Below are 114441 nucleotides of genomic sequence, written 5' to 3'. Positions count from 1 at the left end.
CGCTGCCGGCCCTGCTCGACATCGATGCGGCGATCGCCGCCGACAGCTTCCACCAGGCGCCGGCGCAGGTCGCCCGCGGCGACGCCGAGGCCGCGCTGGCGCGCGCGCCGCGACAGCTCGCCGGCGAAGTTCGTTGCGGCGGCCAGGATCACTTCTACCTGGAGACACAGGCGAGCTGGGCGCAGGTGGATTCGGAAGGGTTCGTACAGGTGGTCTCTTCCACCCAGCACCCGACCGAAACGCAGATCATCGTCGCGCGCGTGCTCGGCCTGCCCGCGCATCGCGTGGTCTGCCGTAGCCTGCGCATGGGCGGCGGATTCGGCGGCAAGGAGACGCAGGCCAATGCCTTCGCCGCGATCGCTGCGCTGGCCGCGCAACGCACCGGGCGACCGGTCCGGGTGAAATTGCCGCGCTCGCTCGACATGCAGCTGACCGGCAAACGCCATCCCTTCCTCGGCCGTTACCGCGTCGGCTTCGATGACGAGGGCCGGCTGCTCGCCTTGCGCGTCGAACTCTACTCGGACGGCGGCTGGAGCTGCGATCTGTCGCCGCCGGTGCTGATGCGCGCGATGGTGCACGTGGACAACGCCTATTACCTGCCGGACGTGCGCATCGTCGGCCGCATCTGCAAGACCAACCTCGCCTCGAATACCGCGTTCCGCGGCTTCGGCGGCCCGCAGGGAATGCTGGTCGGCGAAGAGATCCTCGACCGCGTGGCCCGCGCGCTCGGCGTGCCGCCCGAGACGGTGCGCGAACGCAATCTCTATCGCGCGGGCGAAACTCCGGATCGCAACCAGACACCCTACGGCCAGCCCGTGGTCGACAACCACCTGCCGCAGTTGTGGTCGCAATTGCTGCGCGACAGCGACTTCGCCGCACGCCGCGAGCGGTTGCGGCGCTTCAATGAGACGAGCGCGCAGGCCAAGCGCGGCCTGGCGATCACGCCGGTGAAGTTCGGCATCTCCTTCAACAAGGTCGACTACAACCAGGCCGGCGCACTGGTGCATGTCTACACCGACGGCAGCGTGCAGCTGAACCACGGCGGCACCGAGATGGGCCAGGGCCTGCACAGCAAGATGCTCGTCGTGGCCAGTCGCGTGCTCGGCGTGTCGATCGATCGTATCCGCGTGATGGTGACCAGCACCGACAAAGTGCCGAATACGTCGGCGACGGCGGCGAGCAGCGGCTCCGACCTGAACGGCCAGGCGGTGAAGGCCGCCTGCGAGACACTGCTCGCGCGGCTGGCGCCGGTGGCGGCGCAAAAACTCGACGCGACGGCGGAAGACATCGTATTCGCGGACGACCACGCGCAGGTTCGCGACGCTCCGCAACGCCGGATCGGCTTCGCCGAACTCGCCGCGGCGGCCTATGCCGCGCGCATCAGCCTGTCGGCGACCGGCTTCTACCGCACGCCCGGCCTGAGCTGGGATCCGGCGGCGGGCCATGGCCATCCTTTCTACTACTACGCGTTCGGCGCTGCCGTCAGCGAGGTCGAAGTCTGCGGCTATACCGGCATCCACCAGCTTCGTCGCGTGGACGTGTTGCACGATGTCGGACGTTCGCTGATCGAGGCGATCGATCGTGGTCAGATCGAGGGTGGCTTCGTACAAGGCCTGGGCTGGCTGACCTGCGAAGAGCTGCGCTGGGATGCATCCGGTCGTCTGCTCACCGATGCTCCCAGCACGTACAAGATTCCGACGGTGGGCGAAGTGCCGGAAGATTTCCGGGTTTCCCTGTTCGAACGGTCCTCGCCGCCGACGACCGAGGTGATCTTCCACAGCAAGGCGGTCGGCGAACCGCCGCTGATGCTGGCCTTGAGCGTGCGCGAAGCGATACGCGATGCCGTCGCCGCTTTTTCTCCGTCGTCCGATCGCGTGGAGCTGGCCAGCCCATCGACGCCCGAAGCCATCCACGCCGCCATCGAACGCATGCGCACCGACGGGAGCGCCGCTTGAACGAACGCCTGTTCGCGCGCCTGGCCGTGCGCCTGGAACATGAAGCGGTCGTGCTGGCCAGTGTGCTGGAAACGCGCGGCGCCACGCCACGCAAGCGTGGCGCGCGCATGCTGATCGGCGCGCAGGACAGCGACGCTAGCGTCGGAGGCGGCCTGGCCGAAGCGCGGGTGCTGGCTGCGGCGCGCGCCTTGCTCGCCGGCGCGGGCGAATCCGAGATCGTCGATATCGACCTGGGCGGCGGTCCCGACGCCGCCGGCGTTTGCGGCGGCCGCATGCGCATCGGGCTTCGCTGCTGGCAGGGGGCCGAGGCGCTCGAGCGCGCGCGTGCGATCGCGAACTCGTTGGCCAGCGGCATGGAGCTCGAACTGGGCGGCGACGAATTCGGCGACGAAGAGGCTCGTGAAGTCCTGCGCCCCGACGACCGCCTGCTGATCGTCGGCGCCGGCCATTGCGGACAGGCGTTATGCGAACTGGCGACGCCGCTCGATTTCGACGTCTGGCTGTTCGATGCCGAAGGCGAACGCCTCGATGCCGCGCGGCTTCCGCAGGCGACGCTTCTCGGCTCCGACTATTCGAAGCTCGCCGACGCCCTGCGCACGCAGCGACGCGTACAGGCGGTGCTGCTCAACCGCGATTTCCATGCGGACGTACGGACCCTGGAAGCGCTGGCGCATTCGCCGCCCTCCTTCGTCGGAATGATGGGCAGCCGCAAGCGCATCGCCACGGTGCGGGCGGCTGTCCCGGGGTTCGACGCGAGCTTCGCCCATCTGGAAGCGCCTATCGGCCTGGACATCGGTGCGCAGACGCCGCATGAAATCGCCGTCAGCATTCTCGCCCGACTGATTTCGGATCGTCACGCGCGCACGCCCTGAGCGTGCCTAGTACGCGGCGGGCGCTCGCGTCGCCACCGGTGGGTCTCGTCGGCTGCGGAGGAGCTTTCGTCGCAGGCCGCTTGTTGCAACTTCGTCGGGCCCGCAGGCTCTGCGCCACCTGCCGACGGAACCGATCATGAAACGATGGCTGTTTTTATTGCCGCTGGCGATGGCGCTCGCAGCGGCGGGCGGCGCCTTGGCCTGCCTGTACTTGCTGGGCGACGAAGATGAAACCTCCGATGCGATCGAAGCGCACGTCGCCTCCTCGGCACTCGGCGAATCGCGCCCGTATCGCGTGCATCTGCCGGATTCCTATCAACGCGAACCGAAGCGGCGCTACCCCGTCGTCTACGTGCTCGACGGCGGAGCGCAGGACGCGCATACCGCTGACTCCTCGGCGCTGATGGCCCGCATAGGCGCGATGCCGGAAGCGATCGTGGTCGGGATTCCGAGCGTAAGCGCGGAACATCGGCAACGCGACTACACGCCGCCGGGAATGCGGCAGGATCTTGACACGCCGGGTAGCGCCTTCGGCCAGGGCGATCGCTTCCTGGCGTTCCTGCGCTCCGATCTCATTCCCGATATCGAACGACGCTACCGCGCGAACGATGCGCGGATGCTGGCGGGCTACTCGCGCGGCGGCCTGTTCGTGCTCTACGCGCTGAGCGCCGCCCCTGACCTGTTTCGCGGCTATCTCGCCAACAGCCCGGCGCTGTGGCGCGACGACGATGCTATGGTGTCGCGCTTCGATCGTTTCCTGGTTTCGCAACCACGAACCGATGCACGCCTGTTCCTCAGCCTGGGCACGGCGGAAAACGAGAAGATGACGCGCGCCTTTCGTTCTGCGCTGGATCGCGTGCGAGCCCATGCACCACCGATGCTTTGCTGGCACGCGCAGTTCACGCCCGATGCCGGCCACAATCACAATGCGGCCCTTGCGACGCCGGTAGGCCTACGTTGGATCTTCGATCCCGGCTGGGTGCCGCCGAGCGGAAACTCGGCTTGCGGTGCGCTTGCTGTTTCACTCGCCGAGTAGCGACCCAGCGACAGGCCGGCGAATCTTCGCCACAACAAGAAGCCCGCATCGGAGCGGGCTTTCTGTTTGACTCGAAACCGTCGGGCGAGGGATCAGAACGGAATGTCGTCGTCCGGGAACGGCTCGTCGTTTCGGCTGGGCGGGGGTGTGTTGCCGCCGCGCGAGGGGCCGCCGCGATCGCCGCCACTGGAATAGCCGCCGCGCGAACCACCGCCACCACCACCGCTGCGCTGTGGGCGTTCGCCGCCTTCGCCGCCGCCGACACCGCCGAGCATCTGCATCTCGTTGGCGATGATGTCGGTACTGTATTTCTCGACGCCGCTCTTGTCGGTGTACTTCTCGGTACGCAGCGAACCTTCGATGTAGACCTGGCGACCTTTCTTCAGGTACTCGCCGGCGATCTCCGCCAGGCGACCGAAGAACTTCACCCGGTGCCATTCGGTGCGTTCCTGCTGTTCGCCGTTCTTGTCCTTCCAGCTCTCGCTGGTGGCGACGCTGATCGTGGTGATCGTCGAGCCGCTCTGGCTGTAACGCACTTCGGGATCGTTGCCGAGGTTGCCGACGAGAATGACCTTGTTGATACCGCGAGCCATGGAGTTTCCTTGTACGAATCGGTCGATGCAGCAAACGGTAAGTATAAGCAGCGGCCGGGACCAGCCGAAATCCGCCCGTGCCCCGATCGGGACTTTCCTACCCCACCTCGCCCATATTTCCTTTGGCAATCAGCCGATTAGCTTCCGGACTGAAGATTTCATGTTCCGGCGCTTGCATCCGCCCCTTATTTCCTATAAACATACTCTGGAATTAGGAAATAGCCCTGCCATGCTGACGATGAAGGCCAAATACGCGTTGCGAGCGCTCTCGACCCTGGCCCGGGCCGAGCCGCAGCGCCGCATGGCCCGCGATATCGCGGCGGCGACCGGCGTACCGGAAAAATTCCTTGAATCGATCCTGGTCGAGCTGCGCGACGCCGGCTACATCGACAGCAAGCGCGGCAGCGCCGGCGGCCACCGCCTCGCCCAGCCGGCCGAGAGCATCACCATCGGCGACATCGTGCGCACGATCGACGGTCCGATCGCGCCGATCCGTTGCGCCAGCGTCACCGCCTACAAGCCCTGCGACGACTGCGCCGATCCCTTCCGTTGCGCCCTGCGCCTGCTGATGGGCGACGTGCGCGACGCCATGTCCGACGTGATCGACCAGCGCAGCCTGCGCCAGTTCGCCGACGAAAGCAGCCGCCTGGCCGAACAACCCCCTTCCACTCCCGCCGAGGAAGCCGCATGGAAATCCGTACGCAACAAGAAGCGTCCGAGCTCGCGCCGTCGTCCGTCCGCCTGAATGCGCACGAGCTCGCGGTGCTGGATGCCATTCGAGCCACGCCGTTCGGCACTATCGAAGTGGTGCTGCACCAGTCGCGCATCGTCCAGGTGGTGAAGACCGAGAAAGTCCGGCTGGAGCCGACCGCCTGAACCGATCATCCGATCCATCAATCGAGGAGGTACGCACACGAAAAAACGCGACACCGAAGCAAGAACCCCAAAACGTTGCACCTGAGTAAGCGGCAAAGCCCTCCACCCCTTGGGCCAAGCCGCAGAACAAAACGTAAAACCCCAAAACGTTGCACCTGAGTAAGCGGCAAGCCCCCAACCCCTGGGTATTGCCGCAGAACAAAACGTAGAACCCCAAGACGTGGTACCTGCGCGGCCTGGGCGGCGCCCACACCCCAAGGGGCGCTGCCCGACCCGCAGGCTTTCGTGACAACACCCCGATAGCAACATCGCAACACCATCCTGTTTCGCCAACACTGCCGACCAGACAACTGGAGGCTCCATGAAACGTTTCTTCCTGGAGGCCCCATGCTGTCCCGTGTTCCTACGCTTTCCCTCGCCATCGCCGCCGTACTCGCCGCGCAACCTGTCGCCGCGACGGCTTCGACGACGCCCTCTTCCGAACAGATCACCCTCGCCGACCTCGCGCAGCGATTGCAGGCGCTCGAGCAACGCCTATCCGCCGGCAACAATCAATCCCCGGATTCCGCCCGCGCCGAAGTCGCCGAGCTGCAGCAACGGCTGGCCGTGCTCGAACGCAAGCTAGAACTGCAGCAGGAGGACGCAACCGCCAAGGCGACCAGCGCACCCGCCGTCGCGGTGAACGACAAGGGCCTTTCCGTGCGCAGCGCCGACGGCAACTACGAGATCAAGTTGCGTGGGACGGTACAGGCCGACCACCGCGTGTTCTTCGGCGACGACGACATTCCGCAGAACGATACCTTCTTGTTCCGCCGCATCCGCCCGACGCTGGAAGGATCGCTCGGACCGTTGATCGGGTTCCGCCTGACGCCGGAGTTCGCCGGCGACAGCGCCACCATCGTCGACGCCTACGTGGACGTTAAGTTCGATCCGCGCTACACGCTGCGCGTCGGCAAGCTCAAGGGCCCGGTGGGCCTGGAGCGCCTGCAATCCGCCAGCGCGATCTCCTTCATCGAACGCGGTTTCGCCACCGAACTGGCGCCCAATCGCGACATCGGCGCGCAGTTGCAGGGCGAACTGGCCAAGGGCCGGGTCAACTACGCCATCGGCATCTTCAATGGCGCGCCGGACGGCCGCGATGCGCCGACTTCCGACGCCGACGACAACTTCGAATTCGCCGGACGCGTGTTCTTCGAACCCTGGAAGAACGATGCGAACGCATTGTCCGGTTTGGGCTTCGGCCTCTCCGCCAGCACCGGCGACAAGAGCGGGCTGGGCAACAATTTCCTGCCGCGCTACCGCTCGCCGGGGCAGTCGGTGTTCTTCAACTACCGCTCGACGGTCGCCGCAGATGGCGAGCACACGCGTATCTCCCCGCATTTCTACTACTACCGGAACGCCTTCGGTTTGCTCGGCGAATACATCCGCTCCGAGCAGGACGTCTGGGTTTCCGGCAATGCCGCGACGCATACCAGCCTGACGCACAGCGCCTGGAACCTGACCGGCAGCTGGGTGCTCACCGGCGAAGACGCCGGATACCGCGGCGTGGTCAAACCGGCGCGATCCTTCCTTGCCGGCGGCGAAGGCTGGGGCGCGTTCGAACTGGTCGCGCGTTACGGCGAACTCGACATCGACGACGATGCCTTCCCGATCTACGCCAACGCCGACAGCGCCGCCTCGCGTTCGCGTGCCTGGGGCATCGGCCTGAACTGGTATCTGACCAGCAACCTGAAACTCGTTTTTAACCATACTCGCGCTACCTTCGATGGTGGGGCCCCGCTTGGCGCCGATCGCGAGGACGAGAAGACCTTCTTCTCCCGCGTGCAAGTCGCCTTCTGACATCGAACCGCCAAGGAGCATCCCGATGAATCGATTCACCACTTTCGCTGCGACCTGGCTCGCCGCGCTCGCCACCAGCGCCGTGTTCGCCAAGGACATCGAGCTGTTGAACGTGTCCTACGACCCGACGCGCGAGTTCTACGCCCAAGTCAATGCCGAGTTCGCCGCCGACTGGAAAACCAGGACCGGCGATACACTGCGCATCCAGGCCTCGCACGGCGGCTCGGGCAAGCAGGCCCGCGCCGTGATCGACGGCCTCGAAGCCGACGTCGTCACCCTGGCCCTGGCCGCCGACATCGACTCGATCGCCGACAAGGGCAAGCTGCTGCCGCCGAACTGGCAGTCGCGCCTGCCGAACAACAGCGCGCCCTACACATCCACCATCGTTTTCCTCGTGCGCAAGGGCAATCCGAAGAAGATCCGCGACTGGGGCGATCTCGTGCGCCCCGGCGTGTCGGTGATCACGCCGAATCCGAAGACATCGGGCGGCGCACGCTGGAATTACCTGGCCGCCTGGGCCTACGCGGCGAAGGAAAGCGGCGGCGACGTGACGCAGACGAAGGAGTTCCTGGCCAAGCTCTTCCGCAATGTACCCGTGCTCGACACCGGAGCGCGCGGCTCGACGACGACCTTCGTCAATCGCGGTATCGGCGACGTGCTGATCGCCTGGGAGAACGAAGCGCATCTCGCGCGCAGCGAACCGCAGGGCAAGGACCTGCAGATCGTCGTGCCCAGCATCAGCATCCTGGCCGAGCCCCCGGTCGCCCTGGTCGACAAGAACGCCGATCGGCATGGAACGCGCAAGGTCGCGCAGGCCTATCTCGACTTCCTCTACAGCCCGCGCGGCCAGCAACTGGCGGCGAAGCATCATTTCCGCCCATCGAAGCCGGAACTCGTCGACGCGGCCGATCTGGCGCAGTTCGTGCCGATCCCGCTGGTGACGATCGAAAAATCCTTCGGCGGCTGGAAGAAGGCGCAGGCCACGCATTTCGCCGACGGCGCCTTGTTCGACCAGATCTACCGGCCGGCGCAGTGAGCTTCGCGTCAGTCTCTCCCTTCAGGATCTCGCGCCAAGCCGGGCCCTTGCCCGGCTTCGGCCTGACACTCGGCCTCAGCCTGGCCTGGCTCGGACTGATCGTCATCGTTCCCTTGCTCGCCTTGTTCCTGAAAGCAGCGGGGCTCGGCCCGCAAGGCTGGTGGGCGATCGCTACCGATGCGCGCGTCGTCGCCGCGATGAAGCTCAGCTTCGGCACCGCACTGGCCGCGGCCTTGGCCAATGCCGCGATCGGCACGCTCATCGCCTGGGTGCTGGTGCGCTATCGTTTCGCCGGACGCGCCGTGCTCGATGCGCTGATCGACCTGCCCTTCGCACTGCCCACCGCCGTTGCCGGCATCGCGCTGACGGCGCTTTACGCAGGCAACGGCTGGCTGGGCCAGTGGCTGGAACCACTCGGCCTGAAGATCGCCTACGCGCCCGCCGGCATCGTGATGGCCCTGCTGTTCATCGGCCTGCCGTTCGCGGTGCGAACCGTGCAGCCCGTGCTGGAAAGCCTGCATCGCGAACACGAGGAGGCTGCTGCCTCGCTCGGCGCCAACCGTTTCACCACGCTGCGCCGCGTGGTCTTCCCGCAGTTGCTGCCGGCCATCCTGACCGGCTTCTCGCTCGCGTTCGCCCGCGGCGTGGGCGAATACGGGTCGGTGATCTTCATCGCCGGCAACCTGCCCTACGCATCCGAGATCGCGCCGCTGCTGATCGTGATCCGCCTGGAGGAATTCGACTACCGCGGAGCGACCGTCATCGCTTCGCTGATGCTGGGTGCTTCCTTCGTCCTGCTTTTCCTGATCAATGCCCTGCAACGGAGGCTGGCGCGTGACCGCATGCACTGAACCTCGCACGACCGCGGCCATCGGCGAACCGCGCCTCGTGCGGTGGCTGCTGACGGGACTGGCGATCGTTCTCGTCACGCTATTGGTCGTGCTGCCGCTGGCGGTCGTGATCGTGGAAGCGGCGCGTGCCGGGGGTGCCGCCTACCTCGAAGCCATCGCCACGCCCGACACGCGCGCGGCCATCCGTCTCACCCTGCTGGTGGCGGTGCTCTGCGTACCCACCAACATCGTCTTCGGCATCTGCGCGGCCTGGGCCATCTGCAAGTTCCGCTTCCCCGGGAAGAACCTGCTGATCACGCTGATCGACCTGCCGTTTTCCGTTTCGCCCGTCGTCGCCGGCCTCGTATTCGTGCTGCTGTTCGGTGCGCACGGCTGGTTCGGACCCTGGCTGCAGGAGCACGGCGTCAAACTGATCTTCGCCACGCCCGGCATCGTGCTCGCCACGTTCTTCGTCACCTTTCCCTTCGTGGCACGCGAGCTGATCCCGCTGATGCAGCAACAGGGCAGCGACCAGGAAGAGGCTGCGGCTTCGCTCGGCGCCGGTGGCTGGCAGACGTTCTGGCGCGTCACGTTCCCGAACGTGCGCTGGGCGCTGCTGTACGGCGTGCTGTTGTGCAATGCGCGCGCGATGGGCGAATTCGGCGCGGTCTCGGTGGTCTCGGGCCATATCCGCGGCCTGACCAATACGCTGCCCCTGCAGGTGGAAATCCTGCACAACGAATTCGACACGGCGGCGGCCTTCTCCGTCGCCACCCTGCTCGCCCTGCTCGCCCTGCTCACGCTTGGCCTGAAGCTCTGGCTCGAACATCGCCACGGCGATGCCCTCGCGGCATCGCGACGTCACTGAGGATTGCATGGACATCCGTTTAGAACAGGTCGGCAAGCGCTACGACGGCCTCGCCGCGCTGCAATCCACCTCGCTCCATATCGCCTCGGGCCAGCTGGTCGCGCTGCTCGGCCCGTCCGGTTCGGGCAAGACCACGCTGCTGCGCCTGATCGCCGGGCTGTTGCCGGTGGACGAAGGACGCATCCTGTTCGGCGGCAAGGACGCGACGCGACTGAGCCTGCGCGAGCGACGCGTCGGTTTCGTCTTCCAGCACTACGCGCTGTTCCCGCACATGAGCGTGTTCGAGAACATCGCCTTCGGCCTGCGTTCGCGACCGCGGGCCCTGCGTCCTTCCAACGCCGAGATCGAACGCAAGGTCGTCGAACTGCTGGAACTGGTGCAACTGGCCGCCTATCGCGATCGGCATCCGGCCCAGCTTTCCGGTGGACAGCGGCAGCGCGTGGCGCTGGCGCGAGCGATGGCGATCGATCCGACCGTGCTGCTGCTAGACGAGCCCTTCGGTGCGCTCGACGCGAAGGTGCGCATCGAACTGCGCCGCTGGCTGCGCGAATTGCACGATCGCACCGGCTTCACCACCTTGTTCGTCACGCACGACCAGGAAGAGGCGCTGGACCTGGCCGATCGCGTCGTCGTGATGGACCGCGGACGCATCGAGCAGGACGGCAATGCCGAACAGGTCTACGGCGAACCCGCCTCGGCTTTCGTCTTCGATTTCCTCGGGCGCTCCAATCGCCTGCGCGGCGACGTGCGCGACGGCGTATTCAGCCTGCCGGACATCAGCGTGACCTTTCCCGCTGCGGACTGCCCGGACGGACAGGCCGATCTGTTCGTGCGACCGCACGATCTCGGGCTTGCTGCAGGAAACAACGGTCTAAGAGCCGAGGTGGACGAAGTGCGGCGCCTGGCAGGGCGCATCAGCCTGGAGCTGGCCGTTCCGGGCCAGGAACGCCGCCTGTTGATGGATGTGTCGGAACGCGAACTGCCGTTGCTGCCTCGCCGCGGCGAACCCATCGCGGTGGACCTGCGACGGCATCGTGTCTTTCCCGTCACGGCCTGATCGGAAGCGCCGGCTATAATGGGCGCATGCCCGATACGCCCAGCCCCAACGCCCTGCCCGCCATCGCCGACATCCAGCGCCTCGCCGCTCCGGAGATGGCCGCGGTCGATGACCTCATCCGGTCGCGCCTGGCCTCCGATGTCGTCCTGATCAACCAGATCTCCGAACACATCGTCGCCGCCGGCGGAAAACGCCTGCGCCCGCTGCTGGCAGTGCTGTCGGCGCGCGCGCTCGGTTACCAGGAAGCGCAGCACCATACCCTGGCCGCCATCATCGAATTCATCCATACCGCGACCCTGCTGCACGACGACGTGGTGGACGAGTCCGACCTGCGCCGCGGGCGCAAGACGGCCAATGCCCTGTTCGGCAATGCCCCCAGCGTGCTGGTCGGCGATTTCCTCTACTCGCGCGCCTTCCAGTTGATGGTCGGCCTGGACAGCATGACCGTGCAGCGCGTGCTGGCCGACACCACCAACGCCATCGCCGAAGGCGAAGTACTGCAGCTGCTGCACGTGCACAACCCGGACACCGATGAGGCCGCCTATCTGCGCGTGATCGAACGCAAGACGGCCGTGCTGTTCGCTGCCGCGACGCGCCTCGGTGCGATGCTCGCCGGCGCTGACGAAGCCACGCAACAGCGACTGGCCGACTTCGGCATGAACCTCGGTTACGCCTTCCAGATCGCCGACGACGTGCTCGACTACGTATCCGACGCCGCCACGCTGGGCAAGAATCTCGGCGACGATCTCGCCGAAGGCAAGGCCACCTTGCCGGTGATCCATGCGATGACGCAGGGCGATCCGGCGCGGCGCGCACGCTTGCGCGAAATCATTTCAGCCGGCGACGTGGGCGCGCTGGACGAAGTATTGGAAGCGATCCATGCCGCCGGCAGCCTCGACTACAGTCGGGAAACCGCCAATCGCTACGCGCGTGCGGCCGAGGCCGCGTTGGGCGGCTTGCCGGACAACGACTGGACGCGGGCGCTGCGCGGGCTCGCGCGCTACGCCGTCGACCGCAAGCACTGAGCGGCGCCTGCGGCGAAACCGGCTCGCCAGCGATTCGCTGCTCGCGTTGCTCCTACTTCGCGAAGGCTTCGCCGAAGAAGTCGTGCATCATCGCCACGCTGCGGCGATAGCTGGGCTCGTGGTACTTGCAGCCCTTGAGCAGCGAACCGTCTTCGTCGGGCTCGGCGAAACAGTGCACGGCCCCGCCGAAGTTGACGAACTGCCAGTCGGCGCCGGCCTCGCGCATCTCCTTCTCGAAACCGGAGATCTGCTCGGCGGGCACGAAGCTGTCGTCCGCGCCGTTCATCACCAGCACCGGCGCCTTCAGCTCCCCAGCCCTGGCCGGTACCGTCGTGCCGAGGTTCGCGTGGAAAGTCGCCGCGCCGGCCAGCTCGGCGCCGCTGCGCACCAATTCAAGCGTGACCGCACCGCCGAAACAGAAACCGATCGCGCCGATCCGATTCGTATCCACCGGCGCACGCTTGCCAGCGCCGCGCAGGGTGGTGAACGCAGCGTTGATGCGGCCGCGCAGCTTCGCATTGTCCGAATACACGTCGGTCGCCGCCTTCCCGGCCTCGTCGGCATTCTTCGGTCGCAATCCGCGCCCGTACATGTCGACCAGCAGGATCACGTAGTCGTCGCCGGCCAGGGTCTTGGCCTTCTCGATGGCACTGGCGTTGACGCCGTACCAGTTCGGCGTCATCAACAGGCCCGGGCGCGGCGCCTGGCTGGAGTCGTCCCAGACCAGATAACCCTCGAACGTCTTCTTGCCATGCTTCCAGCTGATCTTCTCGACGCGCGGCGCGGCGCTGGCCGCGAATGCGAACGCGGAAAGTACGAGGGCAAGCAGGATGCGCATGGCGATCTCCATCGAATCGGGGGGAAGGAATCTTCGTCCTGCCGATGTTAGCACCGCCCTTCGCTCAGTCGCCGTTGCGCTCCCGTCCGCCCCGCCAACGACGCAGGGCCAGCAAGCCCAGGCCGAACAGGCCTGCCGTCAGGCACGCCAGATGCAACGTTTCGAGCGATACCGCATGCAACAGGGGATTTTCGCGGCTCAGGGGCAGGAAGGGAAACATGTCGCCATGCATGATGCCGTCGAGCACGAGGTGGCTGTAAGCGCCGGCCGCCGCGCCGATCGCGACCGGTAGCGGCGTCAGCGCCTTCCAGTGCAGCCAGTCGGGCAGGCGCCATCGACGATCGATCCGTCGCAGCACGACGAAACCGGCGACGACGATCAGCCAGGCGCAACTCGCGCCGGTGATCGTGTGCATGAACCGGTGCAAGGGAAATTGCCCGGTGAACACCAGATACACGGGTTCCAGATCCATCACGCCATTGGCGGCGCAGAACCCCAGGAAGCTGACGTGCCGCGGCGCTATCGCGTGCAGCAATGCGCCGGGACCAAAATGGAAAGGCGTGATCGGCATCGTGCGCGCCGACGCCCGGACCTAGGCGACGCCGAGTCCGGGAATCGCGCTGATCAGGTCCGGATCGAAACCGGCGCTGCGGGCGAAGTGCCGGCCGCGGTCGACATAGTCCTTGTAACGCGGAAAACTCGGCGCGCCGGGCGACAGCAGCACCACGCCCGAGGGTTCGAGCCGGTCGCGGGCGATGCGCACGGCTTCTTCCAGCTCGCCGGCTTCGAACAGGCCGAAACGTCCGCCCTGCGCCAGCGGCTTCAGGCGCTCGTGGATGCGCGGACCGTTCTGCCCCATCGTCACGACCAGCTTCGGCGCATCGGTCACCATGCGATCGGCGAAAGCGCCCCAGTCGACGCCGCGGTCGTAACCGCCGACCAGCAGGGCCACGCTGCGACCCTTGAAGCAATCCAGCGCGGCCAGGCTCGCGTACGGCGTCGTGCTGATCGAGTCGTTGACGTATTCGATGCCGTCGCGCAGACCCAACGACTGCAACCGATGCGGCAAGGGCTTGAACTCGAAAGCGGACTGGGCCAACCAGGTCGCATCCAGGCCCAGCGCCTCCACGGCGGCCAGAGCCGCGCAAAGATTCGCGCGGTTGTGCCGGCCAGGCAGGGGCAGCCGACGCGTATCCATCACCAGCAATGGGCCGCGATACAGATCGGTGTCCTCGAGGTGCCAGCCATCGGCGTCGTTGAACCAGATCACCCGCGTGGTGTCCGGCACCGACAAACCGACGAGTCGCGGATCGGCCGCGTTCAATACGGCGATGCGCGGCGCGCCTTCCGTCACCAGGGCCAGCTTGTCCTGGAAATAGCGCGCTTCCGTGCCGTGCCAATCGAGATGCTCGGGGAAAAAGTTCAGCACCACCGCGACCTGCGGATGCACCGCCTCGCGCGTCTGGTAGCTCGACAGCTCGATCGCCCAGTATTCGGGCGGCGGCTCGACGTCGATCAGCTCCAGCAAGGGTTGGCCGATGTTGCCGGCCAGCGCCGTGCGCTTTCCGCCGGCGCGCAGCAGATGCGCGATCAGGGCCGTCGTCGTGCTTTTACCCTTGGTGCCGGTGACGCAGACCATGCGCGCACCGGCGTTTTCGCCGAACCAAAGCGCGGTGCCGCCGATGAAACGCGTGCCCTGCAAGGCCGCATCGACGGCCGGCGAGGTATAGGGGCTGATGCCAGGCGACTTGATGACGATCTCGAACGCGGCCAGCTTGTTGCCGTCGACGCTCGTATCGATCGTCAGGTTCGGGTCTTCCATCGCGCGGATGGATTCGGCCTCGTTGTCGGAACAGAACACGGTGATCGGCTGACGCGGCAGGCGCCAGCGCAACGCCGCCAGGGCGGCCCGGCCTTCGCGGCCATAGCCCCAGATCGCGACGCGTTTTCCTTCAAGTTCCGAAATGCGCACGCAAGGCTCCCCAGAGCGGCGACGGAATCCCGTGTTCCGCCGATGCTACCAGCAGCGGGGCCAGTTCGAGTTCGGCGGCTTCGAGCTGGGGCTGGATTTCGCGACGGAAGCGGGCCACGAGGGCGTCTTCGCGCCAGCTCGGACTCTGCGCCAGGACCGTCATCGCCGCCCGCGACTCCTTGCCCTCGCCCACGCATTCGAACGGCTTGTGGTCCTGGTACTCGAGCAAGGCATCGAAGCCCGGCGCCTGGTCCGCTTCGTCGAGCAGGTTGCGTCCGAAGATATTCAACAGGCGCGGTTTGGGCATGAAGGGCGCCAGCGCGAGGAAAACGAAATGGCATTTCGGGCAGACGCCGCACCAGCGTTGCGCGGGGCGCTCGCCGAGGATGTGGAAGTTGCGGTTGCAACTGGAGAAATGCCCGTCGTAGCGATCGAGCCGGGCGAACTGGCGCGCCACGGCGAGTTCGGAAAACGGCCGCAGCAGCGAGTAGTACTTCAGGTCGGAGGCCACGCGCTCGCGCAGATGACGGGCGAAGTCGCGTTCGAACTGCCAACCCTTGGACCACTGATGATTGACCTCGCCAGTGCCCGGAATCAGGCTGCCGTAACTGGCCGAGCGTTCGTTCGAGAACACCACCTGGTCCGCGCCCGTCAACAAGGCAGCGACGGCGAGGATGGCCGAGTTCACGGCCGTCACCGGGATATGCCCGTTGTAAGCGCCCTGCTTGTTCATCTCGAACAAGGCCGGTGCCAGCTTGCGTTCAATGTTGAGCAAGGGCAGGCCAGTGCGTTCGGCGCAGGCGCGGATCAGGGGCGAAGAGCCGATCCAGCTGACGGTTTGCGCCACGCCGGCGGCGCGCAGCGCCTCGATGCTGACCAGCGAATCCTTGCCGCCGCCGATGGCCACCAAGGCGTGCGACGACAGGCCCAGCGCAGGCGCCGGCCCTTCGTTCGACTCGGCCGCGACCGGAAAACCGATTTTCCCGCGCAGGTCGAGCCCGTTGCGATAGGCGAATTCGCCGAGACCGTTCTCGTAAACCTCGGTCAGGAAGGCAGCCGTCTCCGCATCGATCGCATAGGAATCGATGCGGATGTCCTGCGGCACCGCCGCCTTGTAATAGCTGACGCCGGCGAGCAGGTGCAGCAAGCGTAGCGCTCGGATCACGCCGCCGAGACGGGCATCGTCCAATGCGAACGGCGCGCCGGGGAAACGCACGGTCTCGACCAGCTCGGGGCCGTCGTCCAGCGCATAGACCAATTGCGCTTCGCCGCTGGTGGCATCGAAACCGCAGCGCACGAAGCGGAAGGCGCGAACGTCCTCGCGACGGAAAACCATCTCAGTCATCGAGCGCATCCTCGACCGGCAGCTCGCGCTGGTTATAGGTATTGGCCATGACGAAACCGTAAGCGCCGGCATGCGCGATCAGGAAGACGTCGCCTTCGCGCGTGCCCTCCGGCAGGAAGCGACGACGCCCCAGTACATCGCCGGTTTCGCAGATCGGTCCGACGACTTCCGCCGACAACGTCGCGGTTTCGTCGAGGCGGGAAAGGTTCACGATCTCGTGCCAGGCGCCGTACAGGGCCGGACGCATCAGCGCGTTCATGCCGGCATCGAGACCGATGCGGCGCAAACCCAGCTTGTCGTTCAACTGCGTCACGCGGGCCAGCAATACGCCGGCTTCGGCGACCAGGTAACGGCCCGGTTCGATCCATAGCGCATATTGCGGCCAGGCCTGCTTGATCTCGGCCAATGCGCGCGCCAGCGCCTGCAGGTCCAACGCTTCGCCGTCGGGTTCGTAAGGCACGCCGAGGCCGCCGCCGATGTCGATCGCCGAGATCGTGCCGATGCCGTCGGCGATCGAGACGAGCTGGGCGTAGACCTGCGGCCAGTGTTTCGGGTCGAGGATGCCGCTGCCGACGTGCGCATGCAGCACGGTGATGCGCGCATTGGCCGTTCGCGCCGCCGCCTGGAAATCGGTCAGCGATTCCACCGGCAAGCCGAACTTGGCCTCGCGTCCGCCGGTGCGTACCTTTTCGTGGTGCCCCAGGCCGTAACCCGGGTCGATACGCAGCACGACCTGCCGTCCGGCGAACACTTCCGGCCAGTGCCGAAGCGGATACGCGCTGTCCACCGTCACCCAGACGTCCCGGGCGAAAGCCGCCTCGTATTCCGCACGCGGCGCGAAGCTCGGCGTGAACAGCACGCGCAACGGATCGAGCGAAGGCAATATCGCGAACAGGTGATCGAGTTCGGCGCGCGAAACGCACTCGAAACCGAAACCTTCCGCCTCCAGCGTCTTCAGCACCTGCGGATGCGCGTTGGCTTTCAAGGCATAGAAACGGCGATCCACCGCACCGATGCCGGAGAGTTCGCGCGCCCGCGCGCGAATGCCAGGCAAGTGGTAGACATAACGCGGCGTCCCGGCCTGCGCCAGCCCGAGCAGGCGATCGCGCTCATCGCGCCACCAGGCGGCGCGGCGCGGCGCCGGCTTCGCATCGATCTGCTTCCAGCTCGGCCCGAAAACCTCGGCCGCGTCCACCGGCATGGCGCCGGAGTGGATCAGCAGCGCATGCAGGCGCGGCATCAAGTCCTCGGCCAGCGCCTCGTCGACGACGAAGGTCAGGTTGAGGTCGTTCGAACTTTGCGAAATCAGGTGCACGCGTTCGCGCCCGAATTCGCTCCAGACATCGGTGAGCTTGTGCAGCAAGGAGCGCATGCCGCGACCGACCAGGGTGACGGCGCTGCAGGGCGCGATGACTTTCACCCGACACACCTGGGCGAGGTCGGCGCAGAGCGCGTCGAGCACGTTGGTCGTGACGAGGTTGTCGGAAGGATCGAGCGAAACGGTGACGTTGGCTTCCGACGAACCGATCAGGTCCACCGACAGGCCGTGGCGCTTGAAACGCTCGAAGATGTCGGCGAGGAAGCCCACCTGCTGCCACATGCCGATGGTTTCCATCGCCACCAAGACGATGCCGCGGCGCGAACTGATCGCCTTGACACCCGGCAAGGTGGCGGCGCGGTCGTCGATGACCGTACCCGCCATCTGCGGCCGTTCGGTATCGCGGATCCACAGCGGCACGTGCGTCTCGCGACAGGGATGGATGCAGCGCGGGTGCAGCACCTTCGCACCGGTCGTGGCGATTTCCTGCGCTTCTTCGTAATCGAGGCGGGACAGCAATCGCGCATCGGGCACGGCGCGCGGATTGGCGCTGAACATGCCGGGCACGTCGGTCCATATCTCCACCCGACGCGCACGCAGCAGGGCGCCGAAATAAGCCGCCGAGGTATCGGAGCCGCCGCGCCCGAGGATCGCCGTGCCGCCGTCCTCGTGCCGCGCGATGAAACCCTGCGTGATCAGCAGCCGACCATTGTCGGCGTCGAAGCGCTGCCGCAGCGCGGCATCGCCCTCGTAGGCGCAGGAAACGGAAAGACGACGCGACCATTCGTTCTGGTTCGGCAGTGAACGCGCCTGCAACCATTGCCGCGCATCCAGCCAGTCCACCGCCATGCCCTGCGAGCGCAGGTAAGCCACGCCGAGCGTGGAGGACAACAATTCGCCCTGGGCCAGCACTTCGGCCTGCCAGGCCAGCTCGCCGCCGGCACGGCGAGTATCCGTCGCCAGCGCGCGCAAGTCCTGCAGGCGCTCGCCCAATACGACATCGGCATCGATGCCCAACTCGACGCAATACTCGCGATGCCTCAGCTCGAGGGCGTCGATGCGCGCCGCGACGGCGGCACCGTCGGCGTGTTGTTCGCAGATGGCCTGCAGTTCGTTGGTGACGCCCGACAAGGCGGAAACCACCACCAGCACGCGGGCTCCGGTCGCCTGCGCATCCGGCACGGCGTCCTGTTCCGCCCGCTCGCGCATCAGGCGACCGATCGTGTCCCAACGATGCCGTCGGGAAACGCTGGTGCCGCCGAACTTCAGGACGATCCAATCGGAAACGGGCGCGGGCGGCATGGGCGACAGGTAGAATTCGGGGGGAGCGCACGTGCGCCGACCGACGAATGATAAACGATGCGCGCAGTCCGCCGCTTCCTCCAGCTCGATGTTTTCGCCGACCGCCCGGGTCTCGGCAACCCGCTCGCGGTGGTACTGGACAGCGAAGGCCTCGACGGCGCCGGCATGCAGGCGTTCGCTCGCTGGACCAACCTGTCGGAGACGATCTTCCTGCTGCCGCCATCCCTGCCGGGTGCGAGTTATCGCGTGCGCATTTTCACCCCGCGCACGGAAATGCCGTTCGCCGGCCATCCCAGCGTCGGCGCCGCGCACGCCCTGCTCGAAACCGGCATCGAAGCGAAAGACGGCGAACTCTGGCAGGAATGCGAAGCCGGCCTGTTGCCCGTGCGCTTCGAAAGCCACGGTGCCGGGCGCCGGATCAGCGTGCGCGCGCCGCGCGCGCGCGTCCTGGGCGTCGACGTAGCGCCTCACCTGCTCGACGCCGCCATCACCGGCATGCGTCGCGGCGCCTTGCCCATCGCCCTGCTCGACAACGGTCCGCGCTGGTGGCTGGTCGAACTCGAAGGCGAATTGGCCGTGCGCGAGTTGCAACCTGCTCTCGATGCGATCGCCGCGCTATGCAGCGCCACGCTGGCGGCTGGGCTGATGGTTTTCGCCCGCGCGGCATCGGGCGAGGCCGCGTTCGTGACCCGCGCCTTCTGTCCGGCCGATGGCGTGGACGAAGACCCCGTCACCGGCAGTGCGAACGCTTGCGTCGCCGCCTGGCTGCGCCACAACGGTGCCCTGCCCTGGCGTCGATACAGCGCCTTGCAGGGGCGCGAAATCGGCCGCGACGGCCGCATCGACATTCAGGTCGATGCGGATGACGAGGTCTGGATCGGCGGTCGCGCCCTGACCGTGGTACGCGGGGAGATGCGCTGGTGAACACGCATGAATTCCTGCAGATCGACGTCTTCGCCGAACGTCCTGGCGCCGGCAATCCGCTGGCCGTGGTCTTCGGCGGCGAGCGGCTGGACGATGCGCAGATGCAGGCGATCGCCGCCTGGACCAACCTCGCAGAAACCACCTTCGTTTTGGCGCCGACGAACGCCGACGCCGACTATCGCGTGCGCATCTTCACCACGCGCAAGGAGATCGCTTTCGCCGGCCATCCGAGCATCGGTACCGCCCGGGCCGTGCTGGAAACCGGCTTCGCCGAGGCGCGCGACGGAAGCCTGCGGCAGGAATGCCTGGCAGGCGTCCTCCCGGTGCGGGTGGAAGGGCCGGCGGCGGATCCGACGCTCTCGGTACGCGTTCCTCGTTCGCGCATCCTGCGCTACGCCAGCGGACAGGACGAGGCCCTACGCCGCGCGCTGCACGGCCTGTCGCTGGGTGCGTTGCCACCAGCGATCGTCGAAGGCGGCCGGCGTTGGTGGCTGGCCGAGCTCGCCGACGAAGCGAGCGTGCGTTCGATGCGACCGGACCATGGGGCGATCGCCGCGCTGGCGAAAGACACCGACAGCCTGGGCCTGTGCGTTTTCGCGCGTTGCGCGAACCAGCCGTTCCAATTGGTGGTGCGCGCATTCCCGCTCGGCGTCGGCATCGACGAGGATCCGGCCTCGGGCGCCGCCAATGCCGCCATCGCCGCCTTCCTCGAAGAAGCGGGCGCGCTGCGGGAACTCGGCACGCGCTACCGCGTCAGCCAGGGCCGCGAGATCGGCCACGATGCCGTGCTCGAACTGGGCATCGACGCGCAACGCGAGGTCTGGGTGGGCGGACGCACGCAGCCGGTGATCCGCGGCACCATGGACTGGTGAAGCCGCCCGCTAGCGACCGAGGAACTGCAGCAGGTTCCCTTCCGGATCCTTGATCTGGAACAGTCGAAGCCCGCCGCTACCCGGCTCGCCCAAGGGGACCGTGAAGGCGATTCCCTTTTCCTGAAGCTGGCGATGCAAGCCCTCGATGTCGCGCACCAGCAAGCCGCCCTTGAAGAAGCCGTGGATGCGACTGGCGCTGGCGGCATCCGGATCGAGCGCGGTGCGCGGCCGCGCATCGGGCAATTGCAGCAGCTCGAGCAAGGCACCGTCGCGGCGAAGCAGGGCGAAACGTATGCCGCGCTCCGGCACCTCGCGTTGTTCGACCACTTCGAAACCGAGCTTGTCGCGATACCAGGCGACCTGGGCATCCCGATCCGCGACGGAAAGCGCCAGGAAAGCGCCCTCCTCGGACAGGGCGCCTGGCGATTCCGTCGCGGCGAACGTGGGCACGGAAAGTAGACACAGCGACAGGACGAGCGCGCTGCGGCGGATGGCTGGAACGATGAACATCGCTTCGTTACTCCCGGGACGGACGGCGAACAGAACGGGATGCCCGTCAACGCCAACGTCCCTGACAGCGCCAGGCGGAATACGTTCAAAAAGAAAGACCCCCGGGCCTAAGCCACGGGGGTCTGCCGGTGCCCGTCGGACGGGCCGACGCGCTTAGCGGTCTTGCTCAGCGGTTGTACGAGTAGCGCCGGTCCTGGACCGCATCCACGTCGACGCGCACGCGGATCGTGCTGCCCGGGTGGAACGGGGTCGTGGTGCGGTAGGTCTGGCCGCCGTAACGATAGGTCACGCGATAGCCCACGACGCGCTCGTCGTAGCGGTCGTCGTAGCGATCGTTGCGGCCATAGCGATCGTCGTACCGGTCGTAGCGGTCGTCGCCGACCCAGCCGCAGCGCTGCACCATGCCGTTACGGGTGGCGTTGCCGTAATAGCCGAAGCCATAGCGGTCATCATAGCGGTAGCCGTCGTAATAGCGGTTGTAGTCGCTGTAGGTCTGGTACCGACCGTCGTAACCGTTGTTGCGGTCGATGTCGCGGCCGATGGCCGAGCCGATGACCGCACCGGCGATGGTCGCGGCCTTCTTGCCGTCGCCCTTGCCGGCCTGGTTGCCGATGGCACCGCCGACGATGGCACCCACGATGGCGCCTTCCCGGCCAGTGTCGCGACCATTGTTGTAGCGGTGGCTGTCGTAACGGCCGTAGTTGCCATAGGCGCCGTAATCATTGCCGTAGCGGCGGTCGTAGTAACGGTGGCTGGCCGGCTCCCACCAGCATTCGCGACGACCGCGGTCGCGCGATTGAGCGATGATGGGGTCGACGTCGATCACCTGCGCGGTATCGAAGCGCGGCGAACCGTTGCGATCGTCGTAACCATATCCATAGCGATCGTCGTAGCGGTCGTCCTGGACCTGGTAGGAACGATCGTCGTAGCGGTCGTCGTAGCGTGCATCGCGATAGTCGGCGGAGGCGCTGCCGGCGGCAGCGATCAGGGCCATCGTGAAGGTCGAAAGCGCGAGGCGTTTCATTTGTTTCTCCGGACGCCGGTATTGGCGTGAGCGCAATCTACGAACGCGCTGGTATACGGCGGCTTAACTCAGCCGCCTTTCTGAATACCGTTCAGCCAGTCGACAGCCTCGCTCGCGGTGCGAGCGGCGCGGCGACCGAGCAGAGGACCGACGTGACTGGCTTCGGGCAGGCGCAAGACGCTGGCGTTCAGCGCTTCGGCGAAGGCCAGCGACACGGCTTCCGGGATGTCGTCATCCTGACCCGACACGATCATCAGTACGGGACATGTGGGTGACGGGAGGGAAATACCGTCATGTGCTTCGCGCAGCACGGTCGCCGACTCGTCGCGCCAGCGCCGGAACGCGTACAGGCAGGTCGCTTCGTCGGCATCGAATAGCGCGCGCCGCGTGCCGGCAAGGCTCGCCGTCGCCGACCAGGGAACGATGTCGGCATAGATGATGAAGCGCGGCAAGTCTGCGCACCACGGTCTTGATGGAAGAGGATTGATCAGCACCAGCGCGTCAGCGAGCGGTGCATTCGCCAAAGCGAGCAATCCGCCCAGGCTGGCGCCAACGACAATCCGCGGCGACGGTAAAGTTTCGATGCGGGCGCGCGATTGCGCGATGTAGTCGTGCAATCGCGTCGCCGCGAGCCCATGCGGAGACGGCTGCAGCTCCGGTGTTGCGACCCGCCAATCGCGCGCGGCGAAAACGCGTGCCCAGATGTTCCATTCCCAGGCGCCGCCACCACCGCCATGGATGAAACAGGCGTGGCGCGCCGAGAGCGGGAAAAGTTCGCCGCGCGTGAGGCGCGGCGACGGGTCTTCAGACAAGCTTGGCGTCCATCGTGACCGGAATGGCCAGGGCGCGCGAGATCACGCAATTGGCCTTGGCATTGTCGGCGATCTCGGCGAACTGCTCGGGCGTCGTGCCCGGCACCGTGGCCGTTACGGTCAGGTGCACGCCGACGGCATGCGGACCCGGACTGGTTTCCATCAGCACTTCGGCCTTGGTATCGATGCGCGTGGCCGTCAGGCCGGCGTTGCCGAGCATGAAGCCCAGCGCCATCGAGAAACAGCCGGCATGTGCGGCCGCCAGCAGTTCTTCGGGGTTCGTACCCTTTTCGTCGCCGAAGCGGGTGCCGAAGGAATAGCGCGTACCGTCGAACAGGCCGCTCTGCGGCGTGCTCATGCGGCCCTGGCCGGCCTTCAGGTCTCCTTCCCAATGTGCGGTCGCGTAACGCTTGAAACCCATGGCCCTGCTCCTTTCCGGTAGTGGAACCGGGAGTGTAGGCCCTTTCCCCTGCCCGCCGCATGACAGCCCGGACGGGTTGACCGGACCGGCCGCAAGTGGAAGGCTAAACCCACGCCGCCCGGGCGGGCGGCGCACTCGCCATGACCGACGCGCGGTTGCGCGAATGCAACCGATGGCAGCGCTTCCGCGCCGCCGACCATGACGCCCTTCGACCCTGGTTCGGGAGGAGTCATGTCGTACAGCACACAGCAAATCCGCAACGTGGCCGTGGCAGGCCACTCGTCCGCCGGCAAAACCACGCTTTTCGAAGCCCTGCTGCATGCCGGCGGCGTCCTCCAGACGGCAGGCAGCGTGGAGCGCGGCACCACCGTGTCCGATTTCGATCCGATGGAAAAAGCGCGTGCGCATTCGCTCAACACAGCGATCGCGTCCACCGACCACGCCGGCATCCACGTCAATCTGATCGATACCCCTGGTTACGCCGATTTCCGCGGCCCTACCCTCTCCGCCTTTTCCGCCGTCGAAACGGCGCTGATCGTGGTCAATGCCAGCTCAGGCATCGAACACGGAACGCGACGCATCATGGAAGCGGCCAAAGCGCGCGGCCTTTGCCGCGTCATCGCCATCAACCGCATCGATGCCGATCCCGGCAAGCTCGGCGCGCTGCTCGACGCGCTGCGCGAGGAGTTCGGCAGCGAATGCCTGCCGATGAACCTGCCGGCGAATGGCGGCAAGTCGGTCGTGGACTGCTTCTTCAATCCCGCCGGCGATTCGGATCTGGGTCCGGTAGCCGACTGGCACCAGAAGATCATCGACCAGGTCGTCGAGATCAACGAGACGGTCATGGGCCATTACCTCGATGAGGGCGAAGCCGGCCTGTCGGGCAGCGAGCTGCACGACGCCTTCGAACAATGCCTGCGCGAGGGGCATCTGGTGCCCGTCTGCTTCGTTTCCGCGCGCAATGGCGCCGGCGTGAAGGAACTGTTGGACCTTGCGGAGAAGCTTTTCCCAAATCCGCTGGAGGCCAATCCGCCGCCTTTCCACAAGAACGGCGAGCCGATCCAGGCCAGTCACGACCCGAAAGGGCATGTCATCGCCGACGTCTTCAAGATCGTCAACGATCCCTTCGTCGGCAAGCTCAGTATCTTCCGCGTTTTCCAGGGCACGGTTCGCAAGGACACGCAGTTGCTGATCGACGATGGCAAGAAACCGTTCAAGGTCGGGCATCTGTTCAAGCTGCGCGGCAAGGACCATGTCGAAGTCGACCAGGCGATTCCCGGCGACATCGCCGCCGTCGCCAAGATCGAAGACATTCATTTCGACGCCGTGCTGCACGACAGCCACGACGAAGACCACATCCATCTGCAGCCGATCGACTTCCCGAAGCCGATGTTCGGCCTGGCGATCGAAGCCGCCACCCGAGGCCAGGAACAGAAGCTCGCCACCGCCCTGCACAAGCTGGCCGAAGAAGACCCGAGCTTCCATATCGAACACAACCCGGAGCTCAACGAGACGGTGATCCGCGGCCTCGGCGAACTGCATCTGCGCGTGATGCTCGAGCGCATGAAGGAACGTTACGGCGTCGATGTGAAATCGCGTCCGCCGCGCATCGCCTACCGCGAGACCATCTCGACGAATGCCGAGGGCCACCACCGGCACAAGAAACAGACCGGCGGCGCCGGCCAGTTCGGCGAAGTCTTCCTGAAGATCGAACCGCTGGAGCGCGGCAAGGGCTTCGAGTTCGTCGATGCGGTCAAGGGCGGCACGATTCCCGGCCAGTTCATGCCGGCCATCGAAAAAGGCGTGCGCCAGGTGCTGCATGGCGGCGCGGTGGCCGGCTATCAGTTGCAGGACGTGCGCGTCACCGTTTACGACGGCAAATACCACACGGTGGATTCGAAGGAAGTCGCCTTCGTCGCCGCCGGCAAGAAGGCCTTCCTCGATGCGATATCGAAAGCGCGCCCGCAGATCCTGGAACCGATCGTCAGCCTCGAGGTCAGCGCGCCGGAATCGCATATGGGCGACATCACCGGCGGCCTGTCGTCGAAACGCGCCCGCATCAGCGGCACCGATTCCCTGCGCGATGGCGAGATCGTCATCAAGGCGCAGGTGCCGCTGTCCGAGCTCACCGACTACGCCGCCGAGCTGAAAGGCACGACGGCCGGTCGCGGCCGCTACAGCCTGGAGTTCAGCCACTACGAGCCGGTACCCGGAAACGTGCAGAAGCAATTGACCGAAGCATGGAAGCCGCGGGTCGAGGAAGATTGAGCGACAATGGCGCAACGGAACGGCCGCCGGCCGCTCCGTTCGTCCCATTCATTGGATACCACATGCCTAAGGCGCAAGTCGCGGCGCAGGCGCGCAAGTTGCAGGACATTCCAAATATCGGCCCGTCCATCGCCGACGACCTGTGCGCGCTCGGCATCCACGAGCCGAAGCAACTGATCGGCAAGGATCCCTACGCGCTGTACGACCGCATGACCGAAATCAGCGGCGTCGCGCACGACCCCTGCCTTTGCGATTGTTTCATCTCGGCGGTGCGTTTCATGGAAGGTGCCCCGCCGCATCCGTGGTGGCACTACACGGGCGAGCGGAAGCGGGATTTCGCCGAGCGAAGCGCTTCGTCGAAGCAGGCGCGATGAAAGGTTCCCCACTGTGCATCTTCCTGGCGCTGGGCATTCTTGCCCTTCCCGTCCATGCCCGGAAGCAAAAGGACTCGCTTTGCGATCCCTTACGGGAGTTCGCTGCCTCGATAGGCCCCGACGAAAAACGCGAGATCGTTTTTTCCACCTCTTGGGGCGAGAACTTCAAAGGGGAATCGAAAGACGTTCTTTTTGCAAAACAATGCGTCCATGGCGATCACGGGCCCGCCAGGAAGGTTTGCGATGAACTGATGGGGAATGGGTCGGTCGAATTCGGCAACTACAATGCCATGCGCGCCATCACCTGCCTCGCCCCGGAAACGGAATTCGGGGGCTCTTCGTTCGAACGAGGCGATTTTTCGCTGGACGTCGGCAACGAAGATCGCGGCGCACACATCTCGATCAGCTTCGACGGGGACAAGGAAATCGGCGGCATGACGCTCCGAATAACGGCCGAGGGCTACTGATCCCGACCTCTCGGCGCTTCCGCGACGCAACGCGTGCGCCCGCAACGGTTATGCTCCCGCCACTACTTTCGCCCAGGAACCAAACATGCTTCACCGCACCCTACTGATCCTGATCGCCAGCGTCGCCCTGTTCGGCTGCCAGCGCGAAGCGCCGGCACCCGCTTCATCGGAAACGACTGCGCCCCCACCCGCGCCCGCTGCTGCCGCGACGACGGAACCGGTTGCTGCCACGCCCGCCGAACCGACGATCGAAACCCTGGCGCGCGCCGACGATACGCTCACCAGCCTGCAGGAACGTCTCGGCGCTGCCAACGCGATCGCGCAGACACTGCCCGGCGCCGAAGGCGAGGAGTTCAGCGGCTGGGTGCTGTACCCCGACGATCCAACGCGGAAAGTCGAGGTTTACCTGGACGAATCCGGCGAACATCCCGATGCACTGGTGGTGCGGAGCACGGCCACGCATTGGGTGCTGGCGAACGGCTTGCGCGTGGGCATGGATACGAAGGCCTTGCAGGAACTCAACGGCAAGCCGTTCAAGTTCTACGGCTTCGAATGGGACTACGGCGGCACCATCGTGAACTGGGACGGGGGCAAGCTCGATCCGGGCAAGGGGCCACATGGCGGCGCGACTCTGTGCCTGCCGGAAGAAGTGCCGGCGGACTATCCGACCGGCGATGCTGAATACTCCTCGGACGATCCGCGCCTGGCGGCTGCGCCGGCGGTGCTTTGCGAATTCGGCGTGCGGGTGGCAGCGCCTTAAGGCGCTGCTGAAAACCGCTTACTTCTTCTTCGCCCGCTTGGGCTGCAGCATCGTGCCGGTGCATTTCTTCGAGCCGCAGTGGCAGGCCCAGAGCTTCTTCATCTGCGGCGTGTGCGCTTCGTCGAGCACGATGCCGTAGTTGTAGGTCAGTTCCTCGCCCTCGGCGATATCGCGCAATGCGTCGATGAAGATGGCGTCGCGCGCCGGATCCTCGTCCTCGTCCTCGACGTGTTCGGCTTCGCAGTTCGGATCGCAACTGTGGTTGATCCAGCGCGCGTCGTTGCCATGCACGTTGGCATCGATCACATAGGTATCGTTCAACGTGAACAGGAAGGTGTGGCCGGTCTCGGTCTCGTCGCCGTACACGCGATCCACTTCCTTGTGCGAGCGCAGCTGGCCCTTGTACTGGATCAGGCGCGTGCCCTTCTTGATGTTCGCGGCGGCGAACACGCCGTTGCCATGGATGCGGGAGCGGCGGGTGACGATGAGATCGGAGGACATGGGCTGCAGGCAGGATGAAAGCGCATATTGTGGCGCAAATCCTCGTCACGCGCCCACGACCTCGCTGACCGCCATTGCAACGATGCAATGGGGTGTTGCGCCCGCGCGGGTTTAAGGCGCGTCCCCCGGCGCCCACACTGGTATCACCTCAACGCAAAGGTGACCCCATGAAACTGTTCTATATGCCCGGCGTCTGCTCGCAGGCCCCGCACATCCTGCTGAACGAAGCTGGCCTTCCCTTCGAGCTGGTCCTGGTCGACAAGAGCAAGAAAACCTACGACGGCGGCAAGGATTACTTCGCCATCAACCGCAACGGCTACGTGCCGGCGCTGGAGATCGAACCCGGCGTCGTTCTGACCGAAGGCCCGGCGATCATGCAATACATCGCCGACCAGGTGCCGGACTCGGGCCTGGCGCCCGCCAACGGCACGCTGGCGCGGTATCGCCTGCAGTCCTGGCTGAACTTCATCACCTCCGAAATCCACAAGGGCTTCAGCTCCTTGTTCAATCCGAAGATGCCGGCCGAAGCCAAGCAGATCGGCAAGGAAGCGCTGGCCAAGCGCCTGGAGACGGTCGAGATCGAGCTGGGCAAGCACGAATTCCTGACCGGCAATGTCTTCACCGCCGCCGACGCCTATCTGTTCGTCGTCACGGGCTGGGCTGGCTTCGTTGGCGTGGACCTGACGCCGTTCCCGAACCTGTTGGCTTTCCGTCAGCGCGTCGCCAAGCGGCCGGCCGTGCAGGCCGCGCTCGCCGCCGAAGGCCTGGCCAAGCACGCCGCCTGATCTCGCCGGGTCCGAAACTACGGGCCGTCGCCGTTTCGGCGACGGCTTGTCGGCCCGACAAGCAGCTTGGGGCCTGAACCCCTGGATTGAGCCGCCCCGCGCAATACCGTACAATTTCAGTACGGATTTATCGCAGGAACGGCCCAGCCCATGCTGCGCGTCACCAAACTCACCGACTACGCCACGGTCGTCCTGACCGCCCTGGCCGATTCGCCCGATCGCGTCCTCAGCGCGGCCGAGCTGGCCGAGCGCGCCCATCTTGAGCTGCCGACGGTAAGCAAGGTGCTCAAGCCCCTCGCCCACGCGGGCCTGGTCGAAAGTTTTCGCGGCAGCAACGGCGGTTACCGGCTTGCGCGCGCGGCCGCCGAAATCAGCCTGATTGAGATCGTCGAAGCGATGGAAGGCCGGCTCGGCATGACCGAATGCTCGGGCGAACACAGCCAGTGCGAACACGAATCGCATTGCGGCGTGCGCGGCAACTGGCGCCATATCAACGATGTCGTCGCCGACGCCCTGCGCGGCGTCAGCCTGGCGCAGATGTTCGCGCCGGTGCCGAGCAGGCCGCGCGCCCGACGCATCCCGCTGAGCCTTGCGACGGAGGCCGGCCATGCAGACTGAAAACCTCGAGATCGAACGCGCGCTCGAACGCAAGTACAGCGCCGGCTTCGTCACTGACATCGAGACCGACACCCTGCCGCCCGGCCTGAACGAGGACGTGGTGCGCTTCATCTCGGCCAAGAAGAATGAGCCGGAATGGTTGACCGAATGGCGGCTCAAGGCCTATCGCCACTGGCTGACCATGCCGATGCCGAACTGGGCCAAGCTGAAAATCGATCCGATCGATTTCCAGGCCGTCAGTTACTACGCGGCCCCGAAAGCCAAATACGCCTCGCTCGACGAGGTGCCGCAGGAATTGCTCGACACCTACGAAAAACTCGGCGTTCCGCTGCACGAACGCGCGCGCCTCGCCGGCGTCGCGGTCGATGCGGTATTCGATTCGGTGTCGGTCGGTACCACGTTCAAGAAGGAACTGGCCGAGAAAGGCGTGATCTTCTGCTCGCTGTCGGAAGCGGTTCACGAACACCCGGACCTGGTGCGCCAGTACCTCGGCAGCGTCGTGCCGGTCGGCGACAACTACTTCGCCGCGCTGAACTCGGCCGTGTTCTCCGATGGCAGCTTCGTCTTCATCCCGAAGGGCGTGCGCTGCCCGATGGAGCTGAGCACCTATTTCCGCATCAATGCCCGCGACACCGGTCAGTTCGAGCGCACGCTGATCATCTGCGAAGACAAGGCCTACGTTTCGTACCTGGAAGGCTGCACCGCGCCGATGCGCGACGAGAACCAGCTGCATGCGGCCGTGGTGGAGCTGGTGGCGCTGGCCGATGCCGAGATCAAGTATTCGACCGTGCAGAACTGGTATCCCGGCGACGAGAACGGCGTTGGCGGCATCTACAACTTCGTCACCAAGCGCGGCGAATGCCGCGGCGCGCGCAGCAAGATCAGCTGGACGCAGGTCGAAACCGGATCGGCCATCACCTGGAAATATCCGAGTTGCGTGCTGCTCGGCGACGACTCCGTCGGCGAATTCCATTCGGTCGCCTTGACGCACCATCGCCAACAGGCCGACACCGGCACGAAGATGATCCATATCGGCCGGAACACGAAGTCGAAGATCGTCTCCAAGGGCATCAGCGCCGGCCGCGGACAGAATACCTATCGCGGCCTGGTCAAGGTCGAGAAGACGGCCGATGGCGCCCGCAACCATACGCAATGCGATTCGCTGCTGATCGGCAAGCGCTGCGGCGCCCATACCTTCCCCTACATCGAGGTGAAGAATCCGGGCGCGACGGTCGAGCACGAAGCAACGACATCGAAGATCAGCGAGGACCAATTGTTCTATTGCCGTGCCCGCGGCATCGGCGAGGAAGACGCGGTGTCGATGATCGTCGACGGCTTCTGCAAGCAGGTCTTCCGCGAACTGCCGATGGAATTCGCCGTCGAGGCGAAGAAACTGCTGGAAGTTTCGCTTGAGGGTGCGGTGGGGTGATGTAGGGCGGGCTCAAGCCCGCCATTGCCTTGCAACAAGAGTCGGTGGGCCAAGGCCCACCCTACGGAAAGAAAGCAAATGCTGAAGATCGAAAACCTCCACGTCCGCGTCGCCGGCAAGGACATCCTCAAGGGCCTTTCGCTGGAAGTGAAAGCCGGCGAAGTGCATGCCCTGATGGGACCGAACGGCGCCGGCAAGTCCACGCTCGGCAACGTGCTGGCCGGTCGCGAAGGCTATGACGTCGTCGAAGGCTCGGTGACCTTTGAAGGCCGCGACCTGTTGGCGCTGGAGCCGGAAGAGCGCGCTGCCGAAGGCGTCTTCCTCGCCTTCCAGTATCCGGTCGAAATCCCGGGCGTGAACAATACCTATTTCCTGCGCGCCGCCCTGAACGGGCAGCGCAAGCGCCGCGGCCAGCCCGAGCTCGACTCGATGCAGTTCCTGAAGCTCGTGCGCGAGAAGCTGTCGGTCCTGCACCTGAAGGACGAGCTGCTGCACCGCGCCGTCAACGAGGGTTTCAGCGGCGGCGAGAAGAAACGCAACGAGATCTTCCAGCTTGCCTTGCTCGAACCGAAGCTGGCGGTGCTCGACGAGACCGATTCCGGTCTCGACATCGATGCCCTGAAAGCGGTCGCCGATGGCGTGAACCTGATGCGCTCGCCGGACCGCGCCTTCCTCGTCATCACGCATTACCAGCGCCTGCTCGACTACATCAAGCCCGACGTCGTGCACGTGCTGGCCGAGGGCCGCATCGTCGAGTCCGGCGGTCCGGAGCTGGCGTTGCAGCTCGAGGAACACGGTTACTCGTGGGTGAAGGACAGAGTGATCCCGTGAGCGCGCTGCTGCAATCGCTGACCGAAGCCGCCGACCGCCTGGCCGATGATGGCGTGCTTGCGCCTCGACGCCGAGCTGCGCTGGACCAAGCGCTTGCCAACGACTTGCCTAGCCTGCGCAGCGAGCGTTGGAAGTACACGTCTTTGCGCGCACTGGCCGCTCGTCGCTTTTCGGTGGATTTCAGCTCCGCTGACAACCTGCAGACTCCTGCATGGCTGGACTCGATCGATGGGCCGAGACTGGTGTTCGTCAACGGCGATTTCTCATCCGACCTGTCCCGGTGGAGCGCCGATGGCACGAGCTTCGGATGGCAGCCCGACTGGAGTGATGCGCCTGCAGGCCCCTTCGGGCGGCCGGATGAGGTTTTCGCCCAACTGAACAGCGCACTGGAACGGGGTGGCGCATTGGTCGAAGTCCCGGACGACATCAGCGTCGACATTCCCGTGCACCTCGTCTTTCTCGGCCGTCCGCTGGATGTCGATGTCGCCACGCACCTGCGCCATCGCATCCGCATCGGAGCACGCGCTCGTCTGACCGTGGTGGAGCACCATCTCGCTAGCGGCGAGCACCGGCACCTGGACAACCACTTGCTGCAAGTCGAGCTTGGCGAAGGTGCCGAACTCGTGCATGCGCGCATTCAGGACACGGCAGACGGCGCCACCCTGGTCCAGCGAACCGATGCTGTGCTGGCGTCGGGTGCTGAATACCGCCGCGTCGATCTCGAACTCGGCGCTGGCCTGTCCCGGCACGAACTGAATGTCTCGCTGCGCGGCGACGGCGCCAGCCTGGTTTCCGGCGGCGCCCTGCTCGGCAGCGGCCGTCGTCACGTCGACACGCGGCTCGGCATCGAACATGTCGCACGCGACACGCGCTGCGACCTGCGCTGGCGGGGACTGGCCACCGATCGCGGTCGCGTGGCCTTCCACGGCGGCATCCTGATCCGCGAAGGCGCGGACGGCAGCGATGCCGCTCTATCGAACAAGAACCTGCTGCTGTCCGACAACGCCGAGATCGATACGCAACCGGTGCTCGAAATCCACGCCGACGAAGTCAAGGCGGCGCACGGTGCCACCGTCGGGCGACTCGATCCGACCGCGCTGTTCTACCTGCGCTCGCGCGGCATCGACGAAGCGCAGGCCCGCGCGCTGCTGACCCAGGCGTTCCTGCGCGAAGCCCTGTCGCCCATGCCGGAGCTCGCCGCGATCGATTCGCTGACGCAGCGCATCGAAGCGCGTCTCGCCACCATCGGGACGCAAGCATGAGCGCTGCGATCGATTGGACGGCGCTGCGCGCCGATTTCCCCGTGCTTAGCCGGACGGTCAACGGCAAGCCGCTGGTGTACCTGGATTCTGCCAATACCTCGCAGAAGCCGCAGGCCGTCATCGACGCGGTGGACGATTTCTATCGCGCCCACAACGCCAATGTCTCGCGCGCGGTGCACACGCTCGGCACCGAAGCCACGGAGGCCTACGAAGGCGCGCGCCGCCGTCTTGCCGCCTTCCTCAACGTGCGCCCCGCCGACCTTGTCCTGACCTCGGGCACGACGCAGGCGATGAACCTTGTCGCCTACAGTCATGCCCTGCCGACGCTGAAGGCCGGCGATGCGATCCTGCTTTCGCGCATGGAACACCACGCCAACATCGTGCCCTGGCAGATCATCGCCGAGCGCGTGGGCGCGACGATCAAGGTCGCCGAGATCACGCCCGAGGGCGACCTCGATCTCGATGCCCTGTGGAAAGCGATGACGCCGGACGTGAAGCTGCTGGGCCTCGCGCATGTTTCGAACGTGCTCGGCACGGTCAATCCCGTCGGCGAGATCAGTCGCGAAGCGCGACGTCGCGGCATCGTCACCGTCATCGACGGATCGCAGGCGGTTCCCCACCGCCCCGTGGACATTCCGTCGCTCGGCTGCGATTTCTACGCCTTCACCGGCCACAAGATGCTCGGCCCGACCGGCACCGGCGGCCTCTGGGCACGGCGCGAACATCTCGAAACCATGCCGCCGTTCTTCGGCGGCGGCGAGATGATCAAGGAAGTTCGTTTCGAGAAAACGACGTTCAACGATCCGCCGCATAAATTCGAAGCCGGAACGCCAAATATCGCCGGCGTGGTTGGACTCGGCGCGGCCGTCGACTATCTGTCGAACATCGGCATGGCCGAAATCGACGCGCGCGAACAGACGCTTCTCGCGCACGCGAACGATCGGCTGTCGGCGATCCCGGGCTTGCGCATCATCGGCAACGCGAAGGAAAAAGCCGCGGTCATTTCCTTCCTGGTCGACGGCGCGCATGCGCACGACCTGGCGACCTTGCTGGACGTCGAAGGTATCGCCGTGCGCTCCGGCCATCATTGCGCCCACCCGTTGATGCAGTTCTACGGCGTGCCGGCCACTTGCCGCGCGTCGCTGGCTTTCTACAACACGATCGAGGAAGTGGACGCGCTGGCCGATGGCATCGCCAAGGTCCGCAAACTTCTCGCCTGAACCCGGTAGCCAACGCATGTCAGACATCCAGTTCCGCGCCGCCACGCCCGCCGATATCGATGCCGTCGTCGCACTCGTCGAATCGGCCTACCGAGGCGACGCCAGTCGCGTCGGCTGGACCACCGAGGCCGATTTCCTCGACGGCCGTCGCACCGGCGCCGACGACATCGAAGCCATCCTGTCGAAGCCGCAAAGCCGCTTGCTGCTGGCCGAACGCGACGGCGCCTTGCTCGCCTGCGCGCATGTCGCTATCGAAGACGGGGCCGGCTATTTCGGCATGTTTTCGGTCGACCCGCAGCAACAGGGTGGCGGCATCGGCAAGATCGTCCTGGAAGAAGCCGAGCGCATCGTTCGCGAAGACTGGCGGACAGCCAGCATGCGCATGACCGTCATCGACATCCGCGACGAACTGATCGCCTTCTACGAACGTCGTGGCTACATCCGCACCGGCATCAAGAAGCCGTTTCCGTATGGCGATGCGCGTTTCGGTCTGCCGAAACGCGATGATCTTCGCTTCGAGATTCTCGAAAAGCCGCTGCGCGCCTGAGCTTGCCGATGAACGACTGGATCCGCGTCTGCGCGCTGAACGAGCTGCTGCCCGGCGAGTTCCAGGTCGCTTACGACGGCGATACCGCCATCGCCGTGTTCAACGTGGATGGCGAGTTGTACGCGCTGGAGGATGTCTGCACGCATGATGGCGGCGAACTGGCGGGCGGGCCGATCGAAGGCTTCGAAATCGAATGCCCGCGGCACGGTGCCCGCTTCGACCTGCGCACCGGCGAAGCATTGTGCGCACCCGCTTATCTGCCGACCGCCAAGTTCCCGGTGAAGATCGAGGACGGCATGGTCTGGACCCGCGACGACCGCTGAGGCACTGAGGCCCGCCCAACTCAAGGCGGATGACGCGACGATCGGCAGATTCTTGTTGTGTTTGCGAATCATTATCATTAAGATTCGCCCCATGCCGCCAGGCATGCCCCCAACAACAAGAATTCCGGATTCCATTCGATGTCCCGCTCTCTTCCCCGTCTCAGCCCGCTCGCCGCGGCCCTGCTCCTGTCCTTCAGCGTCCCGGCCCTGGCCGACGACCTCGCCGCCGACGCGCCCAAGACCAACGCCAAGAAGATCGGCGAAGTCGAAGTCGTCGCCGAACACATCGAAAAGCCCGATTCGGTGAAGTACACCGAACCCATGCTCGATACGCCCCAGACGATCACGGTCGTGACCAAGCAGGTGATGGACCAGCAGAACCTGGTCGGCCTGCGCGACATACTGAGTACCCTGCCCGGCATCACTTTCGGCGCCGGCGAAGGCGGCGGCGGCTACGGCGACAAGGTGAACCTGCGCGGCTTCGACGCCACCAACGACATCACCGCCGACGGTCTGCGCGATAGCGCCTTGTACACGCGCAGCGACAACTTCAACCTGGAATCGCTGGAGCTGGTCAACGGCGCGAACTCCGTCTATTCGGGCGCCGGCTCGGTCGGCGGCAATATCAACCTGGTCAGCAAGCGCGCGCACGAAGGCGACACGCATTCGTTCTCGCTGGGCGCGGGCAGCGACAGCTATATGCGTGCCACGGCGGACAGCAACATCGATTTCGAGAACGGCATCGCCCTGCGCCTGAACGCGATGCTGCATCGGAACGACGTGCCCCAGCGCGACGTCGAAGAATACAAACGCGTCGGCTTCGCGCCGACGGTCACCTTTGGCCTGGGCACGCCGACCCGCCTGACCCTGAGCTACGTGCACCAGCACGACGAGAACGTGCCGGAATACGGCCTGCCCTTCTACCCGGCCTACGGTGGCCTGCTGCCGGGCGTGGACCGCGAGCACTACTTCGGCTACCGCAACATGGACACGCAGGAGATCGACGTCGATACCGTCACCGGCATCTTCGAGCACGATTTCAGCGACAAGATCACCTTCCGCACGGCGGCGCGCTACCAGACGGTCGACCAGTTCACCCTGGTGAACCCGGCCCAGGGCACCTGGTGCCTGGACAGCGGCATCAACCCCGCCACCGGCGCGGCCTGCGGCAGCCCTGGCACGTACGTGCCCAGCGGCCCGCGCGGCACGACGCGCGATACGACCAACACGCTGACGGTGCTGCAGAACGACCTGACCGCGCGTTTCAACACCGGCTCCATCGAACATGCCCTGGTCGTCGGCCTGTCCTTCGCCCGCGAAACCTACGATCTCGACAACGGCAATACCCAGCGTTCCGCCACTGGCGCGACGCCGGTCTACGACACGATGGATCTGCACGATCCGGATAACTTCTACTACGGACCACAGAACTACATCCGCGCCGGGCGCACCGAAGGAGAGCTGGAAAACCAGGCTCTTTACGTCTTCGACACCCTGAAGTTCAACCCGCAGTGGGAGCTGAACCTCGGCGCCCGCTACGAACACAATTCCGGCAGCACGCTGAGCCGCGCCTACTTCACCACGGGCCCTAACCTCGGCCTTCAGAACGGCAATGCGACCGTGTTCGACAACGAGGACAACCTGTTCTCCTGGCGCAGCGCGGTCGTATTCAAGCCAGCAGAGAACGGCAGCGTCTATCTTTCCTACGCCAACTCGAAGACGCCGTCCAAGGCGTCGGTCAACGGCTCGTGCACCGTGCAGAACTGCGGCGTCGATCCCGAGTCGGCGGAAAACATCGAGCTCGGCACCAAGTGGAACCTGTTGAACGAGCGGCTGATGCTGACGGCGGCGATCTTCCGCAACGAGCGCACCAACTATCGCGTCGCCGACCCGGGCAACCCGGACAATCCGTCCGGCATCCAGCAGCTCGATGGCCAAGCCCGCGTGGACGGCATTTCGCTCGGCGCGGTCGGCCAGATCAACGAGAACTGGTCGATCTTCGCCAACTACACGCACCTCGACAGCGAAGTGTTGCAGAGCGTGTCGGATGGCGTGCTGGAACAGACCGGCATCGACGCCCAGGCCGGCAATCCCCTGCCGAACACGCCGGAACACTCGGCCAGCCTGTGGACGACCTACACGAACAAGGATTGGACCTTCGGTTACGGCATCACCTACCAGGGCGACTACGTGCTGGCCAGCACGGCGAACGCGCTGGAAGTCGGTGGCTACACCACGCATCGCGCGATGGCCGGCTACCGCTTCGACGACCAGTTCAGCCTGCAACTCAACATCGACAACCTGCTCGACGAGGACTACTTCACCCGCATCCGCAACAACGGCTGGGCCACGCCCGGCGCCGCCCGCTCGGCGGTGCTGAGCGCGACCTACCGGTTCTGACGCCAAGCGGTTGTTCGAAGCGCGCCCCGACCATGCACAATGGTCGGGGCTTGCTCGTTGGAAAACCCCCATGCTGCTGCATATCCCGAACATCCTGAATGCCGAACAGCTGGCCCATTGCCGGGCTCGACTGGCAGCGGCCGGCTGGGCCGACGGGCGCATCACGGCCGGCCATCAGTCCGCCAAAGCCAAGGACAACGCGCAGCTGCCGGAGAACGATCCGGTCGCGATCGAATTGGGCAAGCTGGTGCTCGATGCCCTCGGCCGCAACTCCACCTTCTTTTCGGCTGCGTTGCCTCGCCGGATCTACCCGCCGCTATTCAACCGTTACGCAGGCGGGCAATCCTTCGGATTCCACGTCGACAACGCCGTGCGCTACGACCGCAGCCGCGGCGGCTCCGAGCCGGTGCGCACTGACCTGTCGGCGACCTTGTTCCTGAATTCGCCGGAAGACTACGACGGCGGCGAGCTGGTGATCGAAGACACCTTCGGCACGCAAAGCGTGAAGCTCGCGGCCGGCGACATGGTGCTGTATCCCGGCACCAGCCTGCACCGCGTCACGCCGGTCACGCGCGGCGAGCGGGTCGCGTCCTTCTTCTGGATCCAGAGCCTGCTGCGGGAAGACGCGCAGCGGCGCCTGATGTTCGAAATGGACGTCGCCCTGCGCGTGCTGACCCGCGATGTGCCCGATCATCCTTCGCTCGTGCAGCTCACGGGCGTCTACCACAACCTGTTGCGCCGCTGGTCCGACATCTGATGGGCAGCGCCGGCAGCGCCAAGGACATCGCCGATCGGCAGCAGCGCCGCGGTTTCTGGTTGCGCACGCTGCACCAGTGGCATTGGATCAGTTCCGCCGTCTGCCTGGTCGGCATGCTGGTGTTCGCCATCACCGGCATCACGCTGAATCATTCTTCGGCGATCGAAGCGACGCCGGAAACGCTCTCCTTGAAGGCGATGCTGCCCGATGCGCTGCGAGCTGCACTGCCGGCGAAGAACGAAGGCGAAGCGCCGCTGCCCGGCGCCGTGGCCGATTGGTTGAACGACGCGCTGCCCGTCAGCATCGGTGCGCAGAAAGCCGAGTGGTCGGCCGACGAAGTCTATCTGTCCCTGCCGCGCCCCGGCGGCGACGCCTGGCTCAGCATCGATCGCGCCAGTGGCGCGGTCCAATACGAACGCACGACGCGCGGCTGGATCGCCTACCTCAACGACCTGCACAAGGGGCGCAACACCGGCGCGGCCTGGCGCTGGTTCATCGACGTGATCGCGATCGCCTGCCTCGTGTTCTGCATCACCGGACTGTTCCTGCTGCAGATGCATGCGCGGCAGCGAAGCATGACCTGGCCTTATGTCGGCTTGGGGCTGGTCCTGCCGGTCCTGCTTGCCCTGATCTTCATCCACTGACTCGCGGAGTTCCCATGCGCGCCCAAATCACCCTCGTCGTCGGCGGCCTGCTCGTACTGCCGGCCCATGCCGCTGAGATCGACCTCAACCTGCAGATTCCGCAGCTCAAGGTCGCCGAATACCATCGTCCCTACGTGGCCATCTGGGTCGAAAAGGGCGACCAGACCGCCGTCGCTAACCTCGCCGTCTGGTACCAGCAGAAGGCGACGAATGAAGGCGCCGGCACGAAGTGGCTGCCCGATCTTCGCCAATGGTGGCGACGCAGCGGTCGCGACCTGAAGGTTCCTGTCGATGGCGTCACCGGCGCCACGCGCCCAGTCGGCAAGCACAGCATCAAGTTCGACGAGAGCCATCCCGAGCTGGCGAAATTGCCGGCCGGAGACTATGTGCTCGCGATCGAAGCCGCGCGCGAAGTCGGCGGTCGCGAATTGCTGCGCATCCCTTTCAAATGGCGCGGCAAGAGCAGCGGCAGCGCCAAGGGCAGCAGCGAGCTCGGCGAGATCACGCTGAGCACCACGCCCTGATCCTTCTTCCAAGACAACGATTCCGCACTGGAGCTTCCGAATGAACCGCAGCCCCCGCCTCGCCGTACTCGCCCTCGCCCTGATGCTCCCGTTCGGCGCGCAGGCCCACAAAGCCTGGTTGCAGCCCTCGCAGACGGTGCTGGCCGGCAACAACCCCTGGGTCACCGTCGACGCCGCCGTCTCGAACGACCTGTTCTACTTCAACCACGTGCCCCTGCGCACCGAGAACCTCGCGATCGTTGCGCCGGACGGCAGCCGCGTGGACGCGCAGAACAGCGCGACCGGCAAATACCGCACCGTGTTCGACGTCGAACTCAAGCAGCAGGGCACGTATCGCATCGGCGTGACCAACGACTACACGGTCGCGCAGTGGGACGAGAACGGCCAACCGAAGCGTTGGCGCGGCACGCCGGCCACCTTCGCCACCGAAGTGCCGAAGGACGCGAAGAACCTGCAGGTCTCGCAGTCCATCAGTCGCGTGGAAACCTACGTGACCAACGGCAAGCCGAGCGACGGCGTGCTGAAGGGCAGCGGCCAGGGCCTCGAGCTCGTCGCGCTGACGCATCCGAACGACCTGTTCGCCGGCGAACCCGCGAAGTTCCGCCTCACGATCGACGGCAAGCCGGCGGTCGGGCTGGATGTCGAAATCGTTCGCGGCGGTACGCGCTATCGCAACGCGCAGGACGAGATCAAGCTCAAGACCGGCAACGACGGCGAGTTCAGCGTGACCTGGCCGGAAGCCGGTATGTACTGGCTGGAAACCTCGTCGCAAGACGACAAGACGACCGTGCCGCAGGCCAAGCAGCGCCGTCTCGGTTATGTCGTCACGCTGGAAGTGCTGCCGCAGTAATTCCCCGCCTCGGTGAGCATGATGGGCCTGGACGCTGTCGCCGCCTTCGCCGTCGATACGCTTGGCGGCGCCAGCATGGGTACGACCTGGTCCGTGCGCCTGTTGGCGCCCGGGCGCGACCTGCGGCGCCTGCATGCGGTCGTCGAATCGGAGCTTGCCCGAGTCGTTGCGCAGATGAGCAACTGGGACCCCGATTCGGACATCAGCCGCTTCAACCGCGCGTCGGCAGGCAGTTGGCATCGACTGCCGAACGATTTCTGGAACGTGCTCGACCGCGCGCTGAGCATCGCCGAAGCGAGCGACGGCGCTTTCGACCCCACCGTGGGACCGATCGTCGATGCCTGGGGATTCGGACCGCCTGGTCGGACCGCCGATCTCGAACGACAGCAATGCGGCAACCTGGCGGCACGAATCGGCTGGCGCCGCATGCAGCGACGACCGCAGGACCAGTCGATCCTGCAACCGGGCGATCTGCAACTGGATCTGTGCGCGATCGCGAAGGGCTATGCCGTCGATCTAGTGGTCGCCTGCCTGCGCGACGAGGGCGTGGCGAGTGCATTGGTGGAAATCGGCGGCGAACTTTACGGCTACGGGCGCCGAGCCGACGGCAAGCCATGGCGGGTACTGGTCGATGACGATGGCGACGATGAGCCATGCGTCGTCGAACTGGATCGACGGGCTATCGCCAGTTCGGGCGACCGCTGGCACCACCGCGAGGATGCGGATGGGCAACGGCTGAGCCACAGCATCGATCCTCGCCTCGGAAGGCCGGCTGCGGATGCACCGCATCTGGTTTCCGTGTTGGCCGAGGACGCCATGCAGGCCGATGCCTGGGCGACGGCGCTGATGGTGATGGGCGCGCGCAAGGGATTCGATTTCGCCTGCGGCAAGGGCCTGGCCGCGCGTTTCGTGGATCGCGAGGGTCGGGAATGCGCGACGCCTTCGTTCGCCGCCGTATTGGCTTGCTGAGTCGGGCGATGGCACTCACGAAATCATTCGCCGGGAACGCGATCGCGTTGCTCTCCCTGCTCGGCGTCGGCGCAATCTTCGGCTATTGGCAAACGGAAGCCTGGTGGAACGCATCGCCACCCCCGGCACGCTGGTTGTGGGCGGGTGCGTGGCTCGTCGCTTATGCCCTGCTCTGCTTCCGCTTCCTGCACCGCCGGGCGCCGCGCCTTGCTCTGGTCGCGAGCGCGCCGGACGATGCGACCATCCTCGTGGCCTGGGCCAGCCAAACCGGTTTCGCGCAGCAACTGGCCGAACATACCGTCGTCGCGTTGACGAGCGGCGGTATCGCCGTGGACTTGTTGCCTCTGCATCAAGTCGACCACGCCACGCTGCAGCGCTACCGTCGGGCGCTCTTTATCGCCAGCACCACCGGCGAGGGCGACCCGCCCGATCATGCGCTGGCGTTCACCCGCGACCTGATGAGCGCGGACGCCCGCCTTCCCGATGTCGAATACGCGGTACTGGCCCTCGGCGACAGCAACTACAGCCACTATTGCGCCTTCGGCCGCGAGCTCGATCACTGGCTGCATCGCAGCGGCGCGCGCGCATTGTTCGACCGCATCGATGTCGATGCCGCGGATGCCGGTGCGCTGCGGCACTGGCAGCATCACCTCGGCCAACTCTGCGGCCGCACCGACCTGCCGGACTGGAGCGCACCGGCCTACTCGCCCTGGCGATTGCAGGCTCGCATCGTACTCAACGAAGGCAGCCCGGGCGCGTCAGTGCATCATCTCGAACTGTCCATGCCTGTCGGCGAATCGGCGACCTGGCGCGCGGGCGATATCGCCGAAGTCGGCCCTTTGCACGCCTCGGCCGAGGTGCGCGAATGGTTGGATGCCGCCGGACTGGATGGCGAGACGCGAGTGCGGCACGACGACGAGCAGGTTTCGCTGCAGGAACTCCTGCGTCGCTCGCGCCTGATCGATGCCGGGCAAGCGCGTGGGCGCTCCGAGCAAGCCGTCGCCGATTCCTTGCAGGCCTTGCCGCATCGCGAGTACTCCATCGCTTCCATCCCGGACGACGGATCCCTGCAATTGCTCGTCCGCGAGATGCGCGACGCGCAAGGTCGGCTCGGCCTCGGCAGCGGCTGGCTGACGCAGCATGCCCAACCCGGCGAGGCCATCGCCTTGCGCATACGCCGCAATCCGGGCTTCCATGTGCCCGAAGGCGATCGCCCGATGGTGCTGATCGGCAACGGCACCGGCATCGCCGGATTGCGCGCCCTGCTGAAAGAGCGGACGGCACGCGGGCGTCATGGCAACTGGCTGTTGTTCGGCGAACGCTCGGCCACCCACGACACGCACTACGCCAGCGAGCTGGCTGCCTGGCTCAGGGAGTGGCGTCTCTCGCGACTCGACCTGTGCTACTCGCGCTCGACCCTGCAGTGCCCGCTGGGCGAGCACGCACAAGTCCAGGTGCATGCCGGCTACGTACAGGAAGCCCTGTTGCAGAACGGCGGGCCATTGCGCGAATGGATCCGCGAAGGCGCCTCGATCCATGTCTGCGGTAGCCTGGCAGGCATGGCGCCCGGCGTGGATGCTGCCCTGCGGCAGCTGCTGGGCAACGACGAGACCGATGCGCTGATGGCCGCCGGTCGCTATCGCCGCGACGTGTACTGAGGCCTCAAGCGACGTTCGTAGCGAGCGGCGCGAGCCTTACCAGCAACAACTCGCCGGCGCCATCGAGGATCATGCGATGGCTTTCGCCACTGCCGGACTCGACCAGCGCGCTGTCGCCGACTTCCAGTCGCGGAATATTCGGATGGTCCTTCACCCGCGCGTACCCGCTCAGGACATAGATGGCCCAGCGGACCTGGGCTTCGGTGAAGAAAACCATCGGCCCCACCAACGGACGATGCAGCAGTTGCGCGTCGATCCGATCGCGACGCCAGATGAGGTTGTAGTCCTGGGTCGGGCCATCCAGCAGTTCGGCGGACAACCCGCGCTCGCCGGAAAAACGATGACGCCCATGCGGAGGCAACAGTTCTACGCTCTCGCCGTCGTCGAAATCCAGTCGCATGCCCTGTCCCGCCAACAATACGAGTTCGCGTTCGCAGGCTTCGAACGCGGAGAACGGCCCCGGCTTGTCGACTTCGGCGATGGACAGGCGCCAATCCCAGTCTTCCCGGTCCTCCGGCCAACGAAGGATTTCCCGCGTCCAACCGAGTCCATTCTTCCAGCGCACGCGCCGGTAGTCGTTGGCGGGAATATGGATCAGTCGCATCGGCCGATTGTCTGCCCTCGGATGCCCGGCTTCAAGCCATGCAAGTCCTGGCGAGAGGCCAACGCACCGAAGCGCGGAACGCGACGCGCGCTCAATCGGACGCTGGCGAACCGCCGTTCGTTTCGAGCCAGATGGCATCCCAGTAGGGATAGTCGCCGACGTTCTGGACGAGTCCGAGACGTAAGGGCGTCGCCACCAGATAACGCGCGACCTTGCGCTTGCTTTCGTCGTCACGCAAGGCGCGATCATGGAATCCGCGGCTCCATAGCCAACCGTTGATGCGATGACGCGCTTCAACGGCTCTTGCGCTGATCGACTTGAAGCGTCGCATCAGGCCTTCCAGCGAATCACCGGCACCCAACTCGACCAGGCCGTGCCAGTGATCCGGCATCAACACCCAGGCCAGGCATCGCGAACGTCCCCAGACCGGCGGATGCGCATGCAAGGCCGCCACCGCTCGTGCGGCCTCGTGGTCGCTGAAGACGGGCCGCCGGAACAAGGTGCTGACCGTCAGGTAATAGGCTTGGCCGGCGACGGAGACGCGCTCTCGGCGCGAATCTCCAACCCCGGCGTCGACCGGGGATTTGTCGGACGCGATAGCCATGCGGTACTCCGATCGATTCGCCCACCGGCACGCACGCGCGGCGGAACTGAAGAAAAAAAGCCGCGCCCCTGGCCAGCGGCGCGGCAATGGGGAATCGGTTCAACCACCGGAGGCGGGGCGCGCGGCCGGCTTGGCGGCAGGACGTGCAGCCGTCGGTTTCGCCGCGGCGCCGGCCTTGGTGGGCGCCGCGGGCGCACCGCCCGCGACGACGATGCGATCGCGATTCTTCTCGATCGTGGACAGGCCGATGCCCTTCACCGAGGCGAGCTGATCGGCGCTGCGGAAGGCGCCATTGGCCTTGCGATAGGCGACGATGGCCTCGGCCTTGCTCGGACCGATGCCGACGAGCACGCGGTCGAGCGTCGCGGCATCGGCACTGTTGATGTTGACCTTCTGGGCGGCAAAGGCCGTGGTGGCCAACAGGGCGGAAAGGAGCAGGCTCTTCAGGATCAGGATGGACTTGCGCATGACGGTCTCCGGAGGATGTGGGTCCGGCACGGGCTCGTGTCGGCGAACACAGTCTCGGCAGCCGCCGCCCGCGGTCGCATCGTCCGAACACCCGGTTTCCGGGCGAAAACGGCGTGCCGGCCAGTAGGAAAAACCCTGCGGCCCAGGCCCCCGACGGGCTCCCGCCCGCCGCCTGATAGAATTCCGGCAAAGACCGGAGCCCCGCATGGACAAGGCCAAGACCGAGAATTTCGTCAGCGATGCCTGGGACGGCGACATCGTCCCGCAGCTGGTCGAATACATCCGCATTCCGAACAAGTCGCCGATGTTCGACGCCGACTGGCAGAAGCACGGTTACATGGATGCGGCCACCGAGTTGATGGCGGCCTGGGCGCGCAAGCAGGCAATCCCGGGCATGACGGTGGAAGTCGTGCGCCTGGAAGGACGCACGCCGCTGATCTACATCGAGGTCCCGGGCCAGGGCGACGACTGCGTGCTGCTGTACGGGCATCTGGACAAGCAGCCGGAGATGACCGGTTGGGCCGACGATCTCGGCCCCTGGAAACCGGTGATCAAGGGCGACAAGCTGTTCGGTCGTGGTGGCGCCGACGATGGCTACGCGATCTTCGGCTCGCTGACGGCGATCCGCACGTTGAAGGAACAGGGCCTGCCCCATAGCCGCTGCGTGATCCTGATCGAAGCCTGCGAGGAATCGGGCAGTTACGACCTGCCCTTCTACGTGGATCACCTGGCCGATCGCATCGGCAAGCCTTCGCTCGTCGTCTGCCTGGACTCCGGTTGCGGCAACTACGACCAGCTCTGGTGCACGACCTCGTTGCGTGGCCTTGCGGGCGGCAACCTGAAGGTCAGCGTGCTGCACGAAGGCGTGCATTCGGGCGACGCGTCCGGCGTGGTGCCGTCGAGTTTCCGCATCCTGCGCCAGCTGATCTCGCGACTGGAAGACCAGGCCACCGGCAAGATCCTGGTCGAGAGCCTTTATGTCGACATCCCCGAGCAGCGGCTCGTGCAGGCGCGCCGCGCCGCCGATGTGCTCGGCAACGACATCTTCGACAAGTTCCCCTTCCTGCCGGGCATGGTGCCGATGAATCCGGACCTGACCGAGTTGGTGCTCAACCGGACCTGGCGCCCGGCCCTGTCGATCACCGGCGTGGACGGCATGCCGCCGCTGAGCAATGCCGGCAACGTGCTGCGTCCGTTCACCGCGGTGAAGTTGAGCCTGCGCCTGCCGCCGACGCTGAACCCGAAACAGGCGAGCGAAACGCTGGCGCGCGTGCTCGAAGAAAATCCGCCGTACGGCGCCAAGGTCGAATTCGAAGTGGAGAAGTCGTCCACCGGCTGGAATGCGCCCGCGCTCGCGCCGTGGCTCGAGAGCGCGATCGACCAGGCCAGCCAGGCGTACTTCGGCGCACCGGCGATGTACATGGGCGAAGGCGGCACGATCCCCTTCATGGGCATGCTCGGCGAGAAGTTCCCCGGCGCGCAGTTCATGATCACCGGCGTGCTGGGCCCGCATTCCAACGCGCACGGCCCGAACGAGTTCCTGCATATCCCGACCGGCAAGAAGGTCACCTCGGTCGTCGCCAAAGTCATCGCCGACCACTATCAGGCCAGCGAACAGGGCCTGACCCGCGGCGTCGGCGTACACGAAGGCGAGGCGCATTTCGGCGAGCACGGCTGCTGCTGATCGATGCCGTCCGCAGCGACTGAAGTGCAGCCCCCGGCCATCAGCGCATTTCCGCCGCTAACCGGGAACTGCGCTTGAGCCGCCTGGTCTACGCGATCGACCGGAACGTCCGCCGCCTGCTGGCCGCGATCGAGTCCTTGCACACCGGCGTACTGCTCGGTCTCTTGCGCCGTGGCTCGCTGGAACGATTGACGTCGATCTCCTATGACGCCCGTAGCCTGTATCTCGATGCGGATCACAACGCCTCCGGCCTGTTCGACTGGGAGCGCGATGCCCTGGACCGGCATTTCCCTCCCGGATCGAAGCTTCTCCTCGGCGGCTGCGGCGGCGGCCGTGAGCTGCTGGCATTGGCCGCGGCTGGTTTCGTCGTCGATGCCTTCGATCCGAATTCCGGCTACGTCGCGTCGGCGCAGCGAGCCCTGGCCAAGACGGAACTGCCCGGTCGTGTCCTGCGCGCGGCGCCGGATAGCGTGCCCGATGGGTTCGCCGGCCCTTACGACGGCCTCGTCCTGGGTTGGGGAATGTACACGCATGTCGCGGGACGCCAGCAACGCATCGCGATGCTGCGGGGATTGCATTCCCGCGCCGTCGCCGGCGCACCGATCCTGCTCTCCTTCCTGGCGAGACAGGAGCGTTCGCGCCGCGACCGTTTGCAGCATGGCGTCGCCAGGATTTTCGCCGCACTCAGCTTCAACCGGCGCCGACCCGAAGTCGGCGACGACCTGAATCAGCAGGCCTTCGTGCATTGGTTCGACGAAACGGAACTCTCGAACGAAATGCGCGAGGCCGGCTTCCGTTTGGCCGCGTTCTCGCCGAGGCCGTATGGCCATGCCATCGGGCTCAGGGACTGAAGGACCGATCCACCGAAGTAGCGATCCGCTGCCATCGCAGGCCACAAATGCAGAGGCCCCGTCACCGGGGCCTCTGGTTGCCGGAATGCCGGAAGGACTCAGCCCGCTTCCATGAGCTTTCGCCGGGATTCCCAGCGCCAGGCATCGCGACACATGTCCTCGATCGACAATGCCGCCGACCATCCAAGCTCCTGGTGGGCGAGCGCAGCATCGGCGTACAGGCTGGCGACATCGCCGGCGCGGCGCGGCGCGACGACGAACGGCACGCGTTCCCCGGTAACGCGTTCGAAAGAATGAATCAGCTCTTTCACGCTGACGCCGCGTCCGGTACCGAGGTTGATCGCCGAACGTCGCTCCGGACGACGCAGGTAATCCAGCGCGTCCACATGCGCACGCGCGAGATCGCTTACGTGTAGATAGTCGCGCACGCCGCTACCGTCTGGCGTCGGCCAATCCTCGCCGAAGATCGACAAGCACGGTTCGTCGCCGGCAGCCCCGCGGCAAATCATCGGCATCAGGTTGTTCGGCCGTCCCGCCGGCGCTTCGCCGATCAGGCCAGAGGGATGTGCTCCGACCGGATTGAAATAGCGAAGGCTGAGCGAGAGAAAGGCTGCGTCGGCCTTGCTCAAGTCCATCAGCATCTCTTCGACCACGCGCTTGGTTTCCGCATACGGATTGGTCGGACGCAGGAAAGCATCCTCGCCCACAGGCAGGGTCTTCGCTTCGCCATAGACCGACGCGGAAGAACTGAACACGATCGAAGCAACGCCAGCGGCCCGCATCGCATCGAACAGGACCCGGCTGCCGCCGACATTGTTGTCAAAGTACTCTTCCGGTCGTTCGCAGGACTCGCCGACCGCCTTCAGACCAGCGCAATGGACTACGGCATCGAATCCGCCGGCGATCATCATCGCTCGCATGGCCGGCTCGTCGCGGAGGTCGAGCTCATGTACTTCGATTGCATGCCCCGCCAGGCGCTCTAGGCGAGCCACCACCCCGCGGGAACTGTTGACGAAGGAATCGACGATGACCACCCGATGACCGCGCGCGCTCAAGGCAAGACAGACGTGGCTGCCGATGTAACCGGCGCCTCCCGTGACCAGCACCTTCATGCGGACGACCGTTGCCTCATGCGTGTTCGACGTACCAGCGGTATGCGCCTTCGATGCCTTCGCGCAGCTCGATGCGTGGCGACCAGCCCATCGCGCGCAGGCGCGAAACGTCCATCAACTTGCGCGGCGTGCCATCGGGCTTGCTCGTATCGTTGACGATGCGCCCGTCGAAGCCGACCACATCGGCCACCAACTCGGCCAACGCACGGATGCTGAGATCCGATCCACTGCCGACGTTGACGAACTGTTCTTCCGAGTAGTGGCGCATCAGGAAGACGGCTGCGTCGGCCATGTCGTCGACGTGCAGGAACTCGCGCAAAGGCGTCCCTGTGCCCCAGATGACCACTTCGCCGGCGCCGGTCAGCTTCGCCTCGTGGAACTTGCGAATCATGGCAGGGAGTACATGTGAGCTCTGCAAGTCGAAGTTGTCGCCCGGGCCGTAAAGATTCGTCGGCATCAGGCTGATCGCATCGAAGCCGTATTGCCGCCTGTAGGCTTGGCACTGCTTGATGCCGGCGATCTTCGCGATCGCGTACCACTCGTTCGTCGGCTCCAGCGGCCCGGTCAGCAGATATTCTTCCTTCAGCGGTTGCGGCGCCAGCTTCGGATAGATGCAGGAAGAACCGAGGAAACACAATTTCCGGACGCCGTTCTGCCAGGCGGAGTGGATGATGTTGTCCTGGATCGCCAGGTTCTCGCGCAGGAATTCCGCCGGCCGCGTGTTGTTGGCGTGGATGCCGCCGACCTTGGCGGCGGCCAGGAATACGTACTCCGGCCGCTCTTTGGCGAAGAAGGCCGCGACGGCGCCTTGATCGGTCAGATCGAGCTCCTGGCGCGTACGCAGCAGCAGGTCGTCGGCGCCATCCGCCTGCAGGCGGCGCACGATCGCCGAACCGACCAACCCGCGATGACCAGCGACGAATATCCTGGCCGTCGCCGGCATCACGGCATCATTCATGGTGATTCGGCGCCCGGAAACCGGCATCGTTGACCAACGCATCGCGTCGCGCCAGCGACAGATCGGCGTTCATCATCTCGGCGACCAGCGACTCGAACGAGGTCGTGGGCACCCAACCTAGTTTTTCGCGCGCCTTGCTCGGATCGCCCAGCAGGGTTTCGACTTCGGCCGGACGGAAGTACCGCGGGTCGATCGCGGTGATGCACTGCCCCGGCTTCATGGCCGAATCCGCAGGTGCGGAAGCGACGATGCCGCGCTCGTCCACGCCACTTCCCCGCCAATCGATCGTCACTCCGATCTCGTTGGCGGCCTTGGTGACGAAGTCGCGCACCGAATGCTGCACGCCGGTAGCGATCACGTAATCCTCGGGCGTGTCCTGTTGCAGCATGCGCCATTGCATCTCGACGTAGTCGCGCGCATGCCCCCAGTCGCGCCTTGCATCGAGGTTGCCGAGATAGAGGCAATCCTGCAGGCCGAGATGGATGCGTGCCAGGGCCCGGGTGATCTTGCGCGTGACGAAGGTCTCGCCGCGCAACGGGGATTCGTGGTTGAACAGGATGCCGTTGCAGGCGTAAAGCCCGTAGGCTTCGCGGTAGTTCACCGTGATCCAGTAGGCGTAGAGCTTGGCCACGCCGTAGGGCGAGCGCGGATAGAAGGGGGTCGTCTCCGTTTGCGGCGTTTCGACCACCTTGCCGTACAGCTCGGACGTGGAAGCCTGGTAGAAGCGCGTCTTTTTCTCCAGCCCGAGGATGCGGATAGCCTCCAGCAATCGCAGCGTGCCCATCGCGTCGCTGTTGGCCGTGTATTCCGGCGTTTCGAACGAGACCTGCACGTGGCTCTGCGCGCCCAGGTTGTAGATCTCGTCCGGCTGAACCTGCTGCAGGATGCGGATCAGGTTGGTCGCGTCAGTGAGATCGCCGTAGTGCAGCACGAGGCGCCGGTCGGGCGCATGCGGATCCTGGTAGAGATGGTCGATGCGGTCGGTGTTGAAGGACGAGGCCCTTCGCTTGATGCCATGGACTTCATAGCCCTTCTCTAGCAGGAGTTCCGCCAGGTAGGCGCCGTCCTGGCCGGTGATGCCGGTGATGAGTGCTTTTTTCATTTAGCTGCGTTCTTGGGGTTGGGATGGCCGACGAACTGGCCCAGTTTCGAGAGATTCTTCCATAACAGCGTGCCGATGCCACCTTGCCGGTGCCGCCGGATGGCCCGGTAGTCCTCCCTGGATTTGCGGATGATCTGGCCGAGCGAGCGATTGCTGGTGCCGCCCAGACGCATGCGCACCAGAACTTCGGGCAGATAGGCCACCCGGCCCTCCAGGCTGGTCAGCATCCTGAGCAGGGATTCGTAGTCGGCGGCGATGCGAAAGCCCGTATCGAAGCCGCCGAAACGCTGGTACAGGGAGCGCCGGGCGAAAAAAGCCGGGTGCGGCGGCATCCAGCCTCGACGCAGTTTCGCCTTCGCGAACTCGCCGGCGCGCCAGTAGCGTACGACCCGGTCCGTGTCCTGCCGTCGCACGTACAACAGGTCGCCATAACAAGCCATGACAGAAGGATCTTCGAACATGTGCGCGATCCGCTCCAGCACCCTGGCATCCGCGTACAGGTCGTCGGCGTGCAGGACGCCGACGACCTCGCCGGTGCACAGGGCGAGGCCCTTGTTCAAGGCATCGTAGAGGCCATCGTCGCGTTCGCTGATCAACTGCGATATTCGCGTGCGATGCTGCTCGAGGATGCGCAGCGTTCCGTCCGGGCTGCCACCATCGATCACCAGATGTTCTATGTCCGGGTGCGTCTGCTGCGCGATCGAGGCGAGGCAATCGGCGATCGTATCCTCGCAACGATAGGTCGCGGTCAGGATGGATATCCTCAAGATTCGCCCTTCCGCTGCGCCTCGCGCAGCTCGGCCAGGTTCATGTCGATGAAACGCTGGTAGGTCGCCAGCATGCGCGCGTACTGCAGGCCGGCCTTACCGTCCAGGACGCCTCCGCGCAGGAAATAGGAATAGAAGAAACGCAACGAGGGCCGGCACGGAAGCCGATGGGCGATGCGTTTCAGGGCCCGGCGGCGTTCCGTGGAATCCCCACTCCACAGGCCGGAGACGCGCAAGGACTCGCCACGCTCAAGCCAGCTCTGCCGGGCTTCCTCCCTGGCGTAACGCAAGTGACGTGCGAACCAGTCGTTCACGCCCTTGGAGAAGTTGTAGTGATCGAATGCCGCAGCGATCGTTCCCACCTGGTCGGGCGGCTGAACCTCGCGCTGACCGTGGCCGTGGTCGACGAAACGCAGAGCTTCGCGACGCCCGAAACGCACCTGGTAGGCGGGGTACATGCCGGCACGCCGCAACCAGCGACCGCGCAGAATGATGCGTGACGGGATGCGATAGACCGGGAACGGCGAGGACGCGGCGCCGGCGATCGCCTGCAGCTCCCGCGCGAGTTCGGGCCGGACCACCTCGTCGGCATCGAGATGCAGCACCCAAGGATGGCGCAGCTCGCCCTGCTCCATCGCGTAATTGCGTTGACCGGCGAAGCTGTCGAAGCGGCGATTCATCACGCGTGCGCCAGACGACGTCGCTAGCGCGACGGTCGCATCGGTACTTCCCGAATCGAGCACGAGCACATCGTCGCACCAGCGAATGCTGTCCAGGCAACGCGGCAGGTTCGCCGCCTCGTTCATCGTCAGGATGACGACGGAGATCATCCGTCCTTCCGAGTCCGGAGTTCGCGCTTCTTGACCGGGGTCGCAGGGTTTCCCGCCACCACCGTCCAGGGCTCGACGTCATGGGTGACGACGGCGCCCGCGCCGACCACCGCGCCATCGCCGACCACGATGCCGGGCCCGACGAAGCTCTGCGCGCAGATCCAGGCGTCAGAGCCGATCGTCACCGGCAAGCGCAATAGCGGCAGCGCCGGATCGCGATAGTCGTGGCTTCCCGCACAAAGATGGGCATTGTGCGAAACGGTGGAACGCCGACCGATCTTCACCGGCCCCAGGCTGTAGACCAGTACGTTCTCGCCAATGCTCGATTCGTCGCCGATGTCGAGGTTCCACGGAATTTCCATGCGGGCGCTCGGATAGATGTGCACAGCGCGACCGACGCGTGCCCCGAAGCAGCGCAAGAGAAAACGTCTCCAACCGAACAGCGGCCGCGGGCTGAAGCGGAACAAGGGCCAGGCCAGCATCCACAGCGCGCGGCCGATGTACTCGTTGCGCGAATAAGGACGCGACTGGCGGGCCGAGTCGATATCGAGCGTCATGCGCTTGTCCCTCGTCTGTCCAGGTAGCGCAGCAATGGCTCGGATACGCGATCCCAACGGAAGCGCTCCACGTTGGTCAGGGCGGCCTTGGAAGCCGTCGCCCATTGCCGCTCGTTCTCCAGCAGCCCCTCGAGCGCCAGGGCCGTCGCCTGGGCATCGGCCAGGGGAACGACCAACCCGCCGGGGCCGGCTATCTCGGGCGGAGCGCAAGCATCGGCCACCACACATGGCGTTCCGAAAAGTTGCGCCTCGACGGCCGGGATGCCGAAGGACTCGCAGCGGCTCAGCAGACAGAAAACGCGCGAACGGCGGTAGTAGGCCGCCAGCTCGGCGTCGTCCACCGCGCCGGTGATGGAGACGTAGTCGCCCAGATCCGATCGCTGGATGCGTCCGGCGATCTCGCGTCGGTAGTCCGCATCGGCCCAAGGGCCGACCAGATAGAGCCTGGCCATCACGCCACGGGCATGAAGCAACTGCAAAGCGTCCAGGATGTCGCCAATGGCCTTGTGCCGCGCCATTACCGACACGGTGAGGATCGCCAACTCGCGCTCGCCGTGCGGCAACGCGTCCCCGGCCGCCGCGAACACGCCATCATCGACTCCGACGTACAGGGTTTCGCCATGACGAGGCGGCGCGCCGGCGTTTTCGCGGTAAGCGCTGGCCAGATAGTCCGAAAGATAGAACACCGCCTCGGCACGGCGCTGCGCCCTGCGATAACCGAAACGCTGCAGGCTGGCCTTGAGCTTGTCGTTGGCGCTGCGATGGAAAGCCGGGAAAAAGCACCACGGGTTCTGCGCCAGGACCACCTGGGGAATGTCGGCGCCCGGCGTCAGGGCCCCTGAAGTGGAAAGCAATATGTCGGCACCGATGCGCCGAAGCAGACCTCGCATCGCCAGGCGTTGCCAGATCAGGCGCCGGGTCCATTGCGCGCCGCTCGCGCATTCCAGCCACTCCACGTTCTCGCCGAGGTCGCGACGCAGATCCCGATTGCCCGCATGGTGAAGCACGTGGAAGCTGTGCCGGCCCCTGCCGGCCGCTGCCAGGTTACGCAAATGCCCGAGCAGGACGCGGCGTCCGGAAAAATTGTTGATGGGCAACGCATCCACGGCGACGCGCATGCTCAGTCGGCGCCCATGGGCCAGGGTCGTCCCTGTTCGGCCGCGATCATGTGCGCGATGACGCCGCGCAGGTCGGTGTTCGCGCGCCAACCGAGTTCGCGTTCGGCCTTGACGGGCGAACCGACGCTGTGCGCGATATCTGTCGGCCGCCGCAGCGCATCGTCGATATCGACATGCGACTGCCAATCCAGGGCCAGCGCTTCGAACACGAACTGCACGAACTGGCGCAGGGAATGCGCCCTTCCACTGGCGATCACGTAGTCGTCGGCTCGATCGCGCTGCAGCATCAGCCACATGGCCTGCACGTACTCGGGCGCCCAGCCCCAGTCGCGCTCGATATCCAGATTGCCCAGGCGCAGGCGTTCGCCGCTGCCTGCAGCGATGCGACACGCGGCCGACACCACCTTGCGCGTGACGAACCGGGTCGGGCGCAGCGGCGACTCGTGGTTGAACAGGATGCCGGTGCAGGCGTGCAGCCCATAAGCCTCGCGGTAATTAGCCACCGCCCAGTGCGCACTAGCCTTGGCCACCGCATAGGGGCTACGCGGGCGGAACGCCGTATGCTCGTCCGCCGGATGGTCGAGCTGGCCGAAACAGTCGCCCGAGCCGGCGTTGTAGAGCCGTGTTTTCAGGCCAAGGAAACGGATGGCCTCCAGCAGGTTGAGCGTGCCGACGGAAATGCTCTCCAGGGTTTCCATCGGTTGCTCGAACGACAAGCCCACCGAGCTCTGGCCGGCCAACAGGTAGACCTCGTCCGGCGCGACGCGGCTCAGGATCTGCAGCACGCTGCGAAAATCCGTCGTTACCGCCGAATGAAACTGGACACGATCGCGCACTGCCACGCGATCGAGATTGTCGAACGATGTCATCTGCGCGTCGCGGGACGTGCCGTGGACCCGATAAGCCTTGTCCGACAGGAAACGGGCGAGCAGCGCTCCGTCCTGCCCCGACACGCCGAATATCAGTGCGTTCTTTTCGGTCACCGAATCCTGCTCCGCCTTGCGATGGCCGTACGATAGGCCACAAGCATGGAACGGGCAAAGTCCTTCCGGTCGAAACGCTGCGCCTGCACCCGGCACAGGTCCGCCGCGCGCTGCCAGGCTTCGGGCGATTGCAGCAACTCGCGCAACGCCAACGCCATGCCCTCTTCGTCGCCCGGCGCGAACAGGCGCGCGGCATCGCCGGCGATTTCCGGCAACGAAGCCGCATTGCTGCAAACCACCGGCAATCCGAAAGCCATCGCCTCAAGCACCGGCCAGCCGAAACCTTCGTAAAGCGAGGGAAACACCAGCGCGGACGCGCGCCGATAGACCGCAGCCACCGCATCGTCGTCGGGGTCTACGACCCACTGAACGCGGCCGGCCAGACCCAGCGAAGCCGCTTCGGCCCGCAGCTGCATCGAAGGCGCCGGGCCCAGCATCAACAAGGTCCGTCCGACCTCGTCGCCAAGACGCGAGAACACGCGCAACGCACCGGCACGATTCTTGTAGAAGCCCGCATTGCCGATGTGGACCACCACGCCCGGCTCCCTGGCCGCGAAGGCCGTGGCCGCCACGCGCCTCGCCATGGGCGGCCTTACCGGTAGCGAGACGACGGAAGACTGCTCCGATGAAACGCCGAACTCGGCGCGCAGGTCCTGCTGCGTCTGGCGGCTATCGCAAACGACCATGTCGGCGCGACGCATGGCATCGGCATTTCCACGCCACCACCAGCGGGCCGGCGCACTGAGTCGCGGCACACCCGGGAATCGTCCCCGATCCTGCAGCCACGGAATGATGTCGTGCGCGGTGATGGCGATCGGCGCGCCGGCAAATGCCGACGCGAGATGCGCACGGCTGCCGTCGAGCACGTGCCAGCAATCCGGAGCGAGCCGACGATGGCGACGAGCGGACAAGGGCAACGTGAGCGCATGCAGGCGGCGGCGCCAGCTGGACCGATTGGAAACCGGATCCAGTTCGATCAGTCGCGCGTCGATCTCGGGCGCATGTTCCGAGAGCGCCTGCACCAGCGTCTCGGCATAGGCTCGCATGCTGCCCGGGGAGTCCGCGGCCGCCGTGGAAACCAGGCCAACGACAAGCTTGGGTGTTGCTACTCCGCTCACCGGGAGTCCGGTCGGTCGATCGATGGCATGGCGGGCTCATAGGGCTGAACCGGTCGTCGTCGTACGGGAGGCTGTGGCAAGGCAAGCCGCGAAATGGACAATGTCAGGCCGACGAGAAAGCCGAGGAACGCAGCGATGAAGGGGTCCGCCAGGATCTGGCCGGAAATCGTGAGACTGCCGACATTGGCGAGGAAGAAGGCGAGAAGTCCGGCCGCGTACTGGCCACGCAGGGATTTCTCCCGCAACTGCTTCATCGTTTCCCGCCACAGACAAAGCACGACGGTAACCATCACCGCGAAGAAACCGAGCATGCCCGGCACGCCCAGTTCCACCATGATGCGACTCGTCGTGCTTTCCTGCCAGACACGCGGTCTTTCCACCTTCAGGTGATGCGAGCCGGGCGTCGCGGTCCCCAGTCCCTCGCCGAAGAATCCGGACTGTCGATAGGTCTCGGCCACGGAGCTGAAACCGTGGCCCTCGATGCGGCTCAGCAGGCTTTCCTGGATGCCCTCGCCTTGGTAGTAGCGGATGTTCGCGGAACGATCCTCGAGCGCGTCGCTCGCGAGCCACACTGTCGCAAACGGGATCGCAAGCAGGCTCACGATGGCGATGACGCGGCTGGAACGACCCGCCTGCCAGTAGATCCACACCAGCGCGACGACGAAAACAGGCAGCATGTAGACCATCTTGCGCCTGCCGCAAAGCAGCAATGCGGTGACCGCCACCATGCTCCAGAGCAGCCAGCCACGGCGCGACTTTCCCTTCCCCGTCATGCCCAGCACCAGGCACATCATGAAGACCGCTGCCGCGTGCCAGCCCATCACGTCCGCGCTTCGGTAGAAACCCGCGATCATGTCGACCGTGTAGCCGGTGCCCCAGCGGATCCAGTCATAACCGAGCGCATCGGTGCCGATGCTCTTCCAGCCCGAGAGATAGCCGAATCCTTCCAGTATTCCGCCGATCAATACGAGGCCATGAACGATGCAGTAGGTAGCGAGGAGCTTTCTCAGCTCCTGCAAGCTCCTCGCGTAGTGATACCCGGCGATCATCCCCAGGAACAGGATCGAATACGAGAACGCGCCGAGCAGCGTGAGCATCCACGATCCCCGCCCGTAGGTGGCGGAAATGAACGCCGCCGGGAGCGACAGTACCGCCAGCACCTGGAGCGATTTGCCGATGGACGGGAAGTGCTGCCTGAATTCTCCCCACCAGTGCCGGGTGCGTCCGACCGAAGTGACGACGGCGGCCACGAAAACGGGAGCGGTCACCAGCACCAGCCAGCCTGGCGTACCGGGCACCAGTTTTCGCAACGGATCCTGGAGTGCGGCCAGCACGATCATCAGCAGGATGCCCTTGCGCCACCCGATGAGGGCTCGCACGGAGAATAGAAAGGACAGGCCGAGCAGCAGGTACAAGGCCATCAGGCATCCCTCCCGGTGACGGAGCGAAGTGCATCGAGCACGCCTCGCACCACCAGATCGAATGTGTACCCGGTCGCCACGCGGTGGCGGGCTTGTTCGCCCATGGCCGCCAGCTTGTCGCACTCGCCGCCGTATCGGCCCAGCAAAGCGGACAAGGCGTTCACGTCGCCACAACCGAACACCTCGCCGGTAAGGCCCGGAACCACCAGATCGGCGGCACAACCCACCTGGTCGCTCACCAGGGCGGGCAACCCGCACGCCATCGCCTCGTTGACTACAAGCCCCCAGGTTTCGCCGCTATCGGACGGCAGGAGAAGGGCATCGCAGGCGGCGTACGCGGCCGGAATCTCGGACTGGTTCAGGAACCCGGCGAAACGGATCGGGAGACCGTTCGCGGCGCTGCGCAGTTCATCGCCCAAGGGGCCATCGCCCACCATAAGCACCTGGACGCGCTCGCGTTCCGCCTCGCCCATTCTTCGAATCGCTTCGACGATGTCGCCGGGCCTTTTCTTCCCGACGAACTTGCCGGAGAAAAGGAACGTCGTGCGATCCGCTTCAAGACCGAAACGGGCACGCAGCTCGGCGCGGGCGACGGACCCGCGAGCCGCGTCGGCCAGGCGCGAAAAGCGCGCATTGTCGATGCAGTAGGGCGTATGGAAAATCTTGCCGGCGGGTACGCCGGCGGCGGCAAGGTAACGCCGGTTGTTGGTTCCGATGTCCAGGCAGGCGGCGTATCGCGCCAGCAATCGCGCATGAAGCCAACGCTTCCACCAGGCCCTCCGGCTCAGTCCGTTGACCTCTCCGCGAACGATGCAGGGCGTCCCCGTCAACTTGCATGCGGCCAGGGCTTGCAGGCAGGTTTTCACGACCCAGCCATTGACGATGACCGCATCGAACCGCCCTCGCCTGATTTCGCCGTATATCTGTGGCGTGTCGCATCCACCGAAACGCGTCAGCGAAGGTTCGGCGGCGATGTTCTCCATCACCGTATAGGGGTAGCCCTCGAGCAGCGGGATATCCCAGTCGAACGCCACGCCGAACTCACGTCCCTGCTCCGTCGAGTCGGGAATCATCGCAAAAAAAACGTGGAGCTCCACGCCGTCGCGGGCCGCGAGTCGCTGCAACCATGGCACCTGGTATTGGATCGGGTGCGTCGTGACCATCGCGACGCGGGTGCGTCGCGTCGTCGCGCCGGGTGCCAAGACTCCGGAGCGGGAACGTGGCCTTGCGGCAGTGGCAGCGGGCATGTCGGGATCCGGCTGGGTCATGGGCCTAGAACGACCTGGCGATGGCATCGCGCGAAGCGAACACGGTATTGATCGCATCCTTGTAGACGACCGAATAACCATGTTCCTCGATCGTCCGCTGCAACACGGCATCTCCGCGCGAAACACGATGCAAGTCGGGATGCGTATGTTCCAGCTCGACGATCATGAGCGTCGGTTGCCATCTATCCATGCTGAATCCGGCGAAGACATCGGCTTCTCCACCCTCCACGTCCACAACCAGCACATCGATCGGCCGGTTCACTCCGGCATCCGTCAATATCGAATCCAGCGTGAGTTGCTCGACGGAAATGACGTGTGCCTGCGACACCGACGGGGCGGCCCAATCCAGGCCCTTGTAGGCCTCCAGCGAGCTCTTGCTGGCGGTGGTCAGCGTTCCGGCCACCGTGAGCTCGACCACGCCTGCCGCGGCACCGACTGCGGCTTCGACGACACGGATGCCGGGATGGTCCGCATACTTCGATCGACAGGCCGTGGCGAATTCCGGCACAGGTTCGACCAGTATTCCGGACCAACCGACATCCGCCAGGCAGGAAGTGTTGCTGAAGGACGTACCGTCGAAAGCGCCCACCTCGACGAACAGGCCGTCCGTTCGCTCGCCGAGCAGCAGCTTGTAGAGGTTCGCAAGCTCCCGTACTTGGCAGGAAGGATGGGGGCGATAGAAGGAATCGACAGCGGCGACTTTGCTGCCGCCGTCGGCGCGCACCCGGCGCAACTCGAATCCGGCGCGACGAAGAATGCGATTAATCAGTCTGGTAGAACTCATCGCCACTCCTGGTCGGCAAGATGGGCCATGGATGTTAGTGAATGGTTGCGTCCGTGCGTCATCAACGGCGAGGCGCCGCGAGGGCCTCGGGCAACTCGAGACTCTGCCTCGAATACCTGACGAAAGACTCCGGCGAGAACACGCTGAAGTGCTTCTCCGGATCGGGGTGCCTGACCGGCTCCTCCGAACCATGCGTTTCGGCCGCCTTGTAGTTCAGGACATGCAATGGCACGTCGCCATAGTAGGAAGCCCATTGGCTGAAGCTGCTGTTCGGGCCGACGATCATGTCGCACGCGGCGAGCGAATACAGGTCGACGATCGGCGACTCCGTCGAAACGGTCACGTCGAGACCATCGAAACTGCCCGGCTCCACCGGTTCGTCGGTGCACACCAGGAATCTCGCTCCGCCTCGATGGCGGGATGAGTTTGCGAGGGAACGCATGACATCGGCGTACTCTGCGGCGGAGTAGTACATGATCCCATCGCAATACGTCCGGTAGTCGCCTCGCCGCATGTGCACGCCGATCAGCGGCCCTGGCCTTCCCGCGGTGCGCGCCAAGAGGCGATCAACCCGGGTTTGCAGTTCGTCGATCGGCGCGAAGCTCTCCAGCAGACTGGTCCGGTTCTTGCGCATGCTGGCCGGAGCCGAAAAATACAACCCCGTCAGGAACGTCGTCCGCGAAGCAGCGATCGACACGAGTTGTTCGGCGCACCGGTCGAGGTCGAGGCGACTGCGTTCGCCGATGTGGATGATCGGCCAGCTCGGCAACCGGAGCGCGGTCTTGTACATGCCGCGGACCAGGAGGCTGCGCATCCGGTTCGACTCAAGATAGCCCCGCTGCGGAAACCCCGGCGCACGGGAAGCGAAGCGGAAGGAATGCCGCTCGGGGAAAGCGGGACTGCAATAAGGAATGCCGTGCTCCATGCAGAACGCGAATACGTTGGCGTGGGTCCACAGCTGGTTGCCCAGGCGCCCGTACTTCCCCATGACGACGATCACGACGCCATACCCATCAGGCGAGGACCGCGGAACCAAAGCCGCATGGCCAGCGCAAACCCGCGCGCCTCGGCGAACAGCGTAAGGGGTATCCACCAAGGCTGGCGAAGGTGATGCCTCGTGCGGATCGCACGCAACGGACGCCAAACCATCTGGAGCAACCAGCCAGGCCCGCGGGTACGGAGCAGGTAATAGTAGGCGCCGACGCTATGCTCCGGCCGGGACGTACGAAGGTGGTGCCCGTATGCGCGCGTGCCGCCGGAACCGGCAGCCAGGTGATCGATCACGGCCGTCGGCTCGTAACGGATGAGGCCATGCGCTGCGACATAGCGATGGGCGAACTCGGCTTCGAACCGATAGGCAGCACCCACGAAGTTCTCGTCGAAGCCACCGAGCGCGACGGCTATTTCCCGTCGCACGGAAAAATTGCCTCCCATGAACTCGCGAATGGCCGCGGGCGCGTCGCTGTTGAACCTGAAGCCTTCGCCCGGACGCAAGGGCTCCGGCCGCTGACCGGGCTGCAAGACCATGCCCGCGACCAGGCAAGAATCGCCCTGGGCGGCGCGGTGGGCGCCTATCAGCTCACTGTCCGGCACGATGTCGTCATCGAGGAAAAGGACCACATCCGACGAGGATGTCGACAGACCGATGTTCATGGCGTGGGGAATGCTCGGCTCCGGCAGCCGCACCCAGGTCAACCGCCCAGCCGCCTGCAACGTCGACAAGGCAAGTTCGATGTCCGCGGAATGCGACGGCGTCTGGTCGACGACGATGACCTCATCGGCCGCGGGCTCGAGCGCAAGCAGCATATGCAGGCTTTCGACCAAAACCGCGCCGCGCCGATACGTCGGGATGACGATCGCAACTGTGTGGCTATCGACCGGCAAATGAATGCCTTCGTCCGCCAAGCAAACGCGATACCTGCCCCGAGCGCGCCGCAATCGCCGGACGCTTCGTCATTCGGGTCGGCGAACCGGGGTGATGCGGATGCTGTCGTGCTCCACCTGGATGTCCACTTCGCTCCGCATGGCCTGGACATGCGCGCGAAGCTCATCGAGCGTCGGATAGTCGGGGTCGCGGCCGAAGCATCTTGCGTCGTCGATGATGACGACATGGCCGCGGCAGTCCGATCGGAAAATATGGGACAACTCAGCGAATATCGGCGTGTCCTTGTCGCCCCTCGCCGTTTCTCCTGCGGAATAGTGCCCGTCGAGCCAGAACAAGGCCGGGCCATGCATGCGCTCGATCAGCCTTCCCAACTCGGTTCCGCTGTCGCCCTGGAGGATCTCGATGTTCTCGCAACCGGAAAAGCGGCGTTTCGCCCGCGCGTGCAACTCGGGGCTCAGCTCGATGGAATAGATCCGATCGAACTCCTTGCGCATGGCCTCGACCATGTCCCCATGGAAGGTGCCGGTTTCGACGAGCACCTTCAGGCCATACTTCCGGGCATAGCTGCGGATGGTCGCCTGCTTGATCAGGTGCGGAGGCGGATCCGGGCGCCCATTCCTTTCCCACTCCTGCAGATGCCTGTTCCAGGCGGCCCTATCGCGCCAGTTGCGAATGGCGCGGTACAACCGTGTCTGTTTCAGCAGCTCTTTCAATGCATTGGCCACGATTGGCTGCCCTCTACTGCCTTACGTGGCGATAGCCCGCGATCCGGGAACACGCCTCAAGCGACACCGGCATCTGCAATCCCTACCGGCTCCATTACCGTCAACGAATCCACCTCGGCTTTGAGGCGGAAGCGTTTGTCTGTCCGGACGACTTCCTGCGTAAAACGGACCGAGCCCATATGATCGATCACGCGCTTGGAAGTCGAGCGACTGTCGTGCAACGCGATCACTCCGTTGGGCGCGACGCGTTCCGACCATAGCGACCAGTCCGTGCGCAGCCCCTCGTAGGAATGATCGCCATCGATAAAAATGAAATCGAATGGTTCGTCGGGTTCGTCCCGCAGACTTTCCGCAGCTTGCGCGCTCGTCATCTCCAGGAAGCGAACCGCCCCCCGACGCTCCCGGCCCACTTCCGAATGCGCCACCATGCGTTCCCAGGAAAAGCCGAACCGGCCCCGGGGGAAGGGGTCGACCGCATAGAGGACCCCATCATCGGCCATCACCGAGCGGAACCGGCGCGTATTGGCTCCATGCCATACGCCGATCTCCAAGAGCCGCCGCCGACCGCGCGCCAGTTCGGCGAGCGCCTGCTTCTCCTCTTCGGTCGTTTCCGTCTGGGCGGGCACCAAGCCGACACGCCACAGCAAATAGTGCAATCCCGGGCTGTTCGATATGTTCTTCAATGCGATCTCCGTGCCTTGCAGTTGGCGCCATAGTTCGGGTCTGGAAAAACCTGCGCCCTCATTGAACCGTCTTCGACTCCGCCAGGGCGCGATAGTCGATCTTTCCGTTGGCCGTCGTGGGAAGGACGGCGACGGCGACGACGCTCAAGCCTGAGCGCTGGAGCCGCAATGTCTTCGACAGATAATCGAGGACGTCCTCGGCCGGCACACGGCCGCCCTCGACTCCGACAAGAAGTTCGTTGTCGGCGATTCGCGCGCAAGCGAACCGGGCGCCGGGAAAGCGTTGCTCGAGCCTACGTTCGAGCTCGTCGAGATTGACCCGTTGCCCGAACATCTTGGCGAAACGCTTGATACGGCCGACGATGTAGTAGAAACCGTCTTCGTCGCGACGGGCGATATCGCCGGTCGCCAGCCAGTCGGTGGGCGACCAGGTCATGAGGTCGTCGACCGACTCGACATAGCCGCCAAAAACGTTCGGGCCCGCGTAAGCCAGTTCGCCGGTATCCGGATCGATCCGGAAGCTGCCGTTACGGATGGGCCGTCCGATGGATCCGGCATGGTCGGCCAGGGATTCCGGCGGAACGAAAGACATCCGCGCGGTCGCTTCGGTCTGGCCGTACATCGTGAAGAACTGCCGTCCGCGGCTCCGCGAGTGTTGCTCGTATTCCTGCACCAACGCCTCGCGCAACTTGCCGCCGGCCTGCGTCAGGTACTTCATGCCGGGCAGATCCCAGTCGAAATAGCCGAAACGAGCCAGCATTTCGTACAGGTCGGGCGTGCCCGCGATGCTGGTCATGCCGTACTTCCTGAAGTCGTCCCAGAACCGGCGATCGATGACGCTCCGGAGCGAGCAGACCAGCGTTCCGCCGAACAGCGAATTGGTGGTCAGCAGCGACAGGCCATACGAATAGTCCAATGGCAAGTTCAGCGGACACACGTCGTCGTCGGCGATCGGCAAGTAGTCCGCGATCGATACCGCGTTCTCGTACAGATTCCTCTGCGACAACTTGACCAGTTTCGCCGAACCGGTCGTGCCCGACGTACTGAGCAGCACGTCGAGTTCGGCGGCGACGAGCGGATCGTCCCCCGTCGTACGCTCCCAACGCCAGCATCGCCAGGGCGCTTGCATGTCGACGCGCGAGTATCCGGCGATTTCCTCGCGGGAAAGATCATGGACATAGGCGGGGCGATAGCGTTGCTCAAGATCCGACTTGAGCTCCTCGTTCAACTTCTCGCTCAACAGGCAGACCGCGTGTCCCTTGCCGAGATACCCCAGGATGGCGCCGATGGCAGCGATGGACGAATCCAGATACAGGAAGGCGAGGCGCTTACGGTCGTGCGGCAACGGGCTGTATGCCGCGAACAGATCGTCGAGGCCGAACGTACGTCCGATGGCGAGATCGAGATACTTCGCCTTGCCACGCGCTTTCAGCTGATCGATCAACTGCATCGGTTCTCCGTCAGGCGGTCGCGTCGCGCGACGCCTCCTGCAGGAAGGCGTCGATCCGCCGACCGAACTCGAGCGGGTCTTCCTGCATTCTCACTGCCATGTGGCTGCCCGGCAGCCGATGGAAGCGCGTGTCGGCCCCAGCCACCGCTCGCCACCGCCGGACCGCCAGTTGCAGTTCCTCTTCGGACAAGCCATCGGTCCTGAAGAACAGATGCATGGCGCCGGGAACGCCGCCGAGAAAGTGCCGGCGTTCGAACACGCGATAGACCTGCATGTTGGCCACATGGCGGTCCTGCCCTTCGATCTTCCGTCGAAGGATCCGGCGCAGGACCTCCCTGGACCAGCGCCGGAGCGACGAAACGGCGGAGACTGGCCAGTACCAATCGTCTTTCGGAAACGACTCGATCAGTCCGAAGTACGCGGTTCGGCGTCCCTGCGCGGCCAGCCGCTGCGCGATGGCGAGCGCGATCCACGACCCGTGGCAGAAGCCGCTGAAATGCAGATCGCCTTCCGGGTAAACGGCATTCACTTCGTCGGCGCATTCGGCCGCGATCCGCTCGATCGCCTGCAGGTCCCATATTTCCGTCGTCGAATGAATCTGATCGTAGTAGCCGGGGCAGTAGTAAACCGGCCGATCCGAAGGCGGGTACGCCAGGTGCGCGAAGCAGAACAGGGGCGGCGCATCGCCCTCCGCCCGGCAGACGCTGAGGTGCTTCAGCGAAGGCGCTGGCCGGGAGCTGGCGCCCAGATGAGCGTAGAACTCGGCCAGGGTGGAGTGTTCGAACAGGACCGACAGATCCAACTGCAGCCCGAACCTGGTTTGCAACGCCAGCAGCAACTCGACGGCCGTGATCGAATCCCCGCCGAGGTCGAAGAAATTGTCGGATGGATCGACGCTCCCGACCTTCAGGGCTTCGGCCCAGCAAGATCCAATGGTTTCGATGCTGGGCCGACCGGCAAGCGCCTTGTCTGTCGCGCCGGAATCGAATGCCGCGCCGGGGCCGTTCATGACGGCTCGCAGCCTCGTCCCAGCGCGACGAAATCGCCCATTCGTTCCACATCCAGTTCCCCGCGTGGCGTCCTGCGCGGGAAATCGCGACTGTCGCAGAACTGCGTATAACCGACGTCAGACAGGAACTGCAGTACATCTTGCAACGAGCTCCCGGCGGCGGCGACGCCCGCCGGGTTGCATTCGAAGACCAGCGTGGGCCGCTTCTCCCGAAGGAAGGCCTCGGCACCGCGAAACACCGCATGCTCGGCGCCTTCCACGTCGCACTTCACCAAGATTCGTTCCGCCGCCGATTCCCGCCAGGGGATCACCTCGTCGAACGTGGCGAGCCTGACATCGGTCGCGAGCCCGCCCCGCTCCACCTGCGATGCCTGAAGGCTGCCCGAGCCGGAACCGATGGGATTGAAGTGGAACGAGATCGTCCCGGAGCGATCGCCCAATGCGCACTCGATCACGGAAGAGTAGCCATCGCAATTCAGCTGCATGGACTTCCTCAGGCAAGCGGCGATTTCCGGGTTGGCTTCGACGGAAGTGACGTAGCCCGCCCTTCCGACCAGCTTGCTTGCCAACAGGGAATACGACCCATGATTCGCCCCGATATCGATGAACCAGTCCCCGGGGCGGAGCACGGACTGCATCACGCGATGTATCCGCGAGCCGCCCGCCAATTCCTGCAAGGCCTGGAAGAACTGCACATCGAAAGGCCTCGCTGCCATCCGGAAGCCGGCGTGACTGATCAGCACGTCCTTGGCGCCACCCGTCATCCGCGAGAATCGATCGAGGCATCGCAGCAGGAAGGAGCCGCCGGGCACGCGGTCCGAATCGCTGCGTCCGACGGCCCGCGCGTACGCGGCCCAGAGACGCATCGAGAACGGCATCTGCCCGACGAGAGAAGCATCCCTGTACCACATGCGAGTCGGCTCCATCGTTCAGCGCTTCTCCGCAGACTCGGATTCGGTCCCGCCGCTCGATCGCCGGCGCCGGAGTTCCATGTAGAACCGCTCGGCTTCTTCGGCGCAACGGTCCCAGGTGTGGGCCAGTGCAGTGATTCGCGCGTTTGCGCTGAGCATCGCCGCCAGTTCGGGCCGGGCGATGATATCCATCGCGGCCGTCGCCAGCGCGTGATGATCGCCGGTTTCGACCAATCTTCCGTTGTGGAGATCGGAAACATAGTCCCTCATGCCACCGGTGGCGCTGGCGACCACGCACAGGCCGCGCGCCATGGCTTCCAGCGGTGCTTTGCCGAACCCCTCGAAGAAGGAAGGGAACAGGAAGATGCCATGCTGGTCCAGCACGGTGATCAACGCGTCCTGCGGCATCCAGTCCAGGAAGGACACCCTCTCCCTCACGGAGGCGGGAAGCAGTTGACGTGCCGCCTCGTGGTGCACGGCACCGCACACCCAGGTCATCGTCGCTGTCGGCCGCTGCTCTAAGATGCTGACGACGGAGCTCGCCAGGACCATTGGCGCCTTGAAGAACGCCAGCTGCCCGACGTAGATCAACTTCTCGGCCCTGGCATGGTCCCAGGTCGTCACCGGCGTGCGCAGGAAGGCATCGCTGCAACCCTGCGTTACGACGCCGATCCGTTCGGTCGCGACTTGATATCTTTCGGCCAGGAAACGGGCATCCTCCGCGCAGGAAACGATGAAGCCGTCGCTATCGCGCGCGATATGGTCCCATTGCCGATCGAGCAGGTTGCGCATCCATCGCGAAGCGATCCGGCGCAGGCCCTGCGGCCCCGCCATGCCGAATTTTTCTCTCCACGGCGCCAAGGCTTCGGCCGACCTGACCTCGTGGCCATGGCTGCGATTGACGAAGACCGCGGCACTGCCGCCATCGCGGCGCTGCCGACGCCGACGCGCGGCGAGGTACGCATGCGGCTGGTTCAGTTCGACGATGTCGTAGTCGGCGACGGCGAGTCTGTTCTGCACGGCTCGGGCGTATGCGCGCGGCAACTCCAGCAAGTAGTGCAAGTTGCCGTGGCGGATGCGCCGACCGAGATCCTTATCCCAGATTTCATCGACGATGTGCCCTCGCCTGCGCAGTGCCTGGTTCATCTGCCAGACCGTACCCGCCGCTCCGGCATTCGGATCGGGCGGAACATCGGCGCCGACGAGGATGCGTAGCGGAGCGATCGTCACGCTATCGCTCCGCCGTCGCGTCGGGCTTGGGAATGATCACCGCCTGCATCAATCTGATCCAGGCCTTCCAGTGCCAAGGCCGGCTTCGAACCACCTGCCGCAAATAGGCGACGGCACGCGCATCCCGGTTCCTGACCAGTTGCGAGCCGAGCAGGTATTGCAATTCGATCGCCTGGTTGTCGGCCGGTACGGCATCGCCACCCGAACGCAGGCGTTCCGTCAGTTGCCTGGCCTGTTCCAGATAGCCGTCTTCCGGAAGGCCGAGCTGACGGGCCCGGAGGCAATCCTGCCCCAACTCGCCGAACCGTTGCTGGGCAGACCGGAACCGACCCGAGGTGCTGCGAATCTGTTGGCGGTACGTGTACCTGACGTCCGGCAAGTAAGCGATCCGGGACTTCATGCCCATCCTCAGCCAGAGATCGGAATCCTGCGCGAAGTGGAACTCGGGCCGATAGCCGCCCACCTCGTCATACAGCGTCTTGCGGAACATCACGCTGCCATGCGCCGGCGGGCCCAAGCGCTCGGGACCCAGCAGTCCGCGGGTCGCGGTTTCCGGGTCGGACGGTCGGCTTGTGATGGAGAGGTGTTCGTCGTCAGGACCGACATACTGCGTAGTGCAGGAAACAAAACCGACGCGCGCATCGCTTTCGAGCAACTTCGCCTGTTCCTCCAGACGACTAGGATGCGACCAGTCATCGGAGTCCTGTCGCGCGATGAACTCGCCTCGCGCTTCGTTGCAGCCGAGGACGAGGGAACGGGTCAGACCCGCGTTCTGCTGGTGGATCACGCGCAGCCGGGGGTCCTCGTTCGCCAGCCGATCGAGCAGTTCGCCGCTGCCATCGCTCGAGCCGTCGTCGATCACGATCAGCTCCAGTTCGCGCAGCGTCTGTCCCAGGATCCCGCGCACGGCGCTTTCGACGCGTTCCACATCGTTGTAGACGCTCATCACTACGGAAACGCGTGGCGTGCCCGTCATGTCAGGCCTGCGGTTTTCTCGCCCGCGACTTGCTTGCGCACCCATTCCGACCAACGCACCGCCCGGGGCCACCCGAACACGCCGGTCGCGAGCCTGTACATCTTCAACGACACGCCGCCTTGCCCGGAACGCGCCAGTTGCGCCGCCGACAACAGAGCGTCCGCTTCCGTCGACAGGCCGTGGCCCCCGCACAGTCGCGCCAGCCAGAACAGCTTCCGAGAGAAGCTTTCCAGATACGACCAATCCTGCAAGCCGAGATCGCGCATCCTGGCCCAGGCGGCGAGGTGCGCTTTCGCCATGTCGCGCACGACGCCCTGCGTGAAGTCCGATCCCATGCCGCTCGCACGCTGCTCGCCATGATCGCGCACGATCGCACCCGGTTCGGGGACGTGAACGGCACGCACGCCGAGCATGCCGGCGCGCAGATCGTGTTCCCAATCTTCGTGGCAGCGCAACTCGAGCCAGGGGCCGACGAGCTCGCAAGTACTGCGCCGCCATAGCGGCGCATTCGTATCCCATCCGCGCCCCATCAGGAACGAGGGGAAGATATCGTCGATCCGTTCGGCCGTGCGGGCCCATACCCTGGACAGGCCCGTCGTCGTATCCAGCCTGCGGGTGATTCCGAACGCCAGTCCTGCCTCGGGACAGGCGCGCAGCGCTGCGACCTGGGCTTCGAATTTTCTCGGTTCCAGCAGATCGTCCGAATCGAGGTACTGGATGAATTCGCCCCGGGCATGGCTCAGCCCGAGATTGCGGGCGGCGCCGGGGCCGGCATTGGCTTGGCGAAACAGGCGAACCTTGTCGTGATTTTCCTCGGCGAGCGCGCGGGCCATCGCCGCAGCCCGCTCCGAGGAGCCATCATCGACCAGGATGACCTCCGTATCGAGGTAGGTCTGCGACAGGACGGATGCGATGGCATCTTCCAGCATCCGTTCGCGATCGTGGAACGGAATGATCGTCGAAACGAGATTCGGGCGCACGTCGGGCACTAGCCGCCTTCCTCCGGGAACAAACCCTCCACGCTCATCCGCGATGCCAGTCCTGATCCGATTGGTACAGAGGAACCTGGAATGCGTCCCAGATCTCGCGCACGGTTCGCAAGCCCGCGTCGTCGACCTGCGCCACCCAGGACCGACTCATGGCCATGCTGTTGCGGTGAATTTCATGAGGAAGGTACTCGGCCGATGCTTTCTCGTCGCCCAGACAGGCGGCCATGTGCGCATCCCGGACCTGCTCGTTGTAGGGCAGATCGAGTGCGCCGAAAAGCGCTTCAAGCCGGGCGATCGGCTGATCGCAAAGGTGTTCGAAAACGAGAGGCTGGGCGATGCCGAGTTCCACCCAATGCCAGAGAACGCGATTGATGGCGCCATGCAGTACCGCGGCGGACGCCAGACTGTCTTCGCCTGCATGGCGCTCCAGCAAAGCGCGATAGGGCTCCAGATGGTCTTCCATCAACGTGCGGTCGTCGAGGAACTGGCGCAGGAACGCGCCCCGTGGCCAACCGAGCCTGCATACGCTGCTGGCGAAACCGGCGGGATGCCGGAACAGGACCAGGCTCCGGAGATCGAAACGTTTCGTCAGGTAACCCGTCAACAGGCAGGCCAGCGGATCCTTGACCAACAGCCTGTCGAACGAAGGCGGAACGATCCGCAGCGGCATCAGCGGATGATCCGCGTTCGCAAGCCCCAATGCGCTGCGAAACCCACCGTTCAGTACTTCGGTGAACAACTCGTCGACCGAATCGTCGCGTTCCGCCATGGGTCGGTAGCTGAAGGAACTCGGCCATCGCCCCTTGTACGGCGCGAACGGCTCGTGCACGTACCAGATGCCCGAGCACGCCAGCATGCTGGCGAGCCATGTCGTCCCGCTGCGGTGCGCGCCGGTCAGGAATATCGGCCGGCCGGCCGGCACGGCCTTGATGGCGCGCCGCGCCGCCGGATATTCCACCCAGGCTTCGCGAAGTCGACCCGCCAAGAGCCTAAGGTTCATTGGTCTTGCCTTGCGCAGGAAACTCGCTCGTCGAACTTTCGGAAGGCCTCGGAATGTCGGGATGGATGTTCAGGACAAGGCGCGCAAGCACGGCCAAGTACGCTTTTCGGATCAGCAGACGCGGCGCCAGCTTGAGGGTTCGCAGCATCAGGGAGAGCAACGCCTTCTGGCTCGCCCTGCCCCTGAGGACCACCGAGTGATATCGGCTGAGCAACTTCGAAACCAACGACTGCTCGATCATGCGTCGCAACGCATCGGGCATGGCCCTGGCGCCCGTCCATTCAAGCGCGTTGAGGCAGGCGATTGCCGGTCCGAAAAGGAAGTCGTCCGATGCCTGGCCCCGGGAGCACCAGGAGTCGGGATGCACGACATAGATCGACACCGGCTCGGTATCGACCCGGCGCACTTGCCCTGTAGCGAACAGTCGCATCCAGAACGCCAGATCGTCGACATACTTGAGCTTGGGGAAACCGCCCAAGGCCCTTGCCGCCTGTCGCCTCATGGTGATGGTACTGGTATGCACGCCCGACTTGCCGCTGAGCAGCAGGGCCAGTTGCGGTTGCGTCAGATCGGCATCATCGAATGCCGACGACTTCAGATGTTCCGCCGTCACATCCCTGCAGGTCTCGTACCCGCCGGGGAATCCGTAACGATAGACGCCATAGACGGCATCGAGCTCCGGTTCGGCCGCAAGCATTTCCATGGCCGCATTGAACCGGTTCGGCAGATACAGGTCGTCGGCGTCCAGGAAGCTCACGAACTCGCCGGAAGCGGACTCGATGCCCAGGTTCCGCGCGGCGGCGGGCCCGTGATTGCCGCCGTCGGCGTGGCGCAGCAAGGTAACGCGCGGACCTTCGTTCGCCCGTGCGTACTCCAGTACCGTCTCCACTCCGTTGTCCTTGGACCCGTCGTCCACGACGATCACTTCAAGGGACGGCCAGTTCGTCGCCTTGATCGAGTCCAGCGCAGCCACGATGGTCGATGCCGCGTTGAACAGCGGTACGACGACGCTCACCGAAGGCCCGGGCCTAGTCATCGTTCGCACAACCGGCGATTGCGGACCCCGCGGCGGCGACGCCAGCATGGATGGTCGATTCGTTCAGAGCCTGGCCCCTTCTGCCGTAACGTTGCTCAATCCGAGCATCATTCGCAGCGACGCCTTCCAGTAGCTCGCATCCATCATCAGGTCCGGCATGGCAGCGGCAACGTGAAAGGATGGCCAGAACCTGTCCCGCCATATTCGATGCTCAAGCGCATTGACGTAGCTGCAGTAGTGGAGGTACTTGCCGCGAATCTTGCTGCGGACCATGTTCCTGGCGGCCTCGTCCACCTTCGCGGACTTCATCCAGGCGTAGACATCGGTATAGGCAAGGATGTCCTCGAGCCGGAACGCCGCCTTGTGCTCGTTCTTCGCGCAAGTGGAGGAATCGTGCAGGTAGTAGCGCGCAACCGGCCGATCGGACCCGTTCGCCACCCGACCGCCCGCAAATAGTTTCAACCAGAGCGGCTTTTCCAGATTGAACCTCAGATACTCCGGAAAACCCCCGGCATCTTCCAATGCCGTTTTCCTCACCGTAATGGACGTCGTGTGCGGCAAGCGCCCGGATTGCATGGCCATCCGGAACGCCTCGAGCGGATCGGCCATGGATATCGGGATGAAAACAGGCCCTGCTTTCATCGCATCCGAGCGCGAGCCGCCGGCATGCACGAGTTCGTAAGGTTCCACTATCGCATCGATGCCGGCATCGCCATTGAGCATGGGAACGCTCACTTCGAAACGGTTCGGCAGCATTTCGTCGTCTGCGTCGAGGAACGCGAGAAACCGGCCTTTCGCTTCGGCGATGCCGAAGTTCCTGGTCCCTGCGATGCCGCGATTGACGTGGCCAGGATGGGTCAGCACGCGCACGGCGGGCCAGGCCAGGGCGCACTTTTCCAGCACCGCCATGCTTTCGTCCGACGACCCGTCATCGACGATCACCACCTCGACCGGAAGATCGCCGGCAGCGACCCGCACGGAACCGATCGCGCGCTCGATCGTCGATGCCGTGTTGTAGCTCGGGATGATTACCGAGAGCACCGGCGAAAGAAGCGGTTCGACCGTCATGCAGTGGCCTTGCGTTTCCGCAGCACACCGCGCGGGTTGAACGTCAGGTAGAACTTCTCGCCGATCTTGTCGACTTCGAAACGGCGGTCTTCCTGAAGGAACTGGTCCAGCGCCTCCATCGGGCCCGGACCGAACTCCGGTATCACCGGATGCCCATTGATGTTCGTGTCTTCGACCACCAGATAGCTGTCCGGCGTCACCAGTTCGGCGAACAGGCGCAACTCCGCCAGAACGTGACCGGCGCCATGATCGGAGTCCAGCACCACCATCACGGTCTCGCCGGCTCCGATCTGGTCGCGGATCGAGTCGACGAGCGCGGAATCGGCCGAGGACCCGTGCACATACGTGATTCGCGGATGGACCGGCCGGCCGCTCACGGTATCGTCGATGTCGACAGTGACGACCCTGCCTTTCCCCACGAGGTCGCACAACGAAGCGAACCACAGGGCCGACCCACCGAAACGAGTGCCTGTTTCAACGATCACATCGGGCTTCGACGCGAAAATGAGTTCCTGGTGCAGCCAGAGATCCATGGGGCACTTTTCCACCTTGATGCCCATGAAGAAGGTGTTGCCCCAGGTTTCCCCGCGCCGGATACCGTCGTAGTAAAGCCCATGGAAGTTGTCGATGATCTGCTCGCGCTGCGCCGGATCCCGCCATGGCTTCTTTGCGGGAAGCGGTTTGGCCAACCCGACGACGCGCGCCGCCGGGCGCAACAATGACTTCAGGCCTTCGATCAACATTCTTTACCCCCGGATCGCAGAAAGAAAAATAGTAGTGCCCATCGGCGGCAGCCGCCCCGTCATGCGACCGGCCATGCCGCCAGCGGCACCGAAGCCCCTATGCGGCGATCGCCCAGTTCCGCAATCCTGTCTTCGGCCGCGGTCAGTCGCAATCGTTCGAGCAGGGTGGAGTTCCGGCTTCTCGCTTCGCCAGCCGCCGCGCTCTGGTGCCACAGGTGCAGCACCGGCAGCATTGCGCCCTCGCCTATTCGCCGGGTGCGAAGCCTGTCCATGAACTCGTCGTCCTCGGCGCCCCAACCATAGAAGCGTTCGTCGTGTCCGCCAATCGCGAAGTAGGCGTCACGGGTCACTGCAACCGGCGTCCGATTGTTGGCGATGACGCGCTCCATCCGCGCATCGGCCGTGATCTCCCTGCTTCGCTGGATCGCTGCCGAGCTTTCCGCATCCAGGTAGAACAGCAGGCGCGGCAACCGGACCGCGTCAACGCCACGGTCGATCGCACGCACGATCTCCTCGGCCGCGCGTTCCGGCAGCACCATGTCGGCGTCATGCAGGACCAGGATGCGACCCCTGGCGACCATTGCTCCGCCGTTGAGCGCCCAGGACCGGTTGTACGGCATGTCCTGGCTGGTCGATTGCTGGTGGACGTAGACGACCCCGCTCGGAATGATGTCGCTGAATTCCCGCTGCCAGCTTTGCTCGACCACGACGATTTCGGTGGCAACGCCGACCTGTGCGCGCAGCGAGGCGAGACAGGACCGGAACTGCTCGAGCCTTCCGCGTCCACGCACGCCGACGATAATGCTGACCACCGGATCCTGGCCGCCGCTCTCCCTGGGCTTGTCCGAGAACGACACCGGCCACTGATCGATGCAATGCCGAAGGAGTCGCCCGCCCACTTCCGGGAAGACGCTGGTCAGGGTAAGCGCCGACGAATCGCTCCATTCGCACGCCCTGCCGCCGGTCACCGAATCGACGCGCAACCGCTCGCCGCGATTGCGCAGGTCCAGCCAGGACAGCCCGAGTGCGCGTGCCAGCCGCGGCGTACGCAGTATCAGTTCGGCGCGCCAGCGCTCGTGCAGCCAGCAGCCGATGCGTTGCCTGAGCGTCGGAGGTCTCTCCATCGTCATTCGCGCACACCGATTTTCCGGGCGGGGATTCCCGCCCAGATCTCGTTGGCGGGAATATCCGAAGTCACGACCGCATTGGCCCCGACGATCGCGCCATCGGCGATGCGCACGCCCGGCATCACCGCACTACCGGCTCCTAACCAGACGTCGTCGCCGATCCAGACGCCCCGACGATTCTGATCGGAACCCTGCGACTGTATCGGCATATCGACGGCATGCGCATGATTCGAAGCGACGATGCTGCAGAACTGGCTGACGAGGCATCCCTTGCCGATCCGGATGTCTCCCCCGCCTGCCCGCAGATTGTTGTATTGCCCTATCCAGCTGCGTTCGCCGATTTCGATACGGCCATAGCCATTGCCCTCGTCGCCGAACGCCAAAATGGAGCCTTCGCGAATCTGCACGCCAGCGCTGACGGCCAGAAGTTCCGGCCGATAACCGATCAGGACCACGGAGTCGCTGACGCGCACCCCTGGAGCGGAGGCGCGCACCGACTCAAACTCGGCCTGTTTTTTCCCGATTTCGCCCAGCACCCTTACGATCTGGGCATGCCGAAGCAATCGAATACCGCGCAGCAAATTAGCGATGCCGCTCATGCGCATGACCCTCGCGTCCGATCCTGGCATCCCAGCGCCGGGCGATATCCCAGAAGTTCTCGTCGCTTTCGGACGCACTGTGGGTATGCGGCCATTCGTCGCCTGGTTCGGCGGCGACAGATCGCCGGACGCCAAACAGGCTCCTGATGTTCTCTCCCCGCTCGGTCCCTACCCAGCGATCAAGGCGACCGCGTCGTCGCGGCGAAGGCAGCGCGACGGCGGGCAAGGCCTGGTTCGCAAGAGTTCGCGCGAACGCATTGCTCCAGGCTTCCGTCGAGGCGGACGTACTGTAGTTCATGCTGACCAGACGCTCGCCTCCTCGTCTCAAGGTCGTACGGAGCCCCTGGTCGCGCCAGATGCGCTCCAATGCATTGGCTGCGGCGCGCGTGTCGCCGACGTCGAACAGCAGTGCGTTCACTCCGTCCTCGAGCGAGCCTTCCAGTCGCGAACCGATGTATCGGCTGCTGACGAGGCACATTCCGTAGGCCATGGCCTCCCAGGCGACGATGGGGCCGGTTTCCCAGGACGAGGTCACGAGCATCGCATCGGCCTGCGCATAGATCCGCTGATGAAGTTCCTGGGCGGTCAGGAAACCGTGAAGCACCACCGAGCCGCGGGCGATCTGCTCTCGCAGCGCTTCCTGCAGGCGCTGGCGATCCGGGCCATCTCCCGCCACATCGAGGACGTATGGCACCGCGAGCTGATCGAGCCTCTGGACCACATCGACCAGATCCATGCACCTTTTTTGCGGCGTCTCGAGTCGTCCGGAATAGACTATCCGCAAACGATCGCTTTCCCCATCGGGCGATGGCTGCTCAGGCGCTTCTTTCCCCGGAATCGTTACGCCACAGGCCGCGTAGTGGACGCGATCGCCATCGACACCGCCGAGCGACTGGGATAACGCACAAGCCAGACGATTGGTGCACACGGCCGCGTCGATGGTCCCCCGGTAGCGAGCCATGTCCTCGAACAGGCTGCGTTCGATCCCGTGCACGCTCATTACCGCGCGCGTGGCGCACTGGTTCGACTCGCGCAGGCGGTTCATGGCCACGAAGAGATCGGGGATGTTGACCGAAACGGCGATATCCGGCCGCACGCGTTTGAGAAGGCGCTCAAGCGCCAAGCGGCGACCGACCGGTGTGTCCGTCTCGCAATGCGCGACCAAGGCCTCCTGATCGGGGTGAACAAGCAGGTATTGGTCGGGGCGATGAAACAGGCGACCCGACACCAGCGCCAATCTGGCATTCCAACCCTGCATCCGCAGCGTCGGCAACAAATAGTCCAGCCAAGTCGCCAGTCCGCCCAGCTTGTAGGCCGAAGGCGCAACGAACAGCACTGAGCGAACGGCGCTCATGTCGGGCCAGCGCGCCCGGCGCGAGCGGTTTCGCGAGCGTCGTCCGCGACGACATCCAGCGTCTTCAACGCGTCTCTTACGGCGGCGATCGTCGCAGGACTGTGATGCCGACCGTAAAGTGGCCACTCCTCGCCACCGGGGGCCACGGCGGGGCCGAACGCCGCTCGCCGAAACCTGCGTAGCAAGTCGGCCAATTCGCCGGGCATGCCGATGCGGTCGAGCTTGGAACTCGATTGCGCCGGGATCTTCGGCAAATCGGCGGCCAGCAACGGCGGACGCGACAGCATGTCTTCGAGCGCGCCCCGCCATTTTCGCAAAGCGATCTCCCAGGAGTAGTTGGCCGCCTTGGCCAGCGCCCGCTCCGAGAACAGCCTGAGCAGTCCGTCGTCCCGGGCGAGCTTGTCGATGTGACGCGCTGCCGACGCCATGTCCCCGACATCGAACGAGACACCATTGCCGCCCTCGTCGACGAGCCCTTCGGCAAGGAATCCGTCGTAGCGCGAACTGACCGGCACGACCCCGTGCATCATCGCCTCGATCAGGACGATGCCAAATGCCTCGGATGACGAAGTCAGGACCAGGGCATCCAGGTTGGGGAACGCGCGCCGGTACAGATCGGCATGATGGAGCGCCCCATGCAACTGGACGTTCTTGCAATCCGCGAACGCAGTCTGCAATTCGTCGCGGCACGGCCCATCGCCATAGATGTCGAGGCGGTACGCCGTGCCGAGCGCATCCAGCTCTCGACGCAGATCGACGAGATCGAGCACTCGCTTGTCGCTGAACGACAGCCTGCCGACATAGCCGAGCCGCAGCGGTTCGCCGGCGGCCCGGATGGTCTTGCCATGCGTGGGAGCGTCGGCGCCGTTAGCGACGACCTGCACCCGGTCCGGATCGAAGCCAGCCCATTCGAGCAATGTCCTCGCGGTCAATCGGCCCGGGCACACGACCCGATCGATCCAGTCGCGATAGAAGGCCAGATCAGCCAGCATCGGCGGAAGATTGCCCTGCGCATGTACGCCCAGGCGCAGGTCCATGCCGAGCTTCTTGCAGCGAATGGTCGCCTCGTTCGCCTCCACGATTCCGAGCGGGACGACGATGCCTGGACGGACCTTGCGGATGCAGCGCATCAATGCGCGCACGCGACCTTCCCGATTCAGGCCACGACCGTCCACTTCGACAGCCCGAATGCCGTGGTGGTATTGCAGATAGCGCGTCGGATCGTTGTACTTCTGCCCCCGGACAAGCCCGACGATGGGTTCGAAACCATGCCGGGGCAAGTACTCGCATATACGATCGAGCCACGTCTCCACGCCGCCGACGTGCGACGCGGTGTGCATGAAGAACAGTACTCGCGGAGTATCAGCCAAGGGTCGGCAACAGTTCGTCTATCGAAGCGTGGAAGCTGCGCTCGGAAAAATGCGCGGCGGCGACCGAACGCACGCTCGCAGCGGCCTCGGAATAAACCTGGTCGTTGCCGAGTATGGATTCGAGCGCCGCCGCGATCGCGGCGGGATCCTGCGATGTCGCCGTCGCGCCTATCGGACTGCGTTGCACGAAGCTGATGAGGGCGCTGTCTCGCGGCGCATGAACGAATACCGGTCGCCCGACGCTGAGGTAACTGGTCAGCTTGGTCGGGAAGGAATAGCGGCATAGTTCCCGCAAATGCGACTGGAACGGCTGCGGCATGTAGTTGAGATGGCAGGAAGCCAGGACCCGCTGCGCTTCTTCCGGCGGCCTGAATCCGAGGTAGTCGATGTTGGCCGCACGCCGGCTACTCACGTCGAGGCGCGAAGAAAGCACTTTCAACCGCACCGGGCGCCCGGCAATGGTCCAGTCCGCGTGGTCCAGAGCTCGCATGAATGCACGCCATGCGCAGCGGGCATACATGGAGCCGGCGAATCCGATCTGCCATTCGGTTGCGGCCGAAACCGTTTCAACGGCACTCGGCCCATCGGCGATTCCGGCCAGTCCGTGCCGCAGCAACTGGATGGGCGCCGTCGTGAAAGCGGCATAGTCGGCCTGCATGGTCTCCGACACGACCGCGACGCGGCGCGCGACGGACAGGCTGCGCTTGAACTGCCCGTGCAGCCAGATGCGGCTGTAGCGATCGAAATGCGCCTGCTGCAGCACGTAGTTCGGCGGATCCCACACCAGGACGACCAGCGGCTTGTCCAACGCAGCGGCAACGCGATGCGCAAGCGCAAACAGCAGTGCGTTGTCGAGCACGGCGAATACCTGCTGTACGCCAGACTCTCGCGCCGCAGCGACGATTTCCGGCACAAGCCTCGAAACCTCGCCGCGCAAGCCCGTGAACGTCCCCCAAAGGGACCGGACGGCGCTCCACTTGCTCCGGCTGCCACGCTGCGCAACCATGTTCCGCGCCTGCAGAAGTCGCACGTCCAGGCCTGGCGGCGCCTGTTCCGGCGCCCAATGGTAGTTCGGCGAAACGACCGCGCAGCAGACGAACTGCGAGGGACCCGCGTACTCGACCAGATCGTGCAGGATGATTTCGGCGACATTCGCTTTTCCCGGCGGTGTACCGGAAAGCAACAGCGTCTTCGCGACCGTCCCCGCCATCAGAGCCGATACACTCCCTTCATCCAGGCGACGGTGCGCGCAACGCCCTCGGCCAGGCTGACGCTGTCCTGATGGCCGAGGTGGTCGCGCGCCTTCGACGTATCGACGCGCTTGTCCTTCGTCGTGAGGATCTCCGAATCGCGATACTCGACCAGCCCGCGATCGGCGCCGGTGGCGGCGACCACCAAGTCGGAAAGCTCTTCGATGGTGTGCAGCTGCTGCCCGCCGATGTTGTAGGTCTCGCCGGGCACGAATCGCTCCATGATGTTCGCCAGCGTCTTGACCGAATCGGAAAGATAGGTGGACGTGCGCGAATAGCCGCGAAACACCACCCAGGGAAGGCCGCGCAGGGCGCAATAGACGAAGCGTGCGTTCACCGACCGGTAAGGACTGTAGTATTCGCCCGGCCCGTAAGTATTGAATATGCGGACGATGACGGACTCGGTACCGTAGTGCAGGCGCGAGTTGTGGATCTGCATCTCGTTGACCCACTTGGTCATCGCGTAGTCGTTCATCTGACGGATTTCGTACTGGTCCATCACCGATTCGGCCATGATCTCCGGCCAATCGCCATAAACCTCCGACGAGGAGAAATGGATCAACCGGAACTTCTGCTCTTCCTGCAGCCGGATCAGGTTCTTCGTGCCGACGGCGTTCGACTTCCAGAGCTGCTCATAGAAATCCTCGCCGTTCCAGCGACCGAACTCGGCGGCGCAGTTGTAGACGTAGTCGAAGGGGCCCCACTTCTTGAATACGCGCTCGAGTTGCCGGAACTCGCCGATGTCGCAGCGCGCGTACCGGGGGTCGATCACGTCCGTTCGCAGGGAAAACCCGATCTCGTCTTCGCTGTGGCCGAGGTCGACCGAATACACCTCGTGCCCCTTGCTGCGCAGCTCCTCGATCAATCCCCGACCGATCGTGCCCAAGCCGCCGGTCACCAACACCTTCCTAACCATGTGACACCTCACTTGAAATCCCATTCTTTCGAGAGACGCCCGCTTGCGCCGTGCTCCACGAACTCGCCAACGGCGCGCGCGGATCGCCCGTCAAGATCCAACCGATTCCAACGTACGCCAGCGATGCGGCGTCGCGACGAAGTAGCGGCTGCTGAGCGGCGCCATCGTCGAACCAAAAATGTCTTCCTGGCTTACCGTCAGTCTGCATAGGCTGTCGTTGCGCGTCAGGTATTCGGTTCCGGGAATCGCCAGGCTGGCACCGACGACGTAATCGCCTGCGGCCATGGGCAACTGGTCGAAGAAGCAGTCTATGCAGTGACGTCCCGGGTCTGCCGACAGCGGCATGGCATGGTCCGGGCTGGTGGCGGTCCGTATCAGCGTTACGCCGTCCGTCGTGGAGATGTTCATCTCGGCGGCGATGCTGCGGAAGGCCCGCGTCGTGCTGAATTCGATGCGAAACCCGGCCGGCTGCCATGTCCGCACGGACCTCAGAGGCATGCCGGCGGCATCGACAAGCTGTACGGATCGGATGCTGGCTTCGGCAGACTCGGTCAACGACTCGTTCCGATAGAGGTATCCGGGCGGAAGCGCGCCGTCGCCGCCGGCGACATCGACCGCGGACTCGAGATAGGAGGCGACGACGGCATCCGAGGCATCGAACTGCCGCACGCGACCAGCATCGAGCCAGACCGCGCGACTGCAGAGCCGCTGGACCGCGGTCATGTTGTGGCTGACGAATATCACCGTTCGCCCTTCTCTCGCGACATCGCCCATCTTGCCCATGCAGCGTTTCTGGAACTCCGCGTCGCCGACCGCCAATACCTCGTCGATGATCAGGACATCGGGTTCCAGGTGCGCCGCAACGGCGAAGGCCAGGCGTACGTACATCCCGGACGAATAGCGTTTGACGGGCGTGTCGATGAACTTCTCCACACCGGAAAAGGCGACGATCTCGTCGAACTTCCTTTCCACTTCCGACTTGCGCATCCCCAGGATCGCGCCGTTGAGGAAGACATTCTCCCGCCCCGTCAACTCGGGGTGGAAGCCAGTACCGACCTCCAGCAGGCTGGACAGCCGGCCCTTTACCAGGGCACGACCCCGGGTCGGCGGCGTGATGCGCGAAAGCACCTTGAGCAACGTGGACTTGCCGGCGCCGTTGCCGCCGATGATGCCGACGGCTTCGCCTTCGCCTATGTCGAAACTGACGTCGCGCAAGGCCCAGAACTCTTCGGCGGGGGCCCGGCCTGCCAGTCCGCGTCCACGCAACAGGCCGCCGATCCGGCCCGACAGCGTGTTCTCGAACGTCTGGCCAAGAATGAAGCGCTTGCCGAGACCCTCCACCTTGACCGCGACGCCCATCAGATCGTGTCCGCGAAGTGGCGTTCGGTGCGCCGGAAATACCACAGGCCGCTGAACAGCAGCAGCAACACCATGCTGCCGGACAGCAACAGCGGACCGAGATCCGGGGCTGTTTTGCCGAGCAAGGCCCAACGGAAGCCCTCGACGACGCCGGCGATGGGATTGAGGCTGTACAACCAGATCCAGCGCTCGGGGATGATCTCGGTCGAGTAGGCGATCGGCGACAGGTACATCCATATCTGCGTCAGGAACGGCACGAGCAATCCGACGTCGCGGTACTTCACGTTCAGGGCGGTCAGCCAGAGACCGATGCCCAGTGCCGTCGCAAGAGCCATGAGCACGAACACCGGCAGCAAGAGCACCCCTTCCCAGGTGGGATGCACGCGATAGAGCGCCAGCAGCGCAGCCAGCAGAACCAGCGCAACGGCGAAATCGGCGATGCCGGAGATGGTCTTGCTGATCGGGAGTATCAGCCGCGGGAAGTAGACCTTGGTGATCATGTTCGAGGAGCCGACGATGCTGCCGCTCGCGCCGCCCAGCGCGCGGGAGAACAGCATCCATGGCACCAATGCGCACATCGTGAACACCGCGTAGGGATAGCCCTCGGACGGAAGCTTCGCGAAGTTTCCGAACACCACGGTGAAGATCAGCATCGTCAACAAGGGCTGCACGACCGCCCACCCGAGCCCGACCGCGCTCTGCTTGTAGCGAACGCTGATGTCCCGGCGGATCAGCAAAGCCAGCAGGTCGCGATAGAACCATATCTCGCGCAGATCCTGCCGAAGCCCGGGGCCGGATTGGCTGATTTCGGTGACGTGCTTGTGCCCGAAGAATTCGAGCTGGCTTTCGTCGGTGGAGTTCGCGGCAAGAGGTTCCCGGCTCATCTCTGCTCCCCGTGCTGCGACCAATGCCAGGCCGAACCGATCATCGTTCCTAGATCGGAGTGGCGTGGCTCCCACCCGAGTTCACGGCGGATACGGCTGGCATCGCCCACGAGCACGGCCGGATCGCCCTGGCGCCGCGGACCGATGCGCGTCGCCACCGGCTTGCCGGCGGCCAGTTCGGCGGCGGCTATGACTTCCAGGACGGAATGGCCGCGTCCGGTGCCGAGGTTGTACGCATCGAATCCGGACGGCATCGTCTCCATCGATTCCAGAACGCGCGCATGCGCGTCCGCCAGGTCGCAGACATGGATGTAGTCCCGGATGCAGGTGCCGTCCGGCGTATCGTAGTCATTGCCGTGGATGGTCAACGGGCTGGACGCGTCGGTAGCAGCGAGCGCGAGCGGGATCAGATGCGTTTCCGGCTCGTGCCGCTCGCCGATTTCCCCTTGCGGGTCCGCGCCGGCGGCATTGAAGTAGCGCAGCGCGCGTGCGCGCAGGCCATGCGCCGCTGCGAAATCCGTCAGCATGCGCTCCACCATCAGCTTGCCCGCCCCGTAGGGATTGATCGGCTGCTGCGGGTGGGACTCGGGAATGGGAACGATGTGCGGAATGCCATAGGTCGCGCAGGTGCTGGAGAAGACGATCCGATCCACGCCATGGTCGCGCATCGCCTCGAGCAGGCTCAGCGTGCCGGCAACGTTGTTGCGGTAGTAGCGACCAGGATCGCTGACCGATTCGCCGACATAGGCGAACGCGGCGAAGTGCATGACGGCATCCGGCTTCCATTCCAGGATCGCCGCATCCAGGCAGGCTCGATCCGCGATATCGCCCTTCACGAGCGGACCCCAACGCACTGCCCACTCGTGTCCGTGCCTCAGGTTGTCGAAGACGATCGGCAGGTGACCGGCGCCCGCAAGCGCCTTGCACGCATGGCTTCCCACGTAGCCCGCGCCACCGGTCACGAGTACGCGGCTCATCTTGCGCTCATCGCCCAGTGCAGCAGATCGTCGACGATGCGCTCCGCCGCACGACCATCCCACAGTGCTGGCCGGCCCGCGCGTATCGGGCCGGAAGCCAATGCCGAATCGAGCGCCGCGCGTATCGCGATCGGGTCGACGCCCACCAAGCGATTCGTGCCCTGCTCTATCGTGATGGGGCGTTCGGTGTTCTCGCGCAGCGTAAGGCAGGGAACGCCGAGGGCGGTGGTCTCTTCCTGCACGCCTCCGGAGTCGGTCAGCACGACTCGCGCTTCACGCATCAGACCGGCCATTTCCAGATAGCCCTGGGGCGGAAGCGCGATGACGCCGGGGCGGGAGAGGAAGGATTCCAATCCAAACCGGATGATCTGGCCCCGCGTCCTCGGATGCATCGGAAACACGATCGGAAGCTGATCGGCAATATCGACGAGCGCTCCGAGAATGCCGGAGAAAACCTCGGGATCGTCCACGTTCGATGGCCTGTGCAGCGTGACCAGCGCATAACCATTGCTTCGGCTGACTGCAGCGGCCCCCGTGTCCGACTGCCGTAGCGTAACGTCCGCGGGAACGGCGTCCGGCAGGCTGGCCAACAGCGTATCGATCATCACGTTGCCGACGAATACCGCCTTCTCTTTCGGAATGCCCTCGGCCACGAGGTTGTCGATGGCGGATGCCTCGGTGACGTACAAGCGATCCGACAACTGGTCTGTGAGCAGGCGGTTGATCTCCTCGGGCATCCTGCGGTCGCGCGAGCGCAGGCCAGCCTCTACATGCACCACCCGGACATCGCGCTTGGCCGCGACGAGCGCGCAGGCGATCGTCGAGTTCACGTCTCCAACGACCAGTACCAGATCCGGACTCACCGAATCGATCACCGATTCGAAGCGCTTCATGATTTCCGCCGTCTGGACGGCATGCGATCCGGAACCGACCTCGAGCGAGATATCCGGCGAAGGAATGCGAAGCTGCTCGAAGAACCGACTGTTCATCTCGACGTCGTAATGCTGACCTGTATGGACGAGCACGGTTTCGACCGCATCCCCGTGCCGCCCGAAGGCGCGCATGATGGGCGCGATCTTCATGAAATTGGGTCGTGCCCCGACGACGCAAACGACCTTCAGCCGCTGATCGGAAGAAACCGCTGTCGCGCTCTTCACGCCCTCGCCTTCCCCGCCTTCCTGCAACGGTTCTCTCAAGCCTCGTCCCCCGCCCGATTCGCCTTGCTCCTGACGGCCTCGTCGCCGCGCGCGTCCATCTCCGCGCGCAGCTCGGAGATTTCCCGTTCCAGCCGCGCGTACTCTTCCTGCTTGCGACGCAGGAAGGCGGCCGTGACCGAGGCTTTGGCCCGCATGCCGCTCGGCGTCAGAACGTAGGCATAGGCCAGCTTGTTCTCGCTGTTGCGGAAGTTGTTGACCTTCACCCAGCCCTTGTCGATCAGCGCGCGCAGGCAATAGTTGGTCTTGCCCAGCGACAGGCCGAGACGTTGCGCGATCTCCCGCTGCGAAAGGTCGGGACGTTCGTTCAACTCACGCAGCAATTGCAATCGAACCTGGTCGTCCATGCTCTTTGGGCACGCTACCGCCCTGCGATGCAGGGCATTCCGCAGGGCCCGGTACCTAAGGTTTTTCTCCCACCGACAGCAGTGGGAGTTGGGGAGGGTGTTGAGGCGCTGACGATGCAGCGTCAACAACCCCACCCCAACCCTGCCCTTCAATGAAGGACAGGGAGTGAAACTAGACGCAGACGGCGAGCTGCTGGCGCGGCAACACGACCTCGCGCGCGCTGCCCAGCAATTCGAGCAGGAGGCGGACGCGATCGGCGCCTTCGGCGGCCATGAACACGCCTTCCCAGCCCATCAACGGCCCTTCCGTCACGCGCACCGCCTGGCCCGGGGCATAGTCCGGGGCCGACAAGTGCACGAAACCATCCGTTTCCGCCATGCGCTGCCGGATGCGATCGATCACGGAGTCCGGCACGCGTGCCGGCTCGCCGGCGAAACGCACCAGGCCGGCGACGCCACGGGTCGAACGCACCGGCGCCAACGAGCGCTCGCCCGGGTCTGCGCGCAGGAAAACGTAACGGGGGAACAGCGATTCGATCCGGCGTTCGATGCCGCGGGCAGTACGAAAGACCCGGCTCAGGCGCGGGAACAGGCAGTCATAGCCCTGGCGCCGGAGATGCTCCTGCGCGATCGCTTCGGACCGCGACTTCGTGAGCACGGCGAACCAGCTTTCCACTCGATCTCCGGGGTGCGTTCAAGTGTTGAACGCAAGAGTATTCGCAAGCGCGTGGCCGGCGCAAGCGCGCCAGCCGCATTCCGCCTCAGGACAGCAGCTTGTCGAAGTAAGCGATGGTCTTTTGCAGACCCTCGCGCAGGGCCACCTTGGGCTCCCAGCCGAGCTTGTCCCGGGCGATGCCGATGTCCGGCCGGCGCTGGGTAGGATCATCGGAGGGCAAGGGGTGGAACTCCAGTTTCGACGAGGACCCGGTCAATTCGATCACCTGCTCGGCCAATTGGCGGATGGTGAACTCGCCCGGATTGCCGAGATTGACGGGCCCCGTAAATCCGGGTTCGGTGGCCATCAGGCGCAGGAAGCCTTCGATCAGGTCGTCCACGTAACAGAAAGAACGGGTCTGCTGCCCTTCCCCATAAATGGTGATCGGCTGGTTTCTCAGTGCCTGGACGATGAAGTTCGAAACCACCCGGCCGTCGTTGGGGTGCATGCGCGGGCCGTAAGTGTTGAAGATGCGCGCGACCTTGATATCCAGCCCATGCTGGCGGTGGTAGTCGAAGAACAAGGTCTCGGCGCAGCGCTTGCCTTCGTCGTAACAGGAGCGGATGCCGATCGGATTGACGTTGCCCCAATAGCCCTCCGTCTGCGGATGCACGCTCGGGTCGCCGTAGACCTCGCTGGTCGACGCCTGGAAGATCCGGCAACGCAGGCGCTTGGCCAGGCCGAGCATGTTGATGGCGCCATGTACCGACGTCTTCGTCGTCTGTACCGGATCGTGCTGATAGTGGATCGGCGAGGCGGGACAGGCCAGGTTGAAGATCTCGTCGGCCTCGATGTACAGCGGGAAGGTCACGTCGTGGCGCATGAACTCGAAGCGCGGATGCCCGTGAAGATGTTCGATGTTGCGCTTGCTGCCGGTGAACAGGTTGTCGGCGCAGACGACTTCGTGCCCCTGCTCGAGCAGACGGTCGATCAGGTGGGAGCCGAGGAAGCCGGCACCGCCGGTGACCAGGATGCGTTTGCGGGATTCGTAGTTGCGCATGGCAGGTTTTTCGTCGCCTCGGTTCGGGTCTGGTGTCGCGAGCGAAGCGTATTCGCTCAGGTTTCGATGCCGGTTTCTTTAACGGGGGCTGAAACCGATGGTCCTGTGCCGGCCGTCAGAGACGGCCATCGACCGCCGCTTTCGGGAAAACGCTCTTGATGTCGTAGACGACCGCGCGCGGATTGCCGTAGAGACGCAGGCCGTCGACGCCCAACTGTGAGAACTGTTCGTGCGCCACGGCCAGGACGATGGCATCGTAAGCGCCTGCCGCCGGCGAGCCATGCAGCAGGTCGAGGTCGTATTCCTGCTTCGCCTCGGCGGCATCGACCCAGGGGTCGTGCACGTCGACGCTGGCTCCGAAACTCTCGAACTCGCGCACCAGGTCCACCACGCGCGTATTGCGCAGATCCGGGCAGTTCTCCTTGAAACTCAGGCCGAGAACGAGGATGCGGCTGCCCTTGATCGCATGCCCCTTGCCGATCATCAGCTTGACCACTTCGGCGGCCACATGCTCGCCCATCGCATCATTGATGCGACGGCAGGCCAGCAGGATATCGGGATAGTAGCCCGCGGACTGCGCTTTCTGGATCAGATAATAGGGATCGACGCCGATGCAATGGCCACCGACCAGGCCGGGCCGGAACGGCAGGAAGTTCCATTTCGTTCCGGCCGCTTCCAGCACTTCCTGGGTGTCTATGCCCAGGCGCTGGAAGATCAACGCGAACTCGTTGATCAGGGCGATGTTGGCGTCGCGCTGCGTGTTCTCCACGACCTTCGAGGCCTCGGCGACCTTCAGGCTGGAAGCGCGATGCGTGCCCGCCGCAATGATACGGCGATACAGCGCATCGACGTAGTCGGCGACCTCCGGACTGGAGCCGGAAGTCACCTTCGGGATTTTCGTGAGCGTGCGCAGTTTGTCGCCGGGATTGATGCGCTCGGGACTGTAGCCGACGCCGAAATCGTCGCCGAAACGCAAGCCCGAGGATCTCTCCAGTTCCGGCACGCATATCTCTTCGGTCGCGCCGGGATACACGGTGGATTCGTAGATCACCACATCGCCCCGCTTCAGGGCCCGCCCCACCGTCTGGCTGGCGCGCAGCAACGGGGTGAAATCCGGGCGCTTGTGTTCGTCCACCGGTGTCGGCACTGTCACGACGAAGGTGTTGCACTGACGCAGCGCGTCCGGGTCCGTGCCATAGCGCAGGTGCGTGGCGACAGCGATCTCGTCGGCGGTCAGCTCACGCGTGCGATCGTGCCCGCGTCGCAACTCGTCGATGCGTTCCGCGCTGATGTCGAAACCCAGGGTGTCGAAGTGCTTGCCGAATTCCACCGCCAGCGGGAGGCCGACATAACCGAGGCCAACGATGCCCAGGCGGGTTTGTTCGATACGGGTCATTCTTTGCGTGGCGTTTGTCGGAAAGGCCGTAGTTTAGCCAGATTGCCGGGTTCCACGGATGGCGGCACCCCGGGTCTAGCGGCCGGAGCGTTTGACGGGTAGCGCAAGTGCGCGAACATCGTGGCCAGGATCAGGGCGAATGCCGTCGACATCGCCGTGGTGCGCATCGCGTAATCGAAAGCCTCGTGCAGGGCCGCGAGGCTGATCGCGACCCAACAGGCGCGCGCCAGGAAACGATTCCAATCCAGCTTGCCTGCCTCGTCGGCCGGCGTGCGCCATGCGCGCAGGCCGGCCCAAGCCCACACGGCCGCGGACGACAGCAGCAGCAACAGCGCCAGCACGCCGCCCTCCATCCATAACTCCAGGTAGTCGTTATGGGCGTGATTCACGACATCGCGACCCGGGTCGCCGCGCAAGGCTTCGAAAGGCTGGTAGGCGAAACGGAACGTGCCGATCCCCGAACCCATCGGCGAATAGGCGCGCGCCGCATCCATCGTGGTGGCTGCGTACTGTCGCCGTCCGGCATCCACCGGATCGGCCATCGCGCGCCGGGCGGCGTCCAGCGAAGCGAACTGGACCGAGACTAGCAGACCGAGCGCAACGATCGTCGCCAGTATCCGTTTGGTTCCGCGCCGCGCCGGCAACGACCAAGCCAGCGGCAACAAGGCGAGCATACCGAGCAGGGCGAGGCCAAGCCCGGCACGCGATCGCGAGAACGCGATGCCCAGCACGAACGTCACCGACAGCAGAGCGCCGAGGACCGGCATGATGAAATCGCGTTCGCCATTGCCTTTGCGCCGCACCAGCGACCAGGCCGATCCCGCCAGGGTCAGGGGCAACAACATCGCGAGAAAGCCGGCGAAGTGGTTCCGGTTGGCGAACAGACCCACGGCATGACCGGTATTCGTCGGCACATAGAGCCGTAACGGGCTTTCAGGCCCCTGGGCCAACTGGGCCACGCCGAAGCAGACATTCACCACCCCGACCAGCAACAGAGCGCCGAAGAGCCAGCGCAGCGCGCGATCGGACAGGGCGAGCGCCGCAAGGAACAGGGCAACGCCCGGCAGGAGGGACCACAGGGCCCGTTCGGTCGCCAGCGGGTACAAGGTCCAGCGCCCCGCCGGCTCGATGCCGGCAATCGCCAGCTGCGCAGCGACCGCTTCGCGCGCGCTGCCTGCCGCCCACCAATCCGCCGGAATCGGCAGCAGTTGGATCAGCGGAAGCAACAGGGCCAACAAGGGCAGGCACCGCAGCCAGAACGGCACTCGCCAGCTCAATCGGCCGGACCAGGACGACCAAGCGAGCACGGCCAGCAACAGCAGGGCGAGCAGCTGGGCCAGCACATCGCCAAGGCCACCCCGCCCTCCCCCAGCCAGCAGGCTGGTCAACAGCAGTGCCAGGGCCGGAAAAAGGATCCGCTTGGAGAGGGGAGCGGGTTCGTGATGAGGAGGCATGGGTCCGGAAAAAACGCGGGCCGCGTCAGCGGCCCGTGTCCAATAACATGAATCCGCCCGATCAGGGGCTGGAATCGTCCTCGTCGAGCACGACCGCCACGACCACGGCGCCAATCGCCAAAGGCAGCAAGGCCTTGCCGCCGCTCACGCCGGAACTGCCGATGGCGCCCGATCCACCCGGATTGATGCCCTGCTCGGCCAGATAACCGCCGGCGCAGGTCGAACGATCGGGCACGACGACCAGCTTGTTGGCTTCGATATCCAACCGGCAATCGTCGTCGAAAACGATCGTCGTCTTGCTCTTGTCCATGACCATGACCCGGTCGCCCGGCTTCAGGCGTTGCTGCAGGCGGCCCGGGGCGAAGGCCTTGCCTTCGTTCACCATGACCTTGCCGGTGATCTTGTCGATCGTCGCGATCGGTTGCGGAGGAGGATTCTGGGCCAGAGCGCTGAACGCCAGTCCCAGGCCCAATAGGGCGGTCATCATCCTTTTCATTTCGTCCTCCTCAGCTTCGTGCCGAACGAGAGATAGAGCTCGACAACAGCCTAATGGCGCGCGATGCCCGCGTCAATGCGCCGGTTCGACGCCGTTCATAATCAGAATCCACTTCGCGTCGAGCGTCTACCGCCGCTCGATGCTCAGATCGTCGAACATCGCGGCGCCGGAAACTGCCGAGGGGTCGGCCGCCGTCCGGCGCAGCACGATCCGTTGCGCCTCGCAGCCAGGGGCCGGCACCTCGAAATCGGCTGAGAATGCTTGCCAATCGTGATTCCCGGAGAAGCCGGTCGACTGCGCGAGCGGCTGACCGTTCTCCGCGCAACTGATCGCCCAGTTCATCCCCGCCCTCTCGTCGATACCCAACATTCGTTCGCGCCCGCTCAAGCGATAACTACCGGGCGCCAGCAGCAGGACCTGCGTCACGTGCGCGAACTCGCGCGAGCGCTCATCGAACACGATGCGCAGGCTCTCGGCGCCGGAACCGCCTTCCACCCGCGCGCGCGCGATCTGCGCTCCGGCGACATCCTGCAATTGCCATTCGAACGGCGATCCCGACGGCACCTGTTCGAATCCTCCGTCATGGATATTGCCGACGTATTGCTGCTGCTCCGGCGACAACGACTCGATCCACGCCAGATAGGCCACGCCGTATTGGCGGTCCGCGACCAGGCGATTGATCCATGCGGCCTGCTCACCGGCGCTGACGCCACGCGGGGTCGAACGCAATGCGCTCATCAGCGGGCTTAAAGCCAAGCCGGAGCTGGCGGCGCCGATGATGGTGGCGAACCTCGCCTCGCGCCAGGGCGGATCCCGCGCCAAGGTCGCCGCCAGCGCCGGTTGCGCTTCGGGTGTGCTGGCGAGGCTGACGAGGGTCGGATTCAGGTGGTGGGCGATCTCCGGGCGCGTGCGGAGCAGACGATCCAGCATGGCCATCGCCCGCGAGTAATCGCTGGTCCGCAAGGCCTCGTTGATCACCCATGCCTGGCTCATGTAGTCGCGCGGACTGCGCTCCGCTGCGATCTCGTGCAATACCTTGCCCAGGTTCGGCGCGGTCCCCGCCGCATCCGCCAGTACGCGGTAACCGCGGCCGTCGAGCGGGTACGCGGAGATTGCCGCTCGCGACCAGCGAGCCACCGCTTCGGATTTCGGATCCGCGTAAACCGCCACTTCGGCCGCCTTCAGCGCCGCTTCCGCATGGTCCGGGCGCCATTGCATCGCCGCCTCGGGATTCTGCCGCGACCACCAATCGGCCATGCCGATGCCGAAGGCCCGCCAACCGGCGAAGACCAGCACCAGGCAGATCGCCGCCGGCAGCCAAGCCGCAGAGAGATGGGAATACGACGAGGGCCTAGCCACGGCGACCATCGTGGGAGAGGCGGTAGATACGCCATTGCCCGCCTTCCACCCGCAGGTCCAGCCGCATGTCGCCGCCGGTGCGCCGCGCGCGCTTGCCCGCACGGGCCTGCACGGTCGCGACATAGGTCGCGATGATCGTCGCGTTGTCGCCGTCCTGCAGCCAGCTGACATTGCTGATGCTCAGCGAACGCTGCTCGCTACTGGCGAACAGGCGATCGTATTCGTCCAGCAAACCGCCGCTGCCACCGATGGCGTTGGAGGTGACCAGCGAGCGCATCCTTTGCAGGTCGCCATCGCCGTAGGCCTGAGACAACTGGCCGACCAGGCGATTGGCGATGCGGTCGTCGATCGTCGGAAGGCCCGACGCGGCATCGGCCGCTTCGCTACGCGGGGCGACCTGGACGGAAGACGGCTCGGCGGCCGTGGCGGTTGCGACGATGGCGCTCGGGGTCGTGGTGACGGGCCGCCGTGCATCGCGCGACGGAACGGTCGCAGCGGCGGGCTGCCGCCTGGCCGTGGGAGCGATCGCGGCGGATTCGGGCGCTCGTGCTGCCAGCACCACCGATGCGGCCGGCTTGGCTGGCGCTGCAATCGGTACCGCAGCCTTGGCTGGAGGCGAAGACGTCGGCGTCAAAACCGGGGAAGGCGCAGGCTCATTCGGCATCGAGCTCGTGGCGGAGGCGACCGATTCCGCGCCGGGTTCAGACGGAATCTCCTGCGGCGGCAGTGGCGCGGACTGATTCCCGGTCGCTTCCTGATCCGCGGGGTCGGGCGACTTCGCAGGCGCTTGGCTCGGCTGGCTCGGCACGGCGGCCTCGGTTGTCGCCATGGCCTGCGTCGCCGTCTCCGGCGGAGGGGCGCGCAATAGCCACAGCAAGCCGAGCGCGAGCACGGCGCAAACGCCAAGGCCGCCGAAGATCAGTTTGGGCAACCAACGCAGTGCGTTGTAACCGGCGGCGCTGTCCTCGAACGTGGCGACCGCCGCCGGCGAATGCCGGACCGGCGAAACCGGGCGCTCTCCCGTGGTGTGACTGCGCATGTCGCTCGCGCTCGTGTTGGCCGCGTCGGCCGCTCTTGCATCGTCGAATCGCTGGCGACGCTCCGGGGTACGAAGGTCCTGCCAGGCGCGATTGACGCGATCGGCGTAAACCACCTCCCACTCGTCGGCATTGCGATCCGGATGCAGCCAACGCACCAGCCAGCGATAGTGTTCCTTGATCCGTTCGTCGGGCGCGTCGGCATCGACGCCGAGAAGGCGATAGCTATGGCTGCCGCTGGCGAACATCACCTGCTGGATGTAGAACGCCGCGGCCTCGCGGACGACCTCCGCCGATTCGTCGCTTCGCTGCCGCGCTTCGGCCAATGCCAGCTCGTCGCCGGCGACGACCCGGAGCAACAGCAACATGCCTTCCGGCAGACGCTCCTGCGGGCCGGGGCGCACAGCCGTGGGTGTGCGCAGCAACAGCAAGGCATGATGCAGCGCCGGCGGTGCGACCGAGATCATTGCCGTGTCAGTTGCGGGCTGCCGTACGAATAGTAGTAGTTGCCGTAGCTATAGCCATCGCCGGTGTGCTGCGCCTGGAAATGCGTCAGCAGGCCGCCGACCAGTCGCGCGCGCGCGGCATGCAATCGCTTGATCGCGTTCTTCGCCAGGCCGATGCGGGTATTGCCCGCCTGCACGACGATCAACGTGCCCTGCGCCATGTTCGACAGGATCGGCGCATCGGCCAGGCCCATCACCGGCGGGCCGTCGAGGATGACGAGATCGAACTTCTCCGAAGCGGTGGACAGCAGCGACACCATCTTCGGCCCCATCAGCAGTTCGGCCGGATTCGGCGGCAGCGGACCGGTCGGCATGTACAGCAGGCCAGGCGTCTGCGTGGGCTGGATCATGTCGGTAGGCTTGCTGGCGCCAGCGAGGTAATTGCTGAGGCCCTGAGAATTCTCCACGCCGAGCTGACGATGCAGGGACGGGTTGCGCAGGTCGCAATCGATGACCAGCACGCGCTTGCCGAGCTGCGCATACATCTGCGCCAGCACCAACGCGGTGGTGGACTTGCCTTCGCCAGGCACCGGGCTGGTGACGAGCAACGAACGCGGCACGCCATGGTCGGTCGAGAACTGCAGCGCCGTGCGCAAGGATCGATAAGACTCGGCAAAGGCCGATCGCACATCCTCCAGCGCGCGCATCGGCGTCATCGGCGCCTTCAATTGCGGAATCGCGCCCAGCACCGGCAGGCCCAGCTTCTTCTCGATGTCTTCCGGACGCTTGACCGTGTCGTCGAGGTATTCGAAACCGAAAGCCAGCAGGGCGCCGAGCAGCAGACCGGCCATCGCCGCCATGGTCAGGTTGCGGCTCATGTCCGGCAGCACCTTGTAGCCCGGTTCGGCCAGATCCACGACCGCGATGTTGTTCGCGCTGACGCCGCCGGCCACGCCGACTTCCTTGTAGCGCTGCAGCAGCGCGTCGTAGAGCTGGCGGTTCGTGTCGACCTCGCGCTTGAAGATGTTGTACTGGATGCTGCGCCCTTGCACGTCGAGCACTTCGCCCTTCGACTGGGACAACTGGGCTTCGAGCATCTTCTCCTGCTGCAGCGCGGCCTGGTACTCGGCCTGGATGCCGCTGCGGATGTTCGCCTCTTCGGCGACGATCTGCTGGTTGATCTCGTCTATCTGCGCCTTCAGCTGCTGCATCAGAGGGTAGCCGGGCTTGTACAGGCGCAACTTGTCCTGGTACTCGAGCATCAGCTTGGCGCGACTCTCCTGCAGGGTCTTGATCATCGGGTCTTCGCCCGCGGCGGCCTGCAGGCCGGAACCGCGCAGGCTCTGGGCCTGGCGCCAGCGCGACTCCGCCCGGATGCGTTCCGCCTTGACGGTGGCATAGGCGCTATTGAGGGCGCCGAGGTTCTGTTCGGTCAGGCTGGCTCCGTTCTCGCCACCGGCGCTGACGATCTGTTCCTTTTGCGCGAACGCCACCAGCTGGCGCTCGGATTCCTCCAGCTTGGCCTTCATTTCCTTGAGGCGTTCCTCAAGGTAGCCCTTGGCGTAGGTCGCCGAACCGAAACGACGGTCGAGGTTGTTGGCGACGAAGGCCTCGGCGATCGCATTGGCGGCGCGGCGCGAGAAATCCGCATCGGGGCTGTCGTAATTGATGCGCACCAGGCGCGATTGGCCGACCGGGCTGACGCTGATGCCGCCCTGGAACGAAGCCGCGATGGCGTTGACCGCCGCCGGATCTTCCTTCACCGGTGCCTGCGCGGCCGCGGAAGCCGTTGCGGCGTCTTCGGCATCGGGCGCCCCGCGCACGAGCGCCGTCAGGCGCTGCCAGTTCGAGGCCGGCCAAAGCCGCGACAGCTCGCCGCTCTGCGGCAGACCCATCTGCTTGACCACGCGCTGCGCCAGCGCGCGGCTGTTGAGCAAGCCGATCTGCGTTTCGAGGAAGTTCGGGTCGTATCCCATCGGCTCGATGCCCTCGACCTTGACCACGCGCAAGGTGTCGTTGTCGATCTGGACGATCGAGGTCGAGCGATATATCGGCGTGGTCAGCAAGGTCTTGACCAGGGCGATGATCAGCACCATCGCCAGCGTCGCGATCACCGTCCAGCGCCGCTTGACCAGGATGCGCCAATAATCGAGCAGGTTGATTTCGTCGTCCTGCTCGGTGTTCTCGGGGCTGCGCAGCTCCAGGCTGAGGGCCTGCTGCGGTCGCGCGATCGCCAGCGCCGACGGGCGCACCTCGGCGCTCGGCGTCGGCAAACTCTCGGGTTCGGGTTCGTGCCCGCTAGGGTCGTTGGGATTGTGTTGCATGCAAGAAGCCCCGAAAGAACGTCAGAAGATGCCGAAGAAACTGAAGACCGGCAGCGTCTCGATGAAACGACGCAAGGCCGATTTTGAACCGGATTCGTCGACGACGATGATGTCGTCGCCATAGATCTGCGGATCCTCCGACGAGCCGGCGCGGATCGCCTTCAGGTCGAACTTGGCGCCCATCTTCTTGCCGTCCACCTGGCGGAACACCACGATGCCCTGCAGGTCGGCCAGATTGGTCACGCCGCCGCCCATCGCGATCGCCTGCAGCAATGAGGTCTTGCCGCTGATCGGATAGATGCCGGGCTTGTTGATCGCACCCTCCATGGTAATGCGCTGGCTGGCGTATTCCTTGACGAAGACGGTGACCTGCGGATTCTGGACAGATCTGGGCATCGAGCTTGGCTGCGATCTGCCTCTCGAGCTCCTGCGCCGTCAGGCCGCCGGCCTGCACGACCCCGATCAGGGGCAGCGAAATCTGGCCGAGCGTGTTGACGCGCACCGTGCGGTTCAGATCGTCGACTTGGAACACGCTGATCTCGATCAGGTCCTGCGGCCCCATCCGGTACTCGGACACGCCCGAATAGGCCCCGGCTTCCGTCCGCGTATCCGGCGCCGGCATCGGCACCCCCGCCGCACCGCGCTGCGCCCCACCCGACCGGGTCGATCCCGAACTGGCGCAGGCGCCCAGCATCAATGTCAGCAGGCAAACCAGAGCGACGCGGAAGAGCGAACGTGAGGGCATGGAAAAGGCCGAAGGGGGGATGATCGGATTATGCGGCACCGAACCAACGATGCCATAGCGTGCGCCGGGTCGCAGAAACTGGCCGTTCAGGCAGCGGCGGCAGCCGTTCCGGCGCCAGATCGTCGAGGATGCCCTGCGGACGCGTACGCACCATATGCCAGGACTCGGCTTCGCCAACCCGTACCGCGGCAGCCTCCCGCCCTTCCGCCAACCGGGGCGGGCGCGAGGCGACATGGTGCGAATCGGAGGCCAGGATATGCACCAACCGCTCGTCGAGCAGGCGTTCGCCCCAATAGCGGGGGCGTTTGCCGAATCGTCCGGTCAAAGCACCCGCGGTCACCTGCATCCAGGCGCCGGCATGGGCCAAACGCACGAATATCTCGTAGTGGTCCTCGATCCAGCTCAGGCGCTCCGGATGGGTGATCACCGGGACGATGCCCATCGTCAGCAGCTGGAACACCGAATCCTCGAATCGCGGCGGTGCCACGTGGTGCGGCGGTTCGAGCAGGAGATAGCGGCTGTGGTTGATCGTCGGAATGCGGCCGGCCCGGATCGAAGCGCCCAGGTCCGGCGCCAGATGCGTATCGGCGCCGACCACCAGGGTGAGGTCGATGCCTTCGTCGCGCAGGACCGCCTGCAGTCGGGCGACCGCCGCGACGATGCCTTCGCGATCGTTCTCGTACAGGCCGGGATAGATATGCGGCGTGCAGGCGGTGACGCGGATGCCGTCGTCGACGGCGATGCGGGCCATCGCCAGCGACACATCGAGGTCGGGCGCGCCGTCGTCGATGCCCGGCAGCATGTGGCAATGCAGGTCGATCATGCCGTCGCCCGCGTCCCCGCTCATGTCAGCGCGGCCGTCGCCAGGGCCCAGCGCCGCAGCACGGGGAACGCGCGGAAGAACTTCACCGCGCGCTCGCGGTCGGCCGTCAGGCGATAGTGCACGGCGATCAGCACGAAGAACGCGACCACCAGCAAAGGCGGAGACACGCCCAGTTTCATCGCGATCGCGGCGCCGAAGCCGAGACCGGCGGACGCCAGCATCAGGACGATGGCGATCGCCGTCGGCGAGTAACCGGCATCAAGGAGGAGGTGATGCAGATGGTCGCGATCGCCCGCGAACGGCGAACGTCCCTGTCGCAGACGACGCAGGATCAGGCTCACGCAATCGATCAGCGGCAACGCGATCGTCCACGGCCCCAGCACCGGCGACACCGGATGCTCGGGGTTCTGCGAAAGACGCACGGCGGTCCAGGCGATCACGAAGCCGAGCACCATGCTGCCGGCATCGCCCAGGAATACCCTGGCGCGCGGCAGACCCGGGCGGCGCATGTTCCAGAGCAGGAACCCGGCGACCGCCGCCGCTGCCGTCACCAGCCGCTCCGCCGAAGCGTTGTTGCCGGCATAAAGGGCGAAAACGGCGAACAGCGCCAGCGACACCAGCGCCTGTCCGCCAGCCAGGCCATCGACGCCATCGGCCATGTTCAGCGCATTGATGACGCCGACGACGACGAAGATCGTCACCGACAGCGATAGCCAGCCTGCGAGACGGAAATTGTCGATGCCCACGACATCGGACAGCTGCTGCACGGAAACTCCGCCGACCCAGGCCATCACCAAAGCGGCCGCGACCTGCACGCCGATACGGTATTTCCAGTTGAGGTCGTACAGGTCGTCGAGCACGCCGACCGCCAGCAACATGCCGCCGGCAAGATAGAAACTGAGCATCGCCGACGAGGAAATATCTCCGAAGGCGATCGCGCAAACGGTCATCGCGAACAGGATGACGAGTCCGCCGTGCATCGCCGTCGGCGCCTGGTGCTGCTTGCGTCCCCCCGGCAGGTCCGGCCGGTCGGTCAGGCCGAAGCGCTCGGCCAGCGGGCGCGTCAACGGAATCAGTACCGCCACCAGCGCGAAAGCGATCGCCGCGCGCATCCATCCCTGCGTGTCGATCTGCTGCAAAAGACTCAAGTACGACTGCATAGTTTCCCCTACCGACCCGCGCGCCCCCCGGTCGCGCGAGCGTGATGCTCAACGCCCGTATTGATCTTCGAAACGGACGATATCGTCTTCGCCCAGGTACGAGCCCGATTGCACCTCGATCAGTTCCAGCGGCATCTTGCCGGGGTTCTCCAGCCGGTGCCGGCTGCCCAGCGGGATATAGGTGCTCTGGTTCTCGCTCAAGGTGAACACCTTGTCGTCGCAGGTCACGCGCGCCGTGCCGCTGACGACGATCCAATGCTCGGCCCGATGGTGATGCATCTGCAACGACAAGGCGGCGCCGGGTTTGACCACGATGCGCTTGACCTGGAAGCGCGTGCCGTTGTCGACGCTGTCGTAGCTGCCCCAGGGGCGGTACACCTTGCGATGCCAGGTGGCCTGCGTGCGCTCGGCCTGCTTGAGGCGCGAGACGATGTCCTTCACCTGTTGCACGCGGTCCTTGTGCGCGACCAGAACCGCATCGTCGGTGTCCACGACCACGACGTCTTCCAGCCCGAGCAAGGCCACCAGCCGCTTGTCGCCGAGGGCCAGCGTGTTGCGGCAATCCTGCGCCAGCACGTCGCCGCGATGGGCGTTGCCGTCGCCGTCCTGCTCGGCCACTTCCCACAGTGCGGACCAGGAGCCCACGTCGTTCCAACCCACGTCGATCGGGAGAACGCGCGCCGCCTGCGTTTTCTCCATGACCGCGTAGTCGATCGAATCGCTGGGACAGGCGGCGAAGGATTCGCGATCCAGGCGCAGGAAATCGCTGTCGCGCTTGCCGCGCGCCAGCGCTTCGCGGGCGCGCTCGACCATGGCCGGATGGGTTTTCCCGAGTTCTTCCAGGTATCGCGAAGCGCGGAAGGCGAACATGCCGCTGTTCCAGAAATACTCGCCGCTGGCCAGATAGGCTTCGGCCGTCGCGAGGTCGGGCTTTTCGACGAAACGTTCGACCGCACGAACGTCCTGACCCGCGGCCGGCGCCGCCTTGATGTAGCCGTAGCCGGTTTCGGGCGCGGTCGGCACGATACCGAAGGTGATCAGCGCCCCCTGTCCGGCGGCGGGCAACGCCGCCAGCACGGCGGCCCGGAAGCCGGCTTCGTCGCGGATCACATGATCCGAGGGCAGGACCAGCAGCACCGGATCCTCGCCAGCGGCCATCGCCTGAAGCGCGGCGACCGCGATCGCCGGCGCGGTATTGCGGCCCATCGGTTCCAGCAGGATGGCGGCCGGGTTCGCGCCGACCTGGCGCAGTTGCTCGGCCACCACGAAGCGGTGCTCCTCGTTGGCCACGACGAGTGGCGTGTCCGCACCCGGCAGGCCGCGCAGGCGCAGGGCCGTCTGCTGAAGCAAGGAGTATTCGCCGATCAGCGGAATGAACTGTTTCGGGTAGGCCTCCCGCGACAGGGGCCAGAGCCTCGTGCCGGAACCACCGGACAACAGGACGGGAACGAGTGTAGTCATGCGCTCGGGAAGATTAAGGGCTGAAGTATCATGCCACGCTCACCGCTTCACCTGATGCCCCGCTTCAACAACCTGCCCCATCCCACTGAACCGCATGACCCTTGCCTCCCGTACTGCCCAGCGCCTGGATTGGACCCGTCAGGCCCTCAACGACCCCTCGGCGCAGCTGGAAGGGGCCAGTGCCGACGCCAGCTTCCGCAGCTACTGGCGATGCGAATCGGGCGGCCGGACCTGGATCGTCATGGACGCGCCGCCGGATAGGGAAGACATCCGGCCCTGGCTGGATGTGGCGGCTCGCCTGAACGCGGCCGGATTGCATGCCCCCGAGATCGCCGCCAGCGACGCCGAACAGGGCTTCGTATTGATGTCCGACCTCGGAACCCGCCTCTACCTTCCCGAACTCGACGCGGCGAGCGTGGATTCGCTTTACGGCGACGCGCTCGACGCCATGCTCGCCATGCAGACCCGCGCCGACGTCCGCGGCCTGCCGGCGTACGACGAAGCACGACTGGTGGCCGAGATGGAGCTGCTGCCGGAGTGGTTCCTGAAACGCCATCTCGGCTTCACGCCGGAGTGCGAGGAATGGGATGTCATCGAATCGGCCTTCCGCGCGCTGGAGAAGTCGGCGCGCGCGCAGCCGCAGGTTTTCGTGCACCGCGACTACCATTCGCGCAACCTGCTGATCACCGCTTCGCGGAACCCGGGCATTCTCGATTTCCAGGATGCCGTGCTCGGCCCCGTCACCTACGATCTCGCTTCGCTGTTGCGCGACTGTTACATCGCTTGGCCAGACGACCAGGTCTATGCCTGGGCCGAAGCCTATCGTCAGCGCCTGGCCGCGGCCGGCCTCGCCGTCGGCGACGCCGGGCAATTCCGCCGGCAGTTCGACCTGATGGGCCTGCAACGTCACATCAAGGTGCTCGGCATCTTCTGCCGGCTCTGGTATCGCGACGGCAAGGCCGGGTATCTCAACGACCTGCCCCTGGTCTGGCGCTACACGCGCGATGTCGGCCGCCGCCATCCCGAAACGGTCGAACTCGTGGCGTTGATCGAGCGCGTGCTCGGCGATCGCGACATCACGCGTCCGCTGGCCTGATTCGATCATGCGTGCATTGATCTTCGCGGCCGGAAAAGGCGAGCGCATGCGCCCGCTGACGGAACATACGCCGAAGCCGTTGCTGAGCGCCGGCGGCAAGCCGCTGATCGAATGGCATCTGGAAAGGCTCGCGGCCGTCGGCATCGCCGAAGCCGTCGTCAACATCGCCTGGCTGGCCGATCGTTTCGAACCGGCGCTGGGCGACGGTTCGCGTTGGGGATTGCGTCTGCACTATTCGCACGAGGGCGCCGAACCGCTGGAAACCGGCGGCGGCATGCTGCAGGCCCTGCGCTGGCTGGGCGACGAACCCTTCCTCGCCGTGAACGCCGACATCTGGTGCGATGTCGACTTCGCGCGCTTGCCGGAAATACCCCGAGGTCTCGCCCACCTGGTGATGGTGGACAATCCGGCGCAACATCCGCGCGGCGACTTCGCGCTCGATGCCGAAGGGCGCCTGCATTCGGAAGGCGAATCGAAACTCACCTTCGCCGGCATCGGCGTATATCGCCGCGAGTTGCTCGACGATTGGCGCCGCATCGTCGGCGACGCGCCGGGCGTGGACGAAACGCCGCCGCGCTTCAAACTCGCGCCGCTGCTGCGCGCCGCGATGCATGCGCAACGCGCGACCGGCGAGCATCACCGCGGTCGCTGGACCGATGTCGGCACGCCGGAAAGGCTGGCCGATCTGGATCGGTCGCTTTCGGCCTAAGGCGTTTCCGTCACGAACCGCTTGAGGAAAGGCACGGTGATGCGTCGCTGTGCCGCCAGGCTTTCGCGATCAAGGCGGTCGAGCAACGCGGTCAGACCGCCCAGATCACGGCCGACGCGGCGGAACAGGAAATCCAGCACCGCATCGTCGAGTTCGAGCCCGCGGCGCTCGGCGCGCCGACGCAGTACCAGGCGGCGACCGCTTTCATCGAGCGCGTCCAGCGAGAGGCGCGTGCATTGTTCGAGCCGCGAGCGGAGATCGGGCAGACTCAGGGGCAAGGCGGAAGGCATCGCTTGCGCGGCATAAATCACCCGGCAATCGGCTGCGCGGGCGCGATTATGGAAATGGAACAACGCTTCCTCGTCGCCGCGATGACCCGCGATCGCCTCCAGCGAATCCAGGCACACCAAGGCAGAACGTTCCGCACCGACGAGCGCGTCGCCCAATCGTCCCGCCATCGTCGCCAGCGGCAGATAGGCCGAGGTTTCACCACGCTGTTGCGCTTCGGCGCATGCCGCCAACAAGAGATGAGTCTTGCCGCTCCCCGCCGGCCCGGCCAGGTAAAGCCAGTCCTCGCGTTCGCCGCGCGCGGACTGTTCGACCAGTGCGCGCACGTCCGCCTGGCCGACGAAAGCGTCGAGGCGTTGGTCGGGCGGGAAACGCAGCGCGAGCGGAAGTTGCGGCGTCACACGTCGGGCCGTGCCGGCGGCGCGGCGTCCGGCAGCAGCTCGCGCTGCGCGGGATCGACATCGACAGCGGCGGCTTCGGTTTCCGGAGGGTCTTCGGCGCCGTAGAGATGGCTCTCGGTGTAGTGGCGATAGGCGTAACGCAGCCCCACCATCGCCACGGCCGCCACCGGCAACGCCAGGAGCACACCGAGGAACCCGAACAACTGACCACCGGCCATGATCGAAAAAATCACCGCGACCGGATGCAGGCCGATGCGATCGCCGACCAGCCAGGGCGTGAGCACGAAACTCTCGATCGTCTGACCGAGCATGAAAATGCCGAGCACCAGCGCGAGATGCATCAGGTCGCCGTGCTGCACCAGCGTCGCGATGACCGCCGCGCTGATGCCGACCATCGCGCCGAGGTAGGGCACGAAACTCACGAGGCCGGCGATGAACCCGATCAGCAGGCCGAGGTCCAGTCCCACCATCCACAGGCCCAGGCCGTAGATCGTACCGAGGCAGACCATCACGCTGAGCTGGCCGCGCAGGAAACCACCGAGCACGTCGTCCGACTCGCGCGCAAGCTGCATCACCACCGGCTCCACCGGACGCGGCAGCAAGGCGCGCAACTGTCCGAGCATCGTGCGCCAGTCGCGCAGGAAGTAGAACGTCAGCACCGGGATCAGCACGATGTTGGCGATCCATCCCATGATGGCCAGACCGGATTTCGACAGACCGCCGAGCAGCGTCGCGGCGATGCCGCCCGCCTGTTGCCAATGCGTCTTCAGCAGCGCGACCAGATAGTCGGGATCGACATAGCCGGCGAGCTTCATGCCCGACTTGGCTTCCAGCCAGGGAATGGCCGTGAAGCTGATCCACTCGGCCAGTTTCGGCAGCCAGTCGATCAGTTTTTCGATCTGGTTCGACAACAGCGGCACCAGGATCAACAGCGCCAGCACGAGCATCAGGATCATGAACAGGAACACCAGACCGACCGCGACGCCGCGCGTTCGACCGGCGCGTTCCAGTCGCGCCACCAATGGGTCGCCCAGCCATGCCAGCAAGGCCGAGATCACGAACGGCGTCAGGATCGGCGCGAGCAACCACACGAGGCCGCCGGCCAGCACGGCCAGCAACAACCATTGCCAGCGGCGCTGGTCGTGGAAGATCGTCTTTTCGTCGCTCATGTCTTCTTCCTCAATTCGCGCGCAGCACGAATGCCGTAACGGATCACGTAGTCCAGGCCGCTGACCAGGGTGGCCAGCGCGACGACCGCGGCCAGCACCGGCCAGGATTGCGCGGGAAGCGGCCACCAGCCATTGAGCTGCAGCAATACCGCAAGCACCAGCAGAATCTGCGCCAGCGTAGTGAACTTGCCCAGCAGGCTGGGCTCGGGTTCGAACGGCCCGATCTTCTGCCACCAGGTCAGCGAGCCGGACAGGATGACCAGGTCGCGCGCGAACACCAGCGCCACCAGCCAACCCGGCATCGCGCCTCCCAGCCAGAGCCCGAGGAAACCGACGCTCAGCAGCAATTTGTCGGCCAGGGGGTCGAGCAAGGCGCCGGTGCGCGAACGCCAGCCGAATCGCTTCGCCAGGGCGCCGTCCAGCGCATCGCTGGCTCCCGCCAGCAGAGCCAACCAGAACGCCGGTTCGAACAGGCCGCGCGCCAGGCACCAGAACAGCGGCAGGGCCATCACCATCCGGACGATGGTGATGGCATTCGGTAGCCAGTCCAGCTTCATCTCAATCCGAAACGGGCCACGCTCTCCGTGGCCGGCACGTCGCTCGTGGCGGGCGGCGCGGCGATCGATTGCATCACCGTTCCCGAATCGGCCAGTAGGCGCAGGCCCTTCAGGCCCGTACTCAGTTCCAGCGACAGCCGCAGCGAATCCGTATCCGCTTGCACGACGCCGATGCGACGCACGATCGCCAGCGTCTGCAGATATGACATCAGCCGGAGGAAATCCGCCGAACTGTCGACGCCGCTGACCTCGACGAGGTAATTGCCGGCCGGACCGATGTCGAGATAGACCGAATCGCGCTTGGCCAGTGCGTCGGCGGCCGGGTCGGCGCCGGAGGAGATGACGTATTTCGGGTCGGCATGGGTTACGGGCCAGCGCGAGAGCTCGACTCCGCCCTGGCTCAGCACCCACCAGGCGGACCAGCCGCTCTTCGAACGATACATCTTGCCGATCAGCTGGGTGTCGTTGCCGTAACGCGAGGTCAGGGGCACGAGCGCCGCACTGTCGAGGTTCCAGATCGAGTTCACCGCTGCCTGTTCGATCGCCGTGCCACTGGGCAGCCCGAAGCGCAGGCCGCGATCGAGGCCGCGGTTCGCCAGCGGGCGCACGACGTTGAGTTCGTTGCTGGTCACCAGGCGTGGGCCGCGACCGTCGTCGATCGCCAACCAGAGGATCGGTTTGGGGCGAACGCCGGTCCAGTACCTGAGCCCCGCGCCGGCGATCAGAGCATCGACCGAGGCGGGATCGAAACTGACCGTCATCGTGGTCTTGTAAACGGGGACGCCGCCGACGGCGGTATTGCCCTCGCTGTCCGACGAAGTCGCCGTGTCGGATTCGTCCACCAGGCTGGTCGCCGTGGACAGGGCCCGTCGGATCACCGGGTTGGCCGGCGCCTGCGGGTTGCCGGTGAGCTTGACGATGACCGCCATCAGAGCGCGGGCGGTGGCGCCTTCACGCTCGGTCTCGCCTTGGGACGTCAACGTGACTTCAGCCTTGTACAGGGCCGGATCTCGCATCGGCTTGATCTTGGGCGCAGGCGCCGCTTCGCCCTCGGTCTTCGGCGCCGGTTTGGCGGGCGCCGCAGCGGACTGCGCCAACGCGACTGACGATAGCGCCAGGCAGGCGAGGATGGCGGAAAACAGCAGGCGATAAGGGGGGCGCATGGGCACGCGTTCGTTCGGCGGTTGCTGCCGGCATGTTGCCGCAAAGCGCCGGGGCGCGTCCAACCGCAGCGGCCCCCGACCTGCGGCCTCGCCGGAGAGGGCTGGTAGAATGGCGGTTTCCGCAGAACCGGGCCGCGATGAGCAACTCCACTCCCCTGACCTACCGCGACGCCGGCGTCGACATCGATGCGGGCAACGAGGTCGTCGAACGCATCCGGCCCGCCATCAAGCGCACCCTGCGGCCGGAAGTCATGGGCGGCGGCATCGGCGGATTCGGCGGCCTGTTCGACCTCAGCGGCAAGTACAAGGAACCGGTGTTGGTCTCGGGCACCGATGGCGTCGGCACCAAGTTGATCCTCGCCAAGCAGCTGAACCGCCACGACAGCATCGGCATCGATCTCGTCGCCATGTGCGTGAACGATGTCCTGGTGCAGGGCGCCGAGCCGCTCTTCTTCCTCGACTATTTCGCCACCGGCAAGCTCGATGTCGCGACCACGGTGGACGTCGTCGGCGGCATCGCCAGGGGTTGCGAGATCGCCGGCTGCGCCCTGATCGGCGGCGAAACCGCCGAAATGCCCGACATGTACCCGCCCGGCGAATACGACCTGGCCGGATTCACCGTCGGCGCGGTGGAAAAAGCGCGGCTGATCGACGGCAGTCGCGTGCGCGAAGGCGATGCGTTGATCGGCATCGCCTCCAGCGGACCGCATTCGAACGGCTACTCGCTGATCCGCAAGATCCTGGCGCGCGCCGGCAACCCTCTCGACCTCGAGATAGGCGGCCGCAAGCTCGCCGACGCGCTGATGGAACCCACGCGCATCTACGTCAAGCCCATATTGGAACTGCTGGCAGGGCATGAACTGCACGCGATGGCCCACGTCACCGGCGGCGCATTGATCGAGAAGATCATCCGCGTCGTGCCGAAGTCGCTCGGGCTGGAGATCGACACGTCGTCCTGGCCCTTGCCCCCTGTCTTCGACTGGTTGCAGCGCGAAGGCAACGTGCCGCGCGAGGAAATGTGGCGCACTTTCAACTGCGGCATCGGTTTCGTGCTGATGGTCGCACCCGCCGACGTCGCCGCGATCGAAGCGGATCTCGATCGCCTCGGCCTGGCGCACTGGCAGATCGGCCAAGTAGTCCCCGCCGGCGACGGCGAACGCCTGCGCATCGGCTGAAGCCGACGATGAACCAGTCGCTGCGGCTGGGTCCGTTCAAGACCACGGCGCTGGCCGCCACGATTCTCGTCTTCGCATTGACCTGGATCACTCCGCGCTGGCCGCTGGAGCAGGCCCTACATAGCTCGTTAACGGTGGTCGGCCTCGCCTGGCTGGCGCTGCACGCCCGCCGATGGCGCATGGGCAATGGCGAATTTTCCGCCGTTTGCGTCTTTATCGCGCTGCACTGCGTTGCGGCGCGCTGGCTGTATTCGAACGTGCCTTACGACGAATGGTGTCGGCAATGGCTGGGCTGGTCGCCGCAACAGGCTTTCGGTTGGCAGCGCAATCATTTCGATCGCCTGATCCACCTGCTCTACGGCCTCTGCTTCACCCCTTCCTTGAACAGCTGGATACGCCAGCGTTGGCCGCTCGCTCGCGGTGGTGCTTTCTCGATCGCCGTGCTGATGATCATGGCAAGCAGCCTGGTCTACGAATGGATGGAATGGGCCATCGCCCTGTGGATGTCGCCGGCAGCCGCCGAGGCCTACAACGGCCAGCAGGGCGATCCCTGGGATGCGCACATGGACATGCTGCTGGCGACGATCGGCGCCCTGCTCGTCTGGCCGCTCCTGCGCGCTTCGCCCGCCGGGGCCGGGAACAAGCCATGAACCGCCTTTTCCGCCTCGCTGTACTCGCCTCGGGCCGCGGCAGCAATCTGGCGGCACTGATCGCCGCGCAAAAACAGGCGCGGCTGGCCGTGCGTTTCGTCGGGATTTTTTCCGACAAGCCCGACAGCGGCGCCATCGCCCTCGCGAAAGAACACGGTATCCATGGGTTCGTCCGCCGCCCGAAGGAATTCGCCGATCGCCGCGCCTACGATGAATCGCTGTTCAATGCCGTGGCCGACGTTCAGCCCGACCTCATCGTCTGTGCCGGATATATGCGCCTGATTTCCCCCGAAGCCGTCCGCCGGTTCGATGCGCGCATGATCAATATCCACCCTTCCCTGCTGCCGAAATACCCTGGCCTGGACACGCACGCGCGCGCCCTCGCGGCCGGCGATGCCGAACACGGCGCCAGCGTGCACGTGGTGATTCCCGAACTCGACAGCGGCCCGGTGCTGGCCCAGGCACGCCTGGCGCTAGGCTCGGGCGACACGGCCGAGTCCGTGGCTCGGCGCCTGCTCGCACGCGAACACCCGCTGTTGGTGCAATGCGTGCGCGCCATCAGCGAAGGCCGCGCGGAGCTCGGCGCGGAGCGCATCCGTTACGACGGTCGCTGGCTGGAAAGCCCCCTGCAGCTCGACGAGCGCGACGAATTGAGGCCGGCCTGATGCGAAACCTGCTCCTTGCGGCCCTACTGGCGCTTCCCCTGCCGCTGGTCGCAGCGGCGCCGGCGGCCTACACCGCCCAGTACGAAGTGCGGCGCAATGGCGAACCGATGGGCTCGGCAACGGTGACGTTCTCCGCACAGGGCGGCGGCGCCTACGAGTTGCGCACGCACACCGTCGGCACCGGCGGTTTGGCTGCCATGGCGGGCGCCGACATCGACGAGCGTTCGGTCCTGGGCTGGCGCAACGGCGTCCCTGAAACGCGGCGCTATTCCTATCGACAGAAGGTGGCCTGGAAAACCAAGGAACGCAGCCTCGTGGTCGATGCCGATGCCGGCCGCATCGACAGCCGCGACGGCGACAAGTCGTACTCGCCGCCGTACGAACCCGGCGTGCTGGACCGCCATGCGGTGAACATCGCGCTGATGCAGGACCTGGCGGCAGGCGCGAGCGGCGATCGCGTCTATCGCGTGCCGCAACGCGACCAGATCGATACGCAGCGCTATCGCGTCGCGGGTCGCGAGTCCTTGCAGACGGCCATGGGCGCTCAGCCGGTACTGCGCGTCGAGCGCATCCGCGACAGCGACGACGGCCGAAAGACCACGGTGTGGTTCGGCAGCGGCCAGCGCTACATCCCGCTGCGCATGCTGCAGACGGAATCCAACGGCGATTCGGTGGAGATGCGGATCGTCTCGATCCGCTGACGCGGCGCCTGTTTCAGGACGGGACGCGGCGGATCTTCGCGCCGAGGCCGCCGAGCTTTTCCTCGATGTTCTCGTAGCCGCGATCGATGTGATAGATGCGGTCGACCGTCGTTTCACCGTCGGCGACGAGGCCGGCCAGCACCAGCGAAGCCGAGGCGCGCAGGTCGGTGGCCATGATCGGCGCGCCCGAAAGTTTTTCCACGCCGCGGATAATCGCGGTATGGCCGTCGATGCGGATATCGGCGCCCAGGCGCAGCAACTCGTTCATGTGCATGAAACGATTCTCGAAGATCGTTTCCTTGATCACGCCCACGCCTTCGGCCACGCAGTTCAGCGCGGCGAACTGCGCCTGCATGTCGGTCGGGAACGCCGGATAGGGCGCGGTGGTGAGATCGACCGCCTTCGGCCGCTTGCCCTTCATGTCGAGCTCGATGAAATCGTCGCCCGTCGTGATTTCGGCGCCCGCGTCCTGCAACTTCAGCAGGACCGCATCGAGGATGTCGCCGCGCGTGCGACGCGTGATGACGCGGCCGCCCGTCATCGCGCCGGCGACGAGGAAGGTGCCGGTTTCGATGCGGTCTGGCAACACGTCGTACTCGCCGCCGTCGAGGCGGTCGACGCCTTCGACGCCCTCCGGCAACACGCTGGTGTGTGCTGCCGCTCAGACCGGCAATGACCTGTGCAAGCTGTGGCTCAATGCCGATGGCACGTTCCTGATCTTCGACGCCAACGGCGCATACACCGGCAAGTGGGTGGCGGGCAAGACCCGTGCGGATGGCCGTACACCGATCTGCCGCTACTGGGATCTGTCCGAGTTCCAGCTGCCCGAGGAACTGCGCGCCGGCAACATGATGGCCGCGCCGGCGGCCAGCACTGCAGGCATGGCGGCGCAGCCGGCCGCACCGCGCAGTGCCCGCATCTGCGAGACCAAGAACTTCCGCACCATCTGCACCAGCTATCCGGATGTCAGCCAGCTCAGTGCGGAACTGCAGCGCAAGGCGACGCGTAGCCGTCTGGAAATGAATCATGAAGAGGGCAGCTGTTATGCGCATGGCCCCCACGCCATTGGCGAGGCCTGGTTCGAATGGGACAACCATTCGCCGGGTCAGTTAGGGCTGGATCGCGAGATCCTGCTCAAGGGCCAGCAGTAACGCACATCGGCTTCATCAATATTTTGCAGGACACCATCATGACTTCCATGTTTTCCAATGTTGGGCGGGTGTTGCGTCATGCAGCGGCCGTGATGCTGTTTGCGGGCGGTACGCAGTCGGTCGTGGCGGCCGATGATCCGCTGGCCAGCTACTACGGCAATACGCTGCTGTGCCAGAACCAGAGCAGCAAGGCGATCTGTCATCTGTGGCTGAATCCGGACCGCACTTTCTTCGTGATGTATGACCGCGGCGTGCAGCCGGATGTGCCGGTGGCGGGCGGCAACTTCCGCATCGAAGGCCGGCGCGGTACCTACCAGTTGCAGGGTAAACCCGGCGCCTATGAAGTGTGCCTCAAGCCGGATAGCGTGCCTGGTAAAAAATTCGCGATCGAAATGACAGGTGAAATTTACGGCGGCAAGGCCTGTTATGCGCTGCCGGAACGCCAGCTGGGCAGCAGCTGGATGCACAGCACGGCCGATGGCAAGCAGTACAAGATGTGGCTGGTGAAAGGCCACGGCTGAGTACGGCAGGCAATTGCAGTCGGCAAGGGGGCAGGCATGGTGACGTTGATGGTCAATGGTGAGCGGCATGAACTGGAGGTGGATCCGGAGATGCCGCTGGCCTGGGTATTGCGCGACAAGCTGGGCCTGACCGGCACGCATGTTTCCTGCGCCCTGGGCGTGTGTGGTGCCTGCACCGTGCATGTCGATGGTCAGGCAATGCGCAGCTGCGTGTTGCCGGCGAGCAGTCTCGAGGGACGCAGCATCACCACCATCGAGGGTTTGTCCAGCGATGGCTCGCATCCGGTGCAGCAGGCGTGGATTGCCGAGGACGTGGTGCAATGTGGTTACTGTCAGTCAGGCTTCATCATGGCTGCGGCGGCGTTGCTGGCCAATACGCCCAATCCCACTGACCGGCAGATCAACGAGTCGCTGAGCAACATCTGTCGTTGCGGTACCTATGTGCGGGTGCGCAAGGCGATTCATCGTGCGGCCCGTTTGAGCCGGGAGCGCAAGTGATGTCTGCTCAACGTACCGAGTCGTCACCACAGCAGTTGCAGCTGGACCGGCGCCGGTTCCGCAGGGCGCCGTGGCCGCGGGCACGGTACTGGCGCTGGGCTTTGATCTGGGCGGCAAGGTGGTGCATGCCGTCGAGGCTGCCAAGGATGTGGTCGGCCGCAATGTATTCGGTACCTGGTTGAACATCGGCGCCGACGGTGTGCTGACCCTGGTCAGCCCGGAAGTTGAATATGGTCAGGGCACCATCACCGCCAACGCCATGCTGGTGGCGGAGGAACTGGATGCCGACTGGAACAAGATCCGGGTGGTGCCCAGCGATGCCGCCACGGTGTATACCAATCCTTCTTCAGGGCGCATGTCCACTGATGGTTCCTGGGGCACGCGCGGCCGTTTCGACCAGATGCGGCTGATCGGTGCCAAGGCGCGGCTGATGCTGGTGCAGGCTGCAGCCACACGCTGGAATGTGCCGGCCAGCGAATGCGTGACAGCCAACAGCGTCATCACGCATCGCGCCACGGGACGCACAGTCACTTATGGCGAAGTGGCGCAGGCAGCCGGACAGCTGGCGGTGCCTGCCGAGGTGACACTGCGTGGTCCCGAGCAATGGCGTCTGATCGGCAAGTGGGTGGCGCGACTGGACATCGTGCCCAAGTGCATGGGACAGGCTCGTTACAGTGTCGATCACACACTGCCCGGCATGTTGCATGCCGCCATTGCACGCTGTCCGGTGGTGTGGGGGGCACAGTCAAACGTTACGATGCCACTGCGGCGCTGGCGCGTGCCGGTGTGCGGCATGTGTTTGATGTGGGTTATGGCGTGGCGGTGCTGGCCGATGATCCCTGGACCGCGCGCAAGGCGGCTGAACTGTTGCAGGTGGAATGGAACGAAGGCGAAGCTGCCAGTCTCAGCTCCGCACAGCTGGAGCGTGATTACACACTGGCGCTGGACAATGAGCCGGGTGTCACGGCGCGTAATGACGGCGATGTGCAGGCCGCGATGCGTCAGCCCGGCGTCAGCACCTTGCAGGCTGATTACACCGTGCCGATGCTCATGCACCAGTGCATGGAGCCCACCGGCGCCACGGCGTGGGTGCATGATGGCCTGGTGGAATACTGGACGCCCACCGCGTCGATGGGCAACGTGGTGCGGCACAGTCACGATGTGTTCGGCTTCGCCAGCGCACAGGTGAAAGTGCATCGCGCCGAATTTGTCGGTGGTTCGTTCGGTCTGCGTGGTCGTGTCGATCCGGAACTGGAAGCCGCGCAGTTGTCGATCAAAGCCGGCGGCGTGCCGGTGCATGTGTTGCGTCGTCGCGAGGAGGACGTGCAGCATGGCTGGTTCCGTCCTTACCATAAGACCCGCATCAAGGCGGTGCTGGACGTGTCGGGAAACCTCCTGGCCTGGGATCACAAGGTGGCGGTGCAGAGCATCAATGCGCATTACTCCGACGAAGTGATTCCGTTCGGAGTGGACATCGAACCCATCAATGAGGAGACCCGCAAGGAGAGTGCGTTCTTCCGTCTGCCGGTGGATTTCTATGCTACTGCCGGCTCGCCGCACAATCTTTCCTATCAGATTCCCAGCCTGCGCATTGTCGGCGTGCAGCAGGAAGTGCCCATTCCCACCAATCACTGGCGCTCGGTGGGTTTTTCCGGCAATACCTTCATCACCGAGGGCATGGTTGACGAACTGGCGCAGGCGGCGAATCAGGACCCGGTGGCATTTCGTCGCCGGCTGCTGCGCGACAAGCCGCGTCTGCTGGCGGTACTGGATGCCCTGGTGGCCGAGGCCAAGTGGCAGCCGCAGAAAAATCGCGGTCGGGTGCGCAAGAACGGTTCCGGCTGGGGCATGGCGTTCGGCGAAGGGTTCTGGTGTTACTGCGCCATTGCGGTGAAGGTTACGGTGACCGGCCAGCGACTGAAAATCGACCGCATCGTCTGTGTCTACGACCAGGGCATCACCGTGAATGCCGACCAGACCGAAGCGCAGGTGCAGGGCGGACTGATCGATGGTCTGTCTGCCGCCATGTATGGTGAGATCACCATCGAGAATGGCCGCGTACAGCAGAGCAACTTTCACGATTACCGGTTGTGCACGCTGGCGGAGACGCCGCCGATCCAGATTCGCGAGGTCGTCAGCCAGGAGAAAGCCGGCAGCATGACCGAGATCATTACGCCCGCACTGATGCCGGCCATCACCAGTGCCATCTTTGCCGCCACTGGCCAGCGCATCCGCGAGTTGCCGCTGAAGAAGCACGGTTTCCAGCTGCAGACCTGAATCAGGAATGCGACTGGATGCATTTTGTATTGTCTGAGCCGTAACGCTACGGTCTTGCCTGGAGATGACTGCCTTGAGCCTGCTTGCCGAACGTCTGAATCATCCGGTTTCTACTGCCGAGCTGGAACGCCGCTGGCTGGCGGTGCGCCAGCGCATGCGCGACGAAAAAATCGATGTGCTGCTGATGCAGAACAACAACGATTTCATGGGTGGCTACGTCAAGTGGTTCAGCGATCTGTCGGCCACCAATGGTTATCCACTGACTGTGGTGTTTCCGCGCGAAGCCGGCATGACCCTGGTGATGCAGGCGCCGATCGGCATGGACCGGAAGATCCCGCCAGGCGATCTGGATCTGCGTGGTGTGGAACGGGTGCTGGGTGTGGCCAGCTATGCTTCCGCGGGTTATTCGCTGGGTTACGACAATGCAGCCGTCACCCAGGCATTGCAGGCGTATGTCGGTGGCACCATCGGTCTGGTGGGGCTGGGCACCTTGCCGGTGTCGATGCTGGATCATTTGCGGCGTCAGTTCACCCGGGCCCGGTTTGTCGATGCTTCGGAACTGGTGGATCAGATCAAGGTGATCAAGAGTGATGAAGAGATCGCATTGATCCGGCGCTGTGCATCCATGCAGGATGCCTGCATGGATGCGGTGTTCAAGGCCATCCGGCCGGGCATGCGTGACATTGAAGCCGCAGCAGTGGCCGAGCAGGTGAGCCATCAGTTCGGCAGCGAGCAGGGTCTGTACCTGTGCGCCTCAACGCCGGTGGGGCAGCCGGGGCCGTTCGGTCCGCGCCGCTATCAGAACCGCATCATCCGTGAAGGCGATTATTTCGCCATCCTGGTGGAGAACAGTGGCCCGGGTGCGCAGTACTGCGAGCTGGGACGTACCTGTGTGCTGGGCAAAGCCAGTGATGCCATGAAGGAGGAAATGGACTTCGTGGTGCGTGCCCAGCAGTTCACGGTCAATCTGCTCAAGCCCGGTGCTGCCTGTGCTGACATCTGGCATGCCTACAACCAGTTCATGCGCGACAACGGTCGTCCACCGGAAGAGCGCCTGTACTGTCACGGCCAGGGCTATGACATGGTGGAGCGGCCGCTGGTGCGTTTTGACGAAACCATGACCATTGCTGCCGGCATGAATCTGTCCTGTCATCCCACCTATGCCAATGCCACCGGGTTTCACTGGTGTTGCGACAACGTGCTGGTGGGGCCTCAGGGAGGCGAGCTGATTCATCAGGCGCCGCGTCGCCTGATCGAGCTGGGCTGAGTAGTTGGGTCGATCGCGGCATGTAACGGTCTGACCGTTACATGCCGATCTGTTCACTTGCTGGTCTTGACCAGGGTGCTGGTTGGCGTGCTGCGCCACCAGGTGCTGAAATCAGCAGTGATCTGCGCGACTTCACCGAGTAGCGGATCGGGCGTGTCGCTCTTGTCCTTCTCCAGTTCTTCCAGCGAGGTCACGGTTGGCAGGCCATCGCTGGCGCGTCGGGCATTTTCACGCTGCAGGCGTTCCTGATCCTGACGCTGGCGTTCCTGCTGGCGTGTTTTCAGATTCAACGACACGCTTTTTTCCTTGCGCAGGGCTTCATAGGCGGCGATGTTCTGCAGCAGGTACTGATAGTTGGGGTCGTTGGCCACCCGCTGGTTGTGTGCCTGCAGCAGCGGATCGACACTGGCGGTGATGTTGCCGCTGCGGGTGAATTTGGCCGGACGGATGCGATCCCAGGGCAGCGCGCTTTCCATGGCGCTTTCACCGATGTCTTCGGTGCTGATGGCCGAGGGCAGGGCCAGATCCGGTTCGACGCCACGATGCTGGGTGCTTTCGCCGGTGATGCGATAGAACTTGCCGGTGGTGATGGTCAGCTGGCCAAAACCCGGTTCCTTGTTGGCGGCAAAGCGGTCCAGCGGATAGACATTCTGCACGGTGCCCTTGCCATAGCTTTGCTGGCCGATGACCAGCCCGCGACCGTAGTCCTGGATGGCGCCGCTGAAAATCTCCGAGGCGGAGGCGCTGTAGCGGTCGATCACCACGGTCAGCGGTCCGTCCCATGCGACGCTGTTGTCCGTGTCGTCCAGCGCTTCGATCTGCCCGCCGGTCTGGCGCACCTGCACTACCGGACCAGTGCCAATAAACAGGCCGGTGAGGCCGATGGCTTCCTGCAGATTGCCGCCACCGTTGGCGCGCAGGTCCATGACGATGGCGCCGACACCTTCAGCCTTGAGGTTGTCGATCAGCTTGCGCACGTCACGGGTCAGGCTACGGAAGTCCTTGTCGCCACGCTGCGCGGCATCGGTGTCCTGGTAGAAGCTGGGCACCGTGATCACGCCCACCTTGATGTCCTTGCCATCGCGCTGAATGGTGCGGATGTCCTGTTTGGCGGCCTGGGCTTCCAGCGAAATCTTGCTGCGCACCAGGCTGATGACTTTTTCAGTGGAGCCCGGTGCTGCACCCGCAGGCAGAATCTGCAGACGCACCGTGGTGCCGCCCTTGCCGCGAATCAGCTGCACCACATCGTCAATGCGCCAGCCGGCGACATCCACCAGCTTGCCATCCTTGCCTTCGCCGACGGCGGTGATGCGGTCGTTGGCGCTGACCAGTCCGCTCACTGCGGCGGCACCGCCGGCAATGACGTTTTGTACCACCACGAAATCGTCCACCACCGACAGCGATGCGCCGATGCCTTCATAGGACAGGCTCATGGCGATCTTGAATTCGTCGGATTCGCGCGGCGAGAAGTAGTTGGAATGCGGATCGAACACGTGAGCGAAGGCATTCATGAATACATCGAATACATCTTCACTGGTGGTCTTGTCGAGATTCTTCAGGGCGCGGTCGTAACGCTTGCTGAGGATGTCGCGGGTTTCGGTCCAGGTCTTGCCGGTCAGGATCAGCGACAGCGCATCATTCTTGACCCGTTTGCGCCACAGCTCGTTGAGCTCGGCAGTGTCCTTGGGCCAGGGCGCCTTGCTGCGGTCGTATTCAAATGACTCGTCAACGGTGAAGTCGGGTTCGGTCTTGAGCAGTTCCAGCGCGTAGCTGAGGCGCTCGCGGTTGCGTTCCCGGAAGCGGTTGAACACGCTGAAGGCCGGGTCGATGCTGCCGTTGAGCACGGCGTCGTCCAGCTGGTAGCGGATGCGTTCGAATTCGCGAATGTCGCTGG

The 114441-nt window shown here is 65.0% G+C and carries 113 protein-coding genes and 3 pseudogenes (2 of these 116 cut by a window edge); 46 read left to right on the top strand and 70 right to left on the bottom strand.

Features of this window, described 5'->3' with window-relative positions:
- From xdhB to QM707_RS11520, 3 genes are all read left to right on the top strand, one after another.
- Positions 1-1955, top strand: the 3' portion of a protein-coding gene (gene xdhB, locus QM707_RS11530; protein ID WP_415002013.1) for a xanthine dehydrogenase molybdopterin binding subunit. It extends 367 nt beyond the left edge of the window; only the last 1955 of its 2322 coding nucleotides appear in the window; its start codon lies off the left edge, out of view; its stop codon occupies positions 1953-1955.
- Entirely contained in the window at positions 1952-2827 is an 876-nt protein-coding gene (locus tag QM707_RS11525) for an XdhC family protein (RefSeq protein WP_415002012.1), read from the top strand. The genes xdhB and QM707_RS11525 overlap by 4 nt, the downstream gene beginning before the upstream one ends.
- 136 nt (positions 2828-2963) lie before the next feature.
- Positions 2964-3863, top strand: a complete 900-nt coding sequence (locus QM707_RS11520; protein WP_415002011.1) for an alpha/beta hydrolase — start codon at positions 2964-2966, stop codon at positions 3861-3863.
- A gap of 92 nt (positions 3864-3955) precedes the next feature.
- On the opposite strand, the gene ssb is transcribed toward QM707_RS11520, so the two are convergent.
- Positions 3956-4456, bottom strand: a complete 501-nt coding sequence (gene ssb, locus QM707_RS11515; RefSeq protein WP_415002010.1) for a single-stranded DNA-binding protein — start codon at positions 4454-4456, stop codon at positions 3956-3958.
- A 229-nt stretch (positions 4457-4685) separates the two neighbouring features.
- On the opposite strand from ssb, the gene QM707_RS11510 reads away from it, so the two are divergent.
- The 8 genes from QM707_RS11510 to QM707_RS11475 all read left to right on the top strand — a co-directional run bounded on the left by QM707_RS11510 (position 4686) and on the right by QM707_RS11475 (position 11987).
- Positions 4686-5201 (top strand): RrF2 family transcriptional regulator, encoded by a 516-nt coding sequence (locus QM707_RS11510; protein ID WP_415002009.1) that lies wholly within the window; start codon positions 4686-4688, stop codon positions 5199-5201.
- Positions 5144-5332 carry a DUF2292 domain-containing protein gene (locus tag QM707_RS11505; RefSeq protein WP_415002008.1) on the top strand — a complete coding sequence of 63 codons (189 nt, stop codon included), beginning with the start codon at positions 5144-5146 and terminating at the stop codon, positions 5330-5332. Before QM707_RS11510 ends, QM707_RS11505 begins: the two co-directional genes overlap by 58 nt.
- A gap of 387 nt (positions 5333-5719) precedes the next feature.
- On the top strand, positions 5720-7171 hold the full coding sequence (locus QM707_RS11500) for a porin (protein ID WP_415002007.1): 1452 nt from the start codon (positions 5720-5722) through the stop codon (positions 7169-7171).
- 25 nt (positions 7172-7196) lie between these two features.
- Entirely contained in the window at positions 7197-8207 is a 1011-nt protein-coding gene (locus QM707_RS11495) for a sulfate ABC transporter substrate-binding protein (protein ID WP_415002006.1), read from the top strand.
- Between the two features lie 47 nt (positions 8208-8254).
- Positions 8255-9058: a sulfate ABC transporter permease subunit CysT gene (cysT, locus tag QM707_RS11490; protein WP_415002005.1), complete on the top strand. Its 804-nt coding sequence runs from the start codon at positions 8255-8257 to the stop codon at positions 9056-9058.
- On the top strand, positions 9018-9905 hold the full coding sequence (gene cysW / locus QM707_RS11485; RefSeq protein ID WP_415002004.1) for a sulfate ABC transporter permease subunit CysW: 888 nt from the start codon (positions 9018-9020) through the stop codon (positions 9903-9905). The genes cysT and cysW overlap by 41 nt, the downstream gene beginning before the upstream one ends.
- 7 nt (positions 9906-9912) lie before the next feature.
- Positions 9913-10962, top strand: coding sequence for a sulfate/molybdate ABC transporter ATP-binding protein (locus QM707_RS11480; protein WP_415002003.1), 1050 nt, complete (start codon positions 9913-9915; stop codon positions 10960-10962).
- 26 nt (positions 10963-10988) lie between these two features.
- Positions 10989-11987, top strand: a complete 999-nt coding sequence (locus QM707_RS11475) for a polyprenyl synthetase family protein (RefSeq protein ID WP_415002002.1) — start codon at positions 10989-10991, stop codon at positions 11985-11987.
- A 52-nt stretch (positions 11988-12039) separates the two neighbouring features.
- Here QM707_RS11475 and QM707_RS11470 read toward each other — a convergent pair whose 3' ends face one another.
- The 5 genes from QM707_RS11470 to QM707_RS11450 all read right to left on the bottom strand — a co-directional run bounded on the left by QM707_RS11470 (position 12040) and on the right by QM707_RS11450 (position 18762).
- Positions 12040-12825, bottom strand: coding sequence for a dienelactone hydrolase family protein (locus tag QM707_RS11470; RefSeq protein WP_415002001.1), 786 nt, complete (start codon positions 12823-12825; stop codon positions 12040-12042).
- Positions 12826-12889: 64 nt separating this feature from the next.
- Positions 12890-13396 (bottom strand): hypothetical protein, encoded by a 507-nt coding sequence (locus QM707_RS11465; protein WP_415002000.1) that lies wholly within the window; start codon positions 13394-13396, stop codon positions 12890-12892.
- A gap of 21 nt (positions 13397-13417) precedes the next feature.
- Positions 13418-14797 (bottom strand): UDP-N-acetylmuramoyl-L-alanine--D-glutamate ligase, encoded by a 1380-nt coding sequence (gene murD / locus QM707_RS11460; RefSeq protein ID WP_415001999.1) that lies wholly within the window; start codon positions 14795-14797, stop codon positions 13418-13420.
- On the bottom strand, positions 14778-16142 hold the full coding sequence (gene murL / locus QM707_RS11455) for a UDP-N-acetyl-alpha-D-muramoyl-L-alanyl-L-glutamate epimerase (protein ID WP_415001998.1): 1365 nt from the start codon (positions 16140-16142) through the stop codon (positions 14778-14780). The genes murD and murL overlap by 20 nt, the downstream gene beginning before the upstream one ends.
- The gene (locus QM707_RS11450) at positions 16135-18762 is read right to left on the bottom strand and encodes a bifunctional aspartate kinase/diaminopimelate decarboxylase (protein WP_415001997.1); all 2628 of its coding nucleotides are present in this window, start codon (positions 18760-18762) and stop codon (positions 16135-16137) included. Before QM707_RS11450 ends, murL begins: the two co-directional genes overlap by 8 nt.
- A gap of 57 nt (positions 18763-18819) precedes the next feature.
- Here QM707_RS11450 and QM707_RS11445 point away from each other — a divergent pair, with 57 nt between their 5' ends.
- Positions 18820-19686 (top strand): PhzF family phenazine biosynthesis protein, encoded by an 867-nt coding sequence (locus QM707_RS11445; protein ID WP_415001996.1) that lies wholly within the window; start codon positions 18820-18822, stop codon positions 19684-19686.
- Positions 19683-20558: a PhzF family phenazine biosynthesis protein gene (locus QM707_RS11440; RefSeq protein WP_415001995.1), complete on the top strand. Its 876-nt coding sequence runs from the start codon at positions 19683-19685 to the stop codon at positions 20556-20558. Before QM707_RS11445 ends, QM707_RS11440 begins: the two co-directional genes overlap by 4 nt.
- A gap of 9 nt (positions 20559-20567) precedes the next feature.
- Here the strand turns inward: QM707_RS11440 and QM707_RS11435 are convergent, their stop codons facing one another.
- From QM707_RS11435 to QM707_RS11420, 4 genes are all read right to left on the bottom strand, one after another.
- The gene (locus QM707_RS11435; protein WP_415001994.1) at positions 20568-21068 is read right to left on the bottom strand and encodes a VOC family protein; all 501 of its coding nucleotides are present in this window, start codon (positions 21066-21068) and stop codon (positions 20568-20570) included.
- Positions 21069-21234: 166 nt separating this feature from the next.
- Entirely contained in the window at positions 21235-22092 is an 858-nt protein-coding gene (locus QM707_RS11430) for a glycine zipper 2TM domain-containing protein (protein ID WP_415001993.1), read from the bottom strand.
- Positions 22093-22160: 68 nt separating this feature from the next.
- Complete coding sequence (locus QM707_RS11425) at positions 22161-22904, bottom strand: alpha/beta fold hydrolase (protein WP_415001992.1); 744 nt, start codon at positions 22902-22904, stop codon at positions 22161-22163.
- Positions 22897-23325, bottom strand: a complete 429-nt coding sequence (locus QM707_RS11420) for an OsmC family protein (RefSeq protein ID WP_415001991.1) — start codon at positions 23323-23325, stop codon at positions 22897-22899. Before QM707_RS11420 ends, QM707_RS11425 begins: the two co-directional genes overlap by 8 nt.
- Before the next feature lie 231 nt (positions 23326-23556).
- Between QM707_RS11420 and fusA the strand changes: the two genes are divergently transcribed.
- From fusA to QM707_RS11400, 4 genes are all read left to right on the top strand, one after another.
- Positions 23557-25593: an elongation factor G gene (fusA, locus tag QM707_RS11415; RefSeq protein WP_415001990.1), complete on the top strand. Its 2037-nt coding sequence runs from the start codon at positions 23557-23559 to the stop codon at positions 25591-25593.
- Positions 25594-25655: 62 nt separating this feature from the next.
- A complete protein-coding gene (locus tag QM707_RS11410) occupies positions 25656-25967 on the top strand; it encodes a helix-hairpin-helix domain-containing protein (protein WP_415001989.1) in 312 nt (103 codons plus the stop codon).
- The gene (locus QM707_RS11405; RefSeq protein WP_415001988.1) at positions 25964-26434 is read left to right on the top strand and encodes a hypothetical protein; all 471 of its coding nucleotides are present in this window, start codon (positions 25964-25966) and stop codon (positions 26432-26434) included. Before QM707_RS11410 ends, QM707_RS11405 begins: the two co-directional genes overlap by 4 nt.
- Before the next feature lie 85 nt (positions 26435-26519).
- Entirely contained in the window at positions 26520-27194 is a 675-nt protein-coding gene (locus tag QM707_RS11400) for a hypothetical protein (RefSeq protein ID WP_415001987.1), read from the top strand.
- Positions 27195-27212: 18 nt separating this feature from the next.
- On the opposite strand, the gene QM707_RS11395 is transcribed toward QM707_RS11400, so the two are convergent.
- Positions 27213-27695, bottom strand: coding sequence for an SET domain-containing protein (locus QM707_RS11395; protein ID WP_415001986.1), 483 nt, complete (start codon positions 27693-27695; stop codon positions 27213-27215).
- A 167-nt stretch (positions 27696-27862) separates the two neighbouring features.
- On the opposite strand from QM707_RS11395, the gene gstA reads away from it, so the two are divergent.
- The 15 genes from gstA (at position 27863) to QM707_RS11320 (ending at position 42512) form a co-directional block, all read left to right on the top strand.
- Positions 27863-28480 (top strand): glutathione transferase GstA, encoded by a 618-nt coding sequence (gstA, locus tag QM707_RS11390; protein ID WP_415001985.1) that lies wholly within the window; start codon positions 27863-27865, stop codon positions 28478-28480.
- Between the two features lie 150 nt (positions 28481-28630).
- The gene (locus tag QM707_RS11385) at positions 28631-29098 is read left to right on the top strand and encodes an SUF system Fe-S cluster assembly regulator (RefSeq protein ID WP_415001984.1); all 468 of its coding nucleotides are present in this window, start codon (positions 28631-28633) and stop codon (positions 29096-29098) included.
- Entirely contained in the window at positions 29088-30527 is a 1440-nt protein-coding gene (sufB, locus tag QM707_RS11380; RefSeq protein WP_415001983.1) for a Fe-S cluster assembly protein SufB, read from the top strand. Before QM707_RS11385 ends, sufB begins: the two co-directional genes overlap by 11 nt.
- A gap of 78 nt (positions 30528-30605) precedes the next feature.
- Positions 30606-31358 carry a Fe-S cluster assembly ATPase SufC gene (gene sufC, locus QM707_RS11375; RefSeq protein ID WP_415001982.1) on the top strand — a complete coding sequence of 251 codons (753 nt, stop codon included), beginning with the start codon at positions 30606-30608 and terminating at the stop codon, positions 31356-31358.
- A 17-nt stretch (positions 31359-31375) separates the two neighbouring features.
- A complete protein-coding gene (gene sufD / locus QM707_RS11370) occupies positions 31376-32620 on the top strand; it encodes a Fe-S cluster assembly protein SufD (RefSeq protein WP_415002152.1) in 1245 nt (414 codons plus the stop codon).
- Positions 32617-33840, top strand: a complete 1224-nt coding sequence (locus QM707_RS11365; protein WP_415001981.1) for a cysteine desulfurase — start codon at positions 32617-32619, stop codon at positions 33838-33840. Before sufD ends, QM707_RS11365 begins: the two co-directional genes overlap by 4 nt.
- A gap of 16 nt (positions 33841-33856) precedes the next feature.
- Positions 33857-34387, top strand: coding sequence for a GNAT family N-acetyltransferase (locus QM707_RS11360; RefSeq protein ID WP_415001980.1), 531 nt, complete (start codon positions 33857-33859; stop codon positions 34385-34387).
- Positions 34388-34395: 8 nt separating this feature from the next.
- A complete protein-coding gene (locus tag QM707_RS11355) occupies positions 34396-34710 on the top strand; it encodes a non-heme iron oxygenase ferredoxin subunit (RefSeq protein ID WP_415001979.1) in 315 nt (104 codons plus the stop codon).
- A 138-nt stretch (positions 34711-34848) separates the two neighbouring features.
- Positions 34849-37110, top strand: coding sequence for a TonB-dependent receptor (locus QM707_RS11350; RefSeq protein ID WP_415001978.1), 2262 nt, complete (start codon positions 34849-34851; stop codon positions 37108-37110).
- Between the two features lie 70 nt (positions 37111-37180).
- On the top strand, positions 37181-37867 hold the full coding sequence (locus QM707_RS11345; RefSeq protein ID WP_415001977.1) for a Fe2+-dependent dioxygenase: 687 nt from the start codon (positions 37181-37183) through the stop codon (positions 37865-37867).
- Entirely contained in the window at positions 37867-38511 is a 645-nt protein-coding gene (locus QM707_RS11340) for a PepSY-associated TM helix domain-containing protein (protein ID WP_415001976.1), read from the top strand. The genes QM707_RS11345 and QM707_RS11340 overlap by 1 nt, the downstream gene beginning before the upstream one ends.
- 14 nt (positions 38512-38525) lie before the next feature.
- The gene (locus tag QM707_RS11335) at positions 38526-39035 is read left to right on the top strand and encodes a DUF2271 domain-containing protein (RefSeq protein WP_415001975.1); all 510 of its coding nucleotides are present in this window, start codon (positions 38526-38528) and stop codon (positions 39033-39035) included.
- Positions 39036-39075: 40 nt separating this feature from the next.
- On the top strand, positions 39076-39885 hold the full coding sequence (locus QM707_RS11330; protein WP_415001974.1) for a DUF4198 domain-containing protein: 810 nt from the start codon (positions 39076-39078) through the stop codon (positions 39883-39885).
- 21 nt (positions 39886-39906) lie between these two features.
- Complete coding sequence (locus QM707_RS11325) at positions 39907-40854, top strand: FAD:protein FMN transferase (RefSeq protein ID WP_415001973.1); 948 nt, start codon at positions 39907-39909, stop codon at positions 40852-40854.
- Positions 40855-40862: 8 nt separating this feature from the next.
- The gene (locus tag QM707_RS11320; RefSeq protein WP_415001972.1) at positions 40863-42512 is read left to right on the top strand and encodes a flavodoxin domain-containing protein; all 1650 of its coding nucleotides are present in this window, start codon (positions 40863-40865) and stop codon (positions 42510-42512) included.
- Positions 42513-42516: 4 nt separating this feature from the next.
- Here QM707_RS11320 and QM707_RS11315 read toward each other — a convergent pair whose 3' ends face one another.
- From QM707_RS11315 to QM707_RS11305, 3 genes are all read right to left on the bottom strand, one after another.
- Positions 42517-43116, bottom strand: a complete 600-nt coding sequence (locus QM707_RS11315; RefSeq protein WP_415001971.1) for a HutD family protein — start codon at positions 43114-43116, stop codon at positions 42517-42519.
- A gap of 91 nt (positions 43117-43207) precedes the next feature.
- Positions 43208-43720: an REP-associated tyrosine transposase gene (locus QM707_RS11310; protein WP_415001970.1), complete on the bottom strand. Its 513-nt coding sequence runs from the start codon at positions 43718-43720 to the stop codon at positions 43208-43210.
- Between the two features lie 99 nt (positions 43721-43819).
- Positions 43820-44188 carry a ComEA family DNA-binding protein gene (locus QM707_RS11305; protein ID WP_415001969.1) on the bottom strand — a complete coding sequence of 123 codons (369 nt, stop codon included), beginning with the start codon at positions 44186-44188 and terminating at the stop codon, positions 43820-43822.
- Positions 44189-44393: 205 nt separating this feature from the next.
- Here QM707_RS11305 and QM707_RS11300 point away from each other — a divergent pair, with 205 nt between their 5' ends.
- Complete coding sequence (locus QM707_RS11300) at positions 44394-45872, top strand: M20 family metallopeptidase (RefSeq protein WP_415001968.1); 1479 nt, start codon at positions 44394-44396, stop codon at positions 45870-45872.
- 74 nt (positions 45873-45946) lie between these two features.
- The gene (locus QM707_RS11295; protein ID WP_415001967.1) at positions 45947-46723 is read left to right on the top strand and encodes a hypothetical protein; all 777 of its coding nucleotides are present in this window, start codon (positions 45947-45949) and stop codon (positions 46721-46723) included.
- Between the two features lie 98 nt (positions 46724-46821).
- On the opposite strand, the gene galE (QM707_RS11290) is transcribed toward QM707_RS11295, so the two are convergent.
- The 50 genes and pseudogenes from galE (QM707_RS11290) to QM707_RS11045 all read right to left on the bottom strand — a co-directional run bounded on the left by galE (QM707_RS11290) (position 46822) and on the right by QM707_RS11045 (position 98259).
- Positions 46822-47835 (bottom strand): UDP-glucose 4-epimerase GalE, encoded by a 1014-nt coding sequence (galE, locus tag QM707_RS11290; protein ID WP_415001966.1) that lies wholly within the window; start codon positions 47833-47835, stop codon positions 46822-46824.
- A 16-nt stretch (positions 47836-47851) separates the two neighbouring features.
- Complete coding sequence (gene fcl, locus QM707_RS11285) at positions 47852-48793, bottom strand: GDP-L-fucose synthase (protein WP_415001965.1); 942 nt, start codon at positions 48791-48793, stop codon at positions 47852-47854.
- Positions 48786-49895, bottom strand: a complete 1110-nt coding sequence (gene gmd / locus QM707_RS11280; protein WP_415001964.1) for a GDP-mannose 4,6-dehydratase — start codon at positions 49893-49895, stop codon at positions 48786-48788. The genes fcl and gmd overlap by 8 nt, the downstream gene beginning before the upstream one ends.
- Entirely contained in the window at positions 49892-50662 is a 771-nt protein-coding gene (locus QM707_RS11275; protein ID WP_415001963.1) for a glycosyltransferase family 2 protein, read from the bottom strand. Before QM707_RS11275 ends, gmd begins: the two co-directional genes overlap by 4 nt.
- Positions 50659-51492, bottom strand: a complete 834-nt coding sequence (locus tag QM707_RS11270) for a glycosyltransferase family 2 protein (RefSeq protein WP_415001962.1) — start codon at positions 51490-51492, stop codon at positions 50659-50661. Before QM707_RS11270 ends, QM707_RS11275 begins: the two co-directional genes overlap by 4 nt.
- A complete protein-coding gene (locus tag QM707_RS11265) occupies positions 51489-51854 on the bottom strand; it encodes a DapH/DapD/GlmU-related protein (protein ID WP_415002151.1) in 366 nt (121 codons plus the stop codon). Before QM707_RS11265 ends, QM707_RS11270 begins: the two co-directional genes overlap by 4 nt.
- Positions 51855-52045: 191 nt before the next feature.
- The gene (locus tag QM707_RS11260) at positions 52046-53167 is read right to left on the bottom strand and encodes a glycosyltransferase (RefSeq protein WP_415001961.1); all 1122 of its coding nucleotides are present in this window, start codon (positions 53165-53167) and stop codon (positions 52046-52048) included.
- A 2-nt stretch (positions 53168-53169) separates the two neighbouring features.
- Positions 53170-54150 carry a GDP-mannose 4,6-dehydratase gene (locus tag QM707_RS11255; RefSeq protein WP_415001960.1) on the bottom strand — a complete coding sequence of 327 codons (981 nt, stop codon included), beginning with the start codon at positions 54148-54150 and terminating at the stop codon, positions 53170-53172.
- Positions 54147-55196 carry a glycosyltransferase family 4 protein gene (locus tag QM707_RS11250; protein ID WP_415001959.1) on the bottom strand — a complete coding sequence of 350 codons (1050 nt, stop codon included), beginning with the start codon at positions 55194-55196 and terminating at the stop codon, positions 54147-54149. The genes QM707_RS11255 and QM707_RS11250 overlap by 4 nt, the downstream gene beginning before the upstream one ends.
- Before the next feature lie 68 nt (positions 55197-55264).
- A complete protein-coding gene (locus tag QM707_RS11245) occupies positions 55265-56683 on the bottom strand; it encodes an O-antigen ligase family protein (protein ID WP_415001958.1) in 1419 nt (472 codons plus the stop codon).
- A gap of 5 nt (positions 56684-56688) precedes the next feature.
- Positions 56689-57936 carry a glycosyltransferase family 4 protein gene (locus QM707_RS11240; protein ID WP_415001957.1) on the bottom strand — a complete coding sequence of 416 codons (1248 nt, stop codon included), beginning with the start codon at positions 57934-57936 and terminating at the stop codon, positions 56689-56691.
- A 25-nt stretch (positions 57937-57961) separates the two neighbouring features.
- Positions 57962-58741, bottom strand: a complete 780-nt coding sequence (locus QM707_RS11235) for an FkbM family methyltransferase (protein WP_415001956.1) — start codon at positions 58739-58741, stop codon at positions 57962-57964.
- Positions 58742-58802: 61 nt separating this feature from the next.
- Positions 58803-59741: an alpha-1,2-fucosyltransferase gene (locus QM707_RS11230; protein ID WP_415001955.1), complete on the bottom strand. Its 939-nt coding sequence runs from the start codon at positions 59739-59741 to the stop codon at positions 58803-58805.
- On the bottom strand, positions 59738-60646 hold the full coding sequence (locus QM707_RS11225) for a glycosyltransferase family 2 protein (RefSeq protein ID WP_415001954.1): 909 nt from the start codon (positions 60644-60646) through the stop codon (positions 59738-59740). The genes QM707_RS11230 and QM707_RS11225 overlap by 4 nt, the downstream gene beginning before the upstream one ends.
- 48 nt (positions 60647-60694) lie before the next feature.
- Positions 60695-61351 carry a hypothetical protein gene (locus tag QM707_RS11220; protein WP_415001953.1) on the bottom strand — a complete coding sequence of 219 codons (657 nt, stop codon included), beginning with the start codon at positions 61349-61351 and terminating at the stop codon, positions 60695-60697.
- A gap of 56 nt (positions 61352-61407) precedes the next feature.
- Complete coding sequence (locus QM707_RS11215; protein WP_415001952.1) at positions 61408-62034, bottom strand: class I SAM-dependent methyltransferase; 627 nt, start codon at positions 62032-62034, stop codon at positions 61408-61410.
- A 58-nt stretch (positions 62035-62092) separates the two neighbouring features.
- The gene (locus tag QM707_RS11210; RefSeq protein WP_415001951.1) at positions 62093-63484 is read right to left on the bottom strand and encodes an AMP-binding protein; all 1392 of its coding nucleotides are present in this window, start codon (positions 63482-63484) and stop codon (positions 62093-62095) included.
- Between the two features lie 10 nt (positions 63485-63494).
- Positions 63495-64493, bottom strand: a complete 999-nt coding sequence (locus QM707_RS11205; RefSeq protein ID WP_415001950.1) for a phosphopantetheine-binding protein — start codon at positions 64491-64493, stop codon at positions 63495-63497.
- Positions 64490-65131, bottom strand: coding sequence for an FkbM family methyltransferase (locus QM707_RS11200; RefSeq protein WP_415002150.1), 642 nt, complete (start codon positions 65129-65131; stop codon positions 64490-64492). Before QM707_RS11200 ends, QM707_RS11205 begins: the two co-directional genes overlap by 4 nt.
- 291 nt (positions 65132-65422) lie before the next feature.
- On the bottom strand, positions 65423-66634 hold the full coding sequence (locus tag QM707_RS11195; RefSeq protein ID WP_415001949.1) for a glycosyltransferase family 4 protein: 1212 nt from the start codon (positions 66632-66634) through the stop codon (positions 65423-65425).
- A 1-nt stretch (position 66635) separates the two neighbouring features.
- The gene (locus QM707_RS11190) at positions 66636-67610 is read right to left on the bottom strand and encodes a glycosyltransferase family 2 protein (RefSeq protein WP_415001948.1); all 975 of its coding nucleotides are present in this window, start codon (positions 67608-67610) and stop codon (positions 66636-66638) included.
- On the bottom strand, positions 67607-68599 hold the full coding sequence (locus tag QM707_RS11185; protein WP_415001947.1) for a glycosyltransferase family 2 protein: 993 nt from the start codon (positions 68597-68599) through the stop codon (positions 67607-67609). The genes QM707_RS11190 and QM707_RS11185 overlap by 4 nt, the downstream gene beginning before the upstream one ends.
- A gap of 34 nt (positions 68600-68633) precedes the next feature.
- On the bottom strand, positions 68634-69599 hold the full coding sequence (locus QM707_RS11180) for a sulfotransferase (protein ID WP_415001946.1): 966 nt from the start codon (positions 69597-69599) through the stop codon (positions 68634-68636).
- Complete coding sequence (locus QM707_RS11175) at positions 69589-70614, bottom strand: glycosyltransferase family 2 protein (protein ID WP_415001945.1); 1026 nt, start codon at positions 70612-70614, stop codon at positions 69589-69591. The genes QM707_RS11180 and QM707_RS11175 overlap by 11 nt, the downstream gene beginning before the upstream one ends.
- A gap of 84 nt (positions 70615-70698) precedes the next feature.
- The gene (locus QM707_RS11170; RefSeq protein ID WP_415001944.1) at positions 70699-71703 is read right to left on the bottom strand and encodes a glycosyltransferase family 2 protein; all 1005 of its coding nucleotides are present in this window, start codon (positions 71701-71703) and stop codon (positions 70699-70701) included.
- Positions 71700-72446, bottom strand: a complete 747-nt coding sequence (locus QM707_RS11165; RefSeq protein ID WP_415001943.1) for a CmcI family methyltransferase — start codon at positions 72444-72446, stop codon at positions 71700-71702. Before QM707_RS11165 ends, QM707_RS11170 begins: the two co-directional genes overlap by 4 nt.
- A 59-nt stretch (positions 72447-72505) precedes the next feature.
- Positions 72506-73429 carry a galactosyltransferase-related protein gene (locus QM707_RS11160; protein WP_415001942.1) on the bottom strand — a complete coding sequence of 308 codons (924 nt, stop codon included), beginning with the start codon at positions 73427-73429 and terminating at the stop codon, positions 72506-72508.
- Between the two features lie 143 nt (positions 73430-73572).
- Positions 73573-74172 (bottom strand): acyltransferase, encoded by a 600-nt coding sequence (locus QM707_RS11155; protein ID WP_415001941.1) that lies wholly within the window; start codon positions 74170-74172, stop codon positions 73573-73575.
- A complete protein-coding gene (locus QM707_RS11150) occupies positions 74156-75526 on the bottom strand; it encodes a glycosyltransferase family 4 protein (RefSeq protein WP_415001940.1) in 1371 nt (456 codons plus the stop codon). Before QM707_RS11150 ends, QM707_RS11155 begins: the two co-directional genes overlap by 17 nt.
- A complete protein-coding gene (locus QM707_RS11145) occupies positions 75523-76866 on the bottom strand; it encodes a glycosyltransferase family 4 protein (protein ID WP_415001939.1) in 1344 nt (447 codons plus the stop codon). Before QM707_RS11145 ends, QM707_RS11150 begins: the two co-directional genes overlap by 4 nt.
- Before the next feature lie 22 nt (positions 76867-76888).
- Complete coding sequence (locus tag QM707_RS11140) at positions 76889-78106, bottom strand: hypothetical protein (protein WP_415001938.1); 1218 nt, start codon at positions 78104-78106, stop codon at positions 76889-76891.
- Positions 78106-79044 (bottom strand): NAD-dependent epimerase/dehydratase family protein, encoded by a 939-nt coding sequence (locus QM707_RS11135; protein ID WP_415001937.1) that lies wholly within the window; start codon positions 79042-79044, stop codon positions 78106-78108. Before QM707_RS11135 ends, QM707_RS11140 begins: the two co-directional genes overlap by 1 nt.
- A 108-nt stretch (positions 79045-79152) precedes the next feature.
- The gene (locus tag QM707_RS11130; protein WP_415002149.1) at positions 79153-80421 is read right to left on the bottom strand and encodes an ABC transporter ATP-binding protein; all 1269 of its coding nucleotides are present in this window, start codon (positions 80419-80421) and stop codon (positions 79153-79155) included.
- Entirely contained in the window at positions 80421-81305 is an 885-nt protein-coding gene (locus QM707_RS11125; RefSeq protein WP_415001936.1) for an ABC transporter permease, read from the bottom strand. Before QM707_RS11125 ends, QM707_RS11130 begins: the two co-directional genes overlap by 1 nt.
- Positions 81302-82282, bottom strand: a complete 981-nt coding sequence (galE, locus tag QM707_RS11120; protein WP_415001935.1) for a UDP-glucose 4-epimerase GalE — start codon at positions 82280-82282, stop codon at positions 81302-81304. Before galE (QM707_RS11120) ends, QM707_RS11125 begins: the two co-directional genes overlap by 4 nt.
- Entirely contained in the window at positions 82279-83439 is a 1161-nt protein-coding gene (gene wecB, locus QM707_RS11115) for a non-hydrolyzing UDP-N-acetylglucosamine 2-epimerase (protein WP_415002148.1), read from the bottom strand. The genes galE (QM707_RS11120) and wecB overlap by 4 nt, the downstream gene beginning before the upstream one ends.
- A gap of 35 nt (positions 83440-83474) precedes the next feature.
- Entirely contained in the window at positions 83475-83843 is a 369-nt protein-coding gene (locus QM707_RS11110; RefSeq protein WP_415001934.1) for a MarR family EPS-associated transcriptional regulator, read from the bottom strand.
- 172 nt (positions 83844-84015) lie between these two features.
- Entirely contained in the window at positions 84016-84519 is a 504-nt protein-coding gene (nusG, locus tag QM707_RS11105) for a transcription termination/antitermination protein NusG (RefSeq protein WP_415001933.1), read from the bottom strand.
- Between the two features lie 85 nt (positions 84520-84604).
- Positions 84605-85558, bottom strand: coding sequence for a UDP-glucuronic acid decarboxylase family protein (locus QM707_RS11100; RefSeq protein ID WP_415001932.1), 954 nt, complete (start codon positions 85556-85558; stop codon positions 84605-84607).
- A gap of 115 nt (positions 85559-85673) precedes the next feature.
- On the bottom strand, positions 85674-86954 hold the full coding sequence (locus QM707_RS11095; RefSeq protein ID WP_415001931.1) for a nucleotide sugar dehydrogenase: 1281 nt from the start codon (positions 86952-86954) through the stop codon (positions 85674-85676).
- Positions 86951-88342: an O-antigen ligase family protein gene (locus QM707_RS11090; RefSeq protein ID WP_415001930.1), complete on the bottom strand. Its 1392-nt coding sequence runs from the start codon at positions 88340-88342 to the stop codon at positions 86951-86953. Before QM707_RS11090 ends, QM707_RS11095 begins: the two co-directional genes overlap by 4 nt.
- Before the next feature lie 127 nt (positions 88343-88469).
- The gene (locus QM707_RS11085) at positions 88470-88892 is read right to left on the bottom strand and encodes a hypothetical protein (RefSeq protein WP_415001929.1); all 423 of its coding nucleotides are present in this window, start codon (positions 88890-88892) and stop codon (positions 88470-88472) included.
- Positions 88893-89030: 138 nt separating this feature from the next.
- Positions 89031-90263, bottom strand: coding sequence for a hypothetical protein (locus QM707_RS11080; RefSeq protein ID WP_415001928.1), 1233 nt, complete (start codon positions 90261-90263; stop codon positions 89031-89033).
- Entirely contained in the window at positions 90256-91767 is a 1512-nt protein-coding gene (locus QM707_RS11075; protein WP_415001927.1) for a DnaJ domain-containing protein, read from the bottom strand. The genes QM707_RS11080 and QM707_RS11075 overlap by 8 nt, the downstream gene beginning before the upstream one ends.
- A complete protein-coding gene (locus QM707_RS11070) occupies positions 91764-94070 on the bottom strand; it encodes a GumC family protein (RefSeq protein ID WP_415001926.1) in 2307 nt (768 codons plus the stop codon). The genes QM707_RS11075 and QM707_RS11070 overlap by 4 nt, the downstream gene beginning before the upstream one ends.
- 21 nt (positions 94071-94091) lie before the next feature.
- Entirely contained in the window at positions 94092-94466 is a 375-nt protein-coding gene (locus QM707_RS11065) for a polysaccharide biosynthesis/export family protein (protein WP_415001925.1), read from the bottom strand.
- A 55-nt stretch (positions 94467-94521) separates the two neighbouring features.
- A pseudogene (locus QM707_RS11060) lies at positions 94522-94632 on the bottom strand (polysaccharide biosynthesis/export family protein); the annotation flags it as partial.
- Between the two features lie 211 nt (positions 94633-94843).
- Positions 94844-95662: a tyrosine-protein phosphatase gene (locus QM707_RS11055; RefSeq protein ID WP_415001924.1), complete on the bottom strand. Its 819-nt coding sequence runs from the start codon at positions 95660-95662 to the stop codon at positions 94844-94846.
- On the bottom strand, positions 95659-96786 hold the full coding sequence (locus tag QM707_RS11050; protein WP_415001923.1) for an MraY family glycosyltransferase: 1128 nt from the start codon (positions 96784-96786) through the stop codon (positions 95659-95661). The genes QM707_RS11055 and QM707_RS11050 overlap by 4 nt, the downstream gene beginning before the upstream one ends.
- Before the next feature lie 60 nt (positions 96787-96846).
- The gene (locus QM707_RS11045; protein WP_415001922.1) at positions 96847-98259 is read right to left on the bottom strand and encodes a mannose-1-phosphate guanylyltransferase/mannose-6-phosphate isomerase; all 1413 of its coding nucleotides are present in this window, start codon (positions 98257-98259) and stop codon (positions 96847-96849) included.
- 94 nt (positions 98260-98353) lie between these two features.
- Here QM707_RS11045 and QM707_RS11040 point away from each other — a divergent pair, with 94 nt between their 5' ends.
- Together QM707_RS11040 and murU are read left to right on the top strand one after the other, a co-directional pair.
- On the top strand, positions 98354-99355 hold the full coding sequence (locus QM707_RS11040) for an aminoglycoside phosphotransferase family protein (protein WP_415001921.1): 1002 nt from the start codon (positions 98354-98356) through the stop codon (positions 99353-99355).
- A gap of 7 nt (positions 99356-99362) precedes the next feature.
- Positions 99363-100064 (top strand): N-acetylmuramate alpha-1-phosphate uridylyltransferase MurU, encoded by a 702-nt coding sequence (murU, locus tag QM707_RS11035; RefSeq protein ID WP_415001920.1) that lies wholly within the window; start codon positions 99363-99365, stop codon positions 100062-100064.
- On the opposite strand, the gene hda is transcribed toward murU, so the two are convergent.
- The 4 genes from hda to QM707_RS11015 are packed head-to-tail and all read right to left on the bottom strand — an operon-like array spanning position 100061 to position 103642.
- Positions 100061-100753 (bottom strand): DnaA regulatory inactivator Hda, encoded by a 693-nt coding sequence (gene hda / locus QM707_RS11030; protein WP_415001919.1) that lies wholly within the window; start codon positions 100751-100753, stop codon positions 100061-100063. The genes murU and hda overlap by 4 nt on opposite strands.
- Positions 100750-101922, bottom strand: a complete 1173-nt coding sequence (locus QM707_RS11025) for an AI-2E family transporter (protein WP_415001918.1) — start codon at positions 101920-101922, stop codon at positions 100750-100752. The genes hda and QM707_RS11025 overlap by 4 nt, the downstream gene beginning before the upstream one ends.
- Positions 101919-102479, bottom strand: coding sequence for a CDP-alcohol phosphatidyltransferase family protein (locus QM707_RS11020; RefSeq protein ID WP_415001917.1), 561 nt, complete (start codon positions 102477-102479; stop codon positions 101919-101921). The genes QM707_RS11025 and QM707_RS11020 overlap by 4 nt, the downstream gene beginning before the upstream one ends.
- Entirely contained in the window at positions 102476-103642 is a 1167-nt protein-coding gene (locus QM707_RS11015) for a DUF2066 domain-containing protein (protein ID WP_415001916.1), read from the bottom strand. The genes QM707_RS11020 and QM707_RS11015 overlap by 4 nt, the downstream gene beginning before the upstream one ends.
- A 155-nt stretch (positions 103643-103797) precedes the next feature.
- On the opposite strand from QM707_RS11015, the gene purM reads away from it, so the two are divergent.
- From purM to QM707_RS10995, 4 genes are read left to right on the top strand one after another with little or no spacing between them, the layout of a single operon-like run.
- Positions 103798-104817 (top strand): phosphoribosylformylglycinamidine cyclo-ligase, encoded by a 1020-nt coding sequence (gene purM, locus QM707_RS11010; RefSeq protein WP_415002147.1) that lies wholly within the window; start codon positions 103798-103800, stop codon positions 104815-104817.
- Between the two features lie 8 nt (positions 104818-104825).
- Positions 104826-105467 (top strand): DUF2238 domain-containing protein, encoded by a 642-nt coding sequence (locus QM707_RS11005; RefSeq protein ID WP_415001915.1) that lies wholly within the window; start codon positions 104826-104828, stop codon positions 105465-105467.
- Positions 105464-106132: a phosphoribosylglycinamide formyltransferase gene (purN, locus tag QM707_RS11000; protein WP_415001914.1), complete on the top strand. Its 669-nt coding sequence runs from the start codon at positions 105464-105466 to the stop codon at positions 106130-106132. The genes QM707_RS11005 and purN overlap by 4 nt, the downstream gene beginning before the upstream one ends.
- Complete coding sequence (locus tag QM707_RS10995; protein WP_415001913.1) at positions 106132-106833, top strand: DUF3108 domain-containing protein; 702 nt, start codon at positions 106132-106134, stop codon at positions 106831-106833. Before purN ends, QM707_RS10995 begins: the two co-directional genes overlap by 1 nt.
- A 13-nt stretch (positions 106834-106846) precedes the next feature.
- Here QM707_RS10995 and QM707_RS10990 read toward each other — a convergent pair.
- Positions 106847-107461, bottom strand: a pseudogene (locus QM707_RS10990) (UDP-N-acetylglucosamine 1-carboxyvinyltransferase); the annotation flags it as partial.
- A 19-nt stretch (positions 107462-107480) separates the two neighbouring features.
- Here QM707_RS10990 and QM707_RS10985 point away from each other — a divergent pair.
- The 6 genes and pseudogenes from QM707_RS10985 (at position 107481) to QM707_RS10960 (ending at position 112547) form a co-directional block, all read left to right on the top strand.
- Positions 107481-107984, top strand: coding sequence for a hypothetical protein (locus tag QM707_RS10985; protein ID WP_415001912.1), 504 nt, complete (start codon positions 107481-107483; stop codon positions 107982-107984).
- Between the two features lie 23 nt (positions 107985-108007).
- Complete coding sequence (locus QM707_RS10980; protein ID WP_415001911.1) at positions 108008-108505, top strand: hypothetical protein; 498 nt, start codon at positions 108008-108010, stop codon at positions 108503-108505.
- Between the two features lie 36 nt (positions 108506-108541).
- Entirely contained in the window at positions 108542-109003 is a 462-nt protein-coding gene (locus QM707_RS10975; RefSeq protein ID WP_415001910.1) for a (2Fe-2S)-binding protein, read from the top strand.
- 70 nt (positions 109004-109073) lie between these two features.
- Positions 109074-109547: pseudogene (locus QM707_RS10970) on the top strand (molybdopterin cofactor-binding domain-containing protein); the annotation flags it as partial.
- Between the two features lie 272 nt (positions 109548-109819).
- Positions 109820-111280: a xanthine dehydrogenase family protein molybdopterin-binding subunit gene (locus QM707_RS10965; protein ID WP_415001909.1), complete on the top strand. Its 1461-nt coding sequence runs from the start codon at positions 109820-109822 to the stop codon at positions 111278-111280.
- 73 nt (positions 111281-111353) lie between these two features.
- Positions 111354-112547, top strand: a complete 1194-nt coding sequence (locus tag QM707_RS10960; RefSeq protein WP_415001908.1) for a M24 family metallopeptidase — start codon at positions 111354-111356, stop codon at positions 112545-112547.
- A 53-nt stretch (positions 112548-112600) separates the two neighbouring features.
- On the opposite strand, the gene QM707_RS10955 is transcribed toward QM707_RS10960, so the two are convergent.
- On the bottom strand, positions 112601-114441 hold the 3' portion of the coding sequence (locus tag QM707_RS10955; RefSeq protein WP_415001907.1) for a carboxy terminal-processing peptidase. Its footprint extends 298 nt past the window's final position; only the last 1841 of its 2139 coding nucleotides appear in the window; its start codon lies off the right edge, out of view; its stop codon occupies positions 112601-112603.

This window comes from Arenimonas sp., assembly GCF_047602345.1.
Taxonomy (GTDB): Bacteria; Pseudomonadota; Gammaproteobacteria; order Xanthomonadales; family Xanthomonadaceae; genus Arenimonas.
Note: the sequence above shows the minus strand (reverse complement) of the source record. Positions and strands in the feature narration are given on the sequence as shown.

Bases quoted from the DNA above. Each gene is read 5' to 3' on its own strand.
- QM707_RS11520 (WP_415002011.1), top strand. From the start codon at position 2,964: ATGAAACGATGGCTGTTTTTATTGCCGCTGGCGATGGCGCTCGCAGCG.
- ssb (WP_415002010.1), bottom strand. From the start codon at position 4,456: ATGGCTCGCGGTATCAACAAGGTCATTCTCGTCGGCAACCTCGGCAAC.
- QM707_RS11510 (WP_415002009.1), top strand. From the start codon at position 4,686: ATGCTGACGATGAAGGCCAAATACGCGTTGCGAGCGCTCTCGACCCTG.
- QM707_RS11505 (WP_415002008.1), top strand. From the start codon at position 5,144: ATGGAAATCCGTACGCAACAAGAAGCGTCCGAGCTCGCGCCGTCGTCC.
- QM707_RS11500 (WP_415002007.1), top strand. From the start codon at position 5,720: ATGCTGTCCCGTGTTCCTACGCTTTCCCTCGCCATCGCCGCCGTACTC.
- QM707_RS11495 (WP_415002006.1), top strand. From the start codon at position 7,197: ATGAATCGATTCACCACTTTCGCTGCGACCTGGCTCGCCGCGCTCGCC.
- cysW (WP_415002004.1), top strand. From the start codon at position 9,018: ATGCCCTGCAACGGAGGCTGGCGCGTGACCGCATGCACTGAACCTCGC.
- QM707_RS11480 (WP_415002003.1), top strand. From the start codon at position 9,913: ATGGACATCCGTTTAGAACAGGTCGGCAAGCGCTACGACGGCCTCGCC.
- QM707_RS11475 (WP_415002002.1), top strand. From the start codon at position 10,989: ATGCCCGATACGCCCAGCCCCAACGCCCTGCCCGCCATCGCCGACATC.
- QM707_RS11470 (WP_415002001.1), bottom strand. From the start codon at position 12,825: ATGCGCATCCTGCTTGCCCTCGTACTTTCCGCGTTCGCATTCGCGGCC.
- QM707_RS11465 (WP_415002000.1), bottom strand. From the start codon at position 13,396: ATGCCGATCACGCCTTTCCATTTTGGTCCCGGCGCATTGCTGCACGCG.
- murL (WP_415001998.1), bottom strand. From the start codon at position 16,142: ATGACTGAGATGGTTTTCCGTCGCGAGGACGTTCGCGCCTTCCGCTTC.
- QM707_RS11450 (WP_415001997.1), bottom strand. From the start codon at position 18,762: ATGCCGCCCGCGCCCGTTTCCGATTGGATCGTCCTGAAGTTCGGCGGC.
- QM707_RS11445 (WP_415001996.1), top strand. From the start codon at position 18,820: ATGCGCGCAGTCCGCCGCTTCCTCCAGCTCGATGTTTTCGCCGACCGC.
- QM707_RS11435 (WP_415001994.1), bottom strand. From the start codon at position 21,068: ATGTTCATCGTTCCAGCCATCCGCCGCAGCGCGCTCGTCCTGTCGCTG.
- QM707_RS11430 (WP_415001993.1), bottom strand. From the start codon at position 22,092: ATGAAACGCCTCGCGCTTTCGACCTTCACGATGGCCCTGATCGCTGCC.
- QM707_RS11420 (WP_415001991.1), bottom strand. From the start codon at position 23,325: ATGGGTTTCAAGCGTTACGCGACCGCACATTGGGAAGGAGACCTGAAG.
- fusA (WP_415001990.1), top strand. From the start codon at position 23,557: ATGTCGTACAGCACACAGCAAATCCGCAACGTGGCCGTGGCAGGCCAC.
- QM707_RS11410 (WP_415001989.1), top strand. From the start codon at position 25,656: ATGCCTAAGGCGCAAGTCGCGGCGCAGGCGCGCAAGTTGCAGGACATT.
- QM707_RS11405 (WP_415001988.1), top strand. From the start codon at position 25,964: ATGAAAGGTTCCCCACTGTGCATCTTCCTGGCGCTGGGCATTCTTGCC.
- QM707_RS11400 (WP_415001987.1), top strand. From the start codon at position 26,520: ATGCTTCACCGCACCCTACTGATCCTGATCGCCAGCGTCGCCCTGTTC.
- QM707_RS11395 (WP_415001986.1), bottom strand. From the start codon at position 27,695: ATGTCCTCCGATCTCATCGTCACCCGCCGCTCCCGCATCCATGGCAAC.
- gstA (WP_415001985.1), top strand. From the start codon at position 27,863: ATGAAACTGTTCTATATGCCCGGCGTCTGCTCGCAGGCCCCGCACATC.
- QM707_RS11385 (WP_415001984.1), top strand. From the start codon at position 28,631: ATGCTGCGCGTCACCAAACTCACCGACTACGCCACGGTCGTCCTGACC.
- sufB (WP_415001983.1), top strand. From the start codon at position 29,088: ATGCAGACTGAAAACCTCGAGATCGAACGCGCGCTCGAACGCAAGTAC.
- sufC (WP_415001982.1), top strand. From the start codon at position 30,606: ATGCTGAAGATCGAAAACCTCCACGTCCGCGTCGCCGGCAAGGACATC.
- QM707_RS11365 (WP_415001981.1), top strand. From the start codon at position 32,617: ATGAGCGCTGCGATCGATTGGACGGCGCTGCGCGCCGATTTCCCCGTG.
- QM707_RS11360 (WP_415001980.1), top strand. From the start codon at position 33,857: ATGTCAGACATCCAGTTCCGCGCCGCCACGCCCGCCGATATCGATGCC.
- QM707_RS11355 (WP_415001979.1), top strand. From the start codon at position 34,396: ATGAACGACTGGATCCGCGTCTGCGCGCTGAACGAGCTGCTGCCCGGC.
- QM707_RS11350 (WP_415001978.1), top strand. From the start codon at position 34,849: ATGTCCCGCTCTCTTCCCCGTCTCAGCCCGCTCGCCGCGGCCCTGCTC.
- QM707_RS11345 (WP_415001977.1), top strand. From the start codon at position 37,181: ATGCTGCTGCATATCCCGAACATCCTGAATGCCGAACAGCTGGCCCAT.
- QM707_RS11340 (WP_415001976.1), top strand. From the start codon at position 37,867: ATGGGCAGCGCCGGCAGCGCCAAGGACATCGCCGATCGGCAGCAGCGC.
- QM707_RS11335 (WP_415001975.1), top strand. From the start codon at position 38,526: ATGCGCGCCCAAATCACCCTCGTCGTCGGCGGCCTGCTCGTACTGCCG.
- QM707_RS11330 (WP_415001974.1), top strand. From the start codon at position 39,076: ATGAACCGCAGCCCCCGCCTCGCCGTACTCGCCCTCGCCCTGATGCTC.
- QM707_RS11325 (WP_415001973.1), top strand. From the start codon at position 39,907: ATGGGCCTGGACGCTGTCGCCGCCTTCGCCGTCGATACGCTTGGCGGC.
- QM707_RS11320 (WP_415001972.1), top strand. From the start codon at position 40,863: ATGGCACTCACGAAATCATTCGCCGGGAACGCGATCGCGTTGCTCTCC.
- QM707_RS11315 (WP_415001971.1), bottom strand. From the start codon at position 43,116: ATGCGACTGATCCATATTCCCGCCAACGACTACCGGCGCGTGCGCTGG.
- QM707_RS11310 (WP_415001970.1), bottom strand. From the start codon at position 43,720: ATGGCTATCGCGTCCGACAAATCCCCGGTCGACGCCGGGGTTGGAGAT.
- QM707_RS11305 (WP_415001969.1), bottom strand. From the start codon at position 44,188: ATGCGCAAGTCCATCCTGATCCTGAAGAGCCTGCTCCTTTCCGCCCTG.
- QM707_RS11300 (WP_415001968.1), top strand. From the start codon at position 44,394: ATGGACAAGGCCAAGACCGAGAATTTCGTCAGCGATGCCTGGGACGGC.
- galE (WP_415001966.1), bottom strand. From the start codon at position 47,835: ATGAAGGTGCTGGTCACGGGAGGCGCCGGTTACATCGGCAGCCACGTC.
- fcl (WP_415001965.1), bottom strand. From the start codon at position 48,793: ATGAATGATGCCGTGATGCCGGCGACGGCCAGGATATTCGTCGCTGGT.
- gmd (WP_415001964.1), bottom strand. From the start codon at position 49,895: ATGAAAAAAGCACTCATCACCGGCATCACCGGCCAGGACGGCGCCTAC.
- QM707_RS11270 (WP_415001962.1), bottom strand. From the start codon at position 51,492: ATGATCTCCGTCGTCATCCTGACGATGAACGAGGCGGCGAACCTGCCG.
- QM707_RS11265 (WP_415002151.1), bottom strand. From the start codon at position 51,854: ATGGAAATTCCGTGGAACCTCGACATCGGCGACGAATCGAGCATTGGC.
- QM707_RS11260 (WP_415001961.1), bottom strand. From the start codon at position 53,167: ATGCGCGTCGCCGTGGATGCGTTGCCCATCAACAATTTTTCCGGACGC.
- QM707_RS11250 (WP_415001959.1), bottom strand. From the start codon at position 55,196: ATGCGAGCCTATGCCGAGACGCTGGTGCAGGCGCTCTCGGAACATGCG.
- QM707_RS11240 (WP_415001957.1), bottom strand. From the start codon at position 57,936: ATGCCCGCTGCCACTGCCGCAAGGCCACGTTCCCGCTCCGGAGTCTTG.
- QM707_RS11235 (WP_415001956.1), bottom strand. From the start codon at position 58,741: ATGAGTTCTACCAGACTGATTAATCGCATTCTTCGTCGCGCCGGATTC.
- QM707_RS11210 (WP_415001951.1), bottom strand. From the start codon at position 63,484: ATGCAGTTGATCGATCAGCTGAAAGCGCGTGGCAAGGCGAAGTATCTC.
- QM707_RS11205 (WP_415001950.1), bottom strand. From the start codon at position 64,493: ATGAACGGCCCCGGCGCGGCATTCGATTCCGGCGCGACAGACAAGGCG.
- QM707_RS11200 (WP_415002150.1), bottom strand. From the start codon at position 65,131: ATGCAGTCCGTGCTCCGCCCCGGGGACTGGTTCATCGATATCGGGGCG.
- QM707_RS11190 (WP_415001948.1), bottom strand. From the start codon at position 67,610: ATGACGGGCACGCCACGCGTTTCCGTAGTGATGAGCGTCTACAACGAT.
- QM707_RS11180 (WP_415001946.1), bottom strand. From the start codon at position 69,599: ATGAACCTTAGGCTCTTGGCGGGTCGACTTCGCGAAGCCTGGGTGGAA.
- QM707_RS11170 (WP_415001944.1), bottom strand. From the start codon at position 71,703: ATGACGGTCGAACCGCTTCTTTCGCCGGTGCTCTCGGTAATCATCCCG.
- QM707_RS11165 (WP_415001943.1), bottom strand. From the start codon at position 72,446: ATGTTGATCGAAGGCCTGAAGTCATTGTTGCGCCCGGCGGCGCGCGTC.
- QM707_RS11155 (WP_415001941.1), bottom strand. From the start codon at position 74,172: ATGAGCGGCATCGCTAATTTGCTGCGCGGTATTCGATTGCTTCGGCAT.
- QM707_RS11150 (WP_415001940.1), bottom strand. From the start codon at position 75,526: ATGAGCGCCGTTCGCTCAGTGCTGTTCGTTGCGCCTTCGGCCTACAAG.
- QM707_RS11145 (WP_415001939.1), bottom strand. From the start codon at position 76,866: ATGCACACCGCGTCGCACGTCGGCGGCGTGGAGACGTGGCTCGATCGT.
- QM707_RS11140 (WP_415001938.1), bottom strand. From the start codon at position 78,106: ATGGCGGGGACGGTCGCGAAGACGCTGTTGCTTTCCGGTACACCGCCG.
- QM707_RS11130 (WP_415002149.1), bottom strand. From the start codon at position 80,421: ATGGGCGTCGCGGTCAAGGTGGAGGGTCTCGGCAAGCGCTTCATTCTT.
- QM707_RS11125 (WP_415001936.1), bottom strand. From the start codon at position 81,305: ATGAGCCGGGAACCTCTTGCCGCGAACTCCACCGACGAAAGCCAGCTC.
- galE (WP_415001935.1), bottom strand. From the start codon at position 82,282: ATGAGCCGCGTACTCGTGACCGGTGGCGCGGGCTACGTGGGAAGCCAT.
- QM707_RS11110 (WP_415001934.1), bottom strand. From the start codon at position 83,843: ATGGACGACCAGGTTCGATTGCAATTGCTGCGTGAGTTGAACGAACGT.
- QM707_RS11100 (WP_415001932.1), bottom strand. From the start codon at position 85,558: ATGCGCAACTACGAATCCCGCAAACGCATCCTGGTCACCGGCGGTGCC.
- QM707_RS11095 (WP_415001931.1), bottom strand. From the start codon at position 86,954: ATGACCCGTATCGAACAAACCCGCCTGGGCATCGTTGGCCTCGGTTAT.
- QM707_RS11085 (WP_415001929.1), bottom strand. From the start codon at position 88,892: ATGACCGCCCTATTGGGCCTGGGACTGGCGTTCAGCGCTCTGGCCCAG.
- QM707_RS11075 (WP_415001927.1), bottom strand. From the start codon at position 91,767: ATGATCTCGGTCGCACCGCCGGCGCTGCATCATGCCTTGCTGTTGCTG.
- QM707_RS11070 (WP_415001926.1), bottom strand. From the start codon at position 94,070: ATGCAACACAATCCCAACGACCCTAGCGGGCACGAACCCGAACCCGAG.
- QM707_RS11065 (WP_415001925.1), bottom strand. From the start codon at position 94,466: ATGCCCAGATCTGTCCAGAATCCGCAGGTCACCGTCTTCGTCAAGGAA.
- QM707_RS11055 (WP_415001924.1), bottom strand. From the start codon at position 95,662: ATGAGCGGGGACGCGGGCGACGGCATGATCGACCTGCATTGCCACATG.
- QM707_RS11045 (WP_415001922.1), bottom strand. From the start codon at position 98,259: ATGACTACACTCGTTCCCGTCCTGTTGTCCGGTGGTTCCGGCACGAGG.
- QM707_RS11040 (WP_415001921.1), top strand. From the start codon at position 98,354: ATGACCCTTGCCTCCCGTACTGCCCAGCGCCTGGATTGGACCCGTCAG.
- murU (WP_415001920.1), top strand. From the start codon at position 99,363: ATGCGTGCATTGATCTTCGCGGCCGGAAAAGGCGAGCGCATGCGCCCG.
- QM707_RS11025 (WP_415001918.1), bottom strand. From the start codon at position 101,922: ATGAGCGACGAAAAGACGATCTTCCACGACCAGCGCCGCTGGCAATGG.
- QM707_RS11020 (WP_415001917.1), bottom strand. From the start codon at position 102,479: ATGAAGCTGGACTGGCTACCGAATGCCATCACCATCGTCCGGATGGTG.
- QM707_RS11015 (WP_415001916.1), bottom strand. From the start codon at position 103,642: ATGCGCCCCCCTTATCGCCTGCTGTTTTCCGCCATCCTCGCCTGCCTG.
- QM707_RS11005 (WP_415001915.1), top strand. From the start codon at position 104,826: ATGAACCAGTCGCTGCGGCTGGGTCCGTTCAAGACCACGGCGCTGGCC.
- purN (WP_415001914.1), top strand. From the start codon at position 105,464: ATGAACCGCCTTTTCCGCCTCGCTGTACTCGCCTCGGGCCGCGGCAGC.
- QM707_RS10995 (WP_415001913.1), top strand. From the start codon at position 106,132: ATGCGAAACCTGCTCCTTGCGGCCCTACTGGCGCTTCCCCTGCCGCTG.
- QM707_RS10975 (WP_415001910.1), top strand. From the start codon at position 108,542: ATGGTGACGTTGATGGTCAATGGTGAGCGGCATGAACTGGAGGTGGAT.